Consider the following 114,132-nt stretch of genomic DNA (forward strand, 5'->3'; position numbering starts at 1 on the left):
GGCACCTGCGATGGTGCGATGACGGAGCTCCGCTGGGTCTTGATCAACGGTGATCGCGTGCAGGTCAGGGATGAAATAGAACGCATCGTAGCTCTCCTGCAGATCAATCCACTGTTTGAGTGCCCCGAGGTAGTTTCCCAAATGATAAGAATCCGCGGTGGGCTGGATGCCTGAGAGGACACGCTGGCGGGAATCGGTCGACGGGGTCTGCTCGCTCATGGACAGTCAGTCTAGTCCGCTACCCAAAAAACGACACCAGAAGGGGCTTATTGATCCTTCTGATGTCGCTTATCGACGCTCGGTGCAAGCTGGGGGTGTTATTTGCCCAGCTTCCGGGAGGTTGGGCTGAAAACATCCAGCCAGATTGCCACTGCAGTGACGATAAGGGCACCGCCGACTGCCATAACGAGGGCGGCGACAATTCCCAACACGTCCTCGCCAACGTCGAGGTACCAGAAATAACCCGCGGCCAAAATGACACCACCGAGGATCAGAGAGATGAATGCGCGCATGTTCAATCCACTTCTTTTATAAATCACGACACCGACAGAGTTCTTAAAGGATTTTAGCAGGGGGTAGGTTAACGCAAGTCTGAAACCGGCTCGGCAACTCCATCTGGTTCATCGTCCGGCTCATCATGCGACTCCCAAGCTTGGAGACGATCTTGAGCATCACGGCGATCCTCTAGCAGCGAATAGCGCGAGCTATCGAGAAAAGTACGACGCCTGGCGGTTCGCATTCCGCGCCGCAACCTTCCGTAGGACAGACCAAGTCGTGGTCTAACGCTTGGTTCTTTGTCTTGGTAATCGAATACCGGCAGACTCATCCCGAAGAACATGGCAATGACGCGAACTACGAAGGTTACCGTGAGGGTAATCATGATGACCCAGTTCTCTGGGAGTCCAAGTTCCAGCAAACCGATGTAGATGGTGGTCGCCAAAATGGCGATCGATGCGTACAACTCCTTGGAAAACACCAATGGCACTCGGTCAGACATCAAGTCACGCAGCACGCCACCCGATACGCCGTTGACCACTGCTGCCACACAGGCGATGACGAAACCATGACCGAGTCCGAGCGCGACTTGAGTGCCCAGTACGGAGAAGGTGGCCAAGCCGATTGCATCCATCAGGAGGAACAACCTCCGGAAGTGGTGCATAAGAAACGACAAAGACACTGTGATGATCGCGGCTATCACCACGATAATCAGATAGATCGGCTCTTCGACCCACGTTAATGGGTAGGAATCCAGCAAAATATCACGGATGGTGCCACCGCCAAGGGCAGTCAACGCAGCCAGCGCGATGACACCAAATAGGTCCATTCGCTGTTGTCCGGCCGACAACGCAGCGGCCACTGCCTCGGCAACGATGCCGATGACGAACAAGGCCGTGAGCAATTGCACGGTATCGATGGCATCCATGCCGCTACCGGTAGCTCACGTTAAGCGGTGCATGATCGGACCAGCGAGTCTCCACACTTGAGGCACGATCAACCCAGGAGCGTTCCGCGCGCTCCAACATCGCACCAGTGGCCGCCTGATAGTCGATCCGCCACCCAGCGTTGTTGTTAAACGCCTGTCCACGGAAGGTCCACCAGGTATAGGGCCCTTCCCCTTCTGGCTGCAATCGTCTGCCAACATCAAACCAGCGCGGTTGGGCTGCGGTGCCACGCACGTCTCGACCGGCATAATCCACGACGCCGAAGTAGTCGCCCAAGCCAGGCTTTTCCTGTGGTTGTTCATCCGGAAATACGCCGAAAACCGAATCCATGAAGTCTCGTTCCTCGGGCAAGAATCCAGATTTCTTCCGATTAGTCTTCCAATTTTTCAGATCTTCCCGACGGTGACAGATATTCCAATCTCCACCGATGACCATCTCTGGGTAGGTCTCAGCTCGATCATCGAGCACCTGGGAGAATTCATCGAGAAAACGGTACTTCTCATCTAGCTTCTCCGTACCTGCAGATCCCGAAGGCAAATAGAGGGAGGCCAGGCGAACTTGGTCGAGTGAGCCTTCGATCCATCGGCCAGCATCGGGGAAAGAACCGAAGCCGATCCGAACATTTTCCAGGGGGCGGCGCGAGAGAATTCCCACCCCAGCCCGTCCCTTCGCAGCCGCTGGGGCACCGACATAGTGCCACCCTTCCGCCAAGACTGGGGCCAGCGCAGCTTCGGTCTCTTCGATGGTCGCACGCACCTCTTGCAAGAGGACGACGTCCGATCCGGAGTCTCGAAGCCAACCCAGCATGCCGGGGTTTTCATCATTGCGCTGTTTGACTGCCGCGCGGATGCCGTTGACGTTGACAGAAGTAATGGTGAGGGTCATATGCCTAACCATATCGGCGAGCCGAAGCAATCATTCAGCGGGTCTGTCGCCGCCGAAGAAAAAAGGCTGGGATCCAGATCATAATCGCTGCCATGGCAAGAAGAGCGCCGGCTAAAGCAGGCGCGGAATAACTGAAGCCAGCAGCAATAACCACTCCACCGATGGCGGCACCTGAGGCATTGGCCAGGTTGAGCGCAGAGTGATTCAACGCGGCGGCCAAGGTTTGCGCGCGACCTGCCACATCCATGAGTCTGATCTGGAGACTAGGTACTAGGGCTGCCCCGAAAAAGCCGATGAGGCCAAAGTTGATGGTGCCTGCAATCGGGTTCACAGAAGTCAGATAGAAGCCGACCAAGACCACCGCGATCATCACCAAGGCAAAGAGAATGCCAAACTCCAAGTTTCGATCTGCCAATCGTCCGCCAAACCAGTTGCCACAGACCGAGCCAACTCCGTAGACCATCAGCACCAGCCACATCCATTCTGCCCCCAGCCCGGCGCGTTCGGTCATCGTCCAGGAAATGTAGGTGTACACGGCAAACATGCCGCCAAAACCGACGGTGCCCATCGCTAACGTCAACCAGACTTGAGACCGAGCCAATGCGCTGAGCTCAGTCCGGGCATCCGTGGGTGCCATTTGCGTCATATGGGGCATCAAAAACCAGAGAGCGCCGATGGTGACCACGCCAATCGCGGTAACCAGGACGTAGGCCGCCGACCAGCCAAGCGTCTGTCCCAGCGCCTGGGCGGCTGGCACACCGATCACGGTAGCTACCGATAGTCCCATGCCGATAAACGCAATGGCGCGGCCGCGCTGCCCTGCTGGAGCCATGGAGGCTGCAGATAGACCAGCAACGGAGAAATAGGCGCCATGTGGCAGCCCGGCAATCACACGGGCGGCGAGGAGAAGCTCATAGTTATCTGCGAATACCGAGAGCAGGTTACCGAGGGTGAAAAATGCCATAAGGATCAACAGCAGCCGCCGGCGTGGGACTAAGCCAGTTACTGCGGTGATCAAGGGCGCACCGACTACTACGCCGAGGGCGTAGGCCGTGATGATGTGTCCTGCTTGGTCCTCGGAAATCTGGAAATCGTCGGCGATCATGCTCAGTAGCCCCATGGACACAAACTCAGTGGTACCAATACCGAATCCGCCCAAGGCCAAGGCCACCATAACGATGATGCGGCGGCGCTCAGAGATTGCGGTCTGGATGGGCACTGGACGACGCGTCATTGTTCTCACCGACAGCACACTAGTCGCCTCCAGCGGCCACATCCTACCGAGCGTCTAAGGAGCAATGTGCCCGTCCTCACTCTATGAAAGAACAAGCATCGAGGTCTCAGTTGACACGGCAATCAAATGCAGTGTTAAGTGAGCCTATCCTTACCATGTAGAGCTGATTGAACCATCGAAAGAGGTCTCCGTGCGCCTTGCCAAAACACTCTCTGCCTTCACCGTCGCGATCCTCACTGCAACGGCATTAACCGCCTGCTCTTCTACCGAGACCGATTCAACAGGCGCTGCCGACGCCGTCGACACCGATGTTGCCAGCAACCCTGCGGATCCAGCTGACTTCCCTGTCACTGTCTCCCATGCTTTCGGAGAGACCATTATCGAGTCGGTTCCAGAACGGATCGCAGCCGTCGGCTGGGCTAATCACGAAGTGCCATTGGCTTTGGGCGTGGTTCCAGTCGGAATGTCCAAGGCTACGTGGGGCGACGATGATGACAATGGCATCTTGCCCTGGGTAGAAGATGAACTAACACAGCTAGATGCTGGTACACCAGTGCTTTTCGACGAAACAGATTCAATTCCCTTCGAACAAATAGCAGATACCAGCCCGGATATCATTCTTGCCGCTTATTCCGGAATCACTCAAGATGACTACGACCAGCTTTCCAAGATTGCCCCGGTCGTTGCCTACCCTGATCAGCCGTGGAAGACCTCCCTCCAAGAAATGGTGGAACTAAACTCAGTCGCTCTGGGCTTGGAACAAGAGGGAATAGAGCTCAACGATAATCTCGAGGAAGAGATCTCCTCGACTTTCGATAGTTTTCCTGCACTTCAAGGAAAAACTGCCCTTTTCACCTCATTCGGTGGAGAAACAGACCAGAGCACCGTTGGTTTCTACACCGAGCAAGACCCGCGTGCAGGATTCCTTGCCGATATCGGACTAGGAGTACCTGAAGTAGTCCAGGAAGCCAGCATTGACAGTGACAGCTTCTGGGAAGAAGTCTCCGCTGAGAATCCCGAGCTATTCGACGACGTCGATTTGCTCGTCTCCTATGGCTCCGCCGATCCCGCGGTCAACGAAGAAACCCTTGCTTCGATGCAGGAGGACCCACTTCTGAGCCGTATCCCCGCGATTAGCAACGGCAATGTTGCTTTCCTGCCCGAAGGCCCATTGGCGGCGTCTTCGAATCCTTCCCCCTTGAGCATCCCGTGGGGTCTTCAGGACTACCTAGAGCTCCTCAACTCAGCTGCTGAATAGGCACCTACGTGCTCACCAACACCACAGTTGCCCAAGAGCGCGCAACTGACCTAGAAGCTGACGCAGCCCCAACCCGTAAGGGAACGGGCCGCAAAGTGAGCCTTCTACTTTTGTTGCTTGGACTCCTGATCCTGGCCTGTTTTTTGTCAGTGGCCTACGGCGCACGCGATATCACTTTTGCCGATGCCCTGGCCGCTTTTCAAGGAAATCTAGACACGGTTGAGCAGGCTGCGGCCTATCAACGCATCCCGCGCACGGTCTTAGGCCTATTGGTCGGCGCTGCGTTAGCGGTATCCGGGCTGACTATGCAAGCGGTAACTCGAAACCCCCTCGCAGATCCTGGCATATTCGGAGTACTGGCTGGGGCGTCCTTGGCAGTAGTCATTGGAATTGCCTTTTTCGGGATGCGTGACCCAGTAGCCACGATGATCGCCTCAGTTTTTGGTTCAGCGGTTGCTGCAGCATTCGTCTACACCGTGGGTTCGCTAGGACGAGCCGGTGCCACTCCCCTGAAGCTAGCCCTCGCCGGGGCTGCCACCTCAGCTGCGTTGACATCATTAGTCACCGCAGTAATCCTGCCGAGATCCGCAGTCATGGACTCTTTTAGATTTTGGCAGATTGGTGGAGTAGGCGGTGCGGAGTGGCACCAGATTGGATTAGGTATTCCGTTTCTGGCCTTCGGAGCATTCATCTGCTGGGCAAATGCCAGCGGAATGAACTCATTGGCACTGGGAGATAACGTCGCCATTGGACTCGGCCAACACGTTCTACGTACTCGCCTTTCCTCCTCCGCTGGAGCAGTGATCCTCTGCGGGGTAGCAACAGCTATGGCTGGCCCGATAGCTTTCATCGGACTGATAATTCCCCATATGTGCCGATTGATTATCGGTACAGATCACCGTTGGCTAGTGCCGATGTGTGCCTTGGCTGGGGCAGTTCTGCTCGTTCTAGCCGACACCTTGGGCCGAGTGATCGCCCCACCCAGTGAGATTGCCGTTGGCATCATCACTCCGCTCATCGGGGCTCCGCTATTTATCTGGATCGTTCGCCGACAAAAAGTACGTGACCTATGACCACCAGCACCTCACTTTCACAGCAAGCAGCACAACTGCGTTCCGCTCGTATTACACGTTCGCGCCATCACAAACGAGTCACCGCATTATTGGCTGCAGCGCTAGTTCTTATTTTTGGGATGTCCCTCATGATTGGGGAGACCTTCTATCCGCCCATGGATGTGTTGAGAGCAATCTTCGGGCAACAAGTACCGGGTGCTTCCTACACCGTCAACGAACTGAGGCTGCCACGGTCATCACTAGCAGTCATCGCTGGTCTCGCCTTTGGTATGTCTGGGATAATCTTCCAAACGCTGCTTCGCAACCAACTAGCCTCCCCAGACATCATCGGTATTTCCTCCGGCGCCGGAGCAGCTGGAATCGTCGGCATTGTCATCTTCCAGCTACCGCAATCCACCGTGTCAGTCTTGGCGCTGGTCGCTGGATTAATTGTCGCCGCGGGGATCTATTTATTGTCATTGCGCGGCGGATTCTCTGGTACTCGGTTGATCTTGATCGGGATCGGGATGGCAGCGATGCTGCACTCGGTAGTCACCTACACCTTGTCGCAAGCTGCGGCTTGGGATCTCAGTACTGCCACTCGTTGGCTCAGCGGCTCGCTCAACGGTGCTACTTGGGAACGAACTATCCCCGTCCTCATCACCGTAATCATCGCGCTACCTATCCAGCTATTGTTGTCTAATCGATTAGCCGTGCTTCGGTTGGGCGATGCGCAGGCAATCGGATTGGGCCTGCGTGTCAACGTCGTCCGGGTTGTAGTTGTCGTAGGCGCTGTTGCCCTCATTGCCGTGGCCACCGCGGCCTGCGGCCCCATCGCCTTCGTAGCATTAATGTCCGGTCCGATCGCTGCCCGCTTAGTCGGCCCGGGCGCCCCCTTGGTAGTGCCCGCAGGATTAATAGGGGCACTACTGGTCATCAGTTCCGACTTGATTGGCCAGTATTTGTTGGGGACTCGCTACCCCGTAGGCGTGATCACCGGCATTCTCGGTGCTCCCTATCTCATCTATCTGCTAGTCCGTTCAGATTCGAAAGGAAGTGCCTTGTGAGCTTTTCGCACGCTCTCACAGCAGAGGATATTAGCCTGGGCTATCGCGATCGCATGGTGGTCGAGAATCTTAGTCTTGAAGTACCACCAGGCAAGATCACCTCCATCGTCGGCCCGAATGGCTGTGGTAAATCTACGCTGTTAGCTGCGCTATCACGTCTGATCTCGCCGCACTCTGGTCAGGTATTTCTCGATGATCTTCAGCTCTCTGAGCACCCAGCCAAGAAACTGGCACGCACCCTCGGGTTGCTTGCTCAAGGTCCGGTAGCACCAGATGGAATCGTCGTCGCTGATTTGGTCGGTCGTGGCCGTACGCCATATCAAGGCATGTTCGGCCAATGGTCAGCCGATGATTATGAAGCTGTAGCCGAAGCGCTTGCTATCACCGGTTTGAGTGATCTAGCCGAACGCAGCGTCGATGAGCTCTCCGGCGGACAGCGTCAACGGGTGTGGATCGCTATGGCACTGGCCCAAGACACCGACATTCTGCTTCTAGATGAACCAACCACCTTCCTCGATCTCTCCCACCAACTCGAGGTCTTAGATCTGCTCGTCGATCTCAATATGACTCGCGGCACCACCATCGTGATGGTTCTACACGATCTAAACCTGGCGGCTCGATACTCTGACCACCTATTTGCGTTAAAAAATGGTCAAATTCTCGCCTCGGGAACTCCTACGGAAGTAGTCACTGAGAATACGGTCAAAGAAGTTTTTTGCCTCGATTCCCGAGTGATGCCAGATCCAGTCTCTGGCTGTCCGATGGTGATGCCGATCGGCCGCCACCATGTGAACATCTCATCTACGACCATGAACTGAGGCAGTAAAAATTATGGGATACCAACCTTTCCGGGTCACCGTCAAAGACCATCACCGAGTGTCACCACATTTCATTCGGGTGACCTTCGCTGGAGAGCAACTGGCAGATTTCGGTCCGGCCGGAAATGCCTACGACCTGCGGATCAAACTGCTCTTTCCCAATGCATCAGGAGAGCTACCTGACATCCCCGCCGGGGCCAATTGGTACGAGGCTTGGTGCTCGCTTCCGGAATCAGAGCGTGGTCCGCTACGAACTTTCTCCGTCCGAGAGCTCACCCGCAGCGCCCAAGAGACCACGTTGACTGTTGATTTCGTCAACCACCTCGGCGATGAGGATCTTGGTCCCGCCGCCACTTGGGCGCTACACGCCAGCGCAGGTGATGAACTCATCATTATCGGTCCCGATCTCAACGATGATTCAGGAAGCGGCATCGAGTTCGCTCCCACAAGCAGCCGCCAAGTCAGGCTCTTTGGCGATGAGACTGCAGCCCCAGCAATCGCTCGCATTTTGGAAGACCTACCCGACGATGCTTACGGGGAAGCCACCATCGAGGTTCCCATTTCAGCAGACATCCTCAATATCGCAGCCCCTGAAGGAGTCCTAGTGCGCTGGGTTCCCCGGAATGGCTCAGAACATGGCTCTAGGCTCAAACAAGCCTTGAGCGACCTACTTGGGCCAGCCAATGAAGCTACCCCGGCACCGGTAGCAACAGAACAATCCCCGCTAGTGTGGGAAACCCCACGTTTCTCCGCAAATGGTGAGCCAATCATCGCGAAACAGGAGCATCAGCACCGCCCCTACTACTGGATTGCTGGGGAATCCGGGATGGTTATCTGCCTGCGCCGACAGCTCATCCGCGGGCATGGAATAGACAGGTCGAATGTCTCCTTCATGGGATATTGGAAACACGGGGTAGCAATGGGTGGGTGACCCCATCATTAGCCCCCACCGCCTCCCTTAAAGTAGGACAACAGGTATCCTGGAAGCCTGTTTATTGACCAAAAATCACAAGGGAGACTCATGGCAAAGATCATCTGGACTCGTACTGACGAAGCGCCGCTGCTCGCGACCTACTCGTTCAAACCTGTCGTCGAGGCTTTCGCTGGCACTGCTGGGATCGACGTGGAGACTCGTGACATCTCTCTGGCTGGCCGCATCATCGCGAAGTTCCCGGAGCGCCTAACTCCCGAGCAGCAGATGGACGACGTTCTCGCCGAGCTCGGCGAACTGGCCAAAAGCCCCGAGGCAAACATCATCAAGCTCCCCAACGTCTCGGCTTCCCTGCCGCAGCTCAAGGCTGCTATCGCAGAGCTGCAAGCACAGGGCTACGACCTGCCGGATTACCCCGATAACGCGGTATCCGATGAAGACCTCGACGTACGCAACCGCTATGACTCCGTCAAGGGTTCTGCCGTCAACCCGGTTTTGCGCGAAGGCAACTCTGATCGCCGCGCTCCGGAAGCTGTCAAGAACTTCGTCAAGAAGTACCCCCACCGCATGGGCAAGTGGTCCGCAGATTCCAAGACCAATGTCGCCACCATGGATACCGGTGACTTCCGCCATAACGAGAAGTCCGTCATCATCCCAGCCGCTGATTCCTTGGACATCGTCCAGGTTGCTGCCGATGGCACCGAAACCGTTCTCTACAAGGGCCTCGAAGTCCTTGAGGGAGAGGTCCTCGACGGTACCGTTCTGAGCGCCTCTGCACTGCAGCAGTTCCTCGCCGAGCAGGTCAAGCGTGCCAAGGACGAGGGAATCCTGTTTTCCGTGCACCTGAAGGCCACCATGATGAAGGTCTCTGACCCGATCATCTTCGGCTATGTCGTGCGCACTTTCTTCGCCGATGTCTTCGACAAGTACGGCGAGCAACTGGAAGCCGCTGGTCTCAATGGCGAAAACGGCCTGGCTGCGATCTACTCGGGCTTGGAGAAGCTGGAAAACGGCGAGGAAATTCGCGCTGCCTTCGAAGCTGCGCTCGCCGATGGACCTTCCCTGGCCATGGTCAACTCGGACAAGGGCATCACTAACCTGCATGTCCCCTCCGACGTCATCGTTGACGCTTCGATGCCCGCAATGATCCGTACTGCCGGTCATATGTGGAACAAGGACGACCAGGAAGAGGATGCCCTCGCAGTCATCCCGGATTCTTCCTACGCTGGCGTTTACCAGGCAGTCATCGATGATTGCAAGGCTAACGGCTCCTACGACCCGACCACCATGGGTACCGTTCCCAACGTCGGACTCATGGCACAGAAGGCCGAAGAGTACGGCTCTCACGACAAGACCTTCAAGATCGATGCCGAGGGCACCGTCCTCGTCCGCAACTCCGCTGGTGAGACTCTCATCGAGCATGAGGTTTCAGAAGGCGATATTTGGCGCGCTTGCCAGGCCAAGGATGCTCCGATCCAGGACTGGGTCAAGCTTGCCGTCAGTCGCGCCCGCATCTCCGGCATGCCGACCATCTTCTGGCTCGATCCTGAGCGTGCTCACGACCGCAACCTCATCACCTTGGTGGAGAAGTACCTCGCCGATCACGATACCGAGGGCCTGGATATTAAGATCCTCTCCCCAGTCGAGGCCACCAAGCTCAGCGTCGAGCGCATCCGTCGCGGCGAGGACACCATCTCCGTGACCGGTAACGTCCTCCGTGACTACAACACCGACCTGTTCCCCATCCTCGAGTTGGGCACCTCTGCCAAGATGCTCTCCGTGGTGCCGCTGATGGCTGGTGGCGGATTGTTCGAGACCGGTGCCGGCGGCTCCGCTCCTAAGCACGTCCAACAGCTGGAGCAGGAAAACCACCTGCGCTGGGATTCCCTCGGCGAGTTCCTCGCACTGGCGGAATCGCTGCGCCACGTCTCCCGCTCGGAAGACAACAAGAAGGCAGCCGTACTGGCTGACGCTCTTGATCTGGCCACCGAAAAGCTTCTCGACCAGGGCAAATCACCTTCCCGCAAGGTCGGCGAGATCGACAACCGCGGTTCCCACTTCTACCTGGCCGCATACTGGGCTGAGGCACTAGCTGCACAGTCCGAGGAAGCCGAGCTGGCAGAGCAGTTCACCGCTATTGCTAAAGAACTGGAAGCATCCGCAGCAACGATCGATGCTGAGCTCATCGACAACCAGGGCCATCCCGTGGACTTGGGTGGCTACTACCAGCCAGACGAGGACAAGACCAGCGCAGTTATGCGCCCGTCCGTGAAGTTCAACGAGATCATCAACGCCCTGAAGAAGTAACCCTAGGCGCGAGATATCACGCGCAAAGCCCCCTAGTGAGAATTTTCACTAGGGGGCTTTGCGCTGCCCAATATCCACCGTTTCAGACCGCTTGGTCTAATTATATTCATGGCCCTGAACAGGCAAAACTAGGCTTTTACCCCTTAAACTTATTGCACCTTCATGAAAGCAAATCTACCCTCTGTACAAATACCTAAACACCACACAGAGGAATCACTACCATGCCAAAGTACGACAATTCCAACGCCGAGCAGTGGGCTTTCGAGACCCGATCCATCCACGCTGGCCAGCCAGTCGATGAGCAGACCGGTGCTCGTAACTTGCCGATCTACCAGTCAACCGCCTTCGTGTTTGATTCCGCGGAACACGCTAAGCAGCGTTTCGCACTAGAAGATCTTGGTCCGGTTTACGCCCGCCTGACCAACCCCACCGTGGAGGCGCTAGAAAACCGGATCGCCTCCTTGGAAGGCGGCGTCCACGCTGTCGCTTTTTCTTCCGGCCAGGCCGCCCTGACCGCAGCCATTTTCAACCTTGCAGGCGCTGGCGACCACATCGTTACTTCTCCGCGCCTCTACGGCGGCACCGAGACTCTCTTCCTAATCACCCTCTCGCGTTTGGGCATCGAAGTCAGTTTCGTAGACAATCCAGACGACCCGGAATCCTGGCAGGCAGCCGTCCGCCCGAATACCAAGGCGTTCTTTGGCGAGACTTTTGCCAACCCACAGGCTGATGTCCTCGATATCCCGGTAATTGCTGAGGTCGCTCACCGCAACAGCGTGCCACTGATCATCGATAACACCATCGCCACTGCCGCTCTGGTTCGCCCGCTGGCACTGGGTGCAGATATTGTCGTAGCCTCCCTGACCAAGTTCTATACCGGCAACGGCTCCGGCCTGGGCGGCGTGCTCGTTGACGGTGGCTCTTTCGACTGGACTGTCGAGCGCGACGGTCAGCCGGTCTTCCCCTACTTTGTCACTCCCGACGCTGCTTACCACGGCCTCAAGTACGCAGACTTGGGTGCACCGGCCTTCGGACTCAAGGCTCGAGTTGGCCTTCTCCGCGACACCGGCGCCACCCTTTCGGCATTCAACGCATGGGCTTGCGTCCAAGGTCTAGACACTTTGTCCCTACGCCTTGAACGCCACAATGAAAATGCCATCAAGGTCGCCGAGTTCTTGGCCGACCACCCGAAGGTAGTCAAGGTGAACTTTGCTGGCCTGCCTGCATCCCCATGGTTTGCCATCAAGGAAAAACTGGGACTCAAGTACACCGGATCTGTCCTCACCTTCGAGATCGACGGCGGCCGGGAGGAAGCATGGGCGTTCATTGATGCCCTCAAGCTGCATTCGAACCTGGCCAACATCGGCGATGTCCGCTCGTTGGTTGTTCACCCGGCCTCCACTACCCACTCCCAGTCCGATGAAGCTGGCCACGCCCGTGCTGGCATCACCCAGGCCACCGTGCGCTTGTCTGTAGGCATTGAAAACGTCGCTGACATCATTGCCGATCTGGAGCGCGGTTTCGCAGCCGTGAGCACGGGACGGTAGAGCGTCATGGTCACACTCGCCGCCGAAGGCATCCTCACTCAACAACGGATCGGCGCTCTGCAGACAGAAGCCGGGTCCGTCATCCCAGAGGCAACTATCGCCTACCAGCGATGGGGCGAGTTTCGTGGCTCTCCAGATGGACTCAATAACCTAATTATTGTTGAGCACGCGTTAACCGGGGATTCAGATGTAGCCGACTGGTGGTGCGATGTCTTAGGCCCAGGAAAAGCACTAGACACTGACACTTGGTGCGTACTGTCCACCAATGTCCTCGGTGGCTGCCAAGGCTCCACTGGTCCCTCCTCCACACACCCGGACGGTCAGGTATGGGGATCACGTTTCCCTGCCATCTCGGTCCGCGATCAGGTCGAGGCGGAGAGACTATTTTTAGACTCTCTCGGTATCACCCGCGCCCACGCCATCCTCGGCGGCTCCATGGGTGGCGCTCGAACACTCGAATGGGCATTGATGTATCCCGAGCGGATCGACTCCGCCTGCGTGATCGCGGTGTCTGCTCGTGCCAGCGCCTGGCAGATCGGCATTCAGTCCGCCCAGATCAGCGCTATTGAACGCGATCCGCATTGGCAGGGGGGCGACTACTACGGAACCGGACAATCTCCCGCTGCGGGACTCGCCGCGGCTCGACGCCTTGCCCACCTGACTTACCGCGGAGAACAGGAACTCGATGAGCGTTTTGGCGTTTCTCCTCAACAGGGCGAGAATCCGCTAGGAACCTACCGAGATCGCAAGCAACGGTTTGCAGTAGAGAGCTATCTTCAGTACCAAGGGCGCAAACTGGTGGAGCGTTTCGACGCCGGCAGTTACGTCATCCTCACCGAATCGCTCAACCGACACGACATCGGACGCGGACGCGGCGGACTAATCAAGGCCCTGGCTGCCTGCTCGGTACCCACGATGGTTATTGGTGTGGACACCGATATCCTCTATCCCTATCACCAGCAGGAGCATCTTTCGCGTAACCTTGGCAACCTTTTGGGGATCGCCCGCATCGTCTCTCCGGTAGGCCACGATGCCTTCTTGGCTGAATCACGCCAGCTAGACAACGCTTTGCGTCGTTTTCTATTACTGAGCCAATCCACCGATACCGGCGTCGGCGACTACAGCATCTGACATCGATCAGGCGCAGATCTCGGCAGTGGATCCAGAATCGGAAATATGGCGTAAATGTGATTTAAATCACTTTTGTCAATAAAATTGTAGACGGGTCATCATTTTCACCCATTTGCATGCATAATCGTGATTACTCACCCCGATGAAAGGAACCTCTGATGAAGAGAACAATCGCTGCTGCTGGAGCAATTACCCTCGCTCTTACTTTGGCTGCTTGTGCAGACGACACCTCTGAGGACTCCACTGAGTCCTCAGCCATGGAAACCACCATGATGGAGACCACCACCGAGGAGATGGCTTCTGAAGAGATGACCACCGAGGAGTCCATGGACGACATGGAGTCCGAGACGATGGCAGCTGAAGCCACTGGCGATATCGTAGAAACCGCAGTGGCTGCCGGCGACTTCACCACCTTGGTCGCCGCACTAGAGGCCGCTGATCTGGTCGAGACCCTTCAGGGACCGGGCCCGTTCACCGTTTTCGCCCCCACCGATGAGGCCTTCGAGATGCTACCCGAAGGTACCCTCGACGAGCTGCTGGCTGACCCCACCGGCGACCTAGCCGAGATCCTTAAGTACCACGTAGTCCCCGGCGAGGTCATGGCCGCTGACGTAGTAGGCATGGACGGAGAAATGGTTGAGACCGTCCAAGGCGGCGAGGTCACCGTTGTCGTCGACGGCGAGCAGGTAGGCCTGATGGATGCCGCTGGCAACACCGTCAACGTTGTCCAGACCGACATCGCCACCACCAACGGCGTCATCCACGTTATCGATGCTGTCTTGTCCCCCACTGCCTGATCATTGAGTTCACGCACGTAGACAAAACCCCGCATGGTCCTGAATTTGGACCATGCGGGGTTTTTCTGTGCCAACAGTAGCGGCCGGAACTTGTAGTTATGATCCCAGCGCATCTACGGAAGCAGCCAAGAAGGTCATGGTCCCGCCGATGAGAAGAGTAAACAAGGCATCGAACCTTCTAGACCGGACAGAAAACACTCCGAGGACTCGAGAATCACAGGTCATCCGCAGCACAGTCAGCCAGATCAGCGATATCCCAAGAATCAACGTGGCGCGCCGCCAGTGCTCAGTCAGCGCATACCCCGAGGCAAACACCACACCTGCAAGGAATAACACCAGACCTGCCCGTTGTAGGTACCGAGGCACCTTGGAGGCTGGCAACCCGCGGTCATGCGGGTTGTCTAGGGGGCCGATGGTCACGCTCTGCGGATTAGACACCGCTGAGCAGTTCCGCCCTCTCGACGACGTTGCGCACCAGGAAAGCGCGAGTCAGCGGACCGACACCGCCTGGGTTCGGAGAGACGAATCCAGCAACTTCCCAGGTATCCGGATGTACGTCCCCGGCGAGCTTGCCATCGACGCGCGAAACTCCCACGTCGAGGACAGCGGCACCTGGCTTGACCATGTCTGCGGTGAGCATATGTGCCTTGCCTGCGGCGGCAATGATCACATCCGCTGCACGGGTCTCAGCAGCCAGATCTTTCGTGCCGGTGTGACACAAGGTAACCGTGGCATTCTCGGTGCGCCGGGTCAGCATGAGTCCAATCGGGCGACCAACGGTCACGCCACGACCAATAACAACGACCTTCGCACCATTGAGCTCAACGCCGAAACGGCGCAGCAGATGAATCGATCCATTCGGGGTACACGGCAACGGAGCCGGCTCGTTGAGCACCAGCTTGCCCAGATTGACCGGGTGCAGACCATCGGCGTCCTTGTCTGGGTCAATGGCCGCTAGGACAGCGTTTTCATCGAGATGCTTCGGCAACGGCAGCTGCACAATATAGCCGGTGCAGGCGTCATCATGGTTGAGCTCGTCGATGACCGCGAGCAACTCCTCTTGGGTGATATCGGCCGAGAGATCACGCCGGATCGAGTTCACTCCAATCTGCTCGCAGTCGCGGTGCTTCATCTTTACATACGACTGGGAGGCCGGATCCGCACCGACGAGTACGGTCGCCAGTCCAGGCACAATTCCCTTCTCCTTGAGGGCTGCCACGCGAGTGGCTAGATCCTCGAAGATCTCTTTTTGATAGAGCTTTCCGTCAAGTTTGATAGCAGTCACGGCCGCCATTATTCCACTTATCACCGGCCCGTAGACTCAAACCATGACTGGCCTGCACGTTATCTTCGATAATCCGGTGATTCCACCAAATACTGGCAACGCAATCCGCATGTGTGCGGGGACCGGAGCACACCTACATTTAGTCGAGCCATTGGGCTTTGACCTTGCAGAAAAGAACTTGCGACGGGCGGGATTGGACTATCACGATCTAGCCGAGGTCACTGTTCATCCAGATCTTGATTCCTGTCTGGCAGCGATCCCCACTGCTCGCGTATTCGCCTTCACTACTCAAGCAAGCGCTTGGTACACCACAGTCGAGTGGCAGCTAGGCGATGCCTTGCTTTTTGGCACTGAACCCACCGGTCTGCCCGAAGAACACCTGGCGCATCCGCGCATTACCGGAGAGGTTCGGATCCCGATGATCCCAGGGCGCAGATCAATGAATCTGTCTAACTCCGCAGCGGTAGCCACCTATGAGGCATGGCGTCAGTTGGGCTTTGTCGGCGGAGAGTAATCGGGCAAATGACGTTGCCGCAAAGCATCCAGCAGAGCTTTGCCCTCCGCTAACGCTAAGTCCTCGCCAGCCATCCGTACTGGTCCAGGCACTAAGTCGAATCGCACAGTACACAGACCCAGTAGCTGTTGCAGCGGGCCATGCGAGAGCGTCAGCTCTTGAATATGCGCAGGCGGAATAATCTTGACACGCCGAGCAAAACGCCCTTGATGGACCACGACGGCGTCGTCAAGCAGCGTCACTGCCTGCTGGCGATAATCAATTGGGGAGACCCAGCGCGCCGAGCGCGGTGAGGAAAATGTCGGGGCACTGGCCCCTTCAGGACGAGCGAGGTCCTCGATAGCGGCCTGATCCAGCGGGCTGACTAGGGCCAGCATCCTCACCGCCTGTTCTCGCGATCCCACTGGTAGCACTTGGGTGGTGCCGGAGCTGCTGCCTGCCGCTATGCCATAACCAGCGACCGATACTTTGACCATCCACCAGCCAAACATCCGCCATAAGATCGGCTGCTGAATGCTCGCCCCATGAATCCGGGACAGCGGGATTGATTGTCCACGTCGATCGGCCAGACCATAGGAGAGGTTGAGTGTGTCCTCATGCAGGCTGGCAGTAAACCGCCAACTACGGTCGATCAGATTCCACAGGGTGGGCAAAATACCAATCAATGCCGGAAGCGCCATCGCCCAAGTCAGCGGAGTGAGCAATAAACCAATCATCACCACTGCTCCGACGACCGATGCTCCTTGCAAGCTGGAGCTGGCTACGGACCTCATGATGGGAATTTCCGGGATGATCTCGGTGCCTTCTCCAACGCCCTGACCAACGACCTGGCCAACGCCACGTCCAGCGTCTTGCTCAGCGGCCCCCACGTGGGCCACCGCATAAGGATTCACCGGAGCATCACCAGTGGAATCTTCAGGTTGTGCGTCAGATTTCCCGATCCCCTGTGCCCGATTGAGGACTTCCACCCGCAATTGCTGCGCCTTGTCTCGCGGTAGGTAGGCAATCTCAATGACCGAGTCATTACCACCGGCGGTTTCCACGCGCACGGCAGCGAGTCGGAAGACCCGGGCGATCACTGACTCCACCACATCCACAGCCTGAATACGGTCGTAGCGGGCGGTGCGCAGCCGGGTACTGAGCACTCCGTGTTTCATCGAGATCTCTTCGTCGGTGAGCCGATAACCGATGGCTTTCCACCACACTTGGGAAAACAACCACACCAGAGCACACAGGACAACAAATGTCAGCAGTCCCAGCAGAATTGGCACAATCTGACCGGCAGAAAACCAACCCCAGAAGATCCCCATCGTGTTGAGGTCAAGGTTAACGGCGGCCACCGCAATCATCGCTAAAATGACGGTCCAAAAACGCAGCAGCGGGGTCAGCCGGTGGACCCGCTGAAACTCCGAATCACTCACAGGCCACTCATCCGTTCCCGAGCCTTCACTGCCAATCGGTCACGTAAGCCGTCAGCGACCTCAGCAGGTAGACCTTGAACCGTGGAATCTGAGGTAGCGGATGCGGTATTGAGCTGGAGGGTTTTCATTCCCAGCAAGCGTTGAATTGGTCCGGCGGTGACATCGACGAACTGGATCCGCCCATAGGGCACGACCGTAAACGTATGCCAGACCTTGCCTTTGGTGATCAGCAGTTCATTCTCGGTCTCCTGCCAACCCAGCAGCTTGACTTGGGCAGGGATCAGCCATATCTGCCAAAGCAGCAGAGCAGCAGAGACTCCAACGCCGATCCACAACCACGGGGTTAACCACAGTGCGAGTCCGCCAAAAACCAAGAGCAAAATGATCAGCCATGGCAGCTCGGTTAGATATCGGGCGGTGGTCAGCTTGGGGGAGACGGGATTCACGACTCCACCCTAGCGACGGGGCCGGATAGAATGCCAAGAGTGACCGGTCTTTATTACCTCATCGCCAAATTGCCCACCGCAGCCACCATTGCGGTGGTCATTGCCATGATCTCTACCGTGCTTACCCGTGATGAGCCCTTCAACCTGGGTGGTGTGCTGTTTTTCCTCGGTGTGTGGCTAGCACTAACCATCATCGCAGCGGTCATCCTCATGGTCATCGAGTTGATCAGGGACTGGCTCTAGGTCTAGCGAAAATCTCGCGATCCACGGCTGAGAAATCCTCCGCTGGTTAACGGCTCAAATCGATCAGCCTGCACCGACACTGACCCGGTAGCATTGTGCACTATTCCACGCACCACCAGTGCTTTTGCACTTTGAGCGAGCACCCGGTGCCGTTGCCAGAGTCCAACGGAAACAACAACGTTGATCAGTCCGCTCTCATCTTCCATCCCCAAGAAGGTTAGTCCGGATGCCGTGGCTGGCCGCTGCCGATGGGTAATCACTCCAGCCACTCGGATTCGAGTTCCATCAGGGACTTCTGTGAGCGAGGCCGCGCTAAGAACTCCTGCCTGCTTGAGTTGTTCACGCAGTAATTCCATCGGTTGGCGCTGTGGAGTAATACCGGTGGCCGCGATGTCGGCGGCGATCAGCTCCAACTCACTCATTCCGGGTAACGGTGGGGCTGCAATCGCAGAAAGTCCCGGCAGCATCCCCAGCTGTTCGGTGGCAGCCACCCCCGATTGCCAGAGCGCTTGGCGACGCTCCAGTCCGAAGTCTCCCAGCGCACCAGCCCGAGCCAGGGCTTCTACTTGTGCGAGATTCACTCCTGCCCGGCGCGAAAGATCGGCGATGTCCTTAAAAGGTGCGGCTTCCTCGATCCGGCCAGCAGCAGCTAGACCGAGTCCAGCAACAACCTCCAAGCCCAATCGAATTTTTCCTTCAGTGATCTGTGCCGATGCACCGGAGTCATTGACGCTCACCGGTAGCACCACTACCCCATGACGACGCGCATCCTGGATCAGCGATTGCGGTGAGTAAAAGCCCATGGGTTGAGCACGCAGCAAGCCCACGCAGAATTCGGCCGGATAGTGATACTTGAACCAAGCAGAGAAATAGACCAGGGAGGCGAAGGACTGAGCGTGGGATTCTGGGAAACCGTAGGCGGCAAAGGCCACGATCTTGTTCCATAAGGTCTCCGCTCGTTCCCCGGTGATGTCGTTGAGCTCTCGTGCCCCAGAGAGAAATCTCTCTTTTAGCTCTGCCATTTTTGCCGGAGATCGTTTCGATCCCATCGCCCGGCGCAGTGAATCTGCTTCAGCGCTGCTAAATCCGGCGGCATCGACAGCGATCTGCATGAGCTGTTCTTGAAAGAGCGGAATGCCCAGGGTTTTCTCCAGCGCTGGGCGCAGTACTGGATGATCGTAGACAATTTTCTCGGAGCCATCCCGCCGTTTCAAATAAGGGTGGACGGATCCGCCTTGGATTGGCCCTGGCCGAATGAGGGCCACTTCAACGACTAGGTCAAAAAATACCCGAGGCTTCAGCCTGGGCAGAGTGGCTAGCTGTGCGCGGGATTCAACTTGAAACACTCCGATGGCGTCGGCTCGACAAAGCATGTCGTAGACCTCAGGCTCGGCTAGGTCTAGTTCCCACAGGTTGATGGTTCGACCGTGTTGTTGTGCTACCAGGTCGATCATGTGATGCAAGGCTTCGAGCATGCCCAGCCCCAGCAGGTCGAATTTGACCAGTCCAGCCCAGGCGCAGTCATCCTTATCCCATTGCAACACTGTGCGGCCGACTTTCCTCGCCCATTCCACCGGCACCACATCAGAAAGTGGCCGATCACAGATGACCATGCCACTGGAGTGAATTCCCAAGTGTCGTGGCTGGCCTTTGAGCTGCTCGGCCAATTCAATAACCGCTGATGGTGGTGTTGTTCCCCGCGACCACGCATCGATGTGTCCGGTTGGGTATCCGAGCGCTCGGGCGGCGTCCCGGATTGCGCCTTTGCTCCGATAGGTAATCACGTTGGCGACTTGGGCAGCTCGCTCACGGCCGTGGGTGTCGTAGACGTAGGCGATGACTTCTTCACGACGTCCAGATTCAATATCGATGTCGATATCTGGGGGTACGTCGCGTTCTGCAGATAGGAAGCGTTCAAATAACAGTCCCGCGGAGATAGGTTCCACGTTGGTGATCCCCAGGCAAAAGCACACCACCGAGCTGGCTGCCGAACCACGGCCTTGGCATAAAATATTGCGACGCTTACAAAACTCGACCAAGTCATTGACAATGAGGAAGTACCCGGGAAAATTCAGCTGGCTAATTACTGCCAGCTCATGCTCAATCTGGCTAGCGGCTTGCTCCCAGAGTTCTGCTCCTCTGCTTGCGTATCGACGCCCCGCTCTACTGAGCGTTAGTTCCCGCAGCCAGGTCATTTCGGTGTGTCCAGCAGGAGTAGGAAAATCAGGCAGGCCGGGAGCAAGCAGGTCGAGAGTAAACGCGCATTCTTCGGCGATAGCAATGGTCTCAGCAAGCAGCTTTTCCCGACCCGGCAGCATGCGGGAGATCTGTTGCCCAGAGCGCAACCACGGCGCACCCATCGGATGCAGCTGTGCTGACGCTTGCGATAATGATTTCTTGACCGCTAAGGCGCTTTTGAGTGCCGCCAGCCTCGCGTGTTCACGGGTGGCTGCCTTCGGTAGTGCAGTGACAATGGCCCGCAGATGAGGGTAGTGATCAAGTCGTTCATGATGATCAGCGTCTTCTGGAGTCATGGTGACTGCGTATTCAAGCACTAGAGCTTTTTCGCCGAAAATCTCTAACATCTCATCAATGTCGTCGATCCAATCGTGTCCGAGCACAATCAGACAACTATCTGCCAGGTCATGAGCAACACCTGCCAGGTCTGGGTACCTGACCTCACCTTTGGCTCCGGCGGCCAGGCGAGCACGAGCGATCAATCCAGAAAGCCTGCGGTAGCCGTTGGGTCCTCGTGCCAGGACGGTCAGAATCCGTTGCCCCCAACTGAGCTCCGCACCAAATACGGTGGGCAGATCGTAGGCGGCGGCAGACTCTGCGAACCTCACTGCCCCATAAAAGCCGTCTCGATCGACGAGCGCTAGTGCCGGAAGGCCCAGTTCAACGGCCCGGTGGACCATCGCTTCCGGTTCGCTGGCTCCGCTGAGAAAGCTATAGGAAGACACCGCATGCAGTTCTGCAAAACAACCATCTTTCCTAGCCTGCGGAAGAGCTAACCCAGGCGTCGGAAGATGGTCCACTGACACCGGGGAGAGTCCTGGTTTTCCGGACAAGATGTCCGCTAATCGCGACCACTTCAGCGGCTGGGCCCCCTGAAATTCCATGCCCTCAACCTAATGGAGTCGAACACATGTTCCAAATGGTGCAACTAAAAATGAATCAAATGTAGACAGAGCGGTATGCATAGTGCTAGGTTGTCCATCAACTGCTGAAAAACAGATTCATTGAAAAGGACACACACCCATGAACTTCCGCCGTATCCTCGCGGGCACTGCTGCATCCGCACTCCTGGCCACTGGACTGGTTGCTTGCTCTGACTCCGAATCTGACACGGAATCCGATGCACTCGCCGCTGGCGATACCATCCGCGTCGGCACCACCGATGTCAATCTCCCTGAGTGGGACGTATTCCAGGACCTGGTTGAAGCTGATGGCATCGACATGGAAATCGTGGCTTTTTCTGATTACAACACCCCCAACGATGCGCTGGCCCAAGGCGAGATCGATGTCAACAAGTTCCAGCACCTGCTGTTCCTGAATGACTACAACACCAAAACCGGCTCCGACTTGGTCCCGACATCAGCTACCGAGATCTACCCACTGGCACTGTTCTGGCAGGACCACGACTCCATCGATGGCATCGAGGGCGAGACCGTCGCCATTCCCAACGACGCCACCAACCAGGGCCGTGCCATCAACGTCCTAGTCCAGGCTGGCCTGATCACGCTCAAGGAAGAGGGACTGCTCAACCCGGAACCGGCCGACATCGACACCGATGCCTCCGAGGTCACCGTCACCCCGGTCGATGCTGCTCAGACCACCACCGTGTTCTTTGAAGGCACCCCGGCTGTCATCAACAACGCCTTCGTTGGCCGCGCTGAAATCGATCCGCTCGACGCCATCTTCCAGGATGATCCGAGCACCGAGCAGGCAGAGCCTTATATCAACGCCTGGGTCACCACCCCGGAAAACGCTGATAACGAAACCATCCAGCGCTTGGCAGAGCTGTGGAAGGATCCGTCCGTCACTGAGGCCATCCTCGAAAGCTCCGGAAACACTGCCGTCAAGGTCGATCGCACCCGTGAAGAACTCGACGAGATCATGGTCCGTCTTCAGGATGCTCAGTAATCTTCTGACGCGGTAGAGACACCCCAAAAAAACTCCTCGCAAGAAAACCCCGTCGCCCATCTGCGACGGGGTTTAGCATTGGCCCAGCTTGTTCTCCCACTTCAAAATGAAGGGTCTTCGCCTCGTGCCCGAATCAGTGACCTCCCACCCCCGTAATGGCACTCTCATCGAGTTTCGCGATGTTAGTAAGGTCTTCACCAACTCCCGCAAGACCGAAACTCGAGCCGTCGACGGAGTGAGCCTGACCGTCAATCCGGGAGAAATCCTCGGCGTAATCGGCTACTCCGGTGCCGGAAAGTCCACACTCGTACGTCTCATCAATGGCCTCGACACCGCCACCTCAGGTCAGTTATTGCTCGATGGCACCGACGTAGTCGGATTGCCCGAAGCCAAGCTTCGAAGCATCCGGACGAGCATCGGCATGATCTTCCAGCAGTTCAATCTTTTTCGCTCTCGTACCGCCGCTGGCAATATCGAATACCCGCTCAAGCTCTCTGGCATGGGCAAAGCGGAGCGTAAAAAGCGAGTCGCTGAACTGCTCGACTTTGTCGGGCTGGGTGATAAAGGCGGCAACTACCCCGAGCAGCTCTCAGGTGGCCAAAAACAGCGCGTAGGCATTGCACGTGCACTGGCGACCAACCCAAGCCTTCTATTGGCCGATGAAGCCACCTCCGCACTCGATCCGGAAACCACCCAAGACGTACTCTCGCTACTGCGCGAGATCAATCGCAATTTGGGTATCACTATCGTCGTCATCACCCATGAGATGGAAGTCGTCCGCTCTATCGCCGACAAGGTCGCCGTGATGGAAAGCGGCCGGGTTGTCGAATACGGCAGCGTTTACGAGGTGTTTTCTCATCCACAAACCCCCGTGGCCGCCAAGTTTGTCTCCACGGCTTTGCGCAACACACCCGATAACGTCGAAGCAGAAGATTTACTTGCCCACGACGGCCGCCTGTTCACCATTAATCTGACGGAAAATTCCGGCTTTTTCGGCGCCGCTGCCCAAGCCCGAGACAATGGTGTCTCCATCAACATCGTCCACGGTGGAGTCACCACACTCCAGCAGCATTCCTTCGGCAAAATGACCGTGCGCTTGAATGGACCGACTGAAGCTATCAATAACTTCCGCGATGCCCTTGATCACACCACCGATATCCAGGAGATCACGCGATGACCACCACTTACCTCGCTGCTGACTGGGTCAGGCTGGGCCCGACCTTCTTCGAAGCCATCGTCGACACATTGGTCATGGTCTCGATCACCATGGTCATTGGTGGCTTCATGGGACTAGTGCTCGGAGTGCTGCTTTATACCACCCGCTCCGGAGGTGTTCTCCAGTACCGGCCCGCTTATTGGATCCTCAACCTGCTGGTCAACTTCATCCGGCCGATTCCCTTTATCATCATGATTGCCATGTTCGCACCGCTCACACTCAACGTGGTGGGAACGACCATCGGGCGCCAGGCCGCGATCTTCATCATGTGTATCGCAGCCTCCTTTGCCGTGGCCCGCATCGTTGAGCAAAACCTCGTGGCCATCGATCCCGGTGTCATCGAGGCAGCTCGCGCCATGGGTGCTGGCCCGTGGAAGATCATTTCCACGGTCATCCTCCCCGAATCGCTTGGCCCATTGGTACTGGGCTACACGTTCATCTTCATCGCAGTAGTCGACATGTCCGCTATGGCTGGCTATATCGGTGGCGGCGGGCTCGGCGACTTCGCCATTGTCTACGGCTACCGCGCTTATGACCTCGAAGTCACCTACGTGGCCGTCATCGTGATCGTGATCATCGTCCAGATTGCCCAAGCCTTGGGCAACTGGCTCTCTCGGAAACTCCTGCGGCGCTAGCTAGTGGGCAGCCGCCCACCAGCGGGCCAGATCGTTCAGGGCGTCTTGCCCACCCGCGGTATAGGCCGCCCAGTCGGGGCCGTGGCCGCTGGTGTGCTCCCAGTGAGCACACTCGGCGTCGATAAGCGCCGCGGGATCTCCTGCCGCTTCTCGACGCAGCGTTCGCAGCAGGGAACCGAGTCCGGCGACTGCCCCCTCGTGATATTTAAAGGCCGGAAAGCTCCGGCCTTCCCTACCCATCAGGCAGGCTGAGGTCTCACCGGAGAGCTCCGTCATGGCAGCTACTGCCCGATGCCGCTCCCGAGTGAGGTGGTCTACCAGCTTGGTGCGATCAGTCATATCCCAAGCCTAAGCCAGAAATCTGGCTTGAGTAGCTAGGCTCCGAGCCTGCCGCTGAGCCGGTCCAAGCGGTCCTGGCTGGGGCCATCTAACCCGATGATCGAGACGGTCTTGCCTCGGTCCTGGAATTTCTGCGTGATTGCATCCAGGGTGGCTACCGTGGAGGCGTCCCAGATCTCAGCGCCAGTAAGATCGATGACGATATTGTCAGCGTCATCCTGGTAGTCGAAGCTATAGACCAAGTCATTGGATGAAGCCCAGAAGAGCTGGCCATTGACCCGGTAGGTGCGGGTGTCAATCTGTCCGTCGAGGTTGGTGTCGAGTTCTTCGACCATCTCCACGTTCACTAGGTGGGCCACGCGGCGGGCGAACATCACGATCGCGGTCAGTACGCCGAGGCCAACGCCAATGGCTAGGTTGTGGGTATAAAGCGTGCCAGCGACCGTGGCCACCATCACCAAGGTCTCACTCAGTGGCATGAGTTTGAGGGTGCGCGGGGAAACCGAGTGCCAATCGATGGTGTTGATGGATACCACCACCATGATGGCCACCAAAGCGGCCATCGGAATCAGTCCCACAATATCGCTCAGCGCCACCACGAGGATGAGCAAGAACACACCGGCTAGTAGCGTCGACAGACGGGTACGAGCACCGGATTCACGGACGTTGATCATGGTCTGACCGATCATGGCGCAGCCACCCATTCCGCCAAAGAGACCGGAAGCGATATTGGCCACACCCTGTCCCCAGCTCTCACGGGTCTTATCGGAATGAACATCGGTGATGTCATCGACGAGTTTGGCCGTCAGCAATGATTCCATCAGCCCGACCAAAGCCATCGCGAAGGCGAAGGGAGCGATGATCTGCAATGTTTCCATCGTCCAAGGGACATTGGGGATTAACAGCTCTGGCAGGGACTCCGGCAGCTCACCCTGGTCGGAGACATTCGGGATAGTCCAGCCAAACATGACCACGACACCGGTGACAATCACGATGACCACCAACGGGGCGGGGACAGCTGAGGTAATCCGAGGGAAGAAGAACATAATAGCCAGACCCACGGCAAACAGCGGGTATACCAACCACGGCACCCCAATCAGATGGGGAACCTGCGCCGAGAAGATGAGAATACCCAGAGCGTTGACGAATCCGGTCATTACTGAACGCGGAATAAACCTCATCAGCTTGGCCACACCCAGGGCTGCCAATACGATCTGGAATACGCCAGCCAGCATGACCGTGGCGATGAAATAATCTAAGCCATAATCTCGAGCAACTGGGGCAATCACGAGGGCGACTGCGCCGGTGGCTGCAGAGATCATCGCCGGGCGCCCGCCGGTGAAGGCGATCACGATCGCCATAATCACCGAAGAGAACAAGCCCACTCGCGGATCAACGCCCGCGAGAATGGAAAATGCGATCGCCTCGGGAATTAGCGCCAGCGCGACCACGAGGCCAGCGAGGACCTCTGTGCGTAAGCGGGCAGCGGAAGAAAAACTATAGCGGAAGGACGCCAGGATGCCGGTCGGGGCCTCCTGCACGGGTGCATCGATAGCAACGGTATGAGACAAGATGAATTACTCCCTGATTGGGGATGAAAATGACAATGGGTAGAATCAATAGAAACAAAAACCTACCGTAACGGTAGAGTTGCCAATGGACAACTTGCGCAGGAAAGAAGGCACGGGCATGGACGAAGGTATGAAGATCGGCGAGGTCGCCGAGCTCACCGGACTATCCATCCGGACACTGCGCCACTACGACGACCTCGGGGTCATCTCTCCTTCTGGGCATACTCCCGGCGGATTTCGGCTCTACGGCGAAGCCGATCTCGAGCGCATCTTATTGATCCGCCGGATGAAACCCCTCGGGTTCACCCTCGAAGAGATCCGCGACTTTCTCGGACACGTCGACGAGCTGGAAGCCGGCCAGCTCCATGCTGGCAAGGTTGTTGACAACTACCGCGAAGACGCCCGCGCCAGGCTGGATTCACTGCGACTGAAGGTCTCCTACGCGGAGGAATTCCTCGCGCTGATTGACCGGGTCCAGACGTCCCCCCACTGACCCAGCTAGCCCCGCCATTAGCTTTTATCCCAGTGCTAAAGATTCTAACTTCGTGGCCACCCAGACCTTGCCAATCTTGGGCTGATCTCCGCAAGAAGAAACAATTCCGGAGACCTCTTGCTGCTCCAACCAGACCTTCCATGAGCGGCCGTCAGCATGCGCGATAACCACCGGATCAGCTGCTTGATCAACAACGCTGAGGTCTCCATACCGCAGGGTTTCGCGAGCGTCGGAAAGCAGTTTTCCCACCGCAACTTCCGCGACCTGAGCGCGCGGGCCATAGAGTCCGCGCCCACGATTACCGGGATGGAACCATTGCCCAGCCAGTGCCGCATTAACCAGGCCATCAGCAGCCTCGACGTTGAGCCGGCCGAAGCTATATCCCCAAGGCATGAGCAGAATCGACGGGGCGAAGCGATGCCCCTTAGTGTGTGAGGTCTCCCAAACCACTTCACCGGAATGCCGCTGCGCTAATTCCGCAGCCAGCGGCCGCCCTTTCAACGCGCAACAGACATCCCGTTTGCCGTGTGTGCATATCAGCACCAGGGGATGCGCCACTGTTTCTGCACCATTGCGACCAGGTCCGGACAGATCAAGATCCAGGATTGCCTCTGGGCTGGAAACCATCAGCCTTTCCACCACTGCCTCAGCAGCAAAAACCAGAAAGAGATGATGACAAGTGATCTTGCGCCCATCTCGGCCTGGGTGACGGATCAGTTGCAGGCCCGCGGTATTCGCGAGTTTTTTCTTCAGCTTCGCAGTGAGCTCATCACCAAAGACCCCACCATCGAGGATGTCCCGACTCCATCCGTGCGGCCACTCTAAAAGGACATAGACCCGCTCCCGTTTCGCAGACCCCGCAAGAGGCTCGACCTCGAGATCGGAACAACGGGGAGCGTCAGAACACGCAGAGGAAGTGGCCATGGCCTATAGACTACTTCCCTCAACAGTCCAGCGACTTCACTCACTAGCCCCAAAAAAGACGACGAAAAGCAGCTAATTACAACAATTCGTTTACGATCGCCAGATCTTCCTCCCTGACTTCGTCTTTTTAGTGCATTTAAGTCTACGGTGTAGCTATGATCGAGCCTCTTCGCACATCTTCGCAACGACGGACCACTCTGGCCGCCATTGTTGCTGCCGGCGCCCTCGGACTCGCTTCCTGCGGTGCGGGGACCTCGACAGACACCGATGCCACCAGCAACGCCGTAGACGAATCCACTGACGCTTCAATGATGTCCATGGACTCCAGCGCTTCCGCTTCATCGACAGACGCTGGGGTAACTCCCCTGGGTACCGCCGATATCGCGCAAAAAACACTACGCCCCGAGGCCTCCTCCCAGTTGATGGTCTCCAATGTTCGAGTAGGCAGCCATGAGGGCGTGGACCGCGTGGTATTCGACCTGGTTGGTGAAGGAGAACCTGGCTGGTTCATCGACTACACCGACTCCCCTGCTCAACAGGGTTCTGGCACTGCCATCGAATTCGAAGGCGACACCGCACTCAACGTCAACATCGACGGTACTGCTTATCCTTTCGAGCTAGGCAAAGAAGATCCAGACATCGGCACCGTAGATGGCGCCGGCAGCATCACTCAGATTGTCTCAGCTGGCACGTTCGAGGGCCGCTCCCAGTTCGTCATCGGACTCAACGAGCAACAGCCGTATTCTGTCCAGGTTCTCCAGGATCCACATCGCCTAGTCATCGACTTCCCGCAGGGCTAAATCTCTCTGTTTTAGTTAAAACTCTTCGATTACCTAGACGGGTTCTAGTCATAGATTGCTTCAACCCGCCAGCTGGTGCCTCCGCCGATCCAGATCAGCAACCAAGCCCGCGGATGAGACTCTAGAGCAGACTGGCCGACTACCTGCAGCCGGGCGACACGACTGCTCTCCAGTGCCCACCAGCTAAGATCCACTGGCCATGGCCCAGCCCAGCCCGTTACCTGGAATCGTTCGCGCCCCCACCTCAAGGTGTGTGGAAATGCGCTCAACAATGCCTCCGCTTGCACGGAGACATCATCGCCCGCCGCATCTAAGAGTCGGACCCGGGCAGCAGGATGGGAATACCCAGGCCCCAGCCGCGCAGGCAACGGCGAGGGCACTCGCCCTGGCACTAGCTTCACACCCTCAGCTGCTGGCTCCCCCGATTGATTGTCAGCTCCATAGGCTAGAAAATCGATCCGCTCTACGACTCCCCGGCCGCCCGCTAATCGCGGCTGCAGTACCGCCTCAACCCCCAATAACGATTGCGCCCTGCCAATTGCGGTGTCCGCCAGTGCCGCATCGCCGGCCTCCCCGGCGCGCCACAGCTGCCCAGCATGCTCCGGAATGACCGTCTCCAACGGATCTAGTGTTAAAGCCAAAATCGGTCCGATGCCACCTAGAGTTAGCCAGCTATCGAGTTGCCAACGCACTCGATCGGCAGTGGCAGATTCACTCAACACTCCGGTGGTGCGCCAGATCCGTTCCACCCCTTTATCTTCCGCCAGCTTCACGTGGATACGCAGCCGCACACAATTCAGACCAGCCTCTTCGAGGCGAGTGTGCAGCAGTGCTGCCAGATGACGGGCAACAAAAGCCGCAGCATCAACACGGTCAATCGGATCTTCCGGGGTCACCGAAACCCGCAGTTCTAGATCAGGTGAGCGCGATGCCACTCGACGATGCTGCTCCGCTCGAGCTATTCGGTGGCAGGCTAATCCAGCGCAACCGAAACGAGTGGCCACCGCGGTAACCGATAACGCAGCCAACTCGCCGAGCGTGGAGATTCCGAGTTGCTGGAGATTGGCAACCACTTCTGGTTCGCAGTGCAGACTCACTTCAGCAGTCAATAAAGCGAGTGGTTGCTCTGCTAAAAACTCTGCTGAACAACCCTCCGGCACGACCTTTCCGATACCGGTACGGGCGGCGATCAACGCGGTCGGTATCTCATCAGCTACTCCGACGCAGGCGTAGACGCCATGATGAGATACCGCGTCGATCAGGAGCTCCACCGCCGCATCCTCAGATCCGTGGAATTTCCCGGCTGCACGGATATCAACGATGACCAGTCCCGGGCGCAACACTTCAACCAAGGCAGCTAGCTCATCTAACGCGGCGATGATCGACTCAAATACCCGCGCATCCCGGTCCGGATCGTGATCTAGGAGCACCAGTTCCGGACAGACTGCTTTAGCCTGTCGAATGCGCATTCCACGGCTGACTCCGCGGCCCCGGGCGGAGGAAGAACAAGTCCTAATCCGTTGGCTTTCCACAATCGCGAGAACCCACAATGGATCATTGCCAGTGAGATGAGCAGCTTGAATAGGCCAGTCCGGAAACCACAGAGCCGCCACTCTCATGCTCACACCAATTTCAGAGCACGCGGCTGCGGGCCACGACCAACCAGTACGGTCGCGGTGCCTGGCCGGTGGCCTCTTTCTGTCACACCAACCGTGATCTCAATACCGTGGATCCGCCCCACTCCTGCACCAATCCCGTGGTAGCTGCTTACGCTGGCAGTAATTCGTACTGCCGGAGCGCTCACCGTGGCACCAACTATCACCAGCGCCGCCAGGCCACCTCGAAGCTTCCCTAATAATGGACGTATGTGCACTGGGGAGAGCGCTACTGGGCTGGACCAATAGGCAATGACGAGATCTAAGCCTTCAACCAGAACCCCAAGAGTTCCCAACCGATCAGCTCCCGGATCAGGTATCACCACCACCCGATCCAGCCGCCCATGTTCGATCACACCAGCTAATGAAAGTTCCGGCCAGCCCACGATCCCGACTCGCCCGCCACCTGAGGTGGCATGTGCAATTAGTTCAACCACCAATGCTGGACAGTTCGCTACTTCCGTCACCGCACGGCGAACAACACCCCCATTTTCTAGAAGATTTCCCAGTTCAGGTGGCACGGCAATAACATCGGAAAGCTCACCTGTCCGCATGTCACGATCTTCGCCCTCCCCACCCAGGCCAGCCATACGGGCCCGAAGAAGCGCAATGCGCTCGCCTTTGGGGAGCCCGGAAAGATCTCCCCCTTCCCAGGCTTTAAGAACACCTGTTCGAATCATGGGCATAAGTATGCGCTGTTGCCTCAGACCCGTCAACTGGTACCGTTAACCAGCATGAATGCCTACTCCAACCTGCGCTCGAATACCACCCCCATCCCTACTCCGGCAGTAGTTCGATTGGGAACCTCTGCGCTCATCGGCTTGGGAGTAGCCGCACTATCTACTGAACTTCCCCGCGGAGTTCAGGTGGCAGTGATGGTCATCGCCATTGGTGCTGGAATCCTGCTGCTGTTTGGACATCCTTATCGAAAGCAGATCAAGGACTACTTGGAGCGTCGTAATCTCCGCAACAAGCCCAAGTTTGCTCGAGTCATGCCGCTGTTTACTGTCTGGCTAGCTTTGATGGTCATGCCTGCCTTCGCCCCACTACCTATCTGGGGAAGCCTGCTGGTATGGCTGGGCATATTTGGCTGGATGTACTGGGTATTCCCACACGTCGATGGATCACGCGCGTTGGCCTTCGCTTAACCAGGCCGACAATCTCCTAGAACTCCTCGCCGGCTTCCCTGGCTCGACGTCCCATGGCGTTGAGCTTAATGTTTGCCCAGTTGTAGAAGACATTCATCCCCGCAAAAATCAAAACCATCGCGATCAGCGTGGGCAACCACGCTGCCCAACCCAAATCTGCCTGCCAGATCACTAATCCAGTGAAGATGACCGCCGCCACCACCACTCGGACCGGCTGAAAAGTGTAATTGCTGTCGTCGCCTCGTGCCATATCAGTCCAGATCCCTTGAGTGAGCCCAACGCGTGAGCGCGTGGCGGTTAGATTGTTGTGTCTTGCGCAAAATATTCGAAGCGTGAGTCTCCACCGTCTTAACAGAGATAAACAGCTCCTTGCCAATCTCCCGGTAGGTATAGCCCCGGGCTAATAGCCGCAGGACTTCCAATTCCCGGCGCGTCAGCGCATCCACCACCGGATCATCGACCCGTTTGGGCTCTTCTTCCGAGTCTTCCACCACTTCCCCACCGGCAAAAGCATCAAGCACAAAACCTGCCAAACGTGGGGAAAAGTACGCGTCTCCAGAATTCACCCGCTCGATAGCCTCGAGCAATTCTTCACCACTAATACTCTTGGTGACATAGCCACGGGCACCACCTCGAATAACCGAAATGACATCCTCCGCCGCATCAGAAACACTCAGAGCGAGGAAAGTCGTCTCCACAGATACGCCCTTAAGCACTGCAAGGCCACCACCATTAGGCATGTGAACATCGAGCAGTACGACATCAGGGCGGGAGGCATCAATACCTTCGATCGCCTCAGCTACCGATCCGGCCTCGCCAACGACGTCTACCTTCTCCGTCAGCTCCGCACGAGCACCGGCGCGAAACACCGAGTGATCATCGACTAAAAAGACCTTCACCATGTAGCTCACGATACCGGCAATGCCAAACTCAGGCTGACCTCGGTCCCTTCCCCCAGTGCGGAATGAATCAGCACACTGCCGCCCAGTCGATCCATGCGCCCCTGAATCGACTCTCGGATACCGTGTCGATCCTCCGACACCGCATCTAGGTCAAAGCCCACCCCCCGGTCGCGCACGAACACACTGAGCTGGTCACCTACTAATTCAGCGTAGACATCGAGCTTATCGACGCCCGCATGCTTGGCAGCGTTGACCATCGCCTCTCTGGCCGCGAGAATCACCATCTGTGTCTGCTCCGTCAGCTCCCGATCCGAGCCCACAGTCACAGGCGCGATTCGGATCCCGAAGAGATCTTCTACCTCTCCGCAGGCGATTTCCACGGCAGAAAATACCGAGGATGAGACCTTTTCCTGCGCTTCAAATAGCCACTGTCGAAGCTCGCGCTCTTGGCCTCGAGCCAACTTGGTGACTTCATCTGGGTTATCCGCCTGCTTTTGGATCAGCGCAAGGGTTTGCAGCACCGAATCGTGTAACCGCGAGGCGATTTCTGCGCGTTCCTCGGATGCGGCTTTAGCCGCGCGCTCGCTAGCCATGGTGTCTAATAATCTCAGCAGTAGCGGCATCCCTAACACTGTGACCCCGGCCAACGTCAGGCCCACCGCGATGACTGCGGTAACAAAGCCACTGGAGTGATTAGTGCTAAATACAGTCAGGACCACACCTGAAAGCACCAGCGCAGCACCGCCGATAATACTCAGATAACTGAGGCCTGAATTCAGCCCTCGGTCATAGGCTTGCCAGGCTAACACTGCGCCCACGCCCACGATCATTAGTGGGAAAAACACTGCTCCAGGCAAACCGGAGACTAGCCCCACCGACACAATAAAACCGATCCCGCCTAAGACCACCAGTCCAAGGTTGATGGGTTTAGACAGTGCGACCCGGCGCGGAGCCTCCGGTAATTGTTCCGAGGTCTTCGAGACCATCCACAATCCCGCATAAGCAAGTACGCCAAGACCAGACAAGAAAGCCCCGAGCAAGAAGGCCAGGCGGACATAGAAAACATCCACTCTCAGATGCAGCGCAATACCAGAGGCGACACCAGCTACCACTCGGCCAGAACGTGGCCGAGCATAGACCGGATAAGGTCTCGGACCGGATCGATCCTGAGCATAGGGAAGGGACGAAGAGCTCGAACTCATAGCCCGATCCTTGCACGCCAACCCGGAAAAACACACCACGACAATCCCGGAATTTGAAAGATCAGGGTGAATCCCGATACCACCGCCGAGCCCATTCCCACACAATAGAGACTATGAGTTCCAGCGCTGACACCATTCGTCGGATGTGGGAGACCCGACCTCCTCGCATCCCCTCCAGCCAAGGGGGAAACGCCAAGATCGCCGGCGTCTGTGAGGGAATCGGTGCACGCTACCAAATCGATCCAACGGTCGTGCGGGTCGGCTTCGTTGTCGCTGCGCTGACCCTCGGCGGCGGTATCCCCGCTTACGCCCTAGCGTGGCTGTGTATGCCCCGATATGGGATGTCTCTCTCGCCTATTCAAGCGATCGGCCGTCCTAAAGCTCAGCTCAACAAGCAGGAAATGAAAGAAAGTTCTCTCGGCTGGATACTCTCGCTGATCCTAGTGATCACTTTCCTCGGCTCTGCTGGCAACAATGGGAGTATGGCATCCTCTGCCACTGGCGCCGTGATCCTGCTTCTGCTGTCCTGGTATGCCCTCTACCGGTATGCCCCACTGCCCCCGGCCGGCCTGTTAGCCCAACCTCCGGCGCAGACTATGCCGCAACCTGTAGATTTCTCTAACTACGAGCCGCTACCAGGTAATGACTATCCACCGGGTAGAACCACGCCCCCAGCCTGGGATCCGCTCGGTGCGGCACCCTTTGCCTGGGATCTGCCGGAGCCAACCCCAGTAGCGCAACCAAAGCGTCGTAGCCGTATCTGGATGTGGATATTGATGGGATTGGGTGCCGCCCTGCTGGTCTCGGTTTTGCTCAGTCTGGCGGTAGTGACCGTGTTCCGTTATAGCGATACGGCACTGGGTGAGGACCAAAACTACCAACCGACTAGCGCTACCGAGCTGGCCGAGAGCTATGCCTTCGATGTTGGCTCGGCGACCGTAGATTTCCGTGAGTTGCCAGAGCTTAAGGAAACCGAGGAGATCATGATCACCGGTGGCATCGGAGAGTTAGAGATCCATCTACCAGCGGGAATACCGGTGGAATTGACCTGTGAGCCAGGCCTTGGCGAGAACACCTGTGAATCTGGTACTTATAACGACGATGCCCCCGGCGAAAGTCTCTTGTTGACGGTGGATGCCGGTATCGGCGAAACCACCGTATTCTACTGAGCAACTTCACGAGAAAAACGCACTGCCCTCAGCCAGTCATGAACTGGCCGAGGGCAGTGCGTTGCGCTTTAAGACGAGTAGGTCTCTACTCCCACTCGATGGTCCCCGGTGGTTTCGGGGTCACGTCTAGGACAACGCGGTTGATATTGGGAACCTCATTGGTAATGCGGGTAGAAATCCGCTCAAGGACATCAAAGGGAATACGCGACCAGTCGGCGGTCATCGCGTCTTCTGAGGTAACCGGACGCAAAACAATCGGATGCCCATAGGTACGGCCATCGCCTTGGACGCCGACGGAGCGGACATCTGCCAGCAAGACAACCGGGCATTGCCAGATCGAATCATCAAGGCCAGCTGCGGTTAGCTCGGTACGAGCGATGAGGTCTGCGGCACGCAGGACCTCTAGGCGTTCTTCGGTAACTTCACCGATGATGCGGATGCCCAAGCCGGGGCCGGGGAAGGGCTGGCGAGCCACAATAACCTCAGGCAGGCCAAGCTCGCGGCCAACGGCGCGGACCTCGTCTTTAAACAGCAGACGCAGCGGTTCAACCAGATCAAACTCCACGTCATCTGGCAGGCCACCGACGTTGTGGTGGCTCTTGATATTAGCGGTGCCTGTGCCGCCACCGGATTCGACGACATCCGGGTAAAGGGTGCCCTGCACCAGGTAATCAACCTGCTCGCCGGCGAGAACTTCACCCACTGCGCGCTCGAAGGAACGGATGAACTCCGCGCCAATTGCTTTGCGCTTAGCCTCGGGCTCGGAGATACCCGAGAGCTTATTGAGGAATGCCTCACGCTCATCGACGGTGACTAACCGAGCACCAGTGGCCGCGACGAAGTCATTCTGAACCTGTTCACGTTCACCCGCACGCAGCAGTCCGTGGTCAACGAACACACAGGTCAAACGGTCACCGATTGCCTTCTGGACGATCGCGGCAGCAACGGCGGAATCGACGCCGCCGGAGAGACCACAAATAGCGTGGCCGTCAGGGCCAATCTGCTTACGAACAGCGTCAACGAGCTGCTCAGCGATATTGGAGGCAGTCCAGCTCTGCTCAAGGCCAGCAATCTGGGTCAGGAAGCGCACGAGTACCTGCTGTCCATGCGGGGAATGCAGGACCTCAGGGTGGTACTGCACACCAGCCATCTTCTTGTCCACGTTCTCAAACGCAGCCACCGGTGCGCCCCCAGAGGAAGCAGTAACGGTGAAGCCAGCGGGTGCCTCGGTCACGGCATCGCCGTGCGACATCCATACCTTGTGAGTAGCTTCCAAACCACGGTGCAAGACACCACCATCGCCTGCCACAGTCAAATCTGTGCGGGCGTACTCACGAGAGCCAGTCTCAGCGACGGTGCCGCCCAGAGCGTGGGTCATGATCTGGAATCCGTAGCAAATACCAAACACCGGGATCCCAAGTTCAAGAATTTCCGGATCCAACTGCGGGGCTTGGTCGGCGTAGACCGAGGAAGGTCCGCCAGAGAATACGAGCGCGGCCGGGTTTTTAGCTTTAACTTCCTCGGCCGTGATTGTGTGTGGGACAACCTCGGAATAGATCCGAGCTTCGCGCACACGGCGGGCAATGAGCTGTGCGTACTGGGCGCCGAAATCGACGACGAGGACGGGGCGGGGGGTAGCTTGATTCACGCTGATCATCCTACTACGAGCCGTCCTCGCCACAGTCTCAGCGGTTGACGGACAATCCAACCTTCTGGAATGCCTTCAGGTCTGTGTATCCACACTTTGCCATCGCACGTCGCAGACCACCGACGATGTTCTGGTTTCCGAACGGCTCAGTCGAAGGGCCCTGAAGAATCTTCTCCAAGCTGGGTGCTTGCTCCGATTGGTTTTGGCCAAAGGGGGCGGCTTCTACGAGGCCACGAGGAAAGCGCGGGTGGGCAGCCACTGCGGGCCAGTAGGCGCCGCCAGCTGCGGCCTCAGCAGCAGGAGCCAGCGGGGTACCGAGCATGACAGCATCAGCGCCACAGGCGATGGCCTTAGCGACATCACCAGAAGTCTCTAGCTCACCGTCAGCGATGATGTGCACATAGCGACCACCGGTCTCATCGAGGTACTCCCGACGCGCAGCCGCGACATCGGCGATAGCGGTAGCCATGGGAACTTCAATGCCCAATGCGAATTCGTTGGTATTGGTTCCGCCACCGACGATCACACCAGCAGCACCAGTGCGCATCAGGTGCAAAGCAGTGACGTAGTCAGTGACTCCACCTGCGATGACCGGGACTTCCAAGGAACCGATGAACTCCTTGAGGTTAAGCGGCTCACCGCCAGTGGCTACGTGCTCCGCCGAGATCATCGTGCCCTGGATGATCAGCAGTTCAGCGCCGGCCTTAATCATCTTCGGGGCGAACTCACGAGCGCGCTGGGGGCTCACACGTACTGCAACGGTGGCACCTGAGTCTCGGACCTGACCAATGCGCTCGGCGAGGAGATCATGGTCGACAGGAGCGGAGTGCAGCTCCTGAAGCAATTCGATGGCTTTGGTGCCGCTGAAATCCAACAGTTCATCAGCGTTGACGGTGTCAACGACGCGGGCAATCGCGGCGTCGAGATCCTGTTGACGACCCCATAGCCCCTCGGCGTTGATCACACCGAGTCCGCCGCGCTGGCCCATTTCAATGACGAACTCTGGGCTGGCTAGCGCATCAGTGGGGTGTGACATGACGGGGATATCGAAGGTGTAGGCATCAATGTGCCAGGTGGTGTCGACATCCTGGGAGGAGCGAGTGCGCCGCGAGGGGACAATGGCGATGTCTTCTAGATGGTAGGTACGGCGAGCCTCCCGGCCCACTCCGATCTCGACGTAGTCGCGCATGGTGCGGTTTCCCTTCCTCGGGCTGGTATGACGCTGCTACTCTACCCCACCGCTGCTCAAGCCTCTGGCGCCTATCCGACTCTAGCCATCCTCGTCCCAGCCCACATGCCAGGTCTAGAGGAGCATCTAGCCAAACAGCCCCCGATCCCACCTGAATCGGTGAGATCGGGGGCTGCAGAATGCAGACGACTAACGGTAGTTGGGCGCCTCAACGGTCTGGGTGATGTGGTGTGGGTGGGATTCTTTCAAACCCGCGGTGGTGATCTGCACAAATTGCTTGGTTTGCAGTTCCGCAATGGAGGCAGAACCGGTGTAGCCCATGGAAGCGCGCAACCCGCCAACAAGCTGGTGGGTGATGGCGTCGATGGAACCACGGAACGGCACCCGGCCTTCAATACCCTCGGGCACGAGCTTATCTTCGCTGCGGACATCTGCCTGGAAGTAGCGATCCTTGGAGTAGGAACGCTTCTCGCCGGAGAGCCCACGGCCCTGCATAGCACCCATGGAACCCATGCCACGGTAGCGCTTGTATTGCTTGCCACCCTCGACGACAACATCGCCTGGGGACTCAGCGGTACCAGCGAGCATGGAGCCGAGCATGACGGTGCTGGCACCGGCTGCCAGTGCCTTGGCGACGTCGCCAGAGAACTGCATTCCGCCATCAGCGATGATGGGGATGCCAGCCTTACGTGCCGGCACAGAAGCTTCCATCAGAGCAGTGATCTGCGGAGCACCCACGCCAGCGACGACACGAGTAGTGCAAATGGAACCGGGGCCGATGCCCACCTTGATCGCATCCGCGCCAGCGTCGATCATTGCTTGGGCAGCAGAGCGGGTAGCCAGGTTGCCGCCAACGACATCGATGCGGTCGCCGAAATCTCGCTTAACACGAGAGACCATCTCTAGGACGCGGTTGTTGTGAGCATGAGCGGAGTCGACGACCAAAACGTCAACTCCTGCGTCGACGAGCTGCCCGGCACGGTCCCAGGAGTCTTCTCCGGTGCCGATGCCTGCAGCTACCAGCAGCCGACCGGCTGAATCTTTGGAAGAATTCGGGTACTGCTCGGTCTTGACGAAGTCCTTGACCGTGATCAAACCGACTAGCTTGCCGGCATTATCGACGATCGGCAGCTTCTCGACTTTGTTGGCGCTGAGTAGCTCTAGTGCCTGTTCTTTAGTCACACCCTCCTTGGCCACCACCAGCGGCATGGGGGTCATGACTTGGACAACCTTGCGGTCGGGGTCCGGTTCAAAGCGCATATCTCGGTTGGTGCAAATACCGACCAGCTTGCCGGCATTATCTACCACCGGCAGTCCGGAAATCCGGAAGCGTGCGCACAGCGCATCAACATCGGAAATAGTCATCTCCGGGGAACAAGTTACTGGATCAGTAACCATTCCGGACTCGGAACGCTTGACGATCTCGACCTGCTCGGCTTGGTCTTGGGTGGAGAGGTTACGGTGCAGCACTCCCAAGCCGCCCTGGCGAGCCATGCCTACTGCCATACGCGCCTCGGTGACCGTATCCATCGCCGCAGAGATGATCGGAACGCCCAGTCGGATGTTCCGGGTGAACTGAGTAGATGTGTCAACCTCGCTGGGGATGATGTTGGATTCCGCTGGTAGGAGAAGAACATCATCGAAGGTCAGCCCCAGCAGGGCCACCTTGTTCGGATTGTCTCCCCCGGTGGACACACGCTGATCTGTCATCGAATCTTGCTCCTTTGTACACAGTCTGGCTTCCGCAGTGCTTTCACTGTAGTGCCTTTGACACTACGCACGGTAGTGATCGGGAATTGCCACCGCTCGAGGTCCACAATAGTGTGGCCAGTGTGAACTACGACTCGCAGATGCCACTCGACCCGTTCGCCGGCGATCCGAACGACCCGGCGTCTTTCCTCGATGCCGATGAACCGGCACCACCGCTCACTGATGAAGAGCGAGTGGGTATCCTCCACGACCTCTCTGTGGTGGCGAAATGCAAGAAGAAACTGCAACCCCGCGGAATCCTCGGTGTGTTTTTTCTCTGCGAAGACTGCGATGATTTCCACTACTACGACTGGGACATCATGGCGGCTAATATGACCGCTACCTTGGCTGGGGAGCTCTCTCCCGTCCATGAGCCTTCACTACAACCCGATGTTTCCGCTTATGTCCCCTGGGATTACGCACAGGGCTATCTCGATGGACTAGACGCTTCCTAGCTAGGAAGCGTCTAGTTCGAATTGGACGGCGAGTTCGGTGAGCTCGTTGCGCCTGGTGCTGGGGATGGACTAGGCAGAGTCGATGCCGTCGAGGAGGGGTTTGGCTCTGGGGAGGAGCTCGGCAGTTGAGTCGTCGGTGCCGGAAGCTCTGTGACGGTGACAACAACCGTCTCAGTCGCGGTCTGTGTGATGGTCTCGGCCTCTGGGGGAAGCCCGGCAACGGACTCCGTCGCCGGCGGAGCTACTGGAGAAGTAGGAACTGCCGGGCGGGTAACCGTAGCTGTCACTGTTTTAGTAGCGTCCACAGCCTCTGCAGAATCTTCGTTCTGCTCAGCAGCACCTGTGTCAGTCCGTTCGTGCTCTCGGAGCATCTCCCGAAGCTCGCCCAACAACACTCGAGCTCCATCGATGTCTCCCGTTGAGGCCTTTGAGTCTACTTCGTCCAAGCTCCCAGCAAGTTCGACCACCACAGCACGATCGCTAAACAAAGCACCGGAGATCCCCCAGAGCGGGGAATCAGGGGTAGCCCCGTAAATGGCTGCTCCAGATCCTGCGATGACCAGTGTCGCTGCGGCCGCGCCCATGAGGCCAGAAACTAGCGCTCCTGGCCGACGTCGGTTGCGCCGTTCCGCTAGGGAAATCACCACGGCACCATTGTCCGCGCCTTCAATCAACGGCGCCGGCGGCATCTGTTGTTCGACCTCTGAACGCAGGCCCAGTAGTAGCCCCGCAAGCTCATCAGATCCATCCGAAGGATCCACCCCTTGGGAAAGCTGGGTCAGGAAAACGTCATCGTCGATCAACGGTTGAAGTTGGTCCTCAAAGTCGCCGGTGTCTGCGTTGCGGTGACGACGATTCATCGCTCTCCTGTTCCAGAGTCAAGGTTTTTGCGTAATGCGGCTAGTGCTCGATGTTGTGCTACTCGAACAGCTCCGGGAGTACTCCCAACAGCTGCAGCAGTTTCTTCCGCCGACAAGCCGACAAATACTCGAAGAATCACAATCTCTCGAGCCCTGTCACTTAATGAATCGAGAAGTTCATGCACTCTGTTACTACCGTCCACAACGAGGGCGTACTCCTCAGGTGTGGACTGCTCAACAGTATCGGGAACATCATCAGTAGGGTGCGAATGATCTCGCCCCAGAGCTCGGTGCGCATCAGCGACCTTATTGAAGGCGATTCCATAGACGAAGGCCATAAATGGCCGTCCTTTATCCACAAAGTTGCCGATAGAAGTGGCTACTGCAAGGCAAATCTCTTGAGCGATGTCCTCGGCGGAGGACATACGACCACTACCCATTCGGGCACGAGCGTAACGAAGGACCATGGGATGGATAATCCGCATGATCTGTTGGAGAGCTCGCCGATCTCCGTCAATGGCCAGGGGAACGAGTTCCGCCAGTTCCGCGTCGGTATCGCTCACTCTTCCCTATCCTCCGGATTGATTATCCGGACCTCTTCCGGCTCTTCTCAGATTACTCAGACTGTATCTGACCCAGATTTCATTGCATCTGGTGGACTTTAATTCCAAAAAAACTGATAAAGTTCACAGGATCTTAACCTCAGACAATCCTGCAGGTCAGGGCTACCTTTTCTCTCTCGCTCGTTAAAATAACACCATTTGGCCACGGTTTGGCAACCAGTTGTTCACTATTGCCCAGCAGACTGCCAACTGCGCCGTTGATCTCATCAAGCTTACGGCCGACCGACCAAGTCTGATGCTTCTTACCGAGGAGAAACGAAATGGCACAGCCACACCTGCTTCCGGGCCCGAACGCCGACCTCTGGGATTGGCAGCTCCACGGCTCCTGCCGGGGTGAGCAATCTGATATGTTCTACCACCCAGATGGAGAACGAGGCCGGGCCCGCTCTCAGCGGGAAAACCGGGCCAAAGCTATCTGCCACTCTTGCCCTGTTCTTGCAGCCTGCCGCGAGCATGCTCTCCAGGTCGCAGAGCCCTATGGCATCTGGGGCGGACTGTCAGAGTCGGAACGACTTATGGTTCTGCGCAACCGTACTTCCCGCCAGCCTGTCAACGCCTAAAGCCAGCGCTTTTAAGCGCCCAGTTTCAGTTTAGAGCGCGAGAGACTTAACAAGAAAGTCCGACCACAGAATAACTAGTGCACCTGTGATCGGACCTTTTCTGTGGCTAACTCTAGTGAGAGTGGCCGTGACCGGAGTGGTCTTCGACCGGCTCCGGCTTATTGACCACGGATGCCTCGGTGGTGAGAATCATCCGGGAGACTGAGCCAGCGTTGACCACTGCAGAGTGAGTGACCTTGACTGGGTCAATGATGCCCTGCTCGATGAGGTTGCCATATTCGAGGGTGGCAGCGTTGAAGCCTTCCCCGTTGGGGCGCTCAGCGATATGAGAGACAACGACTGCCCCATCAAGGCCTGCATTGTGCGCGATCCAATAGGCCGGCTTGGCCATTGCATAGGCCACCGCCAACACACCGGTGCGAGTCTCGCCCTCGAACTGATCAGCATATGCCTTCAGCTCTTCAGCGATCTGGACCAGAGCGGAACCGCCACCGGCGATAACGCCTTCCTGGGCAGCGGCACGAGCAGCGTTGATCGCGTCCTCGACGCGCAGCTTGCGCTCATTAACCTCGGTCTCGGTAGCCGCACCGACACGAATGACGGCGACACCACCCGAGAGCTTAGCCAGACGTTCCCCAGCCTTCTCTTTATCCCAAGTGGAATCGGTGGCAGCAATCTCGCGACGAATCTGCTCGCGACGTACTTCCACCGCTTCCGCAGTACCGGCACCATCGACGATAACTGTCTCGTCCTTAGTCACGGTGATGCGACGAGCACTACCGCAGACGTCTAGACCAGCTTCGTTAAGGACGACGCCAACTTCAGGATCAACCACGGTTGCGGCGGTGACCACTGCCAGGTCATCCATGAACGCCTTGCGACGTTCACCGAAATACGGCGCCTTCACGGCAACAGCCCGAATGGTCTTGCGGATCGAGTTGACCACGAGGGTCTGCAGCGGCTCACCCTCGATATCTTCAGCGACGATAAGAACCGGCTTGCCGGACTCAACGATCTGTTCCAGCAACGGCAGGAAATCTGGGAGGGCGGAGATCTTGTTGCGGACCAAAAGGATCAGCGGATCCTCCATGATGGCCTGCTGAGTATCCGTCTCAGTAATGAAGTACGGCGAAAGGAAACCCTTGTCGAAGGAAATACCTTCAGTGATGTCAAGGGTAGATTCCATCGACTGGGATTCTTCGACGGTCAGAACGCCGTCTTTGCCGACTTTGTCCATCGCACCGGCAACCATTTCGCCGACGATCTGGTCACGGGAAGAAACGGTAGCCACATTCGCGATCTCCGCGGAGGAAGATACCTCGGTGGCACGGTCCTTCAGCAACTCAACGGTCTTGTCCACAGCGAGGCTGATGCCGCGGTTAAGCAAGACCGGGTTAGCTCCAGCTGCGACGTTGCGCAGGCCTTCAGCAATTAATGCCTGAGCCAACAGCGTCGCGGTAGTAGTACCGTCGCCAGCCGCATCATTGGTCTGGATAGCCACGGATTTGACCAGCTGAGCACCCAGGTTCTCGAAGGGATCTTCTAGATCAATTTCACGGGCGATGGTGACACCGTCGTTGGTCACGAGCGGGCCACCGAAGGCCTTGTCGAGCACAACGTTGCGGCCACGCGGGCCGAGTGTGACCTTCACAGCGTCGGCGAGGGTATCTACGCCGCGCTGGATGCCCTTGCGGGCTTCCTGTTCAAAAGCAATAAGCTTAGCCATAAGGCTCTTCGGCCTCCCGACTACTTCTCGACGACAGCGAGCAGGTCACGTGCGGAAAGCAGCAGGTACTCTTCGCCGTTGTACTTCAGCTCAGTTCCGCCGTAGCGGGAGAAGATGACAACGTCACCTTCGTTGACATCGACCTCGACGCGCTCGCCCTTTTCATTGGTGCGGCCCGGGCCCACAGCAATAACGGTGGCCTCCTGTGGCTTCTCCTTGGCGGAGTCCGGGATGACCAGGCCGGATGCAGTAGTGGTCTCAGCCTCTACGATCTGGACCAGGACTTTGTCCTCGAGCGGCTTGATGTTGACGTTTGCCACGATGATTCCTCCGTGAAAGTTTCAATGAGTTGTACGTGCCGGTTGCAGTGCCAGCACAGCCGTCGTCGCGGGTGAACAACTGTGGGCTAAACAACCTGACTGGCACTCTACCCTCGCGAGTGCCAGCACTCAACCTTCGAGGCTGCCAACCCCTAGAAATCAGCGGTTGGCGTTGGAAGAACCAAGGTTAAGGACTGCAGCACGCCATAGCTGGTAATCCTCCACGTTGTCTTCGCGGTAGTTGCGTACCGCACGAATGCCGTCTTTAACCTCACGAATCGCGTCGAGACTGATGTCTTGACCTTCGTCTCCCACGAAGATGACCGGCCCACAAATCGCGTTAACCGGATCAGTAAGGAAGGCTGGGTTTCCAGTGGTTGCAACGTTTCTGGCCAACGAAGCTACCGGGTTGGGCTCACTGCCGTCTTCTTTGGCCTGAGAACTAAACAACGCAGCATAGAGCCTTCCATCCCCTTGAAAAGATACCGCCACATGCCCCTCATCGACCCCGCCGAGAAACTGGCTGGCATGTTCAAGCTCAAATTCAATGGTTCGGTGGGTCATGTCGGGATAGACGAGAAATCCGGTATTCACAAACTGCTCCCTGTGCGGGTTGAAGAAGATACGGTCTTCTCAACAATTGGGCACATCAGGAGATTGCGCTCACCGAGAACACAAAGTTCATCTGATACTCACCGCCAGTTCATCCTTGCAGCAACGGAATCTCTACTTCTAGCCCCGGATCGGTGCCTACCGTCAGTGCGCTAGGCGAGGCGCCCTCATGAATAAGTTGAGCAGCCACTGCCGCAATCATGACGCCATTGTCAGTGCAGAGCGGGAAACTTGGGACCCGCAGTTCAATCCCGGCAGCCTGGCAACGCTGCAATGCCAACTCCCGTAGCCGCGAGTTGGCGGCCACTCCGCCACCCAGCAGCAGCACCTGCGCATCCACATCCTGGCAGGCACGCACTGCTTTCATCGTCAGCACATCACAGACTGCTTCTTGGAAGGAGGCACACACATCTTCCACCGAGATCACACGCCCCTCGCGCTCTGCGGCTTCTACGTAGCGCGCGACTGCGGTCTTAAGGCCAGAAAAGGAGAAATCATGACGGGAATCAGACTTCTTGGTCAACGCCCGGGGGAAGGCAATTGCGTTTCGGTCACCGCGAGCAGCCAAGCGGTCAATGACTGGGCCGCCGGGATAGCCCAAGCCAAGCAGCCGCGAGACCTTGTCGTAGGCCTCGCCGGCGGCGTCGTCAAGAGTGGAACCAAGTTCACGCATAGGCTTGCCCACCGCCTCAACCTCGAGGAGTTGAGTGTGTCCACCGGAGACCAACAGTGCCACCGAATGTGGCAGCCGGTCGCCTTCCAGATTGGCGACCGCGACGTGACCGCCAAGATGGTTGACCCCATAAAAGGGCACCCCCCAGGCAGCGGCATAGGCTTTCGCCGCTGAGGCACCTACCAAGAGTGCACCAGCCAATCCTGGACCAACGGTGGCGGCGACGGCATCGGGACGCTCAACGCCGGCGTGTGCCAAAGCCGCCCGCATCACCGGACCCATTTCTTCTAGGTGCGCGCGCGAGGCAATCTCGGGCACCACTCCGCCAAAGCGGGCATGCTGCTGCATAGAAGAAGCCACCTTATCGGCGAGGACAGTCAACGTCCCATCCGCTGCCAAATCAATGACTCCGACACCGGTCTCATCGCAGCTGCTCTCAATCCCCAAAACAATCATTTTTCACTCCTCGCCGGTCGCATCATCGTATAAGCGTCTGCGCCCGAAGGCTGATAGTAGTTGCGGCGAACACCCTGCTGGATGAATCCATAAGCCTTATACAGCGAGATTGCTGGCACATTGTCTGTACGTACCTCAAGAAATACTGGGCCATCCGCGGAATCTGCCAGCTCCATAAACTGGTCCATCAGCACCCGGCTTAGCCCACGCCGATGGTATTCGGGAGCCACACCAATGGTGTGAATCTCAAATTCGGAATCATCTACCGGGCCCAATCTCGCCAACCCGGCGTAGGCCACTAACTCGTCTTTTTCGAAGATCCCCAGGTAGAGAACATAGGGCGCGGCAAAACCGTCCAGGAATCTTTCCACTGGCCATGGATTATCACCATCAAACAGCAGTTCTTCGAGTTCGGCGCAGCGGATAGCATCAACGGGTTCGAGTTCTCGAAGCTCCATCAAACCTCCATCACGGGGATAGCTGGAGACTGCGGCCGAGGCTTAGGCTCTTTCGCGTCTGGACGCCGAAGATAAAGCGGAACCAGCGGAACTGGAGTGGCTTCTAGGTCAGCCACCGCCACTAACGAAGCAGCATCCGGCGCTAGATCACGCTTCTCGACGTCCGCGAGATGACCGGGTAGCTGCTCTGCCAACCGCTCCGGAACAGAGATCATCTCCACCGGATGTGGGATCAACAGCTCACCCGGAGCAATCACGGCTGGACCGTGGATCCGAATATGTCCATCAAAAATCGCCCAATAGATTTCTCGGCGCCGTGCATCGGTAGCCACCAAAGTGCGAACGTCTGGCAGCCGACGCGCGATGGCATCAAGCGAACAGACACCATGAACGGCGATATCGAGCGCATCTCCGAATGCGGCGGCAGTGGCCATCCCGACCCGAAGTCCGGTAAATGGCCCCGGCCCACAGCCCACGACGATTGCATCAAGATCAGAAAAACCCACACCAGCGTCGGCAAGCAGAGCTTGGACGGTGGGTGTGAGCTTCTCATTGTGGGCCCGGGTCTCACGGATTATGCGGTCATAGACCTGCCCGGTAGTGGTCTCGACCAGACCAGTAACCAGGTCGGGGGTTGAGGTGTCAATCGCTAATACAAGCACGTGACCAGCATAGCCCTAGGTCAACAACTCCCAGCCACCCTCCTCGGTGGCAGACAACGGCATCATGACTCGGGCGTCGAAATAGCCGCCCAGGGAAACGGTGCATAGGTCGATCTCGGAGCGATTAATGCGGTCGAATGCCTGACCACCATCGGCGCTACGCAGCAACAGGTAGTTGATATCCTCTGGAACGCCTTCTGCTCCAAGGTTCAACTCGGAGGCATCCGCCTCAAAGTCGCGGGCAATGTCTTCCTCGGTATTAAAAGGACAGACGATGGCCGCAGCGATCCATTCTTCACCGTAGATATCCGCAGGAGAGACACCAACGACTCCCATGCCCTCTTCTTCGACTGCTGCGACCGACCGCTCAAGCGCTCCGGCAGAGCTGAACTGTGTCTCCGCGGCAGTTGAACGCGCTCCGACAATCACTGCCAGGACAACAACCCAGACAACAAGGACGGCGGTAATGATTCCCATTCCGATTTTTGACAAACGCACGGGTTGTTCTCCTTAGAGGATTTATTGAGCGGTGTGGACAGTCAGGCTACTCCCCTAGAGCAATAACAATAGAAAGAGAACCTGGCTGGCGATGATCTTGCCGATCATCGCCGTGGGATAGACAGTGGCATAACCGCGCGTGGGCAACTCCGTGCCGGTCTGGCCATTGAGATAGGAGATGATCGCCGGGTTAGTGGTAGTACCTGCGGCAACACCCATCGCTTCATCCCACTTCAATTTGAGCACCAGCATACCAATCACGACGGTGATCACCGCTGCAACCACAGTGATTATCAAGCCAGCTGCCATGTAATTCAAAGAAGCCGGGTCAGTGAGGGCTTCTCGGAAGCCTGCGCCAGCTGTAGTTCCCACTCCAGCGAGAAACAGCGCTAGGCCCAGAGAGTTAACGGTGTTGACGGAATGATAGGGCATGGTCCAAGTGATCGGCCCGGTACGGTGCACGGCACCGAGGATCAAGCCGGCGACGATGGGACCACCACCGAATCCCAAGGACAAAACTGAACCGCCTGGCAATGGAATCGGGATTGCACCCAACAGCAGCCCGCCAAGCAAGCCGAGGGCAAAAGGCAGCAGATCGGGAGCAGCCAGCGACCGCTCGGAGTCGCCGAGGAAAGCTCGGACCTCATTCATCCGGTTGGGAGGAGCAACCACACGTACTCGGTCGGAGTAGTTGAGCACATCATCTGGACTTGGAACTACCTCTAGATCACCGCGACGAATACGGGCGATCTGGAATCCAGAATGAAAGGTATCCAACTCAGACAGATGACGGCCGACGATCCGCGGGTTAGACACAGTCACTCGGTGATACGACAAGTCATTGCCATCAGTGGTCACCTCAGCTGGCTCACCTAAATTACGCTGTGCTTTCTCGATGGATTCTGCAGTTCCATTGATCAACAGCACCATCCCCTCATGCAATTGATCAGTCGGGGCGGCCAACGTCTGCCGGCGTTCATCATCGATGATGCGGGTAGCGATAATCTCTGCACCAGCAATCGTGGGCAAGCTACCGACTGTCCCTTCAATGCCGGGGCCAATGCGCACGCCCTGCCATTCCAATGGCGCGATGATCAGGCCTTCTGCTCGAGCATCAGCGACGTGGTTGACCTTGAGTAGCTTGGCCCCGACTGCAGCCACCAAAATCGTGCCCAGCACGGCTCCGGGGTAGGCCAGCGAATAACCGACCACTGGTTCGCCAGCGCGAGCTGGATCGATTTCCTCCACCATTCCCACAATGGCAGCCATACCTGGAGTGGACGATAGCGAGCCTGCAAACATACCGGCGCCAGTAGCCGAGTCAAGATTGAATAGTCGAATCATGAGATAACCAAATCCCACGAGTGCCACCAATAGACCGATCATAAACACCGTCAACCGCCAGCCGCGGCTACGGAACTCAGAGAAGAACTGTTCGCCCGCGCTCAAACCAATGGCATAGACGAACATTGCCAAGCCCAATTGGAAAATTAAAGGCGGAATCTGGATCTCTGGGTTGGCAGTGGCCAGCCCCAAAGCCACGAAAAACACCGCCGCCGCACCCAAGGAAATACCGAAAACGCGTACTTTTCCCAAAGCCAAGCCAAAAGCCAGGATGGTAATCAGCGCGATCAGGGGGTTGAGAGCAAGAAAATCGAGCACGATAAACGGCTCCTCTAGTCAACGGTCACAAGGATGCCCGAACACGTGGACTTCCTCGCTCACTGGTGTGAGATTAGTTGTGTTTCATTGTCCCTTTCGCGATGAATCGTGGCAAATGGACGACGAACTCTGGGCCGTCAGATTTATCACACCACCGCTGACATGTCCTCACCAATTGGCTCTCGGACGGTCTGCACGTGCCCGCCCACCCCACCGATCAGACATAGATGGACCTCCCAGTTGGCAGAGCTCTCGGGATAGTCGGCGCGCCGGTGAGCGCCACGTGACTCAGTTCGTTCTAACGCCGCTCTAGCGATCAAGCTACCCACGGTAGCCAGCGCAGTGGCATCCAAACAATCCTCATCACAAGCACCGGGATCAGCTTCAGAGACAACAGGTAATTCAGCAAGCTCATTAATGGCTTCACCCAGTCGTCCGGCATCCCGCAGGACTCCGACTTTGACATCCATAATCTCGTTGATCTGCGCACGGGCAGAGGAAGCGATAATTGGCGAGGTTGGACGAGTAATCGGTACCGGCGAAGGGCCGGGGCCAAAATTCGCCAGTTTTCCACCCAATCGATCGCCCATCACCAATGCCTCTGGCATGGAGTTAGAAGCTAAACGGTTGGCCCCTTGGACACCTGTCGAGGCCACCTCGCCGATGGCATAAAGCCCGGGAACTCCGGTGACTCCATCCATATCCGCAGCCACGCCACCGCAGAAGTAGTGAGCACCGGGCCGCACCGGAATGGGATCGACAACTGGATCAACACCACGCTCCCGCAGCAGTTGGAGGATTCCTGGAAACTTCGTCTCCCACATCTGCTGGCCGAAATGACGGGCGTCGAGAAGCAAACAGTCTTCCCCAGAAGCCAGCATGCGGGCATACATCGTGGATGCTACGACATCGCGCGGGGCAAGATCCGCCAACGGATGAACCCCGGCCATGACAGGTTCTCCGGCATGGTCGATCAAGATGGCGCCTTCGCCACGCACCGCCTCGGAAACCAACACGTCACGCCCGCCAGAACGAGGAACGTGAAGAACCGTTGGGTGGAATTGCACAAATTCCAGATCACGCAATACTGCCCCGGCGCGCCACGCCATCGCCAGCCCGTCGCCGGTCGCTACCGACGGATTAGAGGTCAGTGTCCAGGCTTGACCTGCACCACCGGTAGCTAACACGACCGAAGGCGCCAGCAGCTCTCCAATATGGCCCGCCGAATCTCGTACCCGAATACCTGCGGCATGACCGTGTACATCAGTAAGTACATCAATGGCCCGCAAGCCAGTGCGTAACCGGACGCTGCACCCTGACCGATCTAGCCGACTGCGCAGAGTATCAACCAGCGTCTTTTCGACTTCGTGTCCGGAACCATCGCCTCGGGCATGCAGGATGCGGCGGGCACTGTGACCACCTTCGAGATGGAGATCAAACCCGACTCCGTCGATGGTGCGATCAAAATCTGCACCCAACTCGATGAGTCGGCCAATTACTTGGGGGGCTGCATCAACTAGGGTTCGCACTGCTGCTGGTTCGCATAAACCAGCACCGGCAATGAGGGTGTCAACCACGTGCGAATTGGCGGAATCCTCCGCGTCGAAGACAGCTGCCAGGCCACCTTGTGCCCAATCGGTAGCAGACTCGCCCGGTTCCGTGGCGCGGGTCAGCACCACCGCTGGCACCTGCGCATCGGCGAGCCGAACCGCGGCTGCCAAGCCTGCGGCTCCCGATCCAATAATGATCACGCTGGTCTCACGTCGCCAGCTCGGCTCTGCTGTGGCCAGCATGCTGGTCATAGACATTGATGACATCGTCCCTCCTCAGGGGTTTACGACTACGAGTCGAAAACTAGCAAGGATGCTATCATCCATCCCCGTGTACTCCTACGATGACGCCAACCGGATGCCTGCTGCCCTGCGCGATCAAGAGGGTGTAGCTAAATACCGGCACGAGGCAGTCTTGGCGGTTTTAAGGCTCAGCGTGATTGATGGGATGCCTGAGCAACTCCAAGTTCTGACTTATCGCCGCACTCGGGAACCGTTTTCCGGCCAGTGGGCATTGCCGAGCGGATCAGTCGAGCCCACCGAGACCCTCGCAGAATCAGCATTGCGGCATCTACGCACCCGAAGCGGGGAGTCTTGGCTGTCACACCTAGAACAATTGGAGACGCTAAGCTCCCCCGGTCGAGATCCCTGGGATCGAACCATTGCCACCTGTTTTCTAGGTTTGCTGCCCTGGGGACAGTGGCCACTATTGCGCGAGGGGCTAGCTTGGCAACCCATCACAGAACTACCGCAGATGGCTTTCGACCATCAGGAGGTCATCTCCGCCGGGGTTGAACGGTTACGCGGAAAACTCTCCTATACCAATATCGCCTTCGGCCTTGCGGCAGAAGAATTCACGCTCGGCCAGCTGCGCGCTGCCTACCAAGCAACCCTCGGCTACGAGGTCTCCGCGACCAATCTTCAGCGTGTCCTCAGCCGGCGCGGACAAATCGAGCCGACCGGCAATCTAGCTGCCCCCGGCGCCGGAGGCGGCCGCCCCGCTCGCTTGTTTCGTTTTACCGGCCACAGCCTGACCGTAACTGATCCCCACGCGATGCTGCGACCTTAAATACCAGCTAGGCCTCGATGATGTTCCAGGTGAAAATACGGGCTTGAGATTCTGGATCTTCCAGCACAGCAGTTTCCCGGTCGATCTGAATCAGCAGGTAGGACTGAGTGATTTGTTCCACCAGTCCCCCACCCCATTCCGCAATGACTACCGCATCCTCTAGCGCAGTATCTAGATCCAAAGCATCAAGTTCTCCGATGGGATCGCCAGAACCGTCTTCCCCGATTAGGCGGTAGGCATCGACATGGATGAGGACGGGGCCGTCGATAAGCGGCCGGTGTTCTCGTGCGATCACAAACGTCGGCGAAGTCACCCGACCTTTGACTCCCACACCCCGGGCAATGCCTTGGGTGAAGGTGGTTTTTCCTGCACCTAAGGGGCCATCGAGGATGACTACATCCCCGGCTTCTAATGCTCTCCCGAGCTCTTGGCCGAAAGACTGGGTCTCCTCAGCGGTCTCAAAACGCCGGGTACCCGAAGCTGGAAAAATGGGATTCACAGTTCCACCCCTCCCTCATAGCTACGCGTGGTCCGGCCGGTGGGACGACAAACGATCTCATAGTTGATGGTGCCGGCAGCCTCAGCTAATTCCGTGGCCGACATCCCGCCGGTACCGAAGATGATGGCTTCATCGTCTGGAGCAACCGCGAACTCATTGTCACCCAACCACACGACGATCTGGTCCATGCAGACCCGCCCAACCTGTGGGTAGAGCTTTCCGCCAATGCCCACCTTTAAGTGGTCTTGGAAAGACCTCGGCAGACCATCGGCATAGCCACAGGGCACCACCGCGAGCTGACCTGGCACATCAGTATTCCAGGTCAATCCGTAGCTAGTGCCCTCCCCGGCCTCGATCGGCTTGACCACGATGACCTTTCCCCGCCAGGTCATCGCTGGTTGAAGACCGTGGGTTCGGCCAGCAACAGGTTCCAACCCATAGAGCGCAATTCCGACGCGGACCTGATCATGATGCAGATCAGGACGGGTGAGAGTTCCGGGTGAATTACACAAGTGGTTGATCGGAACCTCCAGCCCCAGATCACGGGCACGGGCAATCGCGCGTTCAAACACCGCAGCCTGTCGATCAGTGACGGGGCTGGAGGGATCATCCGCACACGCCAAATGGGAGAACACACCAGTAACGGTCAAATGCTGAGTATCGCGCAGTAAAGAAAAAATCTCATCCCACTGCGCCTCATCTACTCCCGATCGATGCAAACCGGTCTCAACTTTGACGCATACCTTCGCCGGAATCGCGGCCTCGACCAATGCTCGAGCATGCGCCAGCGAGGGCACACCGAGTTCAATATTCATCGCCAGCGCGTCCGTGACATCTTGTTCTGGCGACCAAATCCACGCCAAAATCGGCTTATCGACGCCCGATTCCCGCAAGGCAACTGCCTCCGCCAAGGTGGCCACGCCAAAGGCATCTGCACCATTGGCCGACATGATCGAAGCTACTTCCACTGAACCATGCCCATAGGCATCGGCTTTGACCACGGCCATCAAGCGAGCGTTGCCCACTCGCTCCTTAATCAGACGGGTGTTATGAGCGATGGCGTCAAGATCAATCCGAGTACTCAGCAGGTCCATGAGTCCATATTCTGCCACTACCGAGCCCAAAAGGATTCCTAGACTGGCCGGTATCGCCTTCTGGGCTCCTCCGATCTAGCCTCGTGCTGGTTTATTCGACGGTGACCGATTTGGCGAGATTTCGCGGCTTATCGATATCATCATTTCCGCAGGCCCGAGCGATATTGACCGCCAAAAACTGCAGCGGGATAGTAGCCAAGAGTGGCTGCATAATGGTCGAGGATTCAGGGATGGTGATGAGCCAATTGGCATAAGGCTCAACCGCGGTATCTCCCTCTTCCGCGATCACAATGGTCTTGGCCCCGCGTGCTCGAATCTCCTGGATATTGGAGACGATCTTCGAATGCAGCAGCTTCACACCTCTCGGAGAAGGTACAACCACCACGACGGGCAAATCCTCTTCGATCAGCGCGATTGGGCCATGCTTGAGCTCGCCTGCGGGGAATCCCTCAGCATGGATATAGGCCAGCTCTTTGAGCTTGAGCGCACCTTCCAACGCCACCGGGAAGCCCACGCCACGGCCAAGGAAGAGCATGGTGTCAACTCGCCCCAGTTCATCAGAGAGCTGCTTGATGGATTCTTGAGAGTCCAACACCTGTTGAACCTTGCCTGGGATCTCTTCCAACGTCTCCCAGATCTCCTGGATCTCATCTGGGTACTTTGTCCCCTTAGCCTGGGCTAATGCCAGACCGACAATGTAATTGGCAGCTACCTGAGCCAGGAAAGCCTTGGTAGAGGCCACTCCGATTTCTGGGCCAGCGTGAGTATAGAGAACAGCATCGGACTCGCGCGGGATCTGCGAGCCGTTGGTATTACACACCGCAAGTACCTTCGCGCCCTGAGTCTTTGCGTGCCGGACGGCCTCGAGCGTGTCAGCAGTCTCCCCGGACTGGGAAATAGCCAGCACCAAAGTGCGTTCATCAAGAACCGGATCACGGTAGCGGAACTCGGAGGCTACCTCGATCTGTACCGGGATACGCACCCAGTGCTCAATGGCATATTTAGCCAGCAGCCCGGAGTGATAAGCCGAACCACAGGCGATAACGAACACCTGGTTGATGCTCTTCAAATCCGTGTTGGAAATATCGAACTTATCCAGAACTACTCGACCGTCGCTGAAATGGCCGACCAGAGTGTCCCGCACAGCGGCCGGCTGCTCAAAGATCTCTTTCATCATGAAAGAGTCGTAGCCGCCCTTTTCCGCTGCTGCCAGATCCCAATCGATGGTGAAAGGTTTGCCTTCTGCGGCCGAACCATCAAAGTTGAGCACTTCATAGCCATCGCGGGAAATGATGACCACGTTGTCCTGGTCAAGTTCCACGGCTTCTTTAGTGAACTCGATAAAAGCAGCGACATCGGAGCCGAGGAACATCTCATTCTCGCCCACTCCGACGATCAGCGGTGTGGAACGGCGCGCAGCAATGATCTGGTCCGGATGATCAGCATGCATAAACAGCAGGGTAAAAGCACCTTCCAAGCGATCCAGCACGGCCAGTGCCGATGCCCGGAAGTCACCTGCGGTAGGCCCATCGTTATAAGCGAAAGCCAGAAGATGAGCTGCGACCTCTGAATCGGTCTCGGATTTCAGCTCCACCCCTGCCTGTTCAATCTCGGTGCGAAGCACAGCGAAGTTCTCAATAATGCCGTTGTGCACGATCGAGACTCGACCGTCAAAAGACATATGCGGATGCGCATTGCTATCGGTCGGACGCCCATGGGTGGCCCAACGGGTATGCCCAATGGCGGTGGTGCCCCTGAGCTGATCTTCACCGATTTCTGCAATCCGAGCCTCAAGATTAGCCAACTTACCGGCATGCTTGACCATGTTAATAACTGGATCACCCTGCTCATCGGTACCAGCGACTGCGATTCCGGAAGAATCGTAGCCGCGGTATTCCATCCGACGCAACGCATCCAGCGCAAGATTGAGACCCTGACGATTACCGACGTATCCAACGATTCCACACATGAGGGCAACTGTAGTGGAGTTTGCTGTATGCACGTATAAAAGACCCACACCAAGCGAGTATGCCGACCAAGTATTCCGGATCCATCCGACAAGAATGAACGCTTGTCCAGTCCTTGAAAGATGGTTGCACTATCCTGGTAAACGTGTCTGAGAATCTGAAGAAGCACCTGGCCCAACTCTCCAAGCGCGGCCCGCACCGTGTGCTCGTCGGCGACCTCAGTTATGCCGGTATGGCGGGCAAGGTCTACGCCCCGGCAGAAGGCAGCAATGTGCCCGCCATCGCCTTCGGACATGATTGGCTGCGTTCGGTCAAGGCCTACCACGCCACCCTGCGCCATCTAGCCAGCTGGGGCATCGTGGTCGTGGCCCCGGATACCGAATCCGGACTCATCCCGGATCATCGTGGGTTCTCCGCCGATCTAGAAACTGCCCTGCAGATCGCCGCTGGCGTGAAGCTGGGCAATGGAAACGTCACCGTTTCTCCCGGCAAGCTCGGTATTGCTGGCCACGGTATGGGTGCCGGCGCCGCAATTCTGGCAGCTGCAGGCAACCCGACGGTTAAGGCAGTCGGTGCGCTCTACCCAGCAGTGACTGCTCCCCCTGTCTACGCTGCTGCTCAATCTGTCCAAGCTCCCGGCCTCATCATTGGAAGCGGCAAGAAGGATCTTTTCGACGCTGGTAATCCAGCCCGCATCGCTGAGAACTGGGCAGGCACAGTTGCCTACCGGGAAATGACTAAGGGCAGCCAGCTGGGATTCAGCGAAGGCGCCGTCCTGAGAATGTTTTTGGGTATTGGTCGATCTCAAAACGCTGCCCAAGAGACCGCCCGCGGCCTCCTCACCGGTTTCTTGCTTCATCAACTCGACTCCCAAAAGAAATACGCCGGGTTTTCTGCAGCACTAGCTGAGGGCAAGCACTTTGAATCCTTCACCGGATCCGACCTTTCAGCCAAGGCTGGCCCCCAGGCTGAATCGACGCCCCTCTCGCTCAGCTAACCACGCTCAACTCTTTCTGAGCACGCTCTGTACTCGGCCCCGCGGTTGTCCCCGTTGAGGCTGAGACCGGGCAGCGTTTGGCCTTGGCGCAGTAGCAGTCCTTTCGACTCTTTCTTGTGCTTTGGCTAATGCCTTCTCAAACTCGAGCATTCGCTGAGTGGTCCGCTTCCGGAATTGGCGTGAAAACTCCTCGAATTCCATCACCACTTACCTGCCTTTCTTGCTCCACCCGGTGTCTCCACAGGGGCTGGTTCTACCAATTCACTAGCTGAGTATGAATCGGCCGCTGCCTGGGGCTGCTCCGCCAGCGGTGGGTTATCAAAACTCTCTACGGCAGCTGTCTCAACAATCGGAAGGTTCTTTTTCGGCGGAGCCGGTGGTTCTTCAACCTCCGCTAACGCTTCCGGCGGGGCAATCACCTCGTCAGGTGATGACGGTGGTGAAGGCTCGGCGGGTGTTTCAGGCTCCGGAGCAGGTGGCTCTGGCTCCGGTTCTGTCTCTAGCGTATCCGCTGGGACCTCCGCACACGCTGCGGCCTCCTCACAGGCGTGGAGCAGCAGACCTAGTCCGATCAGTGCTACGCCAATTCCCAACGCTCCGAGCACACCATTACACTGCCCACTTTCAGCTGTGGACTCCGAGCACTCCTCAACCACGGCTGGCGTTGGGCACTCTTGCTTGTCGACGACTAGCGTTGGGCACTCTTGTGCGGACACTGTCCCTTGTCCTGTCTGTGCTGTCTGTGCTGTCTGTGCTGTCGATGAGGCTGCGAAGGTCTCCCCGACGACTCCGGTACCGCCTTGAGCCTGGGCAAGGGATTCGGAACCGGTAGGAGCCGCGGTAGGTGGGCAGGTTGGCAGTGCCGGAGCCGATGAACTCGAGCCCGCAGATTGCGGCAAAGTGGGACAATCTTGGGTACTAGGTTCCGCCACTGGAGCTGTAGGTGAGCTCTCGCAAGAGACCACCTCCGGTTCGACATAACTCCCATTGCTCTCACATACTGCGTTGCCGCGATCAAGCAATTCATTCAAGCATCCGGCGACCGCCTCATCCCGGTCCTGACAACAACCGATAATGCCAGCCCCGGCAGAATCAATGAGGTCAGCTCCGCTAGCCACGCATTCAGCAAACTCATGTGGGTATTCAGCAGGATCGAGGCTGCCGAGGAATCCACTTAGCTGTTCAATAACAGCGCGCAATGCCAAGACAATCTCATCAATTCCAGTCTCTGATACTTCTTCGATATCGGTGAGGGCTTCGCCTGCTGATTCTGCGGAGTGCTCCAATTCCTGAGATTGTTCTCGGTTATCAAAGAAATCTCGAACAGTGTCACTGAGGCGGCCGAGAATCTCACCGAGAGCAGCTTGAGAGATAAACTCAGTAACCTGCTGGAAGATTCCACCTCGCATGGACGTGGAATCACTGGATCCGGCGGCCAGACGTGTTTGTTCCAACAGCGCGCCGGGGTCTAGACCATCAGTAGCCATAACCCTTTCCATGAGTTCAGCCGCTGGCACCATCGGTCCACGATAGGAACCACGAGAAGCCTGCCGCAGCAGCTCAACGGCTCCCCGATAGCCGGCCACTGCGATCGGGGCGGTCATGGATTTCCTCGGAGTTGCTCAGCAAAATCCACATCTACTCCGCGAAATACTTGCACTTGCTCAGCAGCCGCTTGAGTAGTGGTTTGGACTGCTTCGATGCACTCTCTTCCTCGGGAGTGCACCCGCTCAAGCATCTCCGCGATAGCTTTCCCCTGAGCTGCGAAATCACGGCCAACAGCTGACGTAAGCAAAGCAGGTGTCGCTGCAGTATGTCTCTGGTGCTGTTGTTTTCCTTCGACCGCTAGGGCTTCCAGCGCTGCCAATGCTGCAGTGTGATCCAGACTGATTCCGGACATGAAAATCCCCCTCCAATTCCTCGACTGGCCTTCACCAGTGTTGGACTTTGAGAGGGGGCAGGTGGTTCCCGCTAAAACCTAAATTGACGCAACGATCGCAGCTAGACGGCCGGCAACCTTGCGGGCATGCTCACTTTCAGAAGCCTCAACCATGACACGGAAAAGCTCTTCTGTTCCTGAAGCGCGCAAGAGGACTCGACCGGTGGAACCAAGCTCGATCTCCGCCGCGGAGATAGCCTCCAACACGCGCTCATCGTTCATGATGACTGACTTATTCTCGACCGGGACGTTGATCAGCACCTGCGGCAAAATCTTCATCACACTGGCTAATTCAGCAATTGAGGTGGAGGTTTCTGCCATCCGAGCCATGAGTTTCAGGCCAGTCAGCGTGCCATCACCGGTGGTGCAATGGTCTGGGAGCACCAGGTGACCAGATTGCTCACCACCGAGGCTGAAGCCGCCGGCGTTCAACTCTTCGAGGACATAGCGGTCGCCGACTTTGGTCTCACGGACCTCGATGCCCTGCTGCTCCATGGCGATCTTGAGGCCAAGGTTACTCATGACGGTAGCCACCAGAGTGTTCTTGCGGAGCTCTGATTTTTCTTTCATCGCCACTGCGAGAATCGCCATAATTTGGTCACCATCGATGACATTGCCCTCGGCGTCAACGGCCAAGCAACGATCCGCATCGCCGTCGTGGGACAGTCCCAAGTCAGCGCCGTGTTCAAGGACTGCTTGTTGGACCTCTTCAATGTGCGTAGAACCGCAATTGTCATTGATGTTATAAGCATCCGGTTGGTCATGAATGGCGATAACTTCAGCACCGGCTGCCCGATAGGCGGCAGGAGCAACTTCGAAAGCTGCGCCGTTAGCGGTATCCACGACAACTTTGATACCTGCCAGGCTGGTCGGCACAGATTCCGCCAGATGAGCCAAGTAACGATCCATCGCGTCTGGGGCTTCTTCAATGATCCGGCCAATACCGGTACCGGTCGGGCCAGTGGCCGATAGCTCCGTCATAGCAGCTTCAATCTTGTCTTCTACGACATCTGGGAGCTTGCGCCCACCGGTCGAGAAAAACTTGATCCCGTTGTCAGGCATCGGATTATGAGAGGCCGAGATCATCACGCCCATGTCAGCCCCATAAGCATCAGTCAGGAAGGCAACACCTGGGGTGGGGATCACACCGACGCGCAGTACATCCACCCCACGCGCAGCCATTCCGGCAGCTAGCGCTGCTGCGAGCATTTCTCCGGAGACACGTGGATCTCGGCCGATGATGGCGGTCGGACGCAGGTCACTCGATTTGCGATCCGCAGTGAGCACGTCAGCGGCTGCCCCACCCAGCGACAATGCCATGGATACGGTCAAATCCTTGTTGGCGAGGCCACGAACGCCATCAGTGCCGAAGAGTCGAGTCATGTTGACCATTATGCCCTCTCAATCTCACGTTCCTGCACTGGGTTGCCACCTCTGCCCAATCGGGCAATCTGAAGAAGATGCTCCCTGCTTACACCTATCCACATTGGGTCAGCGTGAGCCAGAGAAGCTACGAACTCAATCGCAGAGGCCTTCTTAAGTTCCACTGAAACGACAAAAGCCGTCCCACCGGAGACGGTGGAACGGCATTCGTAGTGAAAATAAGGCTCGAAGCTTAGCGCTTGGAGTACTGCGGGGCGCGACGTGCCTTGTGCAGACCGGCCTTCTTGCGCTCGACTGCACGAGCGTCACGGGTCAGGAAGCCTGCCTTCTTCAGCGCCGCACGATCGGAGGGGCTGTAGATGATCAGTGCACGAGCGATAGCCAGGCGCAGGGCGCCGGACTGACCGGTCGGGCCGCCACCGGAGATGTTGGCCTTGATATCAAACTGGCCCTCGCGCTCGAGGAGCGTCAGCGGTGCCAGGATGTCCTGCTGGTGCAGCTTGTTCGGGAAGTAGTCATCCAGCGAACGGCCGTTGCAGGTGATTTCGCCGGTACCGGCGACCATGCGTGCACGAGCGATGGCGCGCTTACGGCGACCAACGGTCTGCAGCGGGCCTTCGAGCTCGACCGGGGCAGCAGCCTCGGCGTCGTCCTCAGCCTCAACCTCGGGAGCAACTGCGTCACCGATGGTGTAGTTGAATTCCTCGGTTGCTGCGGTAGCGGCGTCGATATCCGCAACCTCTGCAACGTTGGCGTCGTCGTTCAGGTTCTGATCGGTCACTGTGCCACCTGCTTGATCTCGAAGGTCTCGGGCTTCTGGCCAGCGTAGGGGTGCTCAGAGCCAGTGAAAACGTGCAGCTTCTTAACGGAGGCAGCGGAGAGCTTGTTGTGCGGCATCATTCCGGTGATTGCCTCCTCGACTACGCGGTCGGGGCGAGTGTCCAGAGCCTTACCAAGGGTCATGGACTTCAAACCACCCGGGTAACCGGAGTGGCGGTAGCGCATCTCACGCTCGCGCTTGTTGGAGGAGATGTGAACCTTGTCGGCGTTGATCACGATAACGTGATCGCCACAGTCGACGTTTGGTGCGTACTGGGGCTTACCCTTGCCGCGCAGCAAATCTGCTACGTGGGAGGAGAGTCGACCCAAGACCACATCGGTGGCGTCGATGACGTACCACTTACGGGCGATGTCACCGCTCTTCGGGTGGAAAGTAGACAAAATGACTCCTTGAAAGTCTGTCTGAGGGCTGCCGGCCGAATAAACTGTGCGCTCTACCCATCCCCGGCGGCCGGTGGAGACCCGCAGGATGACTCAACGACCATTCAGCACGTCGATCGAGCACACACAGATATTCCACTTTAGAGCACTGGCACCAAGAAGACCAAAACCGTCCACGGCAAGAGCAGCAAAGCTCCTGCCGTGGACGGTCAGTGTTTCAATCGGAGCTGAAAAGCTTAGGAAACACGACTACCGTTTTCCTGCGATCTGTAGCCTTCTTCAGCCCGCTATTTTTCTATCCCCAGCTGGCAGCTGCCATCCGGTTAACATCACTCATCCGATCGTTGCCTTGCGCCACCGTGCGCGCAATCGTAGACAAGATGGTGTTGAGCTCAGCTGCGGAATTATCCCATTTCGCCTGTGCTTGCTGATACGCAGCCGCGGAATCGCCTTCCCAGGTAGCAACCATGGGTTGGATCTGAGACTTCAGGTCAGCCAGCAATGAGTTGATACGACCCGAAGTCGCGTTAATGTCGGCGGCGGCAGATTCGATTGCCCCGAACTGATATTTGATTGCATCCATAGTCAGTGCTCCTTGAGGTTTCGATTAGTCCGCTTAGAGGGCTAGGCCCTGGCCGCCGACGGATGTGAAGGTCTGGGCATTTTCTGCTTCAATGTTGTCGAAGCTGTGAGCATTGGTTCGGATGTTGTCAGAAATGCTGGTCAGTGCTTCTTGTAGCTCGCGCTCAGAGGCATTCCAGCGTTGCATAAGCCCATCGAAGCTGACCTGCGCACTTCCTGCCCAGCTTCCACGGACACCGTCGACGACGCCCTGCAGACGTGAGAGCTCACCTTGCACTTCGGTGTTGGTGTTATCGACGCGGCCGGCGGTAGCCAGCATCACGTCGGCTTCAGTCTTAAATAGTTCAGCCATGAATTCGCCCCTCCTCGAATATGAGATTGATGTTGCCAGTGGCGATAGGAATTTCCCCGCCACTCCCCCAGAAGAATCACTGCCTCGATCCTTCCACGACTGTTGGACTCCACTCATAGATCATCGGTTCCCGACCCTGGTGAAAACCTCAGAATTATCCGGTCAGCTCCATGCTCTCTAGCACCATCGCGCAGGCCGCTTCTTGCGGAAGAGTCGGCTGCTGACGAGTCTGGCAACCAACGCTGAACTGACGGCCTGCTTCCACCCAAGTACCCCAAGAAACCTCCGAGCCATCACCCGGCAGCTCTCGATAGCGCATGATCTGTTGACCGTCTGGGGTCTCCGCCGATTCGAGCCCTTCGAGCGTCTCATCCGCTTCCACCATCGTGGTGACCTGCTTGAGAACCTCTACCGAAGGCACTGAGTAGACCGGTTCTGCTGCTAGATGAATCCGCAGATTCGGATCATCACCGGTAGCTAGTAACCCATCATCTCGACTCTCTATCCGAAAACCGCCTGGGGCTGCGATCCGGAGACCGCTATGTTCCAGGATCACCTGCGCCGTTTCAGAATCCTCTAGGGTCTCGCTCGGATCCGCTAGATCCGAGCCACTTGCCCTCAGATCACTGCTTATCGACGGCGTCGGCTCAGCGAATGTCGGCAAGCCCGACGCACTCGATGAGCTCTCAGCTCCATCAACGATCCACCAGCTCACTCCCACGACAACAACGACCACCACCGCTAACACCAAGTGGAAGGGATGCAGCCTCCCACCGCCACTAATTCGGTGACGCCCACGAGCAGCAGAGTCGGTTGGTCTGGTGATCTCGATTTCCCCGCTATCGGGCGGAAGAGGATGTTCACGAACGACCTCCGCAGGATAAGCGGCCACCCCTTTGTTCAACAGCGTCCGGGTGAGAATCTCTGTAGTCGGTCCATCAGCATCAACAACGACCTCTACTTCAGGCCAATGGAGACTGCCAAGTTCACGGGCCTGATCGATGACCGCAGGCAGCGCCCACCCATCGATAATCCCGCTTCCTGGCAGGTCATAGCGGTAGACCGTATCTGGGCCTTCGAAGATGGTGGCGGTCTCTAATACCGTGATACTCAACGTTCCCGGGACAGTTGGTGCACTCAATGCGCTACCTTCTCTCCGGTCTCGGAGAGCGCAACCTGGCACATGCCGACGGTCTCTCCGCGGATCTGCCAAGTTCCACGACCAGGTGGTTGAGAAACCGGCTTGATCCCAAAGATTGCCCCCTCCTCACGATCAGCATCCAGCAGCATCACCGCGGGAGTCTGATCCCGCACTGCCGAGAGAAATGCGCCAAAGGCAGCACGTCCCACTCCGCCCGATTTTCGTGCCAGTACTAGGTGCACACCAATGTCGCGGGCGTGTGGCAACAACTCCACCAGTGGATGCAGAAGATGATCGGCTACTAGGTCAAGATCATCGATAACGAGGTAGATCTCTGGCCCTGACCACCAAGAACGTTCGACCAATTCAGCTGGAGTGATCTCTGGACCGGGGAGCCTGGCAGTAGCGGTGGACACGACGTCGGCAAGCGTGGATTGAGTCGCCGACGTGGTGGCGGAGTAGGCAGCAATCATCTCCTGAGGAATTTTTCCAAGATGGGAACGTCGATGATCGATGACGACCATGCGTGCCGATGCTCGACCTATGCGGGAAATACCGGCAATGACGGTTTCTAGGAAGGTAGATTTTCCGGAGCCTTGGCCGCCGATGCACACTAGGTGCGGGCTAGTACCGGGGTCCCACGAGATCGTCTCCAACTGTGGCCCGCCGAGACCAATACCAATCCCCCGCTCAGGTTCTAGATCATCGAGTACGAGCGCTTCAGGCAGAACCCGTAGCTTCGGCACTGGCTCTTGACCTTCCGCTGTCACAGTGGCGGCGATATGGGCAAGATCCTGGTTCGAACTCAACGCGATAAGCATTTGTTTTCCCTGATCAGTAAGTCCTCTTCCAGGCAGGGTCGGGAGTTTCTGCTGCGCCTTCCGATCGATCAACGAGTCCATCGCCTCGCCCAGCTTCAATTCCAAACGATGAGTGATCAAATCTCGGATCGCTGGGCGCAACACCGTCCATCGAGGAGTAGAAATTGCCACATGCACCCGTGCGGAAGGCCCATCTGCGGCCAGCCTGGTGAGGGGTTCAATAAGGTCCTCAAAATCTGCCACAATGGTGTGCCAACCATCGATAACAAGAATGGTGTGGCGCGATTCTGGCGCATCTACCAGCCCCGCGACCTCATCGATGATCCGTCTCACCCGCGCGGGATCTTGACGCCCAGCATGGCCTGCCACATGTGGCAGCCTGCCGAGAGTAGACAGGGTGGCCCCGCCCAGATCAAGAATATAAAAGCGAATAGCCTCGGTCTGATGAGTTGCCGCCAACGAAGCAACCAACGTCCGCAACGTAGTAGATTTTCCGGTCTGTGGCCCGCCGCAAACTGCTATATGCCCACTACCGGCTGAAAGATCGACAACTAGCGGATCTTGGCGTTGGTGATAAGGCAGGTCGATGACCCCAATAACCGCAGAGAGGAAATCTCGTTCCTCCGCAACGCCTGCTAAATCCACAAAGTCAGGCAGCGGTGGAAGCCAGATTTGGTGGGCGATCATGCCTCGTGCAGCAGCTGTTGCGCGGGAGAGCTCGACGACCGTCGCTAAGAGCGTGGTCGACTCATCTAGCACCTCAGTGGTCTCTAAGTCTTGAGTATTCTCGAACTGCTCCCAGCCGCTAAACAGTGCCACTTGTTGTTGCCATCCACCTGGCGGGATTGTGGTGTTCCTCCGTGCAAGGGGGCCAGAAACATAGGCAGCTTGAAATCTACTGAGTTCATCGGCGTCATGGCGGAGATAGCCTGCGCCAGGACTCGCTGGTAAGTGATGGGCATCAGTGACACCAAGTACTTGCCGAGATTCTGCCGCGGAGAATGTCTTCAGCCCGATCCGATACGACAGATGCGAATCTAGCCCACGCAGTCTGCCCTCTTCCAACCGCTGACTGGCCAGCAGAAGATGAACGTGCAGAGATCTTCCCAAGCGACCAACTGCAACGAAAAGGTCCGCGAAATCAGGATGCGCAGCCAACAACTCGGAAAACTCATCGACAATAATGACCAATGCGGGCAGCGGTTTCAGGTCATTGCGTCAGCCCAGCCGCGCAGCCGTATATTCGGTGACATTCGCCAGGTTACCCGCGGCTCGCAGCACTTCCTGTCGACGGTTGAGTTCCCCAGATATCGCATCAAACATCCGTTCAACCAGGATCGCTTCATCATCAAGGTTGGTGATCACCGCAGAGGTATGCGGCAATGACTCACAGCCCAAAAATGTCGCCCCGCCTTTGAAATCGACGAGGACTAGGTTGAGTTCATCCGGACTATGAGTGGCCGCCAGCGAGACCACCAGTGTTCGAAGTAGTTCGGATTTGCCCGAACACGGGTTGTGGGTACAATAACGCGCTAAGCAGGCCACTCCAATCAATTGATTCACGAAGTCGTTGCCCGAAAATTGCGATTTGGCAACTGAACTCCACACCGATCAGTCAAATGCCAATGGCCAACGAGGACTTATCAATCGCCGAGGCTCTCGTCTAACGTCAAGACAACGCGGGTAACATTTGTTACCTTTACAAACGTGAAAATTAAGCATCTGCGTATCGAAAATTTCAGAGCAATCGCAAATTTCGACGAAGCAATTGGCCCATACACGACGTTCATCGGCTACAACGGTGGAGGAAAATCATCCATTCTTCACGCGGTAAGGTGGTTCTTTGAGAACTTCGAGCTCATGAGTACTGATGTCTTTTCTGAAGAGATCGGAGAACCGGACTTGGCGACACTTCCAGACGTCAAGGTCACTGTAACATTCGATAATTTAACAGAACTCGATCACGAAAACTTTGGCCCCTACGCTAGGGGTGAAGAAATCGTACTCACGCGTGTTGGCGGTGTGGGAAGACCTTCTAAGCTTTACGGCGAGCGTTTAGTCTGCCCATCCTTCAAGAACATCCGAAAAGAAAAAACGGTGTCTGGTCAACGCAAGCTAGCTGAGCAGCTAATGACTTCTAATAAGCTTTTTGCAGACCTAAACATAAACAGTAAGACTTCAAAGCAAGAACTACTCGAAATACTCGACAATTGGGAAGCCGATTCAGAGAATCACAAACACCTTGAATCGATTAACGATGAGGATGCGAATCATTTCTTTGGAGCAGTTGGTTCCGATAAGCTCAAAGTTGATTCAGGTTTCGTTTTCATCCCAGCCGCGCCTGATCTCACTGGCCAGTTCGATATTTCAGGAAAAAGTTCAGCACTCCAGCTATTGCTTGGCGATATCCTGAAGGGCGTTGTCAGCAGGTCGATTAACAGTTGGACTGAACGAAACCAATCAGTTCTCAATGAGCTCGAAACGACCGTAAGCGAGGCCGCTGACGATCATTTGAACGAACGCGCAGGACAGGTCAATCATCATTTGAGGCAATACTTGCCAGGCATCGAGATTAAGTTCGAAGTTGGCTTACAAGACTGGGCGCCTAGAGCTAATCCGGTTGCACAATCGAGAATGCGACGGGGGGAGCGCGATTTTTTCATCGAAAGTGAGGGCCACGGGGTTCAGCGAGCAACGCTCTTAGCTTTGCTCCAAGCAACCGCAGAGTCAAGAACTGCGCCTGAGTCAACCGGAGGCGAAGATCGCGACAACAAGCAAAACCACCGCGAAGACCAGCAAAGCTCCCTAATTGTGTTCGTTGAAGAACCGGAGGTTTACCAACACCCTGTCCAAGCTCGCATGATGGCGAGGTCTTTCGCCAACGCCGCTCGCACCGGCAATGTGCAGTTTGTCTTGGCAACCCATAGCCCATATTTCTTGGACCCCAATGAAATTCACAACATTTTTAGGGTGGAAAATTCTCCCACCGGTTCAAAAGCGAATCGGCCAAGTGTCCAAGGTGTTTTAAAAGAAAAGAATGCAAGCGGTGAGCTAGACAAGTATTTTCTTGAAAGTGTCATAGAGAGCCTCTTTTCAAGAGCAGCATTGATCGTCGAGGGAGATACCGAACGAGCGATTTTCGACACCGTGCCTTGCGGTGATGACGGACTAACGTTGAGAGATCTGGGCATATCGGTGGCGGTCGCAGCCGGATCAGATTCATTACTCGACATGGCACAGCTCATCCAAGATTTTGGGGTGCCCGTTTTCGTGGTGAGGGATGGCGATTCAGATAGTGAAATTGCACTGAAAACCGCACAAGAAAAATCGCAAAATGCAATTAGGACACAATTCAAGTGCGCACCAGACTTCGAAAACACAGAGCACCTACAAATAGCCGTCAATAAACAACAGAGCTTACTGAACAGGTGGCAATCGGCCGTGGACAGTTTCATTAAAAAGGCGCGAGAATCGGGTTTCGGTGAAGGCTTAGAAGATTTTGAGTGGGGTGGAGGCAGTCAAGTAGGTCGATACGTCGGTATCCTCAGCCACGATCTGGAGGCAGAGCTCCATAATTGGCCATCTTTTACCATGATGTCTAAGGAGTTTGGTCTCCCTTCAGACTTGCGAAAAGCCAAGAAAGCCGGGGTTCTAGCACGCGTAGCAGCACAGTCCAAGCAAGAAGACATGCCCGCTGATCTCAAACGCATTTTGGAAGTAGCCCGTCAAATGGTTGATTACGGCTCCCCCAGGAAGGATAGCTAGGACTATAGCGCTCGCCGACCACAAACCCGATGGTTCAAAATGGCCTGCATTAACAGAACACGGGTTGTGGGTACAAAGAGGGTATGACTAAGTTAGCTGGCTAAGTGTGAGCAGATCAACCTTAACGATTTTTCACTAGTCAGACCCGAGAGCGCCAAGTTGGAGCCTAGTCTCCATGTCCTTCTTCAACATCACTGTTTTGATCACTAGTATCCAATACATCTACATCCGCGTGATTCCAACGGAAGCTACTATTCGCTTTAGTTAACCGAGCGCTTTCCTGCTTCCATTCCTCGTCCGTCAACAGAATTGCCCAATTGTCATTATCTAATTCATCCTGCGATTTCGGATAGAACTCTTCAATGTTGGTTATACGGCTCCAGGTGTAGTCCATAATCGGATTGTGGGGGTCGACTTGGAAACAACACCAGGCTCTAAGCCAGTTAATGCCTTGTTCTGCTGTTCGCACGATTTCTGCAAATTCAGGATAATCATTATCGGCATGCTTGATCCCTTTGTAAGCGGTGTTAAATCGGCTAGCCCATTGCGCAGGCTGCAACATTGCAATCCTTGGCATGCTAAGGCATATCCGTTTTAGATAGACAGGAAAGTTGTTATCTACTGTTCCCCGCTCTACTTGGCCAGGTATTCTGTGCCCGAATTCCTCTACCGCAACTGCTACATTTAACAGCCGATTCTCCCAAGAGATCTTTTCGGATAAAGCTCTTTTTAAAGCATCGACACCGGGCTTATTATTTGCCCAGAACTCTAGCCAGTGAGAAAGAACTTCGGGGTTTTCCGTGGAATAGTGGATTAGCGCCTCAGGATTTCGACCTTTTTCTATATCAAGCAGAGCATCCTCGTTACCTAAAGTTTCGACTCTACACTCCTCCCAATAGTCAGGATCGATTGGTCGATGATTGAGGTCAAGTACCGGATTGCTACTCGAGCTAACGCTTCGCTCAGAAAAACCAATAGGTTGACCGTATATGATCGAAAGAAAGTCGAGAATTGCGGAATGTTCCTCAAACGCAACATCACGTTCTTCTGGCTTCTCCAGCTTTGTGATAATTCGAGCAATGCTAAAGGCCTGTAGCCCCTTGCCCATTCCGATTGACTCAGTACGTGCTTCAATAACAATCCGGTGGTTCAACTGTCCCTTAAACGGAATTGTCTTCGGCTTCTTGAGATTGATCGCCAGCCAGTTTTTATCGTCTCTGTAATCGGAATCGATAAGCTCTGTACACTCCGGCATCCAGTTACGCAGCATCGGCACGTACGAAACAACCTCAGATGCGTTCTCCCATGTCCTGCCATTTCCATCGAAGATCAATTGTTGAGGTCGCAGCTCCCACCGTTCAACTCCCTGAAATGGCCCCGCACCCTGCACCTGAATTGTCCAGCAATTTGCTACCTCGACTTGCCCCAGTTCGTCTACAAAAAGGAAGTCAAATGAACGGTTCCAGGCGCCACGGGGATTTACCGAACCCGTCCAACGTTCCTTAGACTCGGCATATTCCGAAACCAGTGAGATCACACACTGACCACCCTGTCGTGATAACGATGCTGAAATTGGCGCATGTCCATCTGTGATGATCCAACCTTGCCGATCCCGATCTGCGGTCAAAACGTTATTGGTTTTCAATTCCCAGCCAATCCGAAAGTAGTTTCATCAACCCTGCAAAATGGGCAACCCTAATTTTAGCCATGTTCCTCAACTAACTGTTCATAATTTGTCTGCAAAAGACACTGAGAGTGCAGATTTACCCGAACACGGGTTGTTGCTACGAAGAGGGTACGCACCAGGGGGATACGGGGGCTGTTTTAACCCTAAGCCTAGAAAAAAGAAAACGTATTAATGGGAATGTACCAATTAACACGTTTTTTAAATATTTTATGAAAGGGGCCGGAAACAGCCCCCGTATCCCCCCTTGCACCCTTCCGCCCCCTCAGTCGTTGCAGCAGGCGAAGCAACCGATCCAGGCGTCGCCGTGCACGAAAGTGCCCCCCCCCCGGCTCACCCACGGAAGGTCACCGAACAACCTCGCGGCGGCGCGGTCAGACGGTCGTAACGCGGGGCTCCCCATAGGGGCTAATGACCGTACCCGACCATACGTCTCCTGACCAGTGGAAACGTCGGTCTCGGAGGGGTCGAAAAAGTGTGACAGTTCCGAACTGTCACACTCAGCAACCAGACGTCGAGACCCGCTGCCCCCTCAGTCGTTGCAGCAGGCGAAGCAACCGATCCAGGCGTCGCCGTGCACGAAAGTGCCCCCCCCCCGGCTCACCCACGGAAGGTCACCACATTCAGGACAGCACTGGCGTCACGTAGCGCACCAGAGACACCAAATCGTGTTTGATCCTGCTATGATCGTAGCCGAGCCAAGCTCCGATCATGGTCTTAGGAGCGCGGCAGAACCCCTCGACCGGTTATCCGGCGGTCTAGCAGCTCCACGGAGTCAAGTAGCCCGAGACGCTTGATCAGCGATAAACGAGCACTGATGTGGTGTGGGATGTAGTTATCCGTGAATCCCCGTAGCAGCCGGCAATGCACTCCACGCCGGAGGATTACTCCTGCGAGGAAACTACCACGATGAGTCTTGCTACGACTCCGATAACCACGTCCCCTGAACCACTCATCTCACTCAAGCGCGCCGCCGCTCTCGGATACGGCGGCTATTCAACCCTCAGACGCGACATCAAAGCGGGCCTCCTGCCCGCGGTGAAGATCGGCAACCGGCTGATGGTGCGGTCAAGCGACCTTGAGGTGCGCGCGGTACCGGAGCGGCCAGCCCCCTTCGAGGACGCGGTCAAGCACATCGTCGCCACCGCTCCCCCGCTGACCGATGAGCAGGTGCAGCGTCTGTTTGCGCTGTTAGGCGGTGCGGCATGAGCGCCACGGCGTATGGCTGGACGCGCCAGGAGATCACCGACGGCGCCCGGCACGGAGTCGTCTTCGAGGTGCTCGTGCGGCGACGCCCTCGGACCGCGGTGAGCGGGAGCCCCGCGTTACAACCGTCTGACCGCGCCGCCACGAAGTCGTTCAGTGACCTTCCGTCGGTGAGGGCGATGGGCACGGGCCGCGCCGGTATCATCGTCGGGTTCGACACAGAGTTCACGACCAGTGGTGGCGCTCGGGTCATCGACAGCTATCAGTTCGCGGTGCCGGACCCGGTCGATCCGTCGGTGATGGTCGAGGTCATCATCCTGCCTCCGCTGGGATCGACCTCTCGCATCTCGCTGCACCGGGCGCTGTGGACCGTGGTTACTGCCGCTGAGTTGTGGCGCTCACCTCTGGTGCCTGACGAGGTAGGTCCCCGTGGTGTTTCTCGCGGCTCGTTCTGGTCCGAGGATTGGGAGGAGCGCCGCGAGGCGCTGGCGAAGCTGCGCGTGCCCATCGTGCTCGCCTGTCATTACGGTTCCGCCGACCTCACGACGTTCCGCACTGGTGGCCAGTCGCGTGAGCTGGACAGCCTCATCCGACTGACGTCGGCTGGTGGCGGGCTGGTCACGCTGTTGCCGTTTCACTCGCAGCGGGGCAACGAGAACGGGCACTGGTGGCAGAGCTTGTCGGTGACCGTGCGTGACACGATGTCACAGGCCCCTGCTGGGAAGAAGTCGCTGGTGGTGCTCGGCGAGGCGTGCGGTGTCGCGAAGCTGGACGTGCCGGATGGGTGGATCTCGCACATGTCCGACTACCGGCGTGATCATTTGCAGGCATTCTTGGAGTACGGCGTCAACGACGCCGTGATCGTTGTCGAGTACCTCGCCCGCCTCTGGGGCGATGGCGTCGTTCCTCCGATCACTCTCAGCGGCGGCGCGGCTGCCGCCCTCGTAGATTCGGGCAGTACCTACCTCGGGGCGTCATCACCGGCAGAGTTTCGGCGGAAGTTCGCCGGGCTGGTGGATGAGGACGAGGGCGTCGAAGCCGTCGAGGAAGGCGACCGGCTGAGCTTCTACGCCAAGCGTGGCCGCAATCCTCTGGACGGTGCCGCTGCACAGCTGACTAAGGCATTCGCTCGCGCGTATCACGGCGGTCTCAACAGCTGCCCGATGCCCGGTTACTACCCGATCCCGACCGTGGACATCGACGCTCAGAATGCCTATCCCACCGCGATGGCGTTGGTGCGCGACCTCGACTGGGAGGCCGGTGCCATCGAGGATGTTGTTCACGAAAGGGCTCTCACCCTGGACGAGGTGCCGTCGGCGACGACACCGTTCGTAGGATTCGTCTCCTTCGAGTTCCCGGACAATGTGCTGCATCCTTGCCTGCCCATCGTCGCTGACGGGACGCTCATCTACCCGCGGACCTCAGAGGGCGTCGCTGGGACCTGGGTGTGCGGTCCTGAGCTGTGGCTCGCTCTCGTGGTGGGCGCGAAAGTCTACTGCCAGATCGGTTACCTCGGACGTGTCCTCAAGCTCGATGGTGAGCCGAGCCTGTCGTTGCGTCATGGGGTGAAGCAGCTGATCGACGACCGCAACGCCGCTAAGGCGCTGTACGGCAAGGGGTCGCTGGAGGAGCAGACGCTCAAGACCTGCGTGAACTCGGTGTACGGCAAAACTGCTCAGGATGTCGCTGAGCAGCGGTCCTGGGACGCTCGGGCACAGGAAATGGACAACAACAGCGGCTCGGCCGTGTCCAGCCCATATCACGCTGCCACCACGACCTCGTTGGTGCGTGCTCAGCTGCTGGCGACGATGAATCAACTCACCGATCACGGACGGAAGGTCTACTCGGTGACGACGGATGGCTTCATCACCGACGCCACCGTGGATGAGGTCGCCGCCCTGGACCTCTACGGGCTGAAGGAGGTGCTCGGCGATGCGCGCATTGCTCTGACCGGCGACCCGTCGATCTGGGAGGCCAAGCATGCGCAGCGCGACCTGGTGAACTTCATCACGCGCGGCAACGTCTCCCTCGACCTCCGTGGGGTGTGTGCTCACAACGGGCTCAAGGCACCAAAGGGCGTCCTCCCTGACAGCCTTGAAGACCGCGAGTTGCTCCTGGTTTCGGTCGTGACCCGTGAGGGTCGCGTTCCGAACGGGTACACCGGGTTCCCGTCGTTCCAGGAGCTGTCTCGTACCGAAGACCGCAAGGACTTTCTTCCCTCCCGTGTCGAGCGCTCCGTGAGCATGGACTATGACCTCAAGCGCAAGCCCGTCATGTCCTCCATGACCCCAGAGATGGTGCCTCTGTCGGATGGCTCATCCAAGGAGATGGCGACATTCCCCACCGAACCGTGGGAACGCATCGAGGACTGCGTGCGCGCCCGGCAGATCGCTCGCGAGATGGCACGGACAGGATGCCTTCGCACCGTCGCCGAATGGCGTGACTGGGACGTGCGATACACCCACGGCAAGGGTCGCCGGATCATTACTCCGCAACGCACGGTGCTGATGTCCATTGTCATGGCACACCGGCAGGGCGTGATCACGATCCCGACATTGGCCGACCGCTCTCTGAGCATTACCGAGCGCCTTGTGTGGCTTGCTGAGTGGGGGATGGGCACCGTTTCTCGCGGCGACTGGGACAACGCTCGACGCCCCGAGCGCGCCGCTCAGATGCTCCCCACCGACGCGCTCGCCCCCTACCTCGACCGGATGGTGGCAATGGCCTCCGGTGACCACCCCTCGGACGCCGACCGGCTGCCGTACTGACTGGAAGGAACTGACCATGACGAACAACATCTCCACCAATCTCGATGAGCTGATCGAGCAGGAGCACCGCCGTGCCGCCGACCGCATCGCGAAGCTCAAGCGTGCTGCTGCTGCCGAGCAGCAGGGCGACCTCTACAACCGACTCGCCCGCGAAGCGGCTGATGCTCTCGCCGCGTATGGGCAGGGCGCGGCCCGCGACTTCTTCTTGGAAGGCGTGCTTGCACTGCCCGACGACGTCGCAGAAATGATTCGGATCTTCGTGCACGACGAGGTTGTTCTCTCAGTCCCGCGCGACCACGCTGAGGACGTCAAACAGGCGGTCATCAGCGCCTTCGAGTCGGTGCAGCTGCCATGTGTAGAGAGTATAAGCGTCCCTGTCCTGGCCGACTCGGCGGGGCCAGAGGTCACCTGGGCAGGGTGTAAATGATGCCGTCTCACCTCGTTCCCCGCGGACCTCCACAGCGCAAGGGACACGGCGATTACCCGCCCCATGCCAAGACCTTTAATGCAAGCCAAAAAAGTAAAGGAGAAGAACATTGAGCAAATTGTCTTCAACGATCGCTGAAAGCGTGACGGGAACGACGAAAAAAGAACCTCTGCCGCCCGCCATCTCAGGCATACTCAGCGCAGACTGGCAGCGTCTGGCCAAACAAGCCAAGCAAGCTGCTGCCGACATGCACGAGGTCGCAGAAGCTCCGCCATCAGCCGCGCCAGAACAAGACGTGCAAGCCTCCGCCAAGGACGTCGTCGAGGCCTCCAGGCGAGACCTCCAGGAGCGTGACAACCAGCGCCGTCAACGACGTGCAGTACAACGCATCAGGATCCCGCAGGGGCCTCGTACAAAGACTAAAGAATCCGATGGAATGGAGTTGTAGAAATGGCTACTAAGAAGTCGAAAATCGAAATCGCACTGGAGCGAATCGAGGCTGAGAAACAGGCTCGCGAAGAAGCCAAACGGCGCGAGAGAGAACAGCACGAGAAGCTCTTGCTTGAGCTTGGTCGCGTGCTGGAAGACGCCGCTGCGAAGCCGGATTCTGAGTGGGCTGCCTACCGCAACCGCACGGTCGCCGAGTTGCTCGCCGCTGTCGGGTTGGAAGTGGTTACTCGCCATCCCGACAGCCCGCATGGCGTGCCTGATTCAGCGGCCGTGCAATCGGCCGCTGGGGATTCTGACCAGTCCCCAGACTGGTCAGACCGAGGGGGTCAGGGGGAGTAGCCCCCTGCCAGCCACCGAGCACCGAAAGGTGCTCAAGGTGATGCTGGCCGTGATGTTTTAATAGCCGCCCCGGACTATCGCCAGTGCAGCACGATTACGCAGTAATCGGGGTGAAGGAGATAGCGCCGGGAGAGCGGAGAAAACATCACTATCCACCGGCTTGCGTTAAGCAAGTTGGTGGATTTACAGAACGTAAGGAATGAGTGAGGTACGAACGAATGCAATTAGAAGGTCCCGTCAAGAAAAGATTGACACTGCGGCTGGACAGCGAGCAGTGGAACGTCGTAAGCGAAGTAGCAAAGCGCGTGAACCTAACGCCTGCGGAGGTCATGCGCGGAGCGATACATACGCTCTCGGACCGACTGCCGCGCGGTTGGTCGGAGCGGATAAATGACCCGCCAGAGTCTTTCCAGAACGACGTGAGACGGCTCTGGAAAGAGATCAACCAGATAGGCGTGAATATCAACCAGTTGACACGGCTAGCGCATCGCTCTAACGACGCGGAGTTGAAGGAGATTATGTCTCAGACAGAGGCCGCTCTACGGGGGTTGAGACGGGAGGTGACCGCAGTTGTCAATCACCACTGTTGACCGGTCGAAGAGGATCTCATCGCCCGTCGTGTACGCCGTTTACGGCACCCGCGCTAACGCTAAAGCAGGCGTGGTTAGAGCGGCAGCGCTAACCGTTGTATGCGGCGGCGAAATGGAGAACCCGAACGACGGTCGATGGGCGGGAATCGAGTTTATCGAGGCCGGCCGGGAGGTCATGAACAAAAATAGCCGGCGCAGTAACCGCACTATCACTTTGGTCCAGTCATGGGCTAAAGACGAACTCAATAAAGATGACCCTGCGGATGTAGAAAAAGCCAATGTCATGGGTGCCGATTTAGCGCAACGGTTAGCGCCTGATACGCCGTATGTTGTAGCGACGCACACGGACAGTAAGTCAGGCTGCGTGCACAACCACATCGTCTTGCTTAATCATGATCTGCGTACTGGGAAAGCCGCGCCGAAGCGCGCTGGGAATTGGCACGCAGTCAAAGCTATCAACGATGAAGTGATGCGCGACTGGGGCATGAGGACGCTGGAGCCGGAAGGCTTTGTAAAGCTACGGCGTGCTGAACGAATGGCTCAGAGAGACGGGAAGAGCATTGACTCAACCGGACTAGGCGTTAGGGAGTTGACCGGCGAGACTTGGGCAGATTATCTACGCAAGCGCGTGGATGAGTTGGTCAACGATAAGCGCGTACTCAAAGCCTCAGACGGGATGCAGAAGGCGCGTGAGGTAGCCGGCGAATACAACCTATCTCTGAGGTCAACGAACGGTGAACTCAGTATTGGATTGGTTGAAGATGGGGAGGAAATTAATTACACAACACGCACGCCAAAAGATAACAGTCGCAAGCGCAAAGCAGTAGATGCCGGCTCCAAGTTTGGCCCCGGATACACCGCCAACGGGCTTAGCGAACGCATCGCGGAAGCGCAGGCGCAATTAGCAGCTGCTATTGCGCGACAACAACGAATTGACCGTATTAACAAGTTGAAATTAGAAGGAGAGAAAGAAGATGTCTCAGGAATTAACAGGTCAGCAAAAGGAAGCCATGGAGGACTACATCGACGAGAGTCTGGACCCGGTGATGGACGCCCTGGAGAAGATGCAGGACCGGTATACGAAGGACGCGACCAAGACCGTAGCGGCCCTCAAAGCAGTGGAAGAGCTGGAGAAGCGGATTCAGTCCATCGGCGCGTCGGGGCAGGAACTGCAGACGTTATCCGCGCAGCAGCGGCAGCTAGACAAGCAGCTGCAGAGGTTGGCTCAAACCACGGTGGGGACGAAGGAGTACGACGCAGCGCAGAAAGCGGTAGCAGAGACGATAAGCAGTCTAGTGCAGATGCTGTCGGACATTGGGCCAGCGATGCGGGGTATCCAGAAAACACTTCACGACCTGGCCGCGATGTACAAGGCGACTCTGGAAGTCGCGAAGCATCCCGTAAGGCTAAGCGACAAAAGCGCGCAGAGCGTCTCGCAAGGATTAACCAGGCAGCTCTCAACGAGCCTGAGTTCGGAGGTTAAGCCGGTAGTAGAGACGTCTTTTAAGCGTGTTAAGACCAGTATTGAAAGAACTGTCAACGCAGCGGTAGCGCGGCTAGAAGATGAGCGTGAGCTGCTAGCTAGGCAGCTGGAGAAAGCGACCGCGGAGCGTGAGAAGCTGAACGAAGCTCTAGCGAAAGACGCTGAGAGGATGGCTGATACAAAGCGGTTTACGCTTTGGGCAGTTGTAGCGTCAGCGCTGATCGGAGCAGGCATGACGGCCGTTGGAGCGTTGGGTGTAGGAGTGATGAGGTTCTTCGGTCTGGAGGGTGTGAGTGCACTCTGGTCGCACGTAGCGGCGGCAGAGACCTGGTACGCGACCGTTGGTTGGTTAATTTTGACGTTGGGTGTGATTGGTCTGTTAGTAAGTCCGATACTCTATGTGACGGTGAAGATACTGAACTTCAAGGATTAGGGAGGAAAAAATAACCCCTGTATTCGAGTAAAAATAGCTCGCATACAGGGGTTAGCTGCGTTAGGCGGCTTCTCCGAGCGCCCGGTAGATAGTCTGCCGTGAGACCTTGAATGAGCGCGCTAGCGCAGAGACGCTTTCGCCAGCTTGAGATAGCTGTTTAATTTGCTTTTTCTGCTCTGAGTCCAGCTTCGGTTTCGGTCCCGCTACACGCCCCTGCGCTCTGGCATGTGCAACGCCTTCGCGTGTGCGCTGAACGAGCAAGTCTCTCTCCCACTCAGCTAGGGAAGCCATGACGTTAACAACAACCTTGTCTGCAGGCCGTGAAGTGTCTAGAGCGGGTTCAAGCACTTTAACGTTGATACCGCGCTCTGCCAGGTCGGCGATAGTATTCACTGTTTCCGCCAGGTTACGACCCAAGCGGTCTAGGCGGGTCACTACGAGGGTGTCATCCGCCCGCATGTAACCAAGAGCTTTTTCAAGACCCGGCCTCTGCCACTTCGTGCCGGAAATCGTATCTGTGTAGATGTGTTTCGGGTCGCAACCAGCATGAATAAGAGCTTCACGCTGGGTATCCAGCGATTGCCCTTGCCGAGCAGTACTCACGCGGGCATATCCGATAAGCATCTAGACCACCTCCTGCACCTCGGACAGGGGCAGCAACTGTTCGAGAACATAGAGGTCAGTAGCCTTTTTCTCTAGTAACGCCTTCATGGTGGACTCCATGTACTCCCAGTCGGGGTCGCCTGATGCGTCTATAGGAAGGCTCACAAAGTCCTGTCTTAATCGACCTAACGTCGCTCCATTAGCCCAGTTATATTTGCCGAGCACGGCTTTGATGCAGGCGACGACAAATAATGCGTTGTAGATGTTGAACTTCTCATGCGCGATGGTATGAACATTCTGACCTGTATAGAAAGGGACAGGTTGATAGCAGACTGTTTGAGTATCCAGCCCGACAGTAATTACATTCCCCGATTCTTTCTGATACCTCGGGTCTTGATCATCAGTAACATACATTGAAACAGCGTTGTTTCCACCGGATCGAGTTACATAAGGTATGTCACCAGGAGTTTGATTCAACCTATTTTTATCGATACCGCTTAAAGTCGAGTGAATATCGAAGATGTCTTCAATGCGGAACTCACGCCAAGCGTCAACATCAACAGATACAGGCTTTGAATTTGCTAACTCATCGATGAGGCGTAGTTTGGACTCCTGACTACCGACAATCGAACGCATCGTTTGCTCCATAGTGTCCCAATCAGGCGACCCGTCGGTAAAGACTGGTAGGAACACGGTTTCTTTAGCAAAGGCTTCGCCAGTTCGTTTCCATGCGAAACTGTAGTTATAACGCTCAATGCTCTTATTAAGACAAGCCACGAGGAACAAGCCGTTCCACTGGTTCATCCGGTGGTGGTAGCCAAGTTGTAAATCGCTACTGCCTACAAACGGTTCTGCTTGATAAGTGTTGCGTCCAACTCCGCCGTTACCGTTAACGATCATGGCGATACAGTTACCGTCACTGGTCAACGACCCGTCAATATCTTCAACATCGCGAACGTAACCGTTGTTAGCGAAGCTAGCAGCAATGTAAGGGATATCCCCGTCCATAAAAGACCCTGCACCGCTGCCTCTACCACGTTCAATGCGCTCGAAGAGGTCTGCTACCAGGACTTCACCCCAGTCGGAGATGTCTACTGCCTTCATTTCTGAACCTCCAAACGAATAGTATCGCCTTCCTCGGAGATTTCGGAGGTATAGGTGGCAAGGTTGCCCATCGATTCACGCACGGTTGCACCATCAACACCCCGTTGGAACATCAGGTAATCAAGTGCGGTACGAGCGAAATCTTCCTCGGTGATCTCAAACGGCTTCTCCGGTGCTTGCCAGCTCAGGCAGTCATTAGTGGAGTGCCACTGCCCAGTACCAAAGCGGCTTTCGTCGCGACGCTCAATAGCATCGACCCAATAATCCTCAAGGTCAGGCCACTTTTTATAAACGTCGTGACGTCCCTTGTTCTTGACAGTGATGAGGCCGTCTTCTTCGATGTTGACGGCGTAAAACTTCTTTCCGCCTTGGGGGACACCCGCTTCAAAAATGAAGATGGACGTTGTAATCCCAACCCCGAAGAATAGGTTTTCCGGCAGTTTCACGACCTTCAGCAGTCGGTGATTACGGAGAATCCTATTCTTTTGCCCTTTTGAGGTCTTCTCCAGCTTTTTATCCGGCAAGATGAACCCACAAAGTACACCGCGATCAACGTTATCTAGAACGTTCTCAACAATCTTCATGCAGCCAAACTTATTTTCATAAGGAGGGTTCATTAAGACCCTGGTGGCGCCAGTAGTACTAATCCAATCACCAGCACTGTCGGTACGGGCGTCCATATGCGCCAGATTAGTCTTGCCGTCTTTGTGGATAAGCATGTTCGCGCAGGCCAGCGCAAAGATCTCACGGTCAAACTCGATGCCGTAGAGCTGCTCTCGCTTAATCTTCTTCGCCTTGCGCGTCTTCACTCCACCGGCTTCGCGGATCATATTGCTCATAGACTTGACGAGGAACGAACCCGAACCGGCGCAGGCATCGAGTACACGGTCATCCTTGTTTACTTCGAGCAAGCGGTACATAAAGCCCGTGATGTGGTCGGGAGTAAAGATTTGTCCAGATTCGGACTTCTTCTTATAGCGGTTGAACTCGTTGAAGAAGATGGCCATAACATCTTCACCGTCCCACGCGGAAGAGTTAATGAGACCTGAAATCTCGGTAACCCAATCGATAAAGTCCCCAATTAGGTCTTTTAGTCGTTCTACGGCTCGCGGGTCTTCCTCGTCCGTGGACACGTTCATCTTAATCTCCGAGTACACATCAGAGAGCAGCTGCAGCTTCGCGTTCTGTTCACGGTCAGACCGGATAGCCTTGTTCAAAGCGTTCAAGATACCCGTGTGGAAATCTGAGTAATCCATACCGCGCACAAGAACCGCGTCGTAACGACGTGCAACGAGAGCACAGGCTGTAAAGATCATGCGGTGGTAGAGATTTTTAATACCGAAATCACCGTGGAGCGAGTTGTTAATTCGCATGGTCAGGGCATAGATACGCTCCTTGTCGATGGGCCGATCCATGAGTTTGTCAATGTAATAGTCCTTGGACTGTAATTCATCAGGCACGTCTAGCGGGCGCCCGTTGACGTATGCGCGGGTTCGCTCACCGTCGTAGACGATTCCCACAACAAGGTCGTAGCGGGTTCGCACGACGTCGCAGTACCTTTCGACCTGTTCCTTGAGCTCTGGCGCGTCGATAGACATCCTGTCAGGCGCTTTAGTCTCCAGCACAATAGCGACAAGACCCCGGTCATGCGGCAAGTACCATCCGTCGGGTTTTAGCGACGTACCCTCGCCGTTAAAGCCTAGAGATTTGAGCGTCGTAATCTGCCCCACCCCGGAAAGGGCTTCTTTGGAGCCAACGGCCCCTAATTCGAGAACCTTTCCCGCGTAGTCGCGGACCTCATCTTCTGTGGTGGGGCGATGTGCCATAGCATTCCTTTATGTCCAAATTCGGTCGATATCGGACACAGCGCGACCAAGGGTCAGTGAGACTCTGACAGTTGCAGCCAGGGTGTCCGAGATCCCTGTCCGTTAAATCTAACTTACCAAAATGGTGATATTAGGGATTGCGGACACGCCGGTCCGACGCCGAGGACGCGAGCAGGGGCTGGCCTCCCCCACTCGGGCTAATGTCACTAGGATCGAGTCTCACACACTGAAAATTCACCCCAGAAAAGGCAGTCATGATTCTAACCGTAGCCAATCTCAAAGGTGGTTCCGGCAGAACTACTACAGCACTGATGCTGGCGCAGGTGGCCAGTGAGCATGGAGCGAGTGTCCGGGTAGTAGATGCCGACCCTCGAGGTGGTTCCGCAACAACGGCGAAATACGCGACCAAGGAGGGTAGTCCTCTACCGTTCCCCGTTGACCGCGTTCCGATCTACGAGAAGCATGCTGAGACATACCCGCTAACCGATCGAATTCTGAACCCTTCTAGGCAATACGATTTGACGATTATTGACACAGCGTCAGTCAGCCCCGCAGCCATTCGAATTCTCTCTCCTGTCTCAGATTTCGTGATTATACCGGCATTCCCAAGCAGCGCGGACTTCCACCCAACGCTGGCCACCGTAGAATCAGTGGCAGGGTCCTGTGCAGTACTACTCAATCGCATAGGGCGCGCCGTTACCCTTGAGGCTGAGTTCCTCCTCCAACTCCAGAAAAAGAACGTCAATATTTTCGATACGGCAATCCCGGACATAAGGGCATTCCGGGACCCACTCGAAGGACGCATGAAAGACAATCTTTACGATTATGAAATGGTCGCCGGAGAACTTCAGGAAATGCTCCGAAGTAAGATCAACGTAGCGTGGGGAACGACGTACAAACCTAAAAGCACCGCGGTCCCAAATTAATGACGGTCGCTAATCAGTCGGACCCTTGAGAATTAGCCTGCCCCGAGGCAGTCAACAGTGATTTACAGATTGACCAGGATTATTTCCAGGTTACCTGCACACGGCTCGGGTCGAACTGCTTGGCACCCGCCCTGCCGGGAAGGATATGTATTTCCATGAGTAGACGGGTGAGCCGCCGCTTATCCTGAACCGAGGCGCCCTCCCACCACTCGGGAAAATTGGAAGCATCTGCCAGCTCAGCAGCCAGCGGATCAGCATCATGTACGGCTGTCAGCTCCGCGAGCCGAACCTCAATGGTAGCCACCTGTTTCGCGATCTTATTCTCGAGCCGACCAAAGGTATCAACGTCAATATTACCGGCGATCACAGACTCCTCGATGCTCTCGCGGCGCGCTAAGAGAGCATTCCGATCAGCAAGTAAGTGCTGAAGCTCGTCAGTGGCAGCATCGTCCTCAGCCGGGGCAAGAGCTTGCTGTATGACCCTCAGGGCATCAGGCTCGGCCATGCGGGCTAAGATGACACGCTCGATGAGCTCGTCAATTTCGGCGCCGATAGAGACGTGCTTACCGCCTGGGTTTGAGCGTTTGCACGTGTAGAAGCGCTGCATGGAACCATCTCTACGCCGGCGACTGCGTGAATACATCGGATCACCGCAGGTACAAGTCAGCACGGAAGCAAGGTAACGCGTCGGTGCATTGCCGGAGTGATGACTTCGGCGCGCCGGATCACGAAGCACGACATCGAGATTTTCGCCAGTTGCCTCATCGATAATTGCCGGCCACGTACCCGGCCCAAGGATCTGCCTGTCCTTAATAAGTCGGTAACCAGTCGCAGGGTCGGTGGGATTGAAGGTGCTTATGCCCCGTACGCGAGGGTTAAGCAAGATATCTCGCAGCGTCTGCGGGGACATCTCTCGGCCTGAAGTGGACTGGATGTCGCGGGCATGGAAGATCTCACGGACAATTTCGCGCAGTGTCTTGCCAGCCAGAACCATCTGTGCAGCATCGCGGATAGCCTGGGCCTCGTCGTCGATGACTGTCATACCGTCCACCCCGTAACCAAGCATCCGACGTCCACCAGTCTTGGGACGGCCGGTACGTGCTCGGTCCTCGTAGGCTGCACGAATACGGGCAGCACGGTCAATGCTCTCCTGCTCGGCGATCAGCCCCAGGATGACGATGGTAAGCCGCGAAGCAGGGTCGGAGGGATCGATGTCATATCCGCGGTTCGCGCGCACGCGGACGTTGTATCGCTCGCACAGCTCAAACAGCGCCAACGTGTCCTTGGTTCGGCGGGTGAGCCGATCCAATGCGTACACATAGACAACGTCCAGCTCGTCGGCCTCAATAGACTTGATGAGCTTGTCATACTCCGGCCGGAACTCACCGGAGAAAGCTGAAATGTTGTTGTCGACGTAGGTGGCGACTAGGCTCGCCTCGTCGGCCTCAGCCTGCTTAGTAGCCAAGTAAACTTGTCGCTTCACACCGGCTTCTTCTTTAAGGTCGAGCGAAATACGGGCGTAAATGGCAGCACGAAGGGTCATAATCTATATCGTACTCACAACCCGTGTTCGGAATTTCCGGAGCCCGTGGCTCCGATACACAATCCGTGCGGCCCCATCCCGCCCTGGGCAGATTCCTTCAGATCAAGCCGTACAGGGGCGCCTTGCACAGTGGTACCAATAGGCACCACCAAGCGTTGCCGAGACTGCAAACGTGACGGCCACATCGTCTCTGGTGTCAGTTGATCGATGCTAGCCAAACCAATCAACGAGGTGAGGTCCCTCCCACCGTTTGCCGAGGTTATCTCTTCAGGCCGGCGGTAGCAGGTCAGCGCACGGGCAAGGAGCACTGCTTCCTCCGTCCGAAGCACGTCAGGCGATCCCAGTATTTCGGGCCCTGCTGAAGTATGCGCGCGAAGTCGATCGTCAGCGGAAAGGACCAGCCCTTCTTGTTCTGCTCGAATGCCTAGAGCAGTGGCGGCACGTGATCCAACATCGATAATCGTGGTCCAACTCGGATCATCGAGGTAGGTCTCCGTGCCCGTAGTAGTCACGGAATCGACCACCAAGATGCGAAAGGCTGCCTGTTGGGAATCTCGCACATGCGGGAGCCACTTGCTCCATTCCCATCCTTGACCAACCACTTCAATACCCACGGTTTCTGGTCCGTGGGAGGTAACCAACTGCGCGATGATCGACCGTGCCAGATCTGCTGCTGGCCCGGAGATTCCCAGGAATCGGAATGCCTGAAGCTGCACTGCTACCGGCATCTCCGGACAGGTGCTCACAGCGTGGACGGTACGGCGCAAACTCACCGCACACACTGGGTCTAGATCTTCGGCCGCACCTGAGTCAGGTACCTCCACCGGAGTACACAGCGCAGTATCTCCGATGCCTATCTGTACTTCTAGGGCATCACTGTCCCCCGCTCCACGTTCCCAAAGCCGCCGGGTGCCTGCACGTGCCCATAGCTCTTTCGGATCTGGATGACGATGAAACTCATGGGCGCGTTGTGACTTCGCATTCTCAAGTGCTTTTTCCCGCAATGCTCCAAGATGACGCAAGTAGATCCGCCGAGCCTCATCCACATCCTGACCTGCTTTCGGCGAAAACATCATCAACAACGACATGGCCATCATTAGTGGGAAAACCAACATCATGGGATTGGCTCCGGCCCCACCCAGCATCATCAATCCGACCATGGCCGCCATTGCCCCGATCATCATCACGGGCATGAGAATTCGAAGCAGTGGTGTTGGACCTGGTCGGTGTGCTGGCGGCACGGATTCAGCAGTAAGTGAGCCTTGAGGCAGCGGTGGCGCAGGCTCACGTTCAGCTGCGGTGAGCGGCTCAATAGTGCGGTTGATATCGGTTTCGAGCATGCGGCAATTCCCCCTGATCTGCCCTATCCGCGGTCCGCCCGGCCACCCCGACCGAGCATCCCCACTGTCAACCGCGGAAGATGATCAATCGACATCGTATGCCAGGTCTCGCAGGAGCGCCTGCCCAAAGATTCATTCTTGCGGTGGACAGCGACGCTTGGTTGGGCGATGATGATCCGCAGTAGGACTGCAGGGGTGCGTCCTGGATCTTTCTTGGGGGAGATTATTCGTGAGCCTCGACCATGTACTTCGGTTGACCGTTCGATTCAACGTTGGCGCCTACCTGGGGGAAGCGGATCTAGCGCTGCCGAAGAGTTCTTCATTGGCGGAAATGATCCCGGAGATCGTCGAATTATGTGGGGCTCCAAGAATCTCTCGTCCTTGGCAAGCTACGACGGCAGCTGGTAGTCCGCTTGATCCTGCGGTGCCAGTTCATCAAACCCCATTGGACCACGGTTCAGTACTTGTTTTGACACCTCGGCATGAGGTCCCTGCCCCAGTCATCAAAGATGCAGCGGAATCACTCGTCGCCGATGATGAAGCTCCCTTAGCCCATGGAATGTCAGTGGCCGCAGCGCTCGTGGGTTGTATCGGATTAATGTCACTGGTCTCCATCTGGCAGCCAACTTCTCAGGCCTTGGCGGCCGGTTCAGTAGCTGCGTTAACAGTACTGGTCTGGCATCGAAAATCAGGACTACTAGCAAACACTGCCATCGTGTTGGCCACAGCTGCGGCGGCTATAGCCGTTGTAGAGGCCAGCACAATCTCAGCTAGTGACACCAACCCCTGGTGGGAGCAGTCATTAACTCTGGGGTGGGCTGGTTTAGCTGCGTCCGGGATGATGGCAGCGGTGACCGCAGGAGTCGCTTTAGTGGGGCTCTTGGGAGCACGAAGTACCACCGCGATGGGGGCCATCGTCGTGCTTAGTACGGTGGCATCGGCTGGTGCCTTCCTACCTGCGCATGCGGCTGAACTTGGGGTAGCTTCAGCCGCATTGATGGTGGCTGTTGGGATCCCCCTCATTGGAATGACACCTGCGCTAGCTGCTCGTTGCGCGGGTCTAAAAGTCCCTCGGCTGCCTACTGCTGGCCAGGATCTTAGTGTGGCTGACCACATCCAAGATGACGTTGGCGACCGTGCCCGGCGCGCACTGTTGGTCCATGAAGGTTTAGCTATTGGCACTGCCCTCGCGCTTATTCCTGCGATGGTGATCATCGGAGTCGAAGGAAGCGGGTTCGCGCAAGCGCTGTGTTTATCGGTAGCCGGGGCGGTGTCACTTCACGCAGCACGGCACCGGCGCTTGGTTATTGCGTGGTCGTTGCTGTCAGTGGGGCTGGCAGCCAGCGTTGGAGCGGTCTTGGCTGCAGTGCTTAGTCCAAGTCATCCCAGCCAGGTGCTGCTAGCCGTGATGGTGATGGCAGCCGCGGTGAGCGCTCCGTTGTGGACTCCACGGGTTCCTGAACTAGAGCCGACCACAATCGTGTGGTGGGAGCGCGCAGAATCTTTAGCGATTGCGGCAGCACTTCCGCTGGCAGCTCACTTGGCCGGAGCGTTCCTATTGATCAGGAGCCTGGGATGAAATCTGCCATCGCAATGGCACTAACAGTGCTCTTGGTTGTTCTAGCTCCGCCCGCGCCCGCTTTCGCACAGAGTCCTTCGATCCCCTGTGCTGTGCCTATCCCCGCCCTCGCGCCTGCCTCCGATTCCGAATTGATGATCACCCACCGGATTGCCCGTGGCGAAGGGATCCGTGTCGCAATCATCGACACTGGGGTGGCAGCGCACCCTAACTTAGGACACGTGGAAGCGGTTGCGGATCTGGTATCCCCAGAGAATCCGAACCCGCTACAAGACTGTGATGGACACGGGACGATTGTCGCGGGAGTCGTCACTGATATCGCTCCTGGGGTGCACATCCTCAGTATCCGCCAATCCAGTGCACACTTTCGACGCGCTGATGGCGATGCCACCGGCACTCTGAGCGGGCTTGCCCAGGCGCTTCATGCTGCACTCGATGCTGATGCTCACGTCATCAACATTTCTGTCGTTTCCTGTGTCGCTCAAGAACAAGCAAGTGCCTTGGACACTGGGATACTAGAGGATGCACTCGCCCGCGCTGAAGCACTAGGGGTCGTGGTGGTCTCTGCTGCTGGCAATCTCAGCGCTACCTGCCAAGAGACCATGATGGTTTATCCAGCACAATCACCCACCGTCCTCCCGGTGGCAGCTCAGCATGCGAATGATCCACATGTACTAGCCGATTACTCGATGGCCTTGCCTGGGCAGGTAGTCGCGCCGGGCAGATATTCAGCTGGGCTCTCGCCCACCGGAGAGGGTTGGGCCGAAGCGATGACTAATCCGCAGGGACAGGTCACTAGTTTTGAAGGCACGAGCTTCTCAGCTCCGCTGGTTAGCGGGGTGGCAGCGTTATTGCGTGAACGTTATCCCGGAGACTCTGCGGCTCAACTACGCGAAAGAATTCGGCAGTCTGCGGAGCCTGGTCATGGAGCTGTTGAGCCGCATACTGCGCTGACTCATCTACCCGGCCAGTTTGCAACCGCTCCGCATGCCATCGATGCGCAATTGCCTACTCCTGCTGAGCCTCATGCCCGGCGACAGGCGACCCGATTATTAGGAGTCGTGGCTGCGATATCACTGCTTGGACTAGTGTTGCTCAGCTTCAGCGTTCCAGGCCGATCCAAGTGGCAAAGGGTGTGAGAAAGTCGAGGGTGCCCGAGCGCCAAGCGCCGTAAATCATCCCGGTAAATACTAACCACACCAGCGCGATGAGCAGACCACTCAACAGGATTCGCGTGCTCCGTGTTTGGCGATGAAACCACGCCACAATCAGGTCATAGATGTGCACGCCTCGGCGGAGGAGTTTGTGTGCCCAGACCTGTTCAAGGGAGAGAATTCCGACCCCGATAAACGTAGTTAGCCAACCTTGACCAGGAAGCGGGATGGTAATCAGCCCGATGATCAAGACCACCCACCCGAGGGTTAGCGTCAGTGGCCGGACGAGGAAACCATAGCGGCTGTTTTTCGAACGCGAGTGGGTCGCTGCAAAGCGTTCCACCCGTTCCGAGACCATTTTCCGCATTGGAGCCATAAGTAGTTAACGCCCACATACCCCGCTAGGTTCCAATCACTCTTAATTTTAGTATCCAGCAGTCAATGCGGTACCCCGATCTAGGGGCAGGCCTTCTGGGAGCAACCGGAGTATTGCCCAAGGAGCGGCTACGGGGTCAGGGACGCCGAGTGCGCTCAGTGATTCAGAATCCGGAACTGGGTGCCGTAAGCCGGTGGTATCAACGATATGAAATCCGAAACCAGTGTCTACCGCTGTGGCACCTTCAGGTAGTCCGATGAATTCATCTGCCACCGATTCACCGGGCAACTCCACTGGAGCGAGTCCTTCCGTTGCTGGCATTAGGGTGCTGACTTGCCCAGATCCTTCAGCACATATGGAGATCTCTGCTGGATCCACCCACATCGGGGCAAATGCCGGCAGGTCATGTTCAAAGAAGCTATCAGCATGTTCAGCAGGAACGCTCCGTGAGACGGTGCTCACCGGTACCCCGGAATCCGCCAGAATCATTGCCTGCGTCTGGGTCAGTGGTGCTATGCCTTCAGGCCCCCTTGCCCAAGACTGTGTGCCGGTATCGAAGATTTCCTCTGGCATCACTGAAGGAAGACGCAAGGGCGGCAGTTCTTCGACAGCACCGAGCACCTCCACCGGAGGCTCCCAGCTCGGGGTACCGGCGGTAATAGCTAATGCCCGACGAATGACCCGGCCTTGAGCAGTATCCGCTGGCGGGAGCTGAGAGCGCCCATCATTGGTCAATAGCCACTGGCTGTCAGCACCGTTGGCGATCACGCCGCGATGGCCTCCCAACGGAGCTGTCTGTTCGCCAGAAAGAACCGTCACTTTCTCTTGGTGGTAACAAGCCGCCCAGGGTTGTTCATCTGAAGATTGTGCCAATACCAACGGTGCCGGGTGAATCCCCAACGGTGCGCCACGGTCCAATCCCACCAGCAAATGATCCGCGATCCTGGCTGGTTCTTCAGCTTCACCGGTGATCAGACGCGCGGAGGCCAAGTTCCCAACAGGGTGGACTACCTCTCCGACTTTGACGAACAAGGCGCCATCAGCAGTCTGCAGAATGGAGCTATCTCCAGGATCAGCCGCGGGTTTCAACCACGCCAATAGACCTGATCCCAGTCCGAGTAATGCCACGGCAACCAGCCCGAACACCATCGCTCGTCGACGTACGCTCAGTGGGTCATAAATCATCCGAATATCGCCGAATACGAGACCATGCTCAACGCGACGTTGTAAAAATCGGTGTCCAGATACCTGGGCACCGGTGGTCGGCAAAAACTGCGAACTCACGCCATCTTCCCCCTTGATAGATTGCGTGGTTAGTCTTCTCGCAGCCTAAAGCCTCTTGCTAAGCAACTCCACTGGAGCAACGTCCGTTCATCGAAAATCCACTAGCCCGACAAGCTTGAGCCAACTAGCTGCTTTCTTCAGGCAGACTCCGACGATCCTTAGTGAGTGCAGCACGGGCGGCAAGATCGGGTGCGGAAGGATAATCCACCCCAACCAGGCTTAAGCCACAGGCTGCCGCCACCGGCACACGGGAAGAACGACTGCGTTGTTCAAGCAATTCACTGGGAAACTCCGCCGCTCGACGTCCCTCCCCCACTGCTAAGCAAGCCCCCACTAGAGAACGCACCATGGACCAACAGAAGGCATCAGCAGTCACTCGGGCTTCGTAGAGTTGCGGCTCTGCTGGCGTAGATACGTCGTGCCAGGTAAAAGATTCTAGGTCGCGGACCGTGGTGGCATGAGGCTTGGCTTTACAAAAGGCAGCAAAGTCATGCAACCCGATCAACACATCTGCAGCTTCCTGCATGGCAAGAAGATCTACTGGCTTTTTCCAGGTGGCAGTGTCTCGTGCGCGAGTGGGCAATGCTCCGCGGGGATGGGTAGTCACTCGGTAGACGTAGTGGCGACGCAACGCAGAAAAGCGAGCGTCGAAAGCCTCCGGTGCGATAGTGCAGGAATGGACCCGCACGTCATCATCGAGCATTCTGCCTAGGCGACGAACCAATCGGCTAGGGTCGCCGTTGATGGAGCGTTGTTCAAGCCGGTCAGCGGGAACATCAAGGTGCGCGACTTGGCCTGCAGCATGTACTCCGGCATCGGTTCGCCCAGCGACGGTCAACGCAGCGTCGATACGCAGAATGCGGGAGAGCGCATCCTCGAGCAGCCCTTGGACGGTACGCAAAGTATGCCCGTCATGGCCTTTCTGGCTGGCCCAGCCATGAAAATCGGTGCCATCGTAGGCAAGGTCAAGCCGGAGGCGAAGCTGGTCGGTATCCATGGTGAACACAGAATACCGACTGAAGCTCACTCCGCTGCGCTACGGGTACTGATACCCAGCAGACGATAGAGCGGACAAAATCCGGTTGCCGCGGTGACGCCCATGATGACCGTGACCACAGCTAGCAGCCCCTTCAGCGGTTTTTGAGAATCCGAAAGCTGGCAAGCAACAGCACCAGTGATCAGCGCGAGCAGACCACGCACAACACGATCAATGAGGGTTTCGTTGCGATTCATGAAAGAGCCATCCTTAAAGTTCCAGCGGAAGTATTGGCCCCCAGCATAGGAGTTCTTGTCATCTGTCCTTCAGGCATGAAAAAACCGCACCCCCTTCCCGGTTAAACCCGGGAAAGAAATGCGGTAATCAGTCTGCGACGGAAGTCGCTGAGAGAATTACTTCTCTTCAGCCTTGGCCTCTGCCTCAGCCTCAGCTGCCGACGCCGGCTGTGCCGGAGCCTCAGCGGAGACGTCGCCCTCGTTGGGCTCGGTCTCGTCTGCAGCAGTGTCAGCCGGAGATACCTCAGCCTGCTTGGAGGCTGCGGAGCGAGCGGCGCGGGTGGCCTCGGTGCTCACAGTCTCCTCGAGAACGAGGGAGATCTGAGACATCGGGGCGTTGTCGCCGGTACGGTTGTCCAGCTTGATGATGCGGGTGTAACCGCCTTCGCGGTTCTCGAACTTCGGAGCCAGCTCATTGAAGAGGTAGGCAACGACGTCCTTCTGCGGGATGTCAGTGAGCACCTGGCGGCGGGCGGCAAGTGAGCCATCCTTGGCCTTGGTGATCAGCTTCTCCACGTAGGGGCGCAAGGTTTTGGCCTTGGCGTCAGTGGTCTTGATGGCACCGTGCTCGATCAGCTGAGCAGCCAGATTGGAAAGAATCTTCTTCTGGTGCTGCGCCGAACCGCCGAGACGGGCGCCCTTCTTAGGGGTAGGCATGTAAGTACTCCTCGGGTACGAAAGTGGTGAGCGCGACGGGTGATTACCTCAGATGAGGCAAACACCCTGGTGGGCGTCTTACTCGGAATCCTCGGCGTCGGTGTCGACGAAATCGCCGGTCTCAGCGTCATAGCCCTCTAGGGTGGAGGGATCGAAATCCTCAGGTGCATCTTTCAGGGTCAGACCCAAGCCTGCGAGCTTGATCTTGACTTCGTTGATCGACTTCTGACCGAAGTTGCGGATATCCAGCAGGTCCGACTCGGTGCACTCTGCGAGTTCACCGACGGTGTGGATTTCCTGACGCTTCAGGCAGTTGTACGAACGAACGGAGAAGTTAAGATCTTCGATCGGCATACCGTAGGCGGCGATGTACTCGGTCTCCTGCGGTGAGGGACCGATCTCGATGCCTTCGGCGGCGGTGTTGAGTTCACGGGCTAGGCCGAAGAGCTCAACGAGGGTCTTGCCTGCGGAGGCAACTGCATCACTGGCGGTGATGGAGTTCTTGGTCTCCACATCGATGACTAGCTTGTCGAAGTCCGTGCGCTGTTCGACACGGGTGGCCTCGACCTTGTAGCTGACCTTGAGTACTGGGGAGTAGATCTGATCGACCGGAATACGTCCGATGTCTCCCCCGCCAGCGGTGGTTGCTGCCGGAACGTAGCCGCGGCCACGCTCGACAATCAATTCAATGTCAAGCTTTGCCTGCTCATTAAGGGTAGCGATATGCAGATCCGGGTTATGGATCTCCACACCTGCCGGCGGCTGAATGTCGCCAGCGGTAACCGCTCCCGGGCCTTCCTTGCTCAGGTACATAACCACTGGCTCGTCGGAGTCAGAGGATAGGACCAGACCCTTGATGTTGAGGATGATCTCAGAGACATCCTCCTTCACACCGTTGATCGTGGTGAACTCGTGGAGCACACCTTCGAGCTTGACGGAGGTGACAGCTGCGCCGGGAATCGACGACAGCAGAGTCCGGCGCAATGAGTTGCCGAGGGTGTAACCGAAACCTGGCTCGAGCGGTTCAATAACGAACCGGGAACGAGCGGAATCGATGAGCTCCTCGGTGAGCGTAGGGCGCTGGGAAATGAGCATGAAACTCTCCTTGATGGACGTCCACTATTTGACGTCGTTTCGGAAAATGAGGATTGCGGAAACTAAAAGCCTTTGGCGACCGGAAACACCGGCCGACACAAGGATTACTTCGAGTAGAGCTCGACGATGAGCTGCTCTTGCAGCGGCACGTCAATCTGAGCGCGCTCGGGCAGCTGGTGCACGAGGATGCGCAGGGTGGACGGAACGACCTGCAGCCAAGCCGGAACGACGGCTTCGATGAGGCTGTCCTGAGCCTCTTCGAACCAGATCATCGACTGTGACTTCTCACGAATGTCGATGATGTCGTACTGCGAGACCTGGAAGGACGGAACGTTAACGCGCTTGCCGTTGACCAGGAAGTGTCCGTGGGAAACCAGCTGACGGGACTGACGGCGGGTGCGTGCCAGTCCTGCGCGGTAGATCACGTTGTCAAGGCGGGACTCGAGCAGAACCAACAGGTTCTCGCCGGTCTTGCCCTGGCGGCGAACTGCCTCAGCGTAGTAGCGGCGGAACTGCTTTTCCAGGACGCCGTAGGTGAAACGAGCCTTCTGCTTTTCCTGCAGCTGCAGGAGGTACTCAGACTCCTTGATGCGAGCGCGGCCAGCCTGCCCCGGGGGGTAGGGACGGCGTTCAAAAGCCATGTCTCCGCCGACGAGGTCGACGCGGAGGCGGCGGGACTTACGTGTTGCGGGGCCGGTATAACGAGCCATGTTTTTTTACCTCTTCCTTTCTCTGATTAAACGCGACGGCGCTTCGGCGGGCGGCAACCGTTGTGGGGCTGCGGCGTCACGTCCGAGATGGAGGACACCTCAAGGCCGGCGGCCTGGAGGGAACGAATGGCAGTCTCGCGACCCGAACCCGGGCCCTTGACGAATACGTCAACCTTCTTCATTCCGTGATCCATTGCCTTGCGAGCAGCGGACTCGGCAGCCATCTGCGCTGCGAACGGGGTGGACTTACGAGAGCCCTTGAACCCGACGTGTCCTGAGGAAGCCCAGGCAATGACGGCACCATGCGGGTCAGTGATCGACACGATGGTGTTGTTGAAGGTGGACTTGATGTAAGCGTGGCCCTGGGCCACGTTCTTTTTGACGGCGCGACGGCCAGTGCGGCGCGCGCCAGTGCGTGTCTTCGGAGGCATGTGCTACTTCTTCTTTCCGGCGATCGTCTTCTTCGGACCCTTACGCGTACGTGCGTTGGTCTTGGTGCGCTGGCCGCGGACGGGCAGGCCACGACGGTGGCGCAGGCCCTGGTAGCAGCCGATTTCAATCTTGCGACGGATGTCAGCCTGAACCTCGCGGCGGAGGTCTCCCTCGACCTTCCAGGTTCCTTCGATGACGTCGCGGAGTGCGGCAACCTGGTCATCGGCAAGGTTGTCGGTGCGCAGATCCGGAGAGATGCCGGTTTCTTCGAGCAGCTTGGCGGCACGGGCGGGGCCGATGCCGTAAATGTAAGTGAGTGCGACTTCCATGCGCTTGTTACGCGGAAGGTCAACACCAGCAAGACGTGCCATGTGGCAGTACCTTTCGGGTTGTCACGGTGGTTTTCTCCCTACTCGCCCCCACCAAGCGGCACTGGGTCCGGACCGATGACCGGACTGGGTACCGTGGTTCGTGAGGCTTCGGCCACCGTGGCCGAAGGTGAATTTAGCGCGCTTGAGCTGTAACTAAGCAGCAATCGATGCGCGCCGGTGAGCAGGGAGGCGGGTGGTTCTTACTTGTAGCGGTAAACGATGCGACCGCGGGTCAGGTCGTACGGAGACAGCTCCACAACGACGCGATCCTCGGGGAGGATACGGATGTAGTGCTGGCGCATCTTCCCACTGATGTGAGCAAGAACTTTGTGTCCGTTGTCGAGCTCGACTCGGAACATTGCATTCGGTAGGGGTTCGACGATGCGACCCTCTACCTCGATGGCGCCTTCCTTTGCCATATCCTCCACTTTCTTGGTGCCGGCTGATTACGACACCTGCGCGTTTACATGTCTACTACTGGTGCATAGCTCAGAGCATATACACCAAGGTGACATCTTACCCACAACCAGTTCAAAAACAAAACCCCCCACCAGGGGCGCGCAGTTGGAAGATGCGTGCCGCCAGCGAAGGGAGGTTGAAGAAATTGAAAGATCTAGTAGACGTAGACCTTATCCCCGATCTGAAGCTCATTAAAGAAAGTCACCGCATCATTGTGGCTCAGGTGAATGCAACCATGCGAGAGAACGTTGGGATCACCCTCATGGAAAGCGATGCCGTTGTAGGTGAAGTACACCGAATAAGGCATCGGTGCCTCATTAAACTCATAGGAGACCTCGTCTTTGACCTTCCGGTTCACCCAGTAAGTACCAGTAGGAGTCTCCCAGCCCTCGCGCCCGGCGCTCATGTACACATCGCCGTAATAGACCTGGCCGTTGTTTTGCAGCCAAGTCCGGCGACCGTTGAGGTCAATGCACGCGGTGGCATCAGCAGGACAGCTACCATAATCAAATGCCGGGATCGGAGCAGGTTCCGCGATCCGGGTCGCCGTCGGCGCGGGCAGGGCAGCGGCAGTGCGCTCGTTGATCATTCCCGGAAATGCGCTATCAACGGCAGCGTCGACGACATTGCGGATGGCAGCTGCAGTCTGCGGATTGAGCATGTTGGTTTCCTGATGAATAGCATTGCGGGTATCCCAAGTGCTATCACGAACAGCGGCATCGACAGCGTCGACAGCGTCGCTGGATCCGGAAGAAAGCCCCGGCAGCTCAACTTGAGCGTTGGCCACGGCCGGGGTCACCAGCAAGGTGGCGGCGGTGGCAGCAGAGGCGAGAAGGCCGACAAAGCGGCGAGAGATCAGACGCATGGCAGGAGTATATGCCAAAAACTCTATGCTTTTCGACTCGGACACTTGTTAATTTCGCAATTAACTAGCGTCGAGGGGTGAGAATGCGGGGACCTGCCTCGGTAGCAGCTACGGTGTGCTCCCAGTGGGAAGCAAAGGATCCATCGAGGGTGACAACAGTCCAATCATCTTCAAGCACGGCTGAATCTGTAGTGCCTAGGGTGAGCATCGGCTCAATGGCCAACACCGACCCCGCTTGAATGGCTGGACCACGGCCAGCCTTTCCTTCGTTAGCCAAAAAGGGATCTTCATGCATTGTCCGGCCGATCCCGTGACCGCCATAGCCATCAACGATTCCCAAAGCCACTCCAAAGCGCTTCTCTGCACTACGGGTGGCTACCTCCAGGGCATGGGAAACATCGGTGAGTCGATTACCTGGGACCATAGCCTTGAGCCCCTCAAGGAGCACGAATTCCGTGGCTTGATTGAGCTTGGCTACTTCATCCTCAATTTTGCCGATGCCAAAGGTCCAAGCCGAATCCCCGACCCAACCCTCTAGGGTCGCGCCGCAATCGATGGAGATCAAATCGCCTTCGGCCAAGACAGTCTCCACATGTGGAATGCCGTGGACAATTACCTCATTGACTGAGGCGCAGATGGAGCCGGGGAACCCCTCATACCCTTTGAACGTAGGGGTAGCACCAGCGTCGCGGATGATCGACTCAGCGATCTGATCTAGCTCAAGGGTGCTCACCCCTGGGGCGGCTGCGGCTTTGACCGCTTGTAGAGCGCTACCAACGATTTCTCCGGCCGCTTGCATGGCGTCAAGTTCGCCTGCGGTCTTGGCGGGAATGGCTCGGCGTTTGGAACGAAAGCCCATGATGTACTGCTCCTGCGAATAGAAAGAAAAGGAAAGGCCGCCCTTGGGGAAAATCCCCAAACGGCGGCCTCATGAATCAGGCTGAAAAGCTAGCTCTTCAGCGCAGCCAGTGCGCGGTCGTTGATCTCAGCGACCTCGCCCTCTGCCTTGATTTCGATGATGGCATCGCCATAGTGCTCGATCAGCGGAGCAGTCTCATCGCGGTAGACACCAAGGCGGGTACGAATGGTCTCTTCGTTATCATCGGCGCGGCCACGTGAGAGCATGCGCTCTACGACCACATCTTCAGAAACTCGGAAGTTCAGGACACCGTCAAGGTTGAGATCGCTGGCAGCCAGCAACTCGGTGAGAATATCTGCCTGCTCCACCGTGCGGGGGAAACCGTCCAGGAGGAAACCTGCCGCTGCGTCGGGTTCGGCCAAGCGGGACTCGACCATCCGAGCGGTGACATCGGTGGGGACAAGCTTGCCCGCATCGATATAGGACTTGGCTTCTAGACCGAGAGGGGTGCCTTCGCCAATGTTGGCACGGAAGAGATCACCTGTGGAGATGTGCGGGACACCCAGCTTTTCCGAAAGCAGAGCGGCCTGGGTGCCCTTGCCTGCACCGGGGGGTCCGAGGAGTACAAGTCTCATTTGAGCAGTCCTTCGTAGTTGCTTTGGAGAAGCTGGGATTCGATCTGCTTCACCGTGGTCAATGCGACCGACACCAGAATGAGGATGGCAGTACCGCCAAAGGCCGTCATTCCGGAGCTCACGCTACCCACGCTCATATCAAGCGCAAGGTTGGGCAAAACGGCGATGGTACCGAGATAGATGGCACCAACGAAAAGAAGACGGTTCATGACGAAGCCGAGGTACTCTGCAGTCGGTCGACCCGGGCGAATACCCGGGATAAACCCACCGTACTTCTTCATGTTCTCTGCCTGATCATTCGGGTCATACTGCACCGAGACGTAGAAGTAGGAGAAGAAAATGATGAGGATGAAATAGAGGACAATGTACTGCCACGAAGAAGGCGTCAACAGATACTGAATAACGTTGCGCTGCCACCAGTTATCCGGAGTAGTCGCGGAGTTAGAATTAACGATTTCCGTGATCAGCACCGGCATGTAAATCAACGAGGATGCGAAGATCACTGGGATGACGCCTGCCTGGTTGACTTTCAGCGGCAGGTAAGTAGAGGTACCTCCGTATTGACGGCGCCCGACCATCCGCTTGGCGTATTGCACCGGAATCCTTCGCTGGCCCTGCTCAACGAAGACCACACCGATAACTAGCACGATGACGGCGGCGACAACGAGTGCGAACACCATGCCACCGGAGGTCTGGAGGATACTCATGCCGTCAGTAGGTAGGCGGGTGGCGATACCAGCGAAGATCAACAGCGACATGCCGTTGCCGACACCCTTCTCGGTGATGAGCTCACCGAGCCACATCACCAAAATTGCACCCGAGGTCATCACGAAGACCAAGAGCAGTAGGTCGAAGATGGTGCGATCTGCGACCAACACCGAGATACCTTCGCCCAGCAGCTGCTCACGGTCGGCCAACGCAACGATGCCTGCAGATTGCAGCAACGCCAGCGCCAGCGTGAGATAACGGGTGTACTGCGTCATCTTGGACTGGCCTGACTGGCCTTCCTTCTTCAACTCCTCGAAATGCGGAATCACCACAGTGAGCAGCTGAACGATAATCGACGCGGTGATATAGGGCATGATCCCGATCGCGAAGATAGATAGCTGTAACAGCGCGCCACCAGAGAAGAGGTTAATCAGCGAATAGACGCTGCCCTGATCTTGGGTGAGCTCACGTAGACGACCACTGATCGACGCGTAGTCGACGCCCGGGGACGGGATCTGCGCGCCAACACGGTAGAGAACGACCATCAGCACAGTGAAGATGATCTTCTTGCGCAGATCGACATCCTTGAATGCCTGGATAATGGCGGACACTAAGCCTCCTGGCCTTGACTGCCCGACCATCTTGGCCAGCAGAGCAAGGGATAATGACACGATTGACTTGATCAGCCTACCAGTGAGGCCCAAGCAAGGTTTATTCGCAACCCACAAGGTAGGGACCAAGGGCCAGAGCACTCGAGTCGGCGGCGGTCATCTCAGCACCATTAGTACTGGCAATGACGTACTTTCCTCGCTAATTCGATCCATTCTGTCCGATCTTATGGACATAAAAAGACCACCGCCCCATCCCCTTAGGGATGAGACGGTGGTCAGTTTTTCGGTGGTTCGTCTACCTGAAGGCTTAGGCCTCGGTGACGGTTCCGCCGGCAGCCTCGATCTTTTCGACCGCGGACTTGGAGAACTTGTCAGCAGTGACATTCAGCTTGACGCCGAGGTCACCGTTGCCCAGCACCTTCACCGGCTGCTTCGGGCGCACGAGGCCCTTAGCAACGATGTCGGCGAGGGTGACGTCGCCACCCTGCGGGAAGGCAATCTCCAGGTCAGAAACATTGACAACCTGGAAGACGACACGGTTCGGGTTCTTGAAGCCCTTGAGCTTCGGCAGACGCATATGCAGCGGCATCTGGCCACCCTCGAAAGCGGCCGAAACCTGCTTGCGAGCACGGGTGCCCTTGGTGCCGCGACCTGCGGTCTTGCCCTTGGATGCCTCGCCGCGGCCAACGCGGGTCTTCGGCGTGTTAGCGCCCTTTGACGGGCGCAGGTCGTGGAGCTTGATGATATCGCTCATTGTTACTACTCCCCTGCCACTTCTTCGACGGTGACCAGGTGGCGCACGACGTGGACCATTCCGCGCACCGAAGCGGTGTCGGGAAGGATCACGGAGTGGCGGATGCGACGAAGACCGAGAGCGCGCATGTTCTCACGCTGCTTCGGCTTGGTGCCCACTAGTCCCTTGATCTGGGTGATCTTCAGAGCCATGATTTAGGCCTCCTGCCCTGCGCGAGCGCGCAGCATACGAGCCGGAGCGACCTCCTCGAGGGTCTTACCGCGACGAGCGGCAACCTCCTCGGGGCGGACCAGCTGCTTGAGGCCGGCCACGGTCGCATGAACGACGTTGATGGCGTTGTCGGAGCCCAAGGACTTCGACAGGATGTCCTGCACACCGGCGCACTCAAGCACCGGACGTGCTGCACCACCGGCGATGACGCCGGTACCCGGGGATGCCGGGCGCAGCATGACGATGCCTGCTGCAGCTTCACCCTGAACCGGGTGGGTAATGGTGCCACCGACCATCGGGACGCGGAAGAAGTTCTTGCGAGCCTCTTCAGCACCCTTCTGGATTGCGGCGGGAACTTCCTTGGCCTTGCCGTAACCGACACCAACCATGCCCTTGCCGTCGCCCACGATCACTAGAGCGGTGAAGCTGAAGCGACGACCACCCTTAACGACCTTGGACACACGGTTGATGGTGACGACGCGCTCGATGTACTGATTGCGCTCGTCCTGCTGCTGGTTGCGACGATCATCGCGGCGTCCGCCACCACGGCGGTCGTTGCGATCGTTCTTGTTGTTGCTGTTGTTGTTGGAGCTGGTGCTATCGGCGGAGCGTCCGCCGTCACGCCGTTCACGTCCCGGCATTACGCGTTCCTTCCGTAGGTGTTCTTGGAGTCGATGATCATTAGAACTTCAGACCACCTTCACGAGCAGCCTCGGCCAGAGCCGCGACGCGGCCATGGTACTTGTAGCCCGCACGGTCGAAGACGACCTGCTCGATACCGGCTGCCTTGGCGCGCTCAGCGATCAGCTGACCAACCTGAGCTGCTTTAGCCTTCTTGTCGCCCTCGAGGGAACGAACAGCCGGCTCCATAGTGGAAGCTGCGGCCAAGGTATGGCCTGCGACATCGTCGATCACCTGAACGTGCATGTGACGCGAAGTGCGGTGCACGACCAGACGCGGCGCCGCGAGGGTGCCACGCAGGGTCTTGCGGATACGGAAGTGACGACGTGCGCGAGCGACGCGACGACGGCTGGAAATATCCTTGCCGACCGGTGTGCGCTTGGTGTTCTCTGCAGTGTTGCTCATGCTTACTTACCCGTCTTTCCGACCTTGCGGCGGACCTGCTCGCCTTCGTAGCGGATGCCCTTACCCTTGTAGGGGTCGTCCTTCCGCAGACGGCGAATGTTTGCGGCGATCTGTCCGACCTGCTGCTTGTCAATACCCGAAACCGAGAGCTTGGTGGTGCCATCAACTGCGAAAGTGATGCCCTCCGGAGCCTCGATCAGAATGGGGTGAGAATAACCGAGGGCGAACTCAAGGTTCTTGCCCTTGGCCTGGACGCGGTAACCCACGCCAAAGATCTCCATCTTGATGGTGTATCCCGTGGTTACGCCAACAACCATGTTGTTGACCAACGAACGGGACAGGCCGTGGAGTGCACGGTTCTTGCGGTGGTCATCCGGGCGGGCGACAACGAGTGAGTCGCCTTCGACGGTGACGGAGATCGGAGCCGGGAGCTCGAAGGACAAAACGCCCTTAGGACCCTTGACCTCGACATTTTGGCCGTCGATGGCGGTAGTGACGCCGGACGGAATGGCAATCGGATCTTTACCGATACGCGACATATTTGCTCAATCCTCCCTCTACCAGACGTAGGCGAGAACTTCTCCGCCTACGCCCTTCTCGGTTGCCTGGCGATCGGTTAGGAGACCCTGGGACGTGGAAATGATAGCCACGCCCAGGCCGCCGAGGACCTGCGGCAAGTTGGTGGACTTGGTGTAAACGCGCAAGCCCGGCTTGGACACGCGACGCACACCAGAGATGGAACGCTCGCGGGTCGGGCCGTACTTGAGCTCGAGAGACAGGGTCTTACCGACCTTGGCGTCTTCGACCTCGTACTTAGCGATGTAGCCCTCCTGCTTGAGGATCTCCGCAATGTTGATCTTCAGCTTGGAAGAGGGCATCGACACGATGTCATGGTGCGCATGATTTGCGTTACGCACGCGCGACAACATGTCGGCAATGGGGTCAGTCATGGTCATAGGTGTGACCGTTAACCTTTCTCGCTGCGGTTCCCTTACCCACCAGGGTCGTTTGCCGAGTGTTCCGTCGGGCCACTTCACGCTCCCCGGGCTCAATAACCCAGGGCGCTCGCTGCCACTTCTCACTCGGTCGCCGTGTTGGCGGGGGGCCTGCAACAAAGTTGAATGTTCATGTACTAGGCGGAAAAGTCACCTTAAAAAAGGCGCACGAGTCCGACGGTTAAGGCTACCCGCTCGCCCGCTGGAAACAAAATCCCACCTCGTGCACACTTGCTATCGGCCGAAGACACTGGCAGCAGATCTTCATAAACGAACACCCAGTTCCCCTACTATCTGAGTACTTTCGATGGTGGCCATGTGCACCTTTGTGATCCCAAACGCGGATCAGCTCTGGCCAACAGCCAGCGACGGTCTAGTCTGCCCAACAAGAATCGGTGGGCATAGACTTAACGCACACTGCACGAATAGGGAGAGAACTGGTGTCAGCACACAAACACGATGAACTTGAATCTACCCATGAGTGGTTAGCTACGGTCGCTCTCGATTTAGATGTGGACCCAGCGCTACTGCGTCCGCTGGTCGGCGACTTGCTGAAATTGACCAAAGAAGTGGCCCATAACGGCCCTTCCCGGCCAGCTGCACCATTGACCGCTTTTCTCGTAGGCCTGTCTGCAGGCGCCGCTACGACTAACCTCGACTCCACAAATGAAGCGATGATCACACGAGTGCGAGAACGGATTGCTCAGATCGGACCTCTATTAGACGCCAGCGCTGAGAATCTGCCAGACGAATCCAACAGGCGAAGAAACTAGGATAGACAGTATGAACTCCCACGATCAGGTCTCCCAAGTCAATGAGGTCGCCAACAGGTTCGACCACCCTAAGGTCACCGGCCCTTATAAATCAGCTGCTGGCATCGCTGGCGTTTTCCACGCGATGGAACACGCCATTCCTGCACGTGGCCTCCTGCCACTGCTGAACATGAACAAACATGGCGGCGTCGATTGTCCTGGCTGCGCATGGCCGGAGCCGGCTCAGTCCGAGCTGGGCATGGTGGAGTTCTGTGAAAACGGTGCCAAGGCTATCGCCGAGGAAACCACTCCGCAACGCGCAGGGGTGGAGTTCTGGGCTAAGCACAGCATTGCTGACCTGCGGGAAAAGACCGATCACTGGCTAGGCAAGCAAGGCCGAATCACTCAGCCAATGCTCTACGATCGCTCCAGCGGCAATGAGCATTACCAGCCGGTGAGCTGGGATGATGCCTTCGATCTGATCGCGGAACAACTCGGACGCACCAGCGGCCAGCAGGCCGCCTATTATACTTCTGGCCGCGCCTCCAACGAAGCCGCCTATATGCTCGGCTTGCTGGCCCGTCGCCAAGGATCCAATAACCTGCCTGATTGTAGCAATCTGTGTCACGAGTCCACCGGTGCTGCGTTAAGCCAAACCGTTGGTTTAGGCAAAGGCAGCGCCACGATGAATGACCTGCACGTTACTGATCTGCTCATCTCGGTCGGCCAGAACCCAGGCACTAATCACCCGCGTGCTTTGACTGCTTTCAAAACGCTCAAAGACAACGGCGGGAAGATCGTGGCAGTCAATCCGCTACCGGAGACCGGGCTGATGAAATTCACTGAGCCCCAGTCGATCAAGGGTGTGCTCAATATCCCGGAAACCCTCACCGATGAGTTCGTCCAGGTACGCCTCGATGGCGACCGCGCCTTCTTCCAAGCCCTCAACCGCGAGCTAATCCGCCGTGACGCACTCGATCACGTCTTCTTGGATACCTTCTGCACTGGCGTCGAAGAGACCATCGAGCATCTGATGAGTCTGGAAGATGCCGACCTCGAGCGTGGCTCCGGCATCCCGATGTCCCAGGTCCGCAAGGTCGCAGACATGGTTGAGGACTCCGATACTGCCATCGTCTCCTGGACGCTGGGAGTTACCCAGCACAAGAATGCAGTGGCCACTATCCGGGAGATGATGAACTTCCTGCTACTGACGGGCAACATCGGCAAACCCGGAGCCGGCAGTTTCCCCTTCCGCGGGCACTCCAACGTCCAGGGCGATCGGACCATGGGCATTTGGGAGAAAATGCCAGAGTCCTTCCTCCAAGCACTCGAAGATGAATTTGGCTTCGATGTTCCTCGTGAACACGGCTTGGATACCGTCGATACTTTGCGCCACATGCGGGATGGGAACAATAAGTTCTTTCTCTCCTTGGGCGGAAACTTGGTACGAGTCTCCTCCGATACCTCTGCGGTTGAAAAAGCGATGGCGGCGCAAGAACTGACGGTCCACCTCTCGACCAAGGTCAACGGATCGCACGCCTGGCCGGGTGAGAAGTCGCTGATTCTGCCGGTGTTGGCACGCACGGACGTCGATAAGCAGGCCTCTGGGCCGCAAAAGGTGACGGTAGAAAACTCCGCCAGCATCGTCTCGGCCTCCGAAGGCCACCGCAAGGCCAATCGAGACCTAGACCTGAAATCTGAGGTGGAGATTTTGGCCACCATCGGCAAGCGCACTTTTGGTGACGCCTTCTGGCAGCCGATGATCGACGACTACGGGGTCATCCGTGATCACATCGAAGCCACCATTCCCGGCTTCGAGCGCTTCAACGAACGGATCGAGCAGCCCGGCGGGTTCTCCCTACCCAACGGCCCGCGTGAGCGAATCTTCAACACCGCTTCGGGCAAGGCTCAGCTGGCTATCAATCAGACTGATGTCATCGAATTGCCAAAAGACTATTTCCTCATGTCCACGGTGCGTTCGCACGATCAGTTCAACTCCACTATCTATGGGCTCGATGACCGATACCGCGGCATCCACAATGGCCGCCGCGTGGTCTTTGTCAGCCCGGCCGACTGCCGGAAACGTGGACTTAAAGACGGCGACCTAGTCGATATCGTCTCGGTCTGGGAGGACGGTGAGCGTCGCGCTCCAAGCTTCCGAGTCGTCGAGTATGACACGGCTGCAGACTGCGTCACCACCTATTTCCCAGAGACTAACGTCTTGGTCCCCCTAGATTCCACCGCCAAGGGCTCCAACACTCCGGTCTACAAATCCGTGTTGGTCCGCTTAGAGCCGCTAGGTATTCGTGCCGAGGACGTCCCCGAGATCACTGAGACCGAAGAGGCCTAGAACTATGGGTCGTCTCAATCACAGTTTCCCGGTCACCCGGGTGCGCGTAGATGAGCAGGGTGTCCATACCGATACCCGTGGGGACTTAGTCAGCGTCGAAGAACCGTTGGAACTACGTGTTGATGGGACCACTTTCTCAACCACAATGCGAACCCCTGGCCACGATATCGAGCTAGTTCATGGCTTTCTGCACGGCGAGGGGTTGATCCACGAGGCCGCAGATGTCTCGACTGCTCGTTACTGCGCTGGCGCAACCGGCCCCGATGGGATGAACACCTATAACCTGCTCGAGGTTGATCTGGCGCAAGGAGTCCCGACGCCGGGCCCAGAGCTGATCCGATTGACAACGACGACGTCCGCTTGCGGGGTCTGTGGCACCAGCTCCATCGACCAGATCATGCGTAGGTCCGATCACCCGCTCAAGCAGGTCGCATTGGATCCGCGAGTGGTTCTTAGCCTGCCTGGCCAGCTGCGCAAACAGCAGTTGCAGTTTCGTCGTACCGGCGGGCTGCACGCCGCGGGTGCTTTCACATTGGCGGGCGATCCGATTGTGGTGCGGGAAGATGTCGGGCGCCATAATGCCGCAGATAAGGTCATCGGCGCCTTGCTTCTCGACGACCGCTTACCCGCCGATGATCTCATCCTGGTGGTCAGTTCACGGGCGTCCTTCGAGCTAGTTCAAAAGGCCGTCACCGCCGGTTTTGGCGCGATGGTTGCGGTCTCCGCGGCTAGTTCCCTGGCGATAGAACTGGCGGAGGAAGCCGGCTTAGCATTGACCGGATTCACAAGAGATAACCACTTCAATCTCTACGCTGGCCAACTGGCTACTTAGTCGGTCTCGGAGGTCCTTCCACCGAATGGAAGGCCCAGGAGACAGAACGAAAAAGACAGAACAAAACCCCCGCTGACCCTAAGGTCGGCGGGGGTTTCGATCTAGCTACCTACTTCTTGTAGGGGAAGCCCAGCTCGCGGAGCAAGACACGTCCCTCTTCGTCGTTGGTGGCGGTGGTGACGACAGTGATGTCCATGCCACGGGCACGGTCAACCTTGTCGACGTCGATCTCGTAGAACATGGTCTGCTCGGTGAGGCCGAAGGTGTAGTTGCCGTGTCCGTCGAACTGCTGGTCAGAAAGACCACGGAAGTCACGGATACGCGGGAGAGCGACAGTCAGCAGACGGTCGAGGAATTCCCACATACGGTCACCACGGAGGGTAACGCGGGCGCCAATCGGCATGCCTTCGCGAAGCTTGAAGTTCGCGATGGACTTGCGAGCGCGACGAACCTGGGGCTTCTGACCGGTAATCAGGGTCAGATCCTGGATAGCGCCGTTGATCAGCTTGGAGTCACGGGCAGCGTCGCCGACGCCCATGTTGACGACGACCTTGGTCACGCCAGGGATCTGCATGATGTTCTCGAAAGAGAACTCATCGTTGAGCTTGGTGCGGATTTCCTCGCGGTAGCGGGTTTTCAGACGCGGGGTGTAGTTCTCGCTCATGCTTAGATGTCCTTCCCGTTACGACGCGAAACACGGACCTTTTTGCCGTTGTCGTCGAAGCGGTAACCGACGCGAGTCGGGTTGCCTTCGGAGTCCAGGACCATCACGTTGGAGACGTTGATCGGAGCCTCCTGGGTAACGATGCCTTCGGACTCGGCGCCACGCTCCGGTGCGGAGTTAGCGACGTGCTTCTTGATGCGGTTGATGCCCTCAACGAGGACCTTCTCGGTCTTCGGGAAAGCCTGAATGACCTTGCCCTGGGCACCCTTATCGGGGCCTGAGATTACGAGGACCATATCGCCCTTGTGGATCTTCAACTAGATCACCTCCGGAGCAAGCGACACGATCTTCATGAACTTCTTCTCGCGAAGCTCACGAGCGACCGGGCCGAAGATGCGCGTACCGCGCGGCTCGTTGTCGTTCTTGATAAGGACTGCCGCGTTCTCATCGAAGCGGATGTAGGAGCCGTCTGCACGACGGGATTCCTTCTTGGTGCGGACGATGACGGCCTTGACAACCTCACCGGCCTTGACGTTTCCGCCTGGGGTTGCTTCTTTGACGGTAGCGACAATGGTGTCGCCGATTCCGGCAAAGCGTCGGGTTGAGCCACCGAGCACGCGAATGCACAGGATTTCCCTGGCACCGGTGTTGTCGGCGACCTTCATCCGCGATTCCTGCTGAATCACTATGGTCTCCTGACCTGGATCGTGTGCGTCAGATTTCCGGCCTGTACGCACCTGGTCTTGTTGTCTTACGTGTTTGACTTGGGCTTATCGACGAACTCGTCTTATCCGACGGTCGAAGGGTCTCGGTGAAGGTACGGAAAAGTTCGCTTCCCCGACCAGCACAGTCAACCTGAACATTTAACCATGCCCTGGGGTGGAAACTCAAATCACTCAAAACCGCACACAAATTGGACTCTGGCCAGTTCGCAGAGCGATACCTAGAGATGACTTCGGCCCCGTATCTGAACACGTGGTTCAGATACGGGGCCGAGGAAAAGATCAGGCGTTAAAGCAGTGCTTTACTTGGCCTTCTCGATGATCTCCACAAGACGGAAGTGCTTGTCCTTGGACATCGGGCGGGTCTCAGAGATAAGAACCAGGTCGCCGACGCCGGCGATCTCATTCTCGTCGTGAGCCTTAACCCTGGAGTTGGAGCGGATGGTCTTGCCGTAGAGCGCGTGGCTCTTACGGTCTTCCAGCTCGACGATGATCGTCTTCTGCATCTTGTCAGAGACGACATAGCCGGAGCGCTGCTTACGCACGCCCTTGTCGGTGTCAGTCACAGTTGCCTCACTCATAATTAAGCCTCAGCTCCCGGAACGACGGACAGGCCCAGCTCGCGCTCGCGAATAACGGTGTAGATGCGGGCGATGTCGCGCTTGACCGTGCGAAGGCGGCGGTTGTTGGTCAGCTGACCGGTGGCCGTCTGGAAGCGCAGGTTGAACAGCTCTTCCTTGGCCTCGGTCAGACGGTTCTCAAGCTCGGTTGCGTCGAGCTCACGGAACTCGAAGGCGGGGGTACCGGTTGCCATTAGAACTGGTCCTCCTTCTTGATGATGCGGACCTTGCAGGGAAGCTTCTGTGCGGCACGGCGCAACGCCTCAACGGCGGTGGCCTCGTCCGGGTAGCTCATCTCGAAAAGAACGCGGCCGGGCTTAACGTTGGCCACCCACTTCTCGACAGGGCCTTTACCGGAACCCATGCGCACGCCGAGCGGCTTCTGAGTCAGGGGGCGGTCCGGGAAGATGTTGATCCACACCTTGCCACCACGCTTAACGTGGCGGTTGATGGCAATACGTGCGGCTTCAATCTGACGGTTGGTGACGTAGGCAGGCTCAAGAGCCTGAATGCCGTAGTCACCGAAAGTGATGCGGTTGCCGCCCTTGGAGATGCCCGAACGGCTCGGACGGTGCTGGCGGCGGTACTTGACGCGCTTGGGGATAAGCACTTCTAGCCCTCCTGCTTCTGCTCGGCACGCTGACGACGCTGGCCGCCGCGGCGCGGACGGCCACCACGGTCATTGCGGTCGCCGCCGCGCCCACGACGCTCGGAAGGAGCGTTGATCTCGGACTCCCGGCGGCCGCCGACGACGTCACCCTTGTAGATCCACACCTTGACGCCAATGCGTCCGAAAGTGGTGTGAGCCTCGTGGGTGCCGTAGTCGATCTCGGCGCGCAGGGTGTGCAGCGGAACGCGACCTTCGTGGTAGCGCTCGGTGCGGGACATTTCGGCGCCGCCGAGGCGACCCGAACAAACGACCTTGATGCCCTTGACCTGCGGCTGACGCATGGCCGACTGAATGGCCTTACGCATTGCACGACGGAAGGCGACGCGGTTAACCAGCTGCTCAGCGATAGACTGAGCGACCAGGTTCGCGTTGGCGTCGATGTTTTTGACCTCGAGGATGTTGAGGGCAACCATCTTGCCGGTGAGCTTTTCGAGCTCGCGGCGAATGCGGTCGGCCTCAGCACCGCGACGACCAATCACGATGCCCGGACGGGCGGTGTGAATATCGACGCGGACGCGGTCACGGGTGCGCTCGATGACAACGTCGGCGATGCCGGCGCGATCTAGACCCGTGGACAGGAACGTCCGGATCTTGATGTCTTCAGCGACATAGTCGGCGTACTGCTTCTCGGCGTACCAGTGGGACTTCCAGTCGGAAGTGATGCCCAACCGGAGGCCGTGGGGATGGATCTTCTGGCCCACTAGTTGGCCCCTTCCTTCTGGGTTTCAACCACGACGGTGATGTGGCTGGAACGCTTGCGGATCTGGAAAGCACGGCCCTGAGCGCGAGGCTGGAAACGACGCATGGTCGGTCCCTCGTTAACGAATGCCTCGGAGATGAACAGGGTGCGCGGGTCCAGGCCGAAGTTGTTCTCGGCGTTAGCGGCTGCGGAAGCAACCACCTTGGCCACTGGCTTGGCTGCGTCCTGAGGTGCGTACTTCAGGATCGCGAGTGCCTCGGCGACGGTCTTACCGCGGACCAAGTCAAGGACGCGGCGGGACTTCATCGGGGAGGTGCGGACGTACTTGGCCGTCGCGCGTGCGGAGGTGATGGTTTCACTCATCGCTTATCGACGTCCCTTCTGGTCCTTGATGTGACCCTTGAAGGTCTTGGTGGGTGCGAACTCGCCCAGCTTGTGTCCGACCATTGCGTCGTCCACGAACACCGGCACATGCTTGCGACCGTCATGGACGGCGAAGGTGTGACCGATGAAATCGGGGAGAATGGTGGAACGGCGGGACCAGGTCTTAATGACCTTTTTGGTGCCGGCCTCGTTCTGAACATCCACCTTGTTGAGGAGGTGCTCATCGACGAACGGGCCCTTCTTAAGGCTGCGTGGCATATCGTTTTACCTCCTCTTAGCGCTTCTTGTTAGACCGGCGGCGACGCACGATCATCTTGTTGGAATAACGGTTCGGGTTGCGGGTGCGGCCTTCTTTCTGGCCCCACGGCGACACTGGGTGGCGACCACCCGAGGTCTTACCCTCACCGCCACCATGCGGGTGATCCACCGGGTTCATGACGACACCACGGACGGTCGGACGAACGCCTTTCCAGCGCATACGACCGGCCTTGCCCCAACGGACGTTGATCTGGTCAGCATTGCCGACCTCGCCGATGGTTGCGCGGCAGGAGATGTCCACGCGACGGATTTCGGTGGAGGGCATACGCAGGACTGCGTAGTTGCCTTCCTTACCGAGCAGCTGCACGGAGGAACCAGCGGAACGAGCCAGCTTGGCGCCAGCGCCCGGCTTGAGTTCCACGTTGTGAATCGTGGTGCCGGTCGGGATGTTGCGCAGCGGCAGGTTGTTGCCAATCTTGATATCGGCAGCTGAGCCGGTCTCAATGACAGCGCCCTGCTTCAGGCCCTTCGGAGCGATGATGTAGCGCTTTTCGCCATCGAAGAAGTGCAGCAGTGCGATGTTGGCGGTGCGGTTCGGGTCGTACTCGATGTGAGCGACCTTGGCCAAGATGCCATCTTTGTCATTGCGACGGAAGTCGATGACGCGGTAGCGGCGCTTGTGTCCGCCACCCTTGTGGCGAGTGGTGATGTGGCCGTGGGAGTTACGTCCACCGCTCTTGGTGATCGGGCGCAGCAGAGACTTTTCCGGAGTCGAACGAGTGATGTCCTCGAACACGGAAACGGAGCTCTGACGGCGACCCGGGGTTGTCGGCTTGTACTTGCGAATAGCCATAATGTGTCCTTTTCTCTCGACGCCTTAAGCGGCGGAGCCGCCGAAGATGTCGATGGAGTCGCTGCCTTCACGCAGCGTCACGTAGGCGCGCTTGGTGGCTTTACGCTGACCGTAACCGGTGCGGGTGCGCTTGCGCTTGCCCTCACGGTTAGCGGTGTTCACGGAAGCAACCTTGACGCCGAAGATCTGCTCGACGGCAACCTTGATCTGGGTCTTGTTGGAGGCCGGGTCGACGAGGAACGTGTAAACGTTCTGCTCCATCAGACCGTAGGACTTCTCAGAGACGACCGGTGCGATAACGACATCGCGCGGGTTAGCGATCTTCGCCATTTAGTTCTCCTCCTTGTCCGCAACGGTGTTGCGGCTGATGAGGGTGTGCAGTGCCTCGACGGAGAACACGACATCGTCGGCGTTCAGAACGTCGTAGGTGTTCAGCTGACCAGCATCCAGGATATGAACGCCCGGCAGGTTGTTGGCGCTGCGACGTGCGTTGACGTCTTCGCGGCCGACAACCAGGAGCACGCTGCGGCGCTCGGTAAGCTGTTCGATGAAGGTACGTGCCGACTTGGTCGACGGGGTCTGGCCGGGAACCAGCTCAGTGATCACATGAATGCGATCAGCCTGTGCGCGGTTGGTCAGAGCGCCGCAAAGAGCAGCAGCCTTCATCTTCTTGGGGGTGCGCTGGCCGTAGTCACGCGGCTTGGGGCCGTGGGAAATACCGCCACCAACGAAGTGCGGAGCACGGATCGAGCCCTGACGGGCGCGGCCGGTGCCCTTCTGGCGGAACGGCTTGCGTCCGCCGCCACGACGCTCAGAGCGCGTCTTGGTGGAGTGGGTGCCCTGACGGGCGCCCGCGAGCTGGGCGTTGACGACCTGGTGCATCAGAGCGATGGACACCTCGCGGTCAAAAATCTCGGCCGGCAGCTCAATCTGGCCGTCGGTGGTGCCTTCGGCAGTCTTGACGTCAAGTTTCAGATTGGTCATGCGTGTGCACCGCCCTTCACTGCGGTCTTAACGGTGACGATGCCGCCACGCACACCCGGGATTGCTCCCTTGATGAGCAGCAGGTTGGCATCGGAGTCAACCTTCTGAACCCGAAGGTTCTGGGTGGTGACGCGGTCATTACCCATACGGCCAGCCATACGCTTGCCCTTGAAGATACGACCCGGGGTCGCGGCAGCACCAATGCCACCAACGCGACGGTGGGCGGCCTGGTTACCGTGTGAGGCACCCTGGCCCTTGAAGCCGTGGCGCTTCATGCCACCGGCGAAGCCCTTGCCCTTGGAGGTACCGGTAACGTCGACGAACTCAATGCCGTCGAAGATGTCCACGGTGACGTCCTGACCGACCACGTAGCCGGAGATGTCGTTGACACGAATCTCGGCGACGTGGCGGCGGGGGGTAACGCCGGCCTTCTTGAAGTGACCTGCAGCAGGCTGGTTAGCCTTACGCGGGTCGATATCGCCAAAGGCGATCTGGATGGCGTTGTAGCCATCGATTTCCTGGGTGCGAATCTGGGTCACGACGCACGGCCCAGCCTCAACGACGGTGACCGGAACAACCCGGTTGCCTTCGTCGAAGACCTGGGTCATGCCGAGCTTGGTGCCCAGAATGCCCTTGATCTCGTTTTCACTCATTATTTATTCTCCGCTGCCAAGTATGTCGTCGATCACTGAATATTCACGTCGACGCTGGCCGGAAGGTCGATACGCATGAGAGCGTCAACCGTCTTCGGCGTCGGGTCGAGGATGTCGATCAGGCGCTTATGGGTGCGCATCTCGAAGTGCTCGCGAGAATCCTTGTACTTGTGGGGAGAACGAATAACGGCGTAAACGTTCTTCTCCGTTGGCAACGGCACAGGACCAACGACGCGTGCACCCGTACGGGTAACGGTCTCGACGATCTTCTTCGCGGATGCGTCGATCGCCTCATGGTCATAGGCCTTAAGCCGAATGCGGATTTTTTGTCCGGCCACGCTTATCCTCTTCCTCGCTTGTCCCACATCCTCGAAGGAGTGGTGGGAATCGCTTCTCGATTTCTCTATAACGTTGTCCGGGCATCGGGGCCTGGGCGCAACGCCAGTGTCTTGATTGCCATGACTGGCCAGGAGGTTCGAGGGCGTGGGCAAACCACAGCTCAAGGAAGTGCTCCTGACGGGGTACAAGACCCAAAATCAAGATTGGAAGGGATCTGCTTACCTCGCGATAAGCGTGAACCTTGCATACTGCCGCTGTTTATTTGCCATGCCCCTTCTCCGGTCCTCACTCTCGGGTGTGTCGACTATGTCGGCGACATTGACCCGATCATGAAGCCTTCCCAACCAGCCGATTAAAGCAGTCTGACGAAGGTGTCATGTTCGCTCTACCAACGACGATTTCCGATGAATCTAAATTCAAGGGTTCGCCGTGTCAAAGCAACCTGTGTATTTAACCACGTCTACACCCTCAAGCGCAATCTTTTGCTGATCTATTTTAAAACTAATTCCGCCTACCGCCACAGCCAGACGATTGGATACCCGCTCACACCAAGGAATCAGTCACAGCAGTGCTCCTATTTACCAACAATTGAGATTCAAGAGCCTAACTAGCTCTCGAAGGGTTGGTCCTCCAACACTAGAATCTCGAGCACCTCACCTAGCTCTAGCTCTGAGGCGCCGGCCCCCAGTTTTGCTCTTAATGGCTCACCTGGGCGACAAGTTTGCAGCGATTCCCAACTGTGCGAATGATGCTCCAGTTGCCGGCGACGCGGGTTGAAGTGGTGGAGCCCATGATCTACCAACACCGTCTGCCCCTCGGCGAGGGCCACAAGGAATACTGCATCGCCAAGATCTCGACGTTGAACTCCGGATAAATCCGAAATACTCGGCAGCGGAGCATCATCAAGCAAGGTAATTCTGCTAATGACTCCGAGGCGATGATCAATGCCCTCTTGATCGCTCACGACTAACGGCCCACCGACAAAAGCTGGCCGGATGCCGATATAGGCCCAGACCCCAGGCTGAGCGGTCACCGATGGGCGACGGACAATGACACGGCTTGGGTCCAGGGTTACTCGGTGGGCCGGATTCTCAGTGTTCACCAAAAACCTTGAAGTGACTCGACCATCAATCCTGGGCAAGACACCAGGATGGGTGTGCTCAATCATCGCTAATGCGGAGAGCAGCTCGCGGTCGGTACTCCCCCAACCCACTCCTCTGTTAGCCAGGATGCCAAAGAAGGTCGCCAAGGAGAGATCTGATTGTCCTTCCCAGGCACGACCAAGCGCTTCAAGCACAGCTGGGATGCGGGTGGGGTCTTCCTCAAAGCTCACGAATTAAAGACGTCGCGGGAAGACAGGGTCCCAGATCCTGGAACAGGCTCCGAAGGGTCATGCCCGAGTCCCACGATCCGATTATCCAAGTCAACATGCACGATCTGAGGGGTATAAGCGAGTGCTTCTTGCGTAGTCGCTTGCAGATAAGAAATCAAGATCACCATGTCTCCAGGATGTATCAAGTGCGCTGCAGCACCATTGATACAGATCTCGCCGGATCCCGCTTGCCCGGTAATGACATAGGTCTCGAGGCGTGCGCCGTTGGTGATGTCGACGATACTGACCTTCTCACCTTCGATCAGACCTGCGGCGTCGAGCAGGTCCGCATCGACGGTGACGGAACCAACGTAATTGAGATCAGCCTGAGTAACCGTGGCACGGTGGATTTTGGCGCCGAGAATTGTGCGGAGCATGGCAGCAGGATACCTTTATTTCCCTTGGAAACGAAAAATCGGCCCAGAGGAAAAACCTCTGGGCCGATCAATCTGGTTCAGATCATCAAATGATTACTTGATGATCTTGGTGACGCGACCGGCGCCAACGGTGCGGGAGCCTTCGCGGATAGCGAAGCGCAGGCCCTCGTCCATTGCGACTGGCTGGATCAGCTTGACGGCCATGTCGACGTTGTCGCCGGGCATAACCATCTCGGTGCCTTCCGGCAGGGTAACGACGCCGGTGACGTCGGTGGTGCGGAAGTAGAACTGCGGGCGGTAGTTGTCGAAGAACGGGGTGTGGCGGCCGCCCTCGTCCTTGGCCAGGACGTAGACGGAACCCTCGAACTCGGTGTGGGGGGTGTAAGCGCCCGGCTTGATGATGACCTGGCCGCGCTCTACGTCCTCGCGCTTGATGCCGCGCAGGAGCAGACCACAGTTGTCGCCGGCCTCGGTGTAGTCGAGCAGCTTACGGAACATCTCGATACCGGTGACGGTGGTCGAGGTGGACTTTTCCTTGATGCCGATGATCTCGACGTCTTCGTTGACCTTGAGGGAGCCACGCTCCACACGGCCGGTAACGACGGTGCCGCGACCGGTGATGGTGAAGATGTCCTCGATGGGCATCAGGAAGGGCTTGTCGGTCTCGCGCTCCGGGTCCGGAACGGAGTCATCGACGGCCTTCATGAGCTCCAGGATGCGCTCGGTCCACTTGGGATCGCCCTCGAGAGCCTTCAGAGCGGAGATGTGAACGATCGGGGCTTCCTCATCGTAGTCCTGCTCAGCCAGAAGCTCGCGGACCTCCATCTCGACGAGCTCGATGATCTCTTCGTCATCAACCATGTCGCACTTGTTCAGGGCGACGAGGATGTAAGGAACGCCAACCTGGCGAGCCAGCAGCACGTGCTCGCGGGTCTGCGGCATCGGGCCATCGGTGGCGGCGACAACGAGGATCGCACCATCCATCTGAGCGGCGCCGGTGATCATGTTCTTGATGTAGTCGGCGTGGCCGGGAGCATCGACGTGAGCGTAGTGGCGCTTCTCGGTCTGGTACTCAACGTGGGAGATGTTAATCGTAATGCCACGCTCCTTCTCCTCCGGTGCCTTATCAATGGCGTCGAAGGCGAAAGCCTCGTTGAGGTCCGGGTAAGCGTCAGACAGGACCTTGGTGATGGCTGCGGTGGTGGTGGTCTTGCCGTGGTCGACGTGACCGATGGTGCCGATGTTAACGTGAGGCTTGGTGCGCTCGAACTTGACCTTTGCCACTGTATGTCCTCCTGGACTTCATGGTGGCTACGACCTTCGCAGCCACGTTGGTTGACAGGTGCCATCTTCACGGGACACTAATTCGGTGTCCCACTTGATGGCGCTTTCACAATGTGCCAGTTACACGATCCTAGATATATCTAGCAAGTTTTTCAAACCGTGACCGAGCTGAGTCGAACACGTCCTGATGCAGAGAAGTCTATGGATCACACAGCGGGTAACGGCTGACTCAGTGTCCACCTTAAAACAAGGGTGAACACTCAGCACAACCGCTACCCCACCGTGCTGGCTTGGCAGCTATGGCCGATTCTTAAAGTGCCGACACAAGGCACTCTAAGAATAAATGGCCATAGCTTCCAGCCGGTTGACGCCGGA

Annotated in this window: 123 protein-coding genes and 2 pseudogenes (1 of these 125 running past the window's edge); 38 read left to right on the forward strand and 87 right to left on the reverse strand. The window is 57.3% G+C overall.

Features of this window, described 5'->3' with window-relative positions:
* The 5 genes from trpS to C5L39_RS05745 form a co-directional block, all read right to left on the reverse strand.
* Window positions 1-219, reverse strand: the 5' end (the start) of a protein-coding gene (gene trpS / locus C5L39_RS05725) for a tryptophan--tRNA ligase (protein ID WP_123047937.1). Its footprint begins 813 nt before the window's first position; 219 of the gene's 1,032 nt are visible here — the first part of the coding sequence; its start codon is at window positions 217-219; the stop codon falls past the left edge of the window.
* 98 nt (window positions 220-317) lie between these two features.
* The gene (locus tag C5L39_RS05730) at window positions 318-512 is read right to left on the reverse strand and encodes a hypothetical protein (RefSeq protein WP_123047938.1); all 195 of its coding nucleotides are present in this window, start codon (window positions 510-512) and stop codon (window positions 318-320) included.
* Between the two features lie 68 nt (window positions 513-580).
* Window positions 581-1,423: a trimeric intracellular cation channel family protein gene (locus C5L39_RS05735; protein ID WP_123047939.1), complete on the reverse strand. Its 843-nt coding sequence runs from the start codon at window positions 1,421-1,423 to the stop codon at window positions 581-583.
* A gap of 4 nt (window positions 1,424-1,427) precedes the next feature.
* The gene (locus tag C5L39_RS05740; protein WP_123047940.1) at window positions 1,428-2,327 is read right to left on the reverse strand and encodes an exodeoxyribonuclease III; all 900 of its coding nucleotides are present in this window, start codon (window positions 2,325-2,327) and stop codon (window positions 1,428-1,430) included.
* A gap of 34 nt (window positions 2,328-2,361) precedes the next feature.
* Window positions 2,362-3,570, reverse strand: coding sequence for an MFS transporter (locus C5L39_RS05745; protein WP_245974912.1), 1,209 nt, complete (start codon window positions 3,568-3,570; stop codon window positions 2,362-2,364).
* A 181-nt stretch (window positions 3,571-3,751) separates the two neighbouring features.
* Here C5L39_RS05745 and C5L39_RS05750 point away from each other — a divergent pair, with 181 nt between their 5' ends.
* The 9 genes from C5L39_RS05750 to C5L39_RS05790 all read left to right on the forward strand — a co-directional run bounded on the left by C5L39_RS05750 (window position 3,752) and on the right by C5L39_RS05790 (window position 14,469).
* Window positions 3,752-4,819, forward strand: coding sequence for an iron-siderophore ABC transporter substrate-binding protein (locus C5L39_RS05750; RefSeq protein ID WP_123047942.1), 1,068 nt, complete (start codon window positions 3,752-3,754; stop codon window positions 4,817-4,819).
* A gap of 95 nt (window positions 4,820-4,914) precedes the next feature.
* Window positions 4,915-5,892 carry a FecCD family ABC transporter permease gene (locus C5L39_RS05755; protein WP_245974926.1) on the forward strand — a complete coding sequence of 326 codons (978 nt, stop codon included), beginning with the start codon at window positions 4,915-4,917 and terminating at the stop codon, window positions 5,890-5,892.
* Window positions 5,889-6,938 carry a FecCD family ABC transporter permease gene (locus tag C5L39_RS05760; protein ID WP_123047943.1) on the forward strand — a complete coding sequence of 350 codons (1,050 nt, stop codon included), beginning with the start codon at window positions 5,889-5,891 and terminating at the stop codon, window positions 6,936-6,938. Before C5L39_RS05755 ends, C5L39_RS05760 begins: the two co-directional genes overlap by 4 nt.
* Window positions 6,935-7,756 carry an ABC transporter ATP-binding protein gene (locus C5L39_RS05765; protein ID WP_123047944.1) on the forward strand — a complete coding sequence of 274 codons (822 nt, stop codon included), beginning with the start codon at window positions 6,935-6,937 and terminating at the stop codon, window positions 7,754-7,756. Before C5L39_RS05760 ends, C5L39_RS05765 begins: the two co-directional genes overlap by 4 nt.
* 13 nt (window positions 7,757-7,769) lie before the next feature.
* Window positions 7,770-8,687 carry a siderophore-interacting protein gene (locus C5L39_RS05770; protein WP_123047945.1) on the forward strand — a complete coding sequence of 306 codons (918 nt, stop codon included), beginning with the start codon at window positions 7,770-7,772 and terminating at the stop codon, window positions 8,685-8,687.
* A 90-nt stretch (window positions 8,688-8,777) separates the two neighbouring features.
* Complete coding sequence (locus tag C5L39_RS05775; RefSeq protein ID WP_123047946.1) at window positions 8,778-10,994, forward strand: NADP-dependent isocitrate dehydrogenase; 2,217 nt, start codon at window positions 8,778-8,780, stop codon at window positions 10,992-10,994.
* A gap of 221 nt (window positions 10,995-11,215) precedes the next feature.
* Window positions 11,216-12,541, forward strand: a complete 1,326-nt coding sequence (locus C5L39_RS05780) for an O-acetylhomoserine/O-acetylserine sulfhydrylase (protein ID WP_123047947.1) — start codon at window positions 11,216-11,218, stop codon at window positions 12,539-12,541.
* 6 nt (window positions 12,542-12,547) lie between these two features.
* Window positions 12,548-13,672: a homoserine O-acetyltransferase MetX gene (gene metX / locus C5L39_RS05785; RefSeq protein WP_123047948.1), complete on the forward strand. Its 1,125-nt coding sequence runs from the start codon at window positions 12,548-12,550 to the stop codon at window positions 13,670-13,672.
* Between the two features lie 158 nt (window positions 13,673-13,830).
* A complete protein-coding gene (locus C5L39_RS05790) occupies window positions 13,831-14,469 on the forward strand; it encodes a fasciclin domain-containing protein (protein WP_123047949.1) in 639 nt (212 codons plus the stop codon).
* A gap of 96 nt (window positions 14,470-14,565) precedes the next feature.
* Here the strand turns inward: C5L39_RS05790 and C5L39_RS05795 are convergent, their stop codons facing one another.
* Together C5L39_RS05795 and C5L39_RS05800 are read right to left on the reverse strand one after the other, a co-directional pair.
* Complete coding sequence (locus C5L39_RS05795) at window positions 14,566-14,907, reverse strand: DUF3017 domain-containing protein (protein WP_123047950.1); 342 nt, start codon at window positions 14,905-14,907, stop codon at window positions 14,566-14,568.
* Complete coding sequence (locus C5L39_RS05800) at window positions 14,900-15,754, reverse strand: bifunctional methylenetetrahydrofolate dehydrogenase/methenyltetrahydrofolate cyclohydrolase (RefSeq protein WP_123048188.1); 855 nt, start codon at window positions 15,752-15,754, stop codon at window positions 14,900-14,902. The genes C5L39_RS05795 and C5L39_RS05800 overlap by 8 nt, the downstream gene beginning before the upstream one ends.
* A 43-nt stretch (window positions 15,755-15,797) precedes the next feature.
* Between C5L39_RS05800 and C5L39_RS05805 the strand changes: the two genes are divergently transcribed.
* On the forward strand, window positions 15,798-16,268 hold the full coding sequence (locus C5L39_RS05805; protein WP_123047951.1) for a tRNA (cytidine(34)-2'-O)-methyltransferase: 471 nt from the start codon (window positions 15,798-15,800) through the stop codon (window positions 16,266-16,268).
* On the opposite strand, the gene C5L39_RS05810 is transcribed toward C5L39_RS05805, so the two are convergent.
* Window positions 16,241-17,689 (reverse strand): PH domain-containing protein, encoded by a 1,449-nt coding sequence (locus C5L39_RS05810; RefSeq protein WP_245974914.1) that lies wholly within the window; start codon window positions 17,687-17,689, stop codon window positions 16,241-16,243. The genes C5L39_RS05805 and C5L39_RS05810 overlap by 28 nt on opposite strands.
* Window positions 17,686-18,135 carry a PH domain-containing protein gene (locus tag C5L39_RS05815; RefSeq protein WP_123047952.1) on the reverse strand — a complete coding sequence of 150 codons (450 nt, stop codon included), beginning with the start codon at window positions 18,133-18,135 and terminating at the stop codon, window positions 17,686-17,688. The genes C5L39_RS05810 and C5L39_RS05815 overlap by 4 nt, the downstream gene beginning before the upstream one ends.
* Before the next feature lie 39 nt (window positions 18,136-18,174).
* Between C5L39_RS05815 and C5L39_RS05820 the strand changes: the two genes are divergently transcribed.
* Entirely contained in the window at window positions 18,175-18,378 is a 204-nt protein-coding gene (locus C5L39_RS05820; RefSeq protein WP_123047953.1) for a hypothetical protein, read from the forward strand.
* 2 nt (window positions 18,379-18,380) lie between these two features.
* On the opposite strand, the gene C5L39_RS05825 is transcribed toward C5L39_RS05820, so the two are convergent.
* Window positions 18,381-21,500, reverse strand: a complete 3,120-nt coding sequence (locus C5L39_RS05825; RefSeq protein ID WP_123047954.1) for an error-prone DNA polymerase — start codon at window positions 21,498-21,500, stop codon at window positions 18,381-18,383.
* Between the two features lie 139 nt (window positions 21,501-21,639).
* Here C5L39_RS05825 and C5L39_RS05830 point away from each other — a divergent pair, with 139 nt between their 5' ends.
* The 3 genes from C5L39_RS05830 (at window position 21,640) to C5L39_RS05840 (ending at window position 24,375) form a co-directional block, all read left to right on the forward strand.
* Window positions 21,640-22,524, forward strand: coding sequence for a MetQ/NlpA family ABC transporter substrate-binding protein (locus C5L39_RS05830; RefSeq protein ID WP_123047955.1), 885 nt, complete (start codon window positions 21,640-21,642; stop codon window positions 22,522-22,524).
* Between the two features lie 124 nt (window positions 22,525-22,648).
* Window positions 22,649-23,701, forward strand: a complete 1,053-nt coding sequence (locus C5L39_RS05835) for a methionine ABC transporter ATP-binding protein (protein ID WP_245974915.1) — start codon at window positions 22,649-22,651, stop codon at window positions 23,699-23,701.
* A complete protein-coding gene (locus tag C5L39_RS05840; protein ID WP_123047957.1) occupies window positions 23,698-24,375 on the forward strand; it encodes a methionine ABC transporter permease in 678 nt (225 codons plus the stop codon). Before C5L39_RS05835 ends, C5L39_RS05840 begins: the two co-directional genes overlap by 4 nt.
* Here the strand turns inward: C5L39_RS05840 and C5L39_RS05845 are convergent, their stop codons facing one another.
* Together C5L39_RS05845 and C5L39_RS05850 are read right to left on the reverse strand one after the other, a co-directional pair.
* Window positions 24,376-24,714, reverse strand: coding sequence for a hypothetical protein (locus tag C5L39_RS05845; protein ID WP_123047958.1), 339 nt, complete (start codon window positions 24,712-24,714; stop codon window positions 24,376-24,378).
* 35 nt (window positions 24,715-24,749) lie between these two features.
* Window positions 24,750-26,285, reverse strand: coding sequence for a SulP family inorganic anion transporter (locus C5L39_RS05850; protein WP_245974916.1), 1,536 nt, complete (start codon window positions 26,283-26,285; stop codon window positions 24,750-24,752).
* 85 nt (window positions 26,286-26,370) lie between these two features.
* Between C5L39_RS05850 and C5L39_RS05855 the strand changes: the two genes are divergently transcribed.
* Window positions 26,371-26,778, forward strand: coding sequence for a MerR family transcriptional regulator (locus C5L39_RS05855; RefSeq protein ID WP_245974917.1), 408 nt, complete (start codon window positions 26,371-26,373; stop codon window positions 26,776-26,778).
* 24 nt (window positions 26,779-26,802) lie between these two features.
* On the opposite strand, the gene C5L39_RS05860 is transcribed toward C5L39_RS05855, so the two are convergent.
* Window positions 26,803-27,702: a ferredoxin family protein gene (locus tag C5L39_RS05860; protein WP_123047961.1), complete on the reverse strand. Its 900-nt coding sequence runs from the start codon at window positions 27,700-27,702 to the stop codon at window positions 26,803-26,805.
* Window positions 27,703-27,857: 155 nt separating this feature from the next.
* Between C5L39_RS05860 and C5L39_RS05865 the strand changes: the two genes are divergently transcribed.
* Window positions 27,858-28,502 (forward strand): AMIN-like domain-containing (lipo)protein, encoded by a 645-nt coding sequence (locus C5L39_RS05865; RefSeq protein WP_123047962.1) that lies wholly within the window; start codon window positions 27,858-27,860, stop codon window positions 28,500-28,502.
* A 44-nt stretch (window positions 28,503-28,546) separates the two neighbouring features.
* Here the strand turns inward: C5L39_RS05865 and C5L39_RS05870 are convergent, their stop codons facing one another.
* Window positions 28,547-30,121: a DNA polymerase Y family protein gene (locus C5L39_RS05870; RefSeq protein ID WP_123047963.1), complete on the reverse strand. Its 1,575-nt coding sequence runs from the start codon at window positions 30,119-30,121 to the stop codon at window positions 28,547-28,549.
* A gap of 2 nt (window positions 30,122-30,123) precedes the next feature.
* Entirely contained in the window at window positions 30,124-30,837 is a 714-nt protein-coding gene (locus C5L39_RS05875; protein WP_123048190.1) for a hypothetical protein, read from the reverse strand.
* A 54-nt stretch (window positions 30,838-30,891) separates the two neighbouring features.
* On the opposite strand from C5L39_RS05875, the gene C5L39_RS05880 reads away from it, so the two are divergent.
* Window positions 30,892-31,305 (forward strand): hypothetical protein, encoded by a 414-nt coding sequence (locus tag C5L39_RS05880; RefSeq protein WP_123047964.1) that lies wholly within the window; start codon window positions 30,892-30,894, stop codon window positions 31,303-31,305.
* Between the two features lie 16 nt (window positions 31,306-31,321).
* Here C5L39_RS05880 and C5L39_RS05885 read toward each other — a convergent pair whose 3' ends face one another.
* Genes C5L39_RS05885 through C5L39_RS05895 form a run of 3 tightly spaced genes read right to left on the reverse strand, consistent with a single transcriptional unit; the run spans window position 31,322 to window position 33,409 of the window.
* Window positions 31,322-31,555, reverse strand: coding sequence for a hypothetical protein (locus C5L39_RS05885; protein ID WP_123047965.1), 234 nt, complete (start codon window positions 31,553-31,555; stop codon window positions 31,322-31,324).
* Window position 31,556: 1 nt separating this feature from the next.
* A complete protein-coding gene (locus C5L39_RS05890; protein ID WP_123048191.1) occupies window positions 31,557-32,207 on the reverse strand; it encodes a response regulator in 651 nt (216 codons plus the stop codon).
* A 5-nt stretch (window positions 32,208-32,212) separates the two neighbouring features.
* A complete protein-coding gene (locus C5L39_RS05895; protein WP_123047966.1) occupies window positions 32,213-33,409 on the reverse strand; it encodes an ATP-binding protein in 1,197 nt (398 codons plus the stop codon).
* A 113-nt stretch (window positions 33,410-33,522) separates the two neighbouring features.
* Between C5L39_RS05895 and C5L39_RS05900 the strand changes: the two genes are divergently transcribed.
* On the forward strand, window positions 33,523-34,578 hold the full coding sequence (locus C5L39_RS05900; protein WP_123047967.1) for a PspC domain-containing protein: 1,056 nt from the start codon (window positions 33,523-33,525) through the stop codon (window positions 34,576-34,578).
* An 85-nt stretch (window positions 34,579-34,663) separates the two neighbouring features.
* On the opposite strand, the gene guaA is transcribed toward C5L39_RS05900, so the two are convergent.
* The 3 genes from guaA to guaB all read right to left on the reverse strand — a co-directional run bounded on the left by guaA (window position 34,664) and on the right by guaB (window position 39,125).
* Window positions 34,664-36,226, reverse strand: a complete 1,563-nt coding sequence (guaA, locus tag C5L39_RS05905) for a glutamine-hydrolyzing GMP synthase (RefSeq protein ID WP_425453858.1) — start codon at window positions 36,224-36,226, stop codon at window positions 34,664-34,666.
* Between the two features lie 37 nt (window positions 36,227-36,263).
* Complete coding sequence (locus C5L39_RS05910; protein ID WP_123047968.1) at window positions 36,264-37,415, reverse strand: GuaB3 family IMP dehydrogenase-related protein; 1,152 nt, start codon at window positions 37,413-37,415, stop codon at window positions 36,264-36,266.
* 189 nt (window positions 37,416-37,604) lie between these two features.
* On the reverse strand, window positions 37,605-39,125 hold the full coding sequence (guaB, locus tag C5L39_RS05915) for an IMP dehydrogenase (protein ID WP_123047969.1): 1,521 nt from the start codon (window positions 39,123-39,125) through the stop codon (window positions 37,605-37,607).
* A gap of 122 nt (window positions 39,126-39,247) precedes the next feature.
* Here guaB and C5L39_RS05920 point away from each other — a divergent pair, with 122 nt between their 5' ends.
* Entirely contained in the window at window positions 39,248-39,619 is a 372-nt protein-coding gene (locus tag C5L39_RS05920) for a DUF5319 domain-containing protein (RefSeq protein ID WP_165857992.1), read from the forward strand.
* A gap of 11 nt (window positions 39,620-39,630) precedes the next feature.
* Here C5L39_RS05920 and C5L39_RS05925 read toward each other — a convergent pair whose 3' ends face one another.
* Window positions 39,631-40,479: a hypothetical protein gene (locus C5L39_RS05925; protein ID WP_123047971.1), complete on the reverse strand. Its 849-nt coding sequence runs from the start codon at window positions 40,477-40,479 to the stop codon at window positions 39,631-39,633.
* Complete coding sequence (locus C5L39_RS05930) at window positions 40,476-41,042, reverse strand: sigma-70 family RNA polymerase sigma factor (protein ID WP_123047972.1); 567 nt, start codon at window positions 41,040-41,042, stop codon at window positions 40,476-40,478. Before C5L39_RS05930 ends, C5L39_RS05925 begins: the two co-directional genes overlap by 4 nt.
* Before the next feature lie 320 nt (window positions 41,043-41,362).
* On the opposite strand from C5L39_RS05930, the gene C5L39_RS05935 reads away from it, so the two are divergent.
* Complete coding sequence (locus tag C5L39_RS05935; protein ID WP_123047973.1) at window positions 41,363-41,662, forward strand: WhiB family transcriptional regulator; 300 nt, start codon at window positions 41,363-41,365, stop codon at window positions 41,660-41,662.
* Between the two features lie 112 nt (window positions 41,663-41,774).
* Here C5L39_RS05935 and groL read toward each other — a convergent pair whose 3' ends face one another.
* From groL to nadB, 9 genes are all read right to left on the reverse strand, one after another.
* On the reverse strand, window positions 41,775-43,388 hold the full coding sequence (gene groL / locus C5L39_RS05940; RefSeq protein ID WP_123047974.1) for a chaperonin GroEL: 1,614 nt from the start codon (window positions 43,386-43,388) through the stop codon (window positions 41,775-41,777).
* A gap of 20 nt (window positions 43,389-43,408) precedes the next feature.
* Window positions 43,409-43,708 (reverse strand): co-chaperone GroES, encoded by a 300-nt coding sequence (gene groES / locus C5L39_RS05945; protein ID WP_123047975.1) that lies wholly within the window; start codon window positions 43,706-43,708, stop codon window positions 43,409-43,411.
* A 159-nt stretch (window positions 43,709-43,867) separates the two neighbouring features.
* Window positions 43,868-44,302 carry a hypothetical protein gene (locus C5L39_RS05950; RefSeq protein WP_123047976.1) on the reverse strand — a complete coding sequence of 145 codons (435 nt, stop codon included), beginning with the start codon at window positions 44,300-44,302 and terminating at the stop codon, window positions 43,868-43,870.
* 109 nt (window positions 44,303-44,411) lie between these two features.
* The gene (gene tsaD / locus C5L39_RS05955; protein ID WP_123047977.1) at window positions 44,412-45,449 is read right to left on the reverse strand and encodes a tRNA (adenosine(37)-N6)-threonylcarbamoyltransferase complex transferase subunit TsaD; all 1,038 of its coding nucleotides are present in this window, start codon (window positions 45,447-45,449) and stop codon (window positions 44,412-44,414) included.
* Window positions 45,446-45,907: a ribosomal protein S18-alanine N-acetyltransferase gene (gene rimI / locus C5L39_RS05960; RefSeq protein WP_123047978.1), complete on the reverse strand. Its 462-nt coding sequence runs from the start codon at window positions 45,905-45,907 to the stop codon at window positions 45,446-45,448. Before rimI ends, tsaD begins: the two co-directional genes overlap by 4 nt.
* Window positions 45,907-46,569, reverse strand: coding sequence for a tRNA (adenosine(37)-N6)-threonylcarbamoyltransferase complex dimerization subunit type 1 TsaB (gene tsaB / locus C5L39_RS05965; RefSeq protein ID WP_123047979.1), 663 nt, complete (start codon window positions 46,567-46,569; stop codon window positions 45,907-45,909). Before tsaB ends, rimI begins: the two co-directional genes overlap by 1 nt.
* 15 nt (window positions 46,570-46,584) lie before the next feature.
* Window positions 46,585-47,067, reverse strand: a complete 483-nt coding sequence (locus tag C5L39_RS05970; protein WP_126268735.1) for a hypothetical protein — start codon at window positions 47,065-47,067, stop codon at window positions 46,585-46,587.
* Window positions 47,068-47,121: 54 nt separating this feature from the next.
* Window positions 47,122-48,729 carry an aspartate:alanine exchanger family transporter gene (locus C5L39_RS05975; RefSeq protein ID WP_123047981.1) on the reverse strand — a complete coding sequence of 536 codons (1,608 nt, stop codon included), beginning with the start codon at window positions 48,727-48,729 and terminating at the stop codon, window positions 47,122-47,124.
* Between the two features lie 146 nt (window positions 48,730-48,875).
* Window positions 48,876-50,537 (reverse strand): L-aspartate oxidase, encoded by a 1,662-nt coding sequence (nadB, locus tag C5L39_RS05980; RefSeq protein ID WP_245974918.1) that lies wholly within the window; start codon window positions 50,535-50,537, stop codon window positions 48,876-48,878.
* A gap of 73 nt (window positions 50,538-50,610) precedes the next feature.
* Here nadB and C5L39_RS05985 point away from each other — a divergent pair, with 73 nt between their 5' ends.
* A complete protein-coding gene (locus C5L39_RS05985; RefSeq protein ID WP_245974919.1) occupies window positions 50,611-51,348 on the forward strand; it encodes an NUDIX hydrolase in 738 nt (245 codons plus the stop codon).
* 7 nt (window positions 51,349-51,355) lie between these two features.
* Here C5L39_RS05985 and tsaE read toward each other — a convergent pair whose 3' ends face one another.
* The 3 genes from tsaE to glmS all read right to left on the reverse strand — a co-directional run bounded on the left by tsaE (window position 51,356) and on the right by glmS (window position 54,910).
* On the reverse strand, window positions 51,356-51,847 hold the full coding sequence (gene tsaE / locus C5L39_RS05990) for a tRNA (adenosine(37)-N6)-threonylcarbamoyltransferase complex ATPase subunit type 1 TsaE (protein WP_123047982.1): 492 nt from the start codon (window positions 51,845-51,847) through the stop codon (window positions 51,356-51,358).
* Window positions 51,844-52,941 (reverse strand): alanine racemase, encoded by a 1,098-nt coding sequence (gene alr, locus C5L39_RS05995; RefSeq protein WP_123047983.1) that lies wholly within the window; start codon window positions 52,939-52,941, stop codon window positions 51,844-51,846. The genes tsaE and alr overlap by 4 nt, the downstream gene beginning before the upstream one ends.
* A gap of 91 nt (window positions 52,942-53,032) precedes the next feature.
* The gene (gene glmS, locus C5L39_RS06000; protein WP_123047984.1) at window positions 53,033-54,910 is read right to left on the reverse strand and encodes a glutamine--fructose-6-phosphate transaminase (isomerizing); all 1,878 of its coding nucleotides are present in this window, start codon (window positions 54,908-54,910) and stop codon (window positions 53,033-53,035) included.
* Window positions 54,911-55,053: 143 nt separating this feature from the next.
* Here glmS and C5L39_RS06005 point away from each other — a divergent pair, with 143 nt between their 5' ends.
* On the forward strand, window positions 55,054-55,905 hold the full coding sequence (locus C5L39_RS06005) for a poly(ethylene terephthalate) hydrolase family protein (RefSeq protein WP_123047985.1): 852 nt from the start codon (window positions 55,054-55,056) through the stop codon (window positions 55,903-55,905).
* 200 nt (window positions 55,906-56,105) lie between these two features.
* On the opposite strand, the gene C5L39_RS06015 is transcribed toward C5L39_RS06005, so the two are convergent.
* From C5L39_RS06015 to eccCb, 9 genes and pseudogenes are all read right to left on the reverse strand, one after another.
* Window positions 56,106-57,509, reverse strand: a complete 1,404-nt coding sequence (locus tag C5L39_RS06015; protein WP_123047986.1) for a hypothetical protein — start codon at window positions 57,507-57,509, stop codon at window positions 56,106-56,108.
* Window positions 57,506-57,805 carry a hypothetical protein gene (locus tag C5L39_RS06020; protein WP_123047987.1) on the reverse strand — a complete coding sequence of 100 codons (300 nt, stop codon included), beginning with the start codon at window positions 57,803-57,805 and terminating at the stop codon, window positions 57,506-57,508. The genes C5L39_RS06015 and C5L39_RS06020 overlap by 4 nt, the downstream gene beginning before the upstream one ends.
* 78 nt (window positions 57,806-57,883) lie before the next feature.
* Window positions 57,884-59,227 carry a phosphoglucosamine mutase gene (gene glmM, locus C5L39_RS06025; protein ID WP_123048196.1) on the reverse strand — a complete coding sequence of 448 codons (1,344 nt, stop codon included), beginning with the start codon at window positions 59,225-59,227 and terminating at the stop codon, window positions 57,884-57,886.
* Window positions 59,228-59,459: 232 nt separating this feature from the next.
* The gene (rpsI, locus tag C5L39_RS06030) at window positions 59,460-60,008 is read right to left on the reverse strand and encodes a 30S ribosomal protein S9 (RefSeq protein WP_123047988.1); all 549 of its coding nucleotides are present in this window, start codon (window positions 60,006-60,008) and stop codon (window positions 59,460-59,462) included.
* On the reverse strand, window positions 60,005-60,448 hold the full coding sequence (rplM, locus tag C5L39_RS06035) for a 50S ribosomal protein L13 (protein ID WP_123047989.1): 444 nt from the start codon (window positions 60,446-60,448) through the stop codon (window positions 60,005-60,007). Before rplM ends, rpsI begins: the two co-directional genes overlap by 4 nt.
* Window positions 60,449-60,743: 295 nt before the next feature.
* On the reverse strand, window positions 60,744-61,031 hold the full coding sequence (locus C5L39_RS06040) for a WXG100 family type VII secretion target (protein ID WP_123047990.1): 288 nt from the start codon (window positions 61,029-61,031) through the stop codon (window positions 60,744-60,746).
* A gap of 33 nt (window positions 61,032-61,064) precedes the next feature.
* Entirely contained in the window at window positions 61,065-61,382 is a 318-nt protein-coding gene (locus C5L39_RS06045; protein ID WP_123047991.1) for a WXG100 family type VII secretion target, read from the reverse strand.
* Between the two features lie 154 nt (window positions 61,383-61,536).
* Window positions 61,537-62,523, reverse strand: coding sequence for a type VII secretion-associated protein (locus tag C5L39_RS06050; protein WP_165857993.1), 987 nt, complete (start codon window positions 62,521-62,523; stop codon window positions 61,537-61,539).
* Window positions 62,520-64,850, reverse strand: a pseudogene (gene eccCb, locus C5L39_RS06055) (type VII secretion protein EccCb); the annotation flags it as partial. The pseudogene eccCb and the gene C5L39_RS06050, both read right to left, overlap by 4 nt.
* Before the next feature lie 201 nt (window positions 64,851-65,051).
* Between eccCb and C5L39_RS06060 the strand changes: the two are divergent.
* Window positions 65,052-67,109, forward strand: coding sequence for an ATP-dependent nuclease (locus C5L39_RS06060; protein ID WP_123047993.1), 2,058 nt, complete (start codon window positions 65,052-65,054; stop codon window positions 67,107-67,109).
* Window positions 67,110-67,275: 166 nt separating this feature from the next.
* Here C5L39_RS06060 and C5L39_RS06065 read toward each other — a convergent pair whose 3' ends face one another.
* Complete coding sequence (locus C5L39_RS06065; protein ID WP_245974920.1) at window positions 67,276-68,646, reverse strand: hypothetical protein; 1,371 nt, start codon at window positions 68,644-68,646, stop codon at window positions 67,276-67,278.
* A 1,011-nt stretch (window positions 68,647-69,657) separates the two neighbouring features.
* Between C5L39_RS06065 and C5L39_RS06070 the strand changes: the two genes are divergently transcribed.
* The 8 genes and pseudogenes from C5L39_RS06070 to C5L39_RS10875 all read left to right on the forward strand — a co-directional run bounded on the left by C5L39_RS06070 (window position 69,658) and on the right by C5L39_RS10875 (window position 76,489).
* A complete protein-coding gene (locus C5L39_RS06070; protein ID WP_245974921.1) occupies window positions 69,658-70,002 on the forward strand; it encodes a helix-turn-helix transcriptional regulator in 345 nt (114 codons plus the stop codon).
* Complete coding sequence (locus C5L39_RS10805) at window positions 69,999-72,767, forward strand: hypothetical protein (RefSeq protein WP_126268736.1); 2,769 nt, start codon at window positions 69,999-70,001, stop codon at window positions 72,765-72,767. Before C5L39_RS06070 ends, C5L39_RS10805 begins: the two co-directional genes overlap by 4 nt.
* A gap of 16 nt (window positions 72,768-72,783) precedes the next feature.
* Entirely contained in the window at window positions 72,784-73,194 is a 411-nt protein-coding gene (locus C5L39_RS06080) for a hypothetical protein (protein ID WP_123047996.1), read from the forward strand.
* 109 nt (window positions 73,195-73,303) lie between these two features.
* Window positions 73,304-73,642 (forward strand): hypothetical protein, encoded by a 339-nt coding sequence (locus C5L39_RS06085; RefSeq protein WP_126268737.1) that lies wholly within the window; start codon window positions 73,304-73,306, stop codon window positions 73,640-73,642.
* Between the two features lie 2 nt (window positions 73,643-73,644).
* A complete protein-coding gene (locus tag C5L39_RS06090; protein WP_123047998.1) occupies window positions 73,645-73,983 on the forward strand; it encodes a hypothetical protein in 339 nt (112 codons plus the stop codon).
* Window positions 73,984-74,312: 329 nt separating this feature from the next.
* Window positions 74,313-74,573 (forward strand): plasmid mobilization relaxosome protein MobC, encoded by a 261-nt coding sequence (gene mobC / locus C5L39_RS10960; protein ID WP_425453865.1) that lies wholly within the window; start codon window positions 74,313-74,315, stop codon window positions 74,571-74,573.
* A 175-nt stretch (window positions 74,574-74,748) separates the two neighbouring features.
* Window positions 74,749-75,045: pseudogene (locus C5L39_RS10965) on the forward strand (relaxase/mobilization nuclease domain-containing protein); the annotation flags it as partial.
* Between the two features lie 502 nt (window positions 75,046-75,547).
* Entirely contained in the window at window positions 75,548-76,489 is a 942-nt protein-coding gene (locus C5L39_RS10875; protein ID WP_245974922.1) for a hypothetical protein, read from the forward strand.
* A gap of 60 nt (window positions 76,490-76,549) precedes the next feature.
* Here the strand turns inward: C5L39_RS10875 and C5L39_RS06110 are convergent, their stop codons facing one another.
* Genes C5L39_RS06110 through C5L39_RS06120 form a run of 3 tightly spaced genes read right to left on the reverse strand, consistent with a single transcriptional unit; the run spans window position 76,550 to window position 80,022 of the window.
* Window positions 76,550-77,113, reverse strand: a complete 564-nt coding sequence (locus C5L39_RS06110; RefSeq protein ID WP_123048002.1) for a recombinase family protein — start codon at window positions 77,111-77,113, stop codon at window positions 76,550-76,552.
* Window positions 77,114-78,196: a restriction endonuclease subunit S gene (locus C5L39_RS06115; RefSeq protein WP_123048003.1), complete on the reverse strand. Its 1,083-nt coding sequence runs from the start codon at window positions 78,194-78,196 to the stop codon at window positions 77,114-77,116.
* Window positions 78,193-80,022 (reverse strand): HsdM family class I SAM-dependent methyltransferase, encoded by a 1,830-nt coding sequence (locus C5L39_RS06120; protein ID WP_123048004.1) that lies wholly within the window; start codon window positions 80,020-80,022, stop codon window positions 78,193-78,195. The genes C5L39_RS06115 and C5L39_RS06120 overlap by 4 nt, the downstream gene beginning before the upstream one ends.
* Before the next feature lie 254 nt (window positions 80,023-80,276).
* On the opposite strand from C5L39_RS06120, the gene C5L39_RS06125 reads away from it, so the two are divergent.
* A complete protein-coding gene (locus C5L39_RS06125) occupies window positions 80,277-80,948 on the forward strand; it encodes a ParA family protein (protein ID WP_123048005.1) in 672 nt (223 codons plus the stop codon).
* A gap of 79 nt (window positions 80,949-81,027) precedes the next feature.
* On the opposite strand, the gene C5L39_RS06130 is transcribed toward C5L39_RS06125, so the two are convergent.
* Together C5L39_RS06130 and C5L39_RS06135 are read right to left on the reverse strand one after the other, a co-directional pair.
* Window positions 81,028-82,491: a recombinase family protein gene (locus C5L39_RS06130; protein WP_123048006.1), complete on the reverse strand. Its 1,464-nt coding sequence runs from the start codon at window positions 82,489-82,491 to the stop codon at window positions 81,028-81,030.
* 14 nt (window positions 82,492-82,505) lie between these two features.
* The gene (locus tag C5L39_RS06135) at window positions 82,506-83,831 is read right to left on the reverse strand and encodes a cell division protein FtsK (RefSeq protein ID WP_123048007.1); all 1,326 of its coding nucleotides are present in this window, start codon (window positions 83,829-83,831) and stop codon (window positions 82,506-82,508) included.
* A 229-nt stretch (window positions 83,832-84,060) separates the two neighbouring features.
* On the opposite strand from C5L39_RS06135, the gene eccD reads away from it, so the two are divergent.
* Together eccD and C5L39_RS06145 are read left to right on the forward strand one after the other, a co-directional pair.
* Window positions 84,061-85,410 carry a type VII secretion integral membrane protein EccD gene (eccD, locus tag C5L39_RS06140; protein ID WP_123048008.1) on the forward strand — a complete coding sequence of 450 codons (1,350 nt, stop codon included), beginning with the start codon at window positions 84,061-84,063 and terminating at the stop codon, window positions 85,408-85,410.
* Window positions 85,407-86,549 (forward strand): S8 family serine peptidase, encoded by a 1,143-nt coding sequence (locus tag C5L39_RS06145; protein WP_123048009.1) that lies wholly within the window; start codon window positions 85,407-85,409, stop codon window positions 86,547-86,549. The genes eccD and C5L39_RS06145 overlap by 4 nt, the downstream gene beginning before the upstream one ends.
* Here C5L39_RS06145 and C5L39_RS06150 read toward each other — a convergent pair.
* From C5L39_RS06150 to rpsM, 9 genes are all read right to left on the reverse strand, one after another.
* Entirely contained in the window at window positions 86,512-86,922 is a 411-nt protein-coding gene (locus tag C5L39_RS06150; protein WP_342767897.1) for a TIGR02611 family protein, read from the reverse strand. The genes C5L39_RS06145 and C5L39_RS06150 overlap by 38 nt on opposite strands.
* Before the next feature lie 66 nt (window positions 86,923-86,988).
* Complete coding sequence (gene eccB, locus C5L39_RS06155) at window positions 86,989-88,224, reverse strand: type VII secretion protein EccB (RefSeq protein ID WP_165857995.1); 1,236 nt, start codon at window positions 88,222-88,224, stop codon at window positions 86,989-86,991.
* A gap of 124 nt (window positions 88,225-88,348) precedes the next feature.
* Window positions 88,349-89,221, reverse strand: coding sequence for a tRNA pseudouridine(38-40) synthase TruA (gene truA, locus C5L39_RS06160; RefSeq protein ID WP_123048198.1), 873 nt, complete (start codon window positions 89,219-89,221; stop codon window positions 88,349-88,351).
* Between the two features lie 26 nt (window positions 89,222-89,247).
* Window positions 89,248-89,457 (reverse strand): YgaP family membrane protein, encoded by a 210-nt coding sequence (locus tag C5L39_RS06165; protein ID WP_123048012.1) that lies wholly within the window; start codon window positions 89,455-89,457, stop codon window positions 89,248-89,250.
* A gap of 156 nt (window positions 89,458-89,613) precedes the next feature.
* Complete coding sequence (gene rplQ, locus C5L39_RS06170) at window positions 89,614-90,153, reverse strand: 50S ribosomal protein L17 (RefSeq protein ID WP_123048013.1); 540 nt, start codon at window positions 90,151-90,153, stop codon at window positions 89,614-89,616.
* A gap of 78 nt (window positions 90,154-90,231) precedes the next feature.
* Window positions 90,232-91,248, reverse strand: coding sequence for a DNA-directed RNA polymerase subunit alpha (locus C5L39_RS06175; protein ID WP_123048014.1), 1,017 nt, complete (start codon window positions 91,246-91,248; stop codon window positions 90,232-90,234).
* 104 nt (window positions 91,249-91,352) lie between these two features.
* A complete protein-coding gene (gene rpsD / locus C5L39_RS06180; protein WP_123048015.1) occupies window positions 91,353-91,958 on the reverse strand; it encodes a 30S ribosomal protein S4 in 606 nt (201 codons plus the stop codon).
* Between the two features lie 26 nt (window positions 91,959-91,984).
* A complete protein-coding gene (gene rpsK / locus C5L39_RS06185) occupies window positions 91,985-92,389 on the reverse strand; it encodes a 30S ribosomal protein S11 (RefSeq protein WP_123048016.1) in 405 nt (134 codons plus the stop codon).
* Window positions 92,390-92,392: 3 nt separating this feature from the next.
* On the reverse strand, window positions 92,393-92,761 hold the full coding sequence (gene rpsM, locus C5L39_RS06190; RefSeq protein WP_123048017.1) for a 30S ribosomal protein S13: 369 nt from the start codon (window positions 92,759-92,761) through the stop codon (window positions 92,393-92,395).
* On the opposite strand from rpsM, the gene C5L39_RS10720 reads away from it, so the two are divergent.
* Window positions 92,762-92,914: a hypothetical protein gene (locus tag C5L39_RS10720; RefSeq protein WP_165857996.1), complete on the forward strand. Its 153-nt coding sequence runs from the start codon at window positions 92,762-92,764 to the stop codon at window positions 92,912-92,914. It begins immediately after the preceding gene.
* Between the two features lie 47 nt (window positions 92,915-92,961).
* Here the strand turns inward: C5L39_RS10720 and infA are convergent, their stop codons facing one another.
* The 11 genes from infA to rpsH form a co-directional block, all read right to left on the reverse strand.
* Window positions 92,962-93,180 (reverse strand): translation initiation factor IF-1, encoded by a 219-nt coding sequence (gene infA / locus C5L39_RS06195; protein WP_003854422.1) that lies wholly within the window; start codon window positions 93,178-93,180, stop codon window positions 92,962-92,964.
* 194 nt (window positions 93,181-93,374) lie between these two features.
* Window positions 93,375-94,103, reverse strand: coding sequence for a L,D-transpeptidase (locus tag C5L39_RS06200; protein ID WP_425453859.1), 729 nt, complete (start codon window positions 94,101-94,103; stop codon window positions 93,375-93,377).
* Window positions 94,104-94,149: 46 nt separating this feature from the next.
* Entirely contained in the window at window positions 94,150-94,944 is a 795-nt protein-coding gene (gene map, locus C5L39_RS06205; protein WP_123048019.1) for a type I methionyl aminopeptidase, read from the reverse strand.
* An 89-nt stretch (window positions 94,945-95,033) separates the two neighbouring features.
* Window positions 95,034-95,579, reverse strand: coding sequence for an adenylate kinase (locus C5L39_RS06210; RefSeq protein ID WP_123048020.1), 546 nt, complete (start codon window positions 95,577-95,579; stop codon window positions 95,034-95,036).
* Window positions 95,576-96,898, reverse strand: a complete 1,323-nt coding sequence (gene secY / locus C5L39_RS06215; protein ID WP_123048021.1) for a preprotein translocase subunit SecY — start codon at window positions 96,896-96,898, stop codon at window positions 95,576-95,578. Before secY ends, C5L39_RS06210 begins: the two co-directional genes overlap by 4 nt.
* Before the next feature lie 307 nt (window positions 96,899-97,205).
* Window positions 97,206-97,652: a 50S ribosomal protein L15 gene (gene rplO, locus C5L39_RS06220; RefSeq protein WP_123048022.1), complete on the reverse strand. Its 447-nt coding sequence runs from the start codon at window positions 97,650-97,652 to the stop codon at window positions 97,206-97,208.
* A gap of 5 nt (window positions 97,653-97,657) precedes the next feature.
* Window positions 97,658-97,843, reverse strand: a complete 186-nt coding sequence (rpmD, locus tag C5L39_RS06225; protein ID WP_123048023.1) for a 50S ribosomal protein L30 — start codon at window positions 97,841-97,843, stop codon at window positions 97,658-97,660.
* 3 nt (window positions 97,844-97,846) lie between these two features.
* Window positions 97,847-98,503 (reverse strand): 30S ribosomal protein S5, encoded by a 657-nt coding sequence (rpsE, locus tag C5L39_RS06230; RefSeq protein ID WP_123048024.1) that lies wholly within the window; start codon window positions 98,501-98,503, stop codon window positions 97,847-97,849.
* Between the two features lie 40 nt (window positions 98,504-98,543).
* Complete coding sequence (gene rplR, locus C5L39_RS06235; protein ID WP_123048025.1) at window positions 98,544-98,948, reverse strand: 50S ribosomal protein L18; 405 nt, start codon at window positions 98,946-98,948, stop codon at window positions 98,544-98,546.
* 2 nt (window positions 98,949-98,950) lie between these two features.
* On the reverse strand, window positions 98,951-99,487 hold the full coding sequence (gene rplF, locus C5L39_RS06240; protein WP_123048026.1) for a 50S ribosomal protein L6: 537 nt from the start codon (window positions 99,485-99,487) through the stop codon (window positions 98,951-98,953).
* Between the two features lie 18 nt (window positions 99,488-99,505).
* Complete coding sequence (gene rpsH, locus C5L39_RS06245; protein ID WP_123048027.1) at window positions 99,506-99,904, reverse strand: 30S ribosomal protein S8; 399 nt, start codon at window positions 99,902-99,904, stop codon at window positions 99,506-99,508.
* A gap of 479 nt (window positions 99,905-100,383) precedes the next feature.
* Here rpsH and C5L39_RS06250 point away from each other — a divergent pair, with 479 nt between their 5' ends.
* The 3 genes from C5L39_RS06250 to fdhD are packed head-to-tail and all read left to right on the forward strand — an operon-like array spanning window position 100,384 to window position 103,877.
* The gene (locus C5L39_RS06250) at window positions 100,384-100,716 is read left to right on the forward strand and encodes a DUF6457 domain-containing protein (protein ID WP_123048028.1); all 333 of its coding nucleotides are present in this window, start codon (window positions 100,384-100,386) and stop codon (window positions 100,714-100,716) included.
* Window positions 100,717-100,726: 10 nt separating this feature from the next.
* Window positions 100,727-103,045 (forward strand): FdhF/YdeP family oxidoreductase, encoded by a 2,319-nt coding sequence (locus C5L39_RS06255; RefSeq protein WP_165857997.1) that lies wholly within the window; start codon window positions 100,727-100,729, stop codon window positions 103,043-103,045.
* 4 nt (window positions 103,046-103,049) lie between these two features.
* On the forward strand, window positions 103,050-103,877 hold the full coding sequence (gene fdhD, locus C5L39_RS06260) for a formate dehydrogenase accessory sulfurtransferase FdhD (RefSeq protein ID WP_123048029.1): 828 nt from the start codon (window positions 103,050-103,052) through the stop codon (window positions 103,875-103,877).
* A 109-nt stretch (window positions 103,878-103,986) separates the two neighbouring features.
* Here the strand turns inward: fdhD and rplE are convergent, their stop codons facing one another.
* The 17 genes from rplE to tuf all read right to left on the reverse strand — a co-directional run bounded on the left by rplE (window position 103,987) and on the right by tuf (window position 113,757).
* Complete coding sequence (rplE, locus tag C5L39_RS06265; protein WP_123048030.1) at window positions 103,987-104,541, reverse strand: 50S ribosomal protein L5; 555 nt, start codon at window positions 104,539-104,541, stop codon at window positions 103,987-103,989.
* A 2-nt stretch (window positions 104,542-104,543) separates the two neighbouring features.
* Complete coding sequence (rplX, locus tag C5L39_RS06270) at window positions 104,544-104,858, reverse strand: 50S ribosomal protein L24 (RefSeq protein ID WP_123048031.1); 315 nt, start codon at window positions 104,856-104,858, stop codon at window positions 104,544-104,546.
* Window positions 104,859-105,227 (reverse strand): 50S ribosomal protein L14, encoded by a 369-nt coding sequence (gene rplN, locus C5L39_RS06275; RefSeq protein ID WP_123048032.1) that lies wholly within the window; start codon window positions 105,225-105,227, stop codon window positions 104,859-104,861.
* A gap of 338 nt (window positions 105,228-105,565) precedes the next feature.
* The gene (gene rpsQ, locus C5L39_RS06280; RefSeq protein ID WP_123048033.1) at window positions 105,566-105,844 is read right to left on the reverse strand and encodes a 30S ribosomal protein S17; all 279 of its coding nucleotides are present in this window, start codon (window positions 105,842-105,844) and stop codon (window positions 105,566-105,568) included.
* A gap of 2 nt (window positions 105,845-105,846) precedes the next feature.
* Window positions 105,847-106,077 (reverse strand): 50S ribosomal protein L29, encoded by a 231-nt coding sequence (gene rpmC, locus C5L39_RS06285; protein WP_123048034.1) that lies wholly within the window; start codon window positions 106,075-106,077, stop codon window positions 105,847-105,849.
* A complete protein-coding gene (rplP, locus tag C5L39_RS06290) occupies window positions 106,077-106,493 on the reverse strand; it encodes a 50S ribosomal protein L16 (RefSeq protein WP_123048035.1) in 417 nt (138 codons plus the stop codon). Before rplP ends, rpmC begins: the two co-directional genes overlap by 1 nt.
* 2 nt (window positions 106,494-106,495) lie before the next feature.
* Window positions 106,496-107,254, reverse strand: a complete 759-nt coding sequence (gene rpsC / locus C5L39_RS06295; protein ID WP_123048036.1) for a 30S ribosomal protein S3 — start codon at window positions 107,252-107,254, stop codon at window positions 106,496-106,498.
* A complete protein-coding gene (gene rplV, locus C5L39_RS06300; protein ID WP_123048037.1) occupies window positions 107,254-107,616 on the reverse strand; it encodes a 50S ribosomal protein L22 in 363 nt (120 codons plus the stop codon). The genes rpsC and rplV overlap by 1 nt, the downstream gene beginning before the upstream one ends.
* A gap of 3 nt (window positions 107,617-107,619) precedes the next feature.
* On the reverse strand, window positions 107,620-107,895 hold the full coding sequence (rpsS, locus tag C5L39_RS06305; RefSeq protein WP_123048038.1) for a 30S ribosomal protein S19: 276 nt from the start codon (window positions 107,893-107,895) through the stop codon (window positions 107,620-107,622).
* A gap of 16 nt (window positions 107,896-107,911) precedes the next feature.
* The gene (rplB, locus tag C5L39_RS06310) at window positions 107,912-108,748 is read right to left on the reverse strand and encodes a 50S ribosomal protein L2 (protein WP_123048039.1); all 837 of its coding nucleotides are present in this window, start codon (window positions 108,746-108,748) and stop codon (window positions 107,912-107,914) included.
* Between the two features lie 24 nt (window positions 108,749-108,772).
* Window positions 108,773-109,078 (reverse strand): 50S ribosomal protein L23, encoded by a 306-nt coding sequence (gene rplW / locus C5L39_RS06315; RefSeq protein WP_123048040.1) that lies wholly within the window; start codon window positions 109,076-109,078, stop codon window positions 108,773-108,775.
* Complete coding sequence (gene rplD / locus C5L39_RS06320) at window positions 109,079-109,732, reverse strand: 50S ribosomal protein L4 (RefSeq protein WP_123048041.1); 654 nt, start codon at window positions 109,730-109,732, stop codon at window positions 109,079-109,081.
* Window positions 109,729-110,385 carry a 50S ribosomal protein L3 gene (gene rplC / locus C5L39_RS06325; RefSeq protein ID WP_123048042.1) on the reverse strand — a complete coding sequence of 219 codons (657 nt, stop codon included), beginning with the start codon at window positions 110,383-110,385 and terminating at the stop codon, window positions 109,729-109,731. Before rplC ends, rplD begins: the two co-directional genes overlap by 4 nt.
* 32 nt (window positions 110,386-110,417) lie before the next feature.
* The gene (gene rpsJ, locus C5L39_RS06330; protein WP_003848085.1) at window positions 110,418-110,723 is read right to left on the reverse strand and encodes a 30S ribosomal protein S10; all 306 of its coding nucleotides are present in this window, start codon (window positions 110,721-110,723) and stop codon (window positions 110,418-110,420) included.
* 608 nt (window positions 110,724-111,331) lie between these two features.
* A complete protein-coding gene (locus C5L39_RS06335) occupies window positions 111,332-112,057 on the reverse strand; it encodes a hypothetical protein (RefSeq protein WP_123048043.1) in 726 nt (241 codons plus the stop codon).
* Window positions 112,054-112,473 carry an aspartate 1-decarboxylase gene (gene panD, locus C5L39_RS06340; RefSeq protein ID WP_123048044.1) on the reverse strand — a complete coding sequence of 140 codons (420 nt, stop codon included), beginning with the start codon at window positions 112,471-112,473 and terminating at the stop codon, window positions 112,054-112,056. Before panD ends, C5L39_RS06335 begins: the two co-directional genes overlap by 4 nt.
* Before the next feature lie 93 nt (window positions 112,474-112,566).
* A complete protein-coding gene (gene tuf, locus C5L39_RS06345) occupies window positions 112,567-113,757 on the reverse strand; it encodes an elongation factor Tu (protein WP_123048045.1) in 1,191 nt (396 codons plus the stop codon).
* Window positions 113,758-114,132 lie beyond the last annotated feature (375 nt).

It is taken from the genome of Corynebacterium alimapuense (assembly GCF_003716585.1).
In the GTDB taxonomy this organism is placed as follows: domain Bacteria; phylum Actinomycetota; class Actinomycetes; order Mycobacteriales; family Mycobacteriaceae; genus Corynebacterium; species Corynebacterium alimapuense.

Bases quoted from the DNA above. Each gene is read 5' to 3' on its own strand.
- C5L39_RS05730 (WP_123047938.1), bottom strand. From the start codon at position 512: ATGCGCGCATTCATCTCTCTGATCCTCGGTGGTGTCATTTTGGCCGCG.
- C5L39_RS05735 (WP_123047939.1), bottom strand. From the start codon at position 1,423: ATGGATGCCATCGATACCGTGCAATTGCTCACGGCCTTGTTCGTCATC.
- C5L39_RS05740 (WP_123047940.1), bottom strand. From the start codon at position 2,327: ATGACCCTCACCATTACTTCTGTCAACGTCAACGGCATCCGCGCGGCA.
- C5L39_RS05760 (WP_123047943.1), top strand. From the start codon at position 5,889: ATGACCACCAGCACCTCACTTTCACAGCAAGCAGCACAACTGCGTTCC.
- C5L39_RS05770 (WP_123047945.1), top strand. From the start codon at position 7,770: ATGGGATACCAACCTTTCCGGGTCACCGTCAAAGACCATCACCGAGTG.
- C5L39_RS05775 (WP_123047946.1), top strand. From the start codon at position 8,778: ATGGCAAAGATCATCTGGACTCGTACTGACGAAGCGCCGCTGCTCGCG.
- C5L39_RS05780 (WP_123047947.1), top strand. From the start codon at position 11,216: ATGCCAAAGTACGACAATTCCAACGCCGAGCAGTGGGCTTTCGAGACC.
- metX (WP_123047948.1), top strand. From the start codon at position 12,548: ATGGTCACACTCGCCGCCGAAGGCATCCTCACTCAACAACGGATCGGC.
- C5L39_RS05790 (WP_123047949.1), top strand. From the start codon at position 13,831: ATGAAGAGAACAATCGCTGCTGCTGGAGCAATTACCCTCGCTCTTACT.
- C5L39_RS05805 (WP_123047951.1), top strand. From the start codon at position 15,798: ATGACTGGCCTGCACGTTATCTTCGATAATCCGGTGATTCCACCAAAT.
- C5L39_RS05825 (WP_123047954.1), bottom strand. From the start codon at position 21,500: ATGGAATTTCAGGGGGCCCAGCCGCTGAAGTGGTCGCGATTAGCGGAC.
- C5L39_RS05830 (WP_123047955.1), top strand. From the start codon at position 21,640: ATGAACTTCCGCCGTATCCTCGCGGGCACTGCTGCATCCGCACTCCTG.
- C5L39_RS05840 (WP_123047957.1), top strand. From the start codon at position 23,698: ATGACCACCACTTACCTCGCTGCTGACTGGGTCAGGCTGGGCCCGACC.
- C5L39_RS05845 (WP_123047958.1), bottom strand. From the start codon at position 24,714: ATGACTGATCGCACCAAGCTGGTAGACCACCTCACTCGGGAGCGGCAT.
- C5L39_RS05855 (WP_245974917.1), top strand. From the start codon at position 26,371: ATGGACAACTTGCGCAGGAAAGAAGGCACGGGCATGGACGAAGGTATG.
- C5L39_RS05860 (WP_123047961.1), bottom strand. From the start codon at position 27,702: ATGGCCACTTCCTCTGCGTGTTCTGACGCTCCCCGTTGTTCCGATCTC.
- C5L39_RS05865 (WP_123047962.1), top strand. From the start codon at position 27,858: ATGATCGAGCCTCTTCGCACATCTTCGCAACGACGGACCACTCTGGCC.
- C5L39_RS05870 (WP_123047963.1), bottom strand. From the start codon at position 30,121: ATGAGAGTGGCGGCTCTGTGGTTTCCGGACTGGCCTATTCAAGCTGCT.
- C5L39_RS05875 (WP_123048190.1), bottom strand. From the start codon at position 30,837: ATGATTCGAACAGGTGTTCTTAAAGCCTGGGAAGGGGGAGATCTTTCC.
- C5L39_RS05880 (WP_123047964.1), top strand. From the start codon at position 30,892: ATGAATGCCTACTCCAACCTGCGCTCGAATACCACCCCCATCCCTACT.
- C5L39_RS05885 (WP_123047965.1), bottom strand. From the start codon at position 31,555: ATGGCACGAGGCGACGACAGCAATTACACTTTTCAGCCGGTCCGAGTG.
- C5L39_RS05890 (WP_123048191.1), bottom strand. From the start codon at position 32,207: ATGGTGAAGGTCTTTTTAGTCGATGATCACTCGGTGTTTCGCGCCGGT.
- C5L39_RS05895 (WP_123047966.1), bottom strand. From the start codon at position 33,409: ATGAGTTCGAGCTCTTCGTCCCTTCCCTATGCTCAGGATCGATCCGGT.
- C5L39_RS05900 (WP_123047967.1), top strand. From the start codon at position 33,523: ATGAGTTCCAGCGCTGACACCATTCGTCGGATGTGGGAGACCCGACCT.
- C5L39_RS05910 (WP_123047968.1), bottom strand. From the start codon at position 37,415: ATGCGCGACTACGTCGAGATCGGAGTGGGCCGGGAGGCTCGCCGTACC.
- guaB (WP_123047969.1), bottom strand. From the start codon at position 39,125: ATGACAGATCAGCGTGTGTCCACCGGGGGAGACAATCCGAACAAGGTG.
- C5L39_RS05925 (WP_123047971.1), bottom strand. From the start codon at position 40,479: ATGAATCGTCGTCACCGCAACGCAGACACCGGCGACTTTGAGGACCAA.
- C5L39_RS05935 (WP_123047973.1), top strand. From the start codon at position 41,363: ATGGCACAGCCACACCTGCTTCCGGGCCCGAACGCCGACCTCTGGGAT.
- groL (WP_123047974.1), bottom strand. From the start codon at position 43,388: ATGGCTAAGCTTATTGCTTTTGAACAGGAAGCCCGCAAGGGCATCCAG.
- tsaD (WP_123047977.1), bottom strand. From the start codon at position 45,449: ATGATTGTTTTGGGGATTGAGAGCAGCTGCGATGAGACCGGTGTCGGA.
- rimI (WP_123047978.1), bottom strand. From the start codon at position 45,907: ATGGAGCTTCGAGAACTCGAACCCGTTGATGCTATCCGCTGCGCCGAA.
- nadB (WP_245974918.1), bottom strand. From the start codon at position 50,537: ATGTCTATGACCAGCATGCTGGCCACAGCAGAGCCGAGCTGGCGACGT.
- alr (WP_123047983.1), bottom strand. From the start codon at position 52,941: ATGGACCTGCTGAGTACTCGGATTGATCTTGACGCCATCGCTCATAAC.
- glmS (WP_123047984.1), bottom strand. From the start codon at position 54,910: ATGTGTGGAATCGTTGGATACGTCGGTAATCGTCAGGGTCTCAATCTT.
- C5L39_RS06015 (WP_123047986.1), bottom strand. From the start codon at position 57,509: ATGACCGCCCCGATCGCAGTGGCCGGCTATCGGGGAGCCGTTGAGCTG.
- C5L39_RS06020 (WP_123047987.1), bottom strand. From the start codon at position 57,805: ATGTCCGGAATCAGTCTGGATCACACTGCAGCATTGGCAGCGCTGGAA.
- glmM (WP_123048196.1), bottom strand. From the start codon at position 59,227: ATGACTCGACTCTTCGGCACTGATGGCGTTCGTGGCCTCGCCAACAAG.
- C5L39_RS06040 (WP_123047990.1), bottom strand. From the start codon at position 61,031: ATGGATGCAATCAAATATCAGTTCGGGGCAATCGAATCTGCCGCCGCC.
- C5L39_RS06045 (WP_123047991.1), bottom strand. From the start codon at position 61,382: ATGGCTGAACTATTTAAGACTGAAGCCGACGTGATGCTGGCTACCGCC.
- C5L39_RS06070 (WP_245974921.1), top strand. From the start codon at position 69,658: ATGCACTCCACGCCGGAGGATTACTCCTGCGAGGAAACTACCACGATG.
- C5L39_RS10805 (WP_126268736.1), top strand. From the start codon at position 69,999: ATGAGCGCCACGGCGTATGGCTGGACGCGCCAGGAGATCACCGACGGC.
- C5L39_RS06080 (WP_123047996.1), top strand. From the start codon at position 72,784: ATGACGAACAACATCTCCACCAATCTCGATGAGCTGATCGAGCAGGAG.
- C5L39_RS06090 (WP_123047998.1), top strand. From the start codon at position 73,645: ATGGCTACTAAGAAGTCGAAAATCGAAATCGCACTGGAGCGAATCGAG.
- mobC (WP_425453865.1), top strand. From the start codon at position 74,313: ATGCGCGGAGCGATACATACGCTCTCGGACCGACTGCCGCGCGGTTGG.
- C5L39_RS10875 (WP_245974922.1), top strand. From the start codon at position 75,548: ATGTCTCAGGAATTAACAGGTCAGCAAAAGGAAGCCATGGAGGACTAC.
- C5L39_RS06110 (WP_123048002.1), bottom strand. From the start codon at position 77,113: ATGCTTATCGGATATGCCCGCGTGAGTACTGCTCGGCAAGGGCAATCG.
- C5L39_RS06115 (WP_123048003.1), bottom strand. From the start codon at position 78,196: ATGAAGGCAGTAGACATCTCCGACTGGGGTGAAGTCCTGGTAGCAGAC.
- C5L39_RS06120 (WP_123048004.1), bottom strand. From the start codon at position 80,022: ATGGCACATCGCCCCACCACAGAAGATGAGGTCCGCGACTACGCGGGA.
- C5L39_RS06125 (WP_123048005.1), top strand. From the start codon at position 80,277: ATGATTCTAACCGTAGCCAATCTCAAAGGTGGTTCCGGCAGAACTACT.
- C5L39_RS06130 (WP_123048006.1), bottom strand. From the start codon at position 82,491: ATGACCCTTCGTGCTGCCATTTACGCCCGTATTTCGCTCGACCTTAAA.
- C5L39_RS06135 (WP_123048007.1), bottom strand. From the start codon at position 83,831: ATGCTCGAAACCGATATCAACCGCACTATTGAGCCGCTCACCGCAGCT.
- C5L39_RS06145 (WP_123048009.1), top strand. From the start codon at position 85,407: ATGAAATCTGCCATCGCAATGGCACTAACAGTGCTCTTGGTTGTTCTA.
- C5L39_RS06150 (WP_342767897.1), bottom strand. From the start codon at position 86,922: ATGGTCTCGGAACGGGTGGAACGCTTTGCAGCGACCCACTCGCGTTCG.
- truA (WP_123048198.1), bottom strand. From the start codon at position 89,221: ATGGATACCGACCAGCTTCGCCTCCGGCTTGACCTTGCCTACGATGGC.
- C5L39_RS06165 (WP_123048012.1), bottom strand. From the start codon at position 89,457: ATGAATCGCAACGAAACCCTCATTGATCGTGTTGTGCGTGGTCTGCTC.
- rplQ (WP_123048013.1), bottom strand. From the start codon at position 90,153: ATGCCTACCCCTAAGAAGGGCGCCCGTCTCGGCGGTTCGGCGCAGCAC.
- C5L39_RS06175 (WP_123048014.1), bottom strand. From the start codon at position 91,248: ATGCTCATTTCCCAGCGCCCTACGCTCACCGAGGAGCTCATCGATTCC.
- rpsD (WP_123048015.1), bottom strand. From the start codon at position 91,958: ATGGCTCGTTATACCGGCCCCGCAACACGTAAGTCCCGCCGCCTCCGC.
- rpsK (WP_123048016.1), bottom strand. From the start codon at position 92,389: ATGCCTCCGAAGACACGCACTGGCGCGCGCCGCACTGGCCGTCGCGCC.
- rpsM (WP_123048017.1), bottom strand. From the start codon at position 92,761: ATGGCACGTCTTGCTGGTGTTGACCTTCCGCGTAACAAGCGCATGGAA.
- infA (WP_003854422.1), bottom strand. From the start codon at position 93,180: ATGGCAAAGGAAGGCGCCATCGAGGTAGAGGGTCGCATCGTCGAACCC.
- map (WP_123048019.1), bottom strand. From the start codon at position 94,944: ATGGGCTTTCGTTCCAAACGCCGAGCCATTCCCGCCAAGACCGCAGGC.
- C5L39_RS06210 (WP_123048020.1), bottom strand. From the start codon at position 95,579: ATGAGACTTGTACTCCTCGGACCCCCCGGTGCAGGCAAGGGCACCCAG.
- rplO (WP_123048022.1), bottom strand. From the start codon at position 97,652: ATGAGCGATATCATCAAGCTCCACGACCTGCGCCCGTCAAAGGGCGCT.
- rpmD (WP_123048023.1), bottom strand. From the start codon at position 97,843: ATGGCTCTGAAGATCACCCAGATCAAGGGACTAGTGGGCACCAAGCCG.
- rpsE (WP_123048024.1), bottom strand. From the start codon at position 98,503: ATGCCGGGACGTGAACGGCGTGACGGCGGACGCTCCGCCGATAGCACC.
- rplR (WP_123048025.1), bottom strand. From the start codon at position 98,948: ATGAGCAACACTGCAGAGAACACCAAGCGCACACCGGTCGGCAAGGAT.
- rplF (WP_123048026.1), bottom strand. From the start codon at position 99,487: ATGTCGCGTATCGGTAAAGATCCGATTGCCATTCCGTCCGGCGTCACT.
- rpsH (WP_123048027.1), bottom strand. From the start codon at position 99,904: ATGACCATGACTGACCCCATTGCCGACATGTTGTCGCGCGTGCGTAAC.
- C5L39_RS06255 (WP_165857997.1), top strand. From the start codon at position 100,727: ATGAACTCCCACGATCAGGTCTCCCAAGTCAATGAGGTCGCCAACAGG.
- fdhD (WP_123048029.1), top strand. From the start codon at position 103,050: ATGGGTCGTCTCAATCACAGTTTCCCGGTCACCCGGGTGCGCGTAGAT.
- rplE (WP_123048030.1), bottom strand. From the start codon at position 104,541: ATGAGCGAGAACTACACCCCGCGTCTGAAAACCCGCTACCGCGAGGAA.
- rpsQ (WP_123048033.1), bottom strand. From the start codon at position 105,844: ATGAGTGAGGCAACTGTGACTGACACCGACAAGGGCGTGCGTAAGCAG.
- rpmC (WP_123048034.1), bottom strand. From the start codon at position 106,077: ATGGCAACCGGTACCCCCGCCTTCGAGTTCCGTGAGCTCGACGCAACC.
- rplV (WP_123048037.1), bottom strand. From the start codon at position 107,616: ATGAGTGAAACCATCACCTCCGCACGCGCGACGGCCAAGTACGTCCGC.
- rpsS (WP_123048038.1), bottom strand. From the start codon at position 107,895: ATGCCACGCAGCCTTAAGAAGGGCCCGTTCGTCGATGAGCACCTCCTC.
- rplB (WP_123048039.1), bottom strand. From the start codon at position 108,748: ATGGCTATTCGCAAGTACAAGCCGACAACCCCGGGTCGCCGTCAGAGC.
- rplW (WP_123048040.1), bottom strand. From the start codon at position 109,078: ATGGCGAAGATCGCTAACCCGCGCGATGTCGTTATCGCACCGGTCGTC.
- rplD (WP_123048041.1), bottom strand. From the start codon at position 109,732: ATGACCAATCTGAAACTTGACGTCAAGACTGCCGAAGGCACCACCGAC.
- rplC (WP_123048042.1), bottom strand. From the start codon at position 110,385: ATGAGTGAAAACGAGATCAAGGGCATTCTGGGCACCAAGCTCGGCATG.
- panD (WP_123048044.1), bottom strand. From the start codon at position 112,473: ATGCTCCGCACAATTCTCGGCGCCAAAATCCACCGTGCCACGGTTACT.